The sequence below is a fragment of the candidate division KSB1 bacterium genome, assembly GCA_034506255.1.
Lineage (GTDB): Bacteria > Zhuqueibacterota > Zhuqueibacteria > Zhuqueibacterales > Zhuqueibacteraceae > Coneutiohabitans > Coneutiohabitans thermophilus.
In genome coordinates this window covers 1-115,343 of sequence record JAPDPX010000008.1, presented here as the reverse complement: position 1 = coordinate 115,343, position 115,343 = coordinate 1, and the positions used below count along the sequence as shown (strand labels likewise).

General features: G+C 60.9%; 91 protein-coding genes, 1 tRNA gene and 3 pseudogenes (1 of these 95 running past the window's edge). 64 read left to right on the top strand and 31 right to left on the bottom strand.

All coding sequences use genetic code 11. The annotated features are described in order from the left end of the window. The 5 genes from ONB52_17040 to coaE all read left to right on the top strand — a co-directional run. Positions 1 to 206, top strand: the final stretch of a protein-coding gene (locus ONB52_17040) for a tetratricopeptide repeat protein (protein MDZ7417841.1). Its footprint begins 1,207 nt before the window's first position; 206 of the gene's 1,413 nt are visible here — the last part of the coding sequence; its start codon lies off the left edge, out of view; it ends in the stop codon at positions 204 to 206. Further along, positions 196 to 1,266, top strand: coding sequence for an aminopeptidase P family protein (locus tag ONB52_17035; GenBank protein ID MDZ7417840.1), 1,071 nt, complete (start codon positions 196 to 198; stop codon positions 1,264 to 1,266). Before ONB52_17040 ends, ONB52_17035 begins: the two co-directional genes overlap by 11 nt. 8 nt (positions 1,267 to 1,274) lie before the next feature. After that, entirely contained in the window at positions 1,275 to 2,237 is a 963-nt protein-coding gene (locus tag ONB52_17030; protein MDZ7417839.1) for a glycosyltransferase family 2 protein, read from the top strand. A 9-nt stretch (positions 2,238 to 2,246) separates the two neighbouring features. Next, a complete protein-coding gene (locus ONB52_17025) occupies positions 2,247 to 6,557 on the top strand; it encodes a S8 family serine peptidase (GenBank protein MDZ7417838.1) in 4,311 nt (1,436 codons plus the stop codon). 76 nt (positions 6,558 to 6,633) lie between these two features. Beyond that, positions 6,634 to 7,236, top strand: a complete 603-nt coding sequence (gene coaE / locus ONB52_17020) for a dephospho-CoA kinase (GenBank protein MDZ7417837.1) — start codon at positions 6,634 to 6,636, stop codon at positions 7,234 to 7,236. A gap of 90 nt (positions 7,237 to 7,326) precedes the next feature. Here the strand turns inward: coaE and ONB52_17015 are convergent, their stop codons facing one another. The 10 genes from ONB52_17015 to ONB52_16970 form a co-directional block, all read right to left on the bottom strand. Continuing rightward, complete coding sequence (locus ONB52_17015) at positions 7,327 to 7,932, bottom strand: hypothetical protein (protein ID MDZ7417836.1); 606 nt, start codon at positions 7,930 to 7,932, stop codon at positions 7,327 to 7,329. Between the two features lie 593 nt (positions 7,933 to 8,525). After that, entirely contained in the window at positions 8,526 to 9,953 is a 1,428-nt protein-coding gene (locus tag ONB52_17010) for an aldehyde dehydrogenase family protein (protein ID MDZ7417835.1), read from the bottom strand. Positions 9,954 to 9,966: 13 nt separating this feature from the next. Beyond that, positions 9,967 to 10,302: a hypothetical protein gene (locus ONB52_17005; GenBank protein ID MDZ7417834.1), complete on the bottom strand. Its 336-nt coding sequence runs from the start codon at positions 10,300 to 10,302 to the stop codon at positions 9,967 to 9,969. Then, positions 10,299 to 10,715 (bottom strand): DUF393 domain-containing protein, encoded by a 417-nt coding sequence (locus ONB52_17000; GenBank protein MDZ7417833.1) that lies wholly within the window; start codon positions 10,713 to 10,715, stop codon positions 10,299 to 10,301. The genes ONB52_17005 and ONB52_17000 overlap by 4 nt, the downstream gene beginning before the upstream one ends. Further along, the gene (gene trmB / locus ONB52_16995) at positions 10,696 to 11,385 is read right to left on the bottom strand and encodes a tRNA (guanosine(46)-N7)-methyltransferase TrmB (GenBank protein MDZ7417832.1); all 690 of its coding nucleotides are present in this window, start codon (positions 11,383 to 11,385) and stop codon (positions 10,696 to 10,698) included. The genes ONB52_17000 and trmB overlap by 20 nt, the downstream gene beginning before the upstream one ends. Before the next feature lie 58 nt (positions 11,386 to 11,443). After that, entirely contained in the window at positions 11,444 to 12,961 is a 1,518-nt protein-coding gene (locus ONB52_16990) for a metal ABC transporter permease (GenBank protein ID MDZ7417831.1), read from the bottom strand. Next, the gene (locus ONB52_16985) at positions 12,958 to 13,989 is read right to left on the bottom strand and encodes a metal ABC transporter substrate-binding protein (protein MDZ7417830.1); all 1,032 of its coding nucleotides are present in this window, start codon (positions 13,987 to 13,989) and stop codon (positions 12,958 to 12,960) included. Before ONB52_16985 ends, ONB52_16990 begins: the two co-directional genes overlap by 4 nt. A 134-nt stretch (positions 13,990 to 14,123) precedes the next feature. Next, the gene (locus tag ONB52_16980) at positions 14,124 to 15,404 is read right to left on the bottom strand and encodes a hypothetical protein (protein ID MDZ7417829.1); all 1,281 of its coding nucleotides are present in this window, start codon (positions 15,402 to 15,404) and stop codon (positions 14,124 to 14,126) included. 370 nt (positions 15,405 to 15,774) lie between these two features. Beyond that, positions 15,775 to 18,219, bottom strand: coding sequence for a PP2C family protein-serine/threonine phosphatase (locus ONB52_16975; protein MDZ7417828.1), 2,445 nt, complete (start codon positions 18,217 to 18,219; stop codon positions 15,775 to 15,777). A gap of 22 nt (positions 18,220 to 18,241) precedes the next feature. Then, the gene (locus ONB52_16970; protein MDZ7417827.1) at positions 18,242 to 18,532 is read right to left on the bottom strand and encodes a hypothetical protein; all 291 of its coding nucleotides are present in this window, start codon (positions 18,530 to 18,532) and stop codon (positions 18,242 to 18,244) included. Between ONB52_16970 and ONB52_16965 the strand changes: the two genes are divergently transcribed. The 23 genes and pseudogenes from ONB52_16965 to ONB52_16855 all read left to right on the top strand — a co-directional run bounded on the left by ONB52_16965 (position 18,531) and on the right by ONB52_16855 (position 38,907). Then, entirely contained in the window at positions 18,531 to 18,893 is a 363-nt protein-coding gene (locus ONB52_16965; GenBank protein ID MDZ7417826.1) for a hypothetical protein, read from the top strand. The genes ONB52_16970 and ONB52_16965 overlap by 2 nt on opposite strands. Before the next feature lie 375 nt (positions 18,894 to 19,268). Further along, the gene (locus ONB52_16960; protein ID MDZ7417825.1) at positions 19,269 to 19,475 is read left to right on the top strand and encodes a hypothetical protein; all 207 of its coding nucleotides are present in this window, start codon (positions 19,269 to 19,271) and stop codon (positions 19,473 to 19,475) included. Positions 19,476 to 19,759: 284 nt separating this feature from the next. After that, the gene (locus tag ONB52_16955) at positions 19,760 to 20,560 is read left to right on the top strand and encodes a class I SAM-dependent methyltransferase (protein MDZ7417824.1); all 801 of its coding nucleotides are present in this window, start codon (positions 19,760 to 19,762) and stop codon (positions 20,558 to 20,560) included. A 431-nt stretch (positions 20,561 to 20,991) separates the two neighbouring features. Further along, positions 20,992 to 21,315, top strand: coding sequence for a DUF2294 domain-containing protein (locus ONB52_16950; GenBank protein ID MDZ7417823.1), 324 nt, complete (start codon positions 20,992 to 20,994; stop codon positions 21,313 to 21,315). A 257-nt stretch (positions 21,316 to 21,572) separates the two neighbouring features. Then, positions 21,573 to 21,947, top strand: coding sequence for a DUF2294 domain-containing protein (locus ONB52_16945; protein MDZ7417822.1), 375 nt, complete (start codon positions 21,573 to 21,575; stop codon positions 21,945 to 21,947). Next, positions 21,940 to 22,788 (top strand): zinc metalloprotease HtpX, encoded by an 849-nt coding sequence (gene htpX, locus ONB52_16940; protein MDZ7417821.1) that lies wholly within the window; start codon positions 21,940 to 21,942, stop codon positions 22,786 to 22,788. Before ONB52_16945 ends, htpX begins: the two co-directional genes overlap by 8 nt. A 271-nt stretch (positions 22,789 to 23,059) precedes the next feature. Beyond that, complete coding sequence (locus tag ONB52_16935; protein ID MDZ7417820.1) at positions 23,060 to 23,299, top strand: zf-TFIIB domain-containing protein; 240 nt, start codon at positions 23,060 to 23,062, stop codon at positions 23,297 to 23,299. Between the two features lie 86 nt (positions 23,300 to 23,385). After that, the gene (locus ONB52_16930; GenBank protein ID MDZ7417819.1) at positions 23,386 to 24,363 is read left to right on the top strand and encodes a TerC family protein; all 978 of its coding nucleotides are present in this window, start codon (positions 23,386 to 23,388) and stop codon (positions 24,361 to 24,363) included. A 5-nt stretch (positions 24,364 to 24,368) separates the two neighbouring features. Continuing rightward, positions 24,369 to 26,678 carry a putative monovalent cation/H+ antiporter subunit A gene (locus ONB52_16925; protein ID MDZ7417818.1) on the top strand — a complete coding sequence of 770 codons (2,310 nt, stop codon included), beginning with the start codon at positions 24,369 to 24,371 and terminating at the stop codon, positions 26,676 to 26,678. After that, a complete protein-coding gene (locus ONB52_16920; GenBank protein MDZ7417817.1) occupies positions 26,675 to 27,088 on the top strand; it encodes a Na+/H+ antiporter subunit B in 414 nt (137 codons plus the stop codon). Before ONB52_16925 ends, ONB52_16920 begins: the two co-directional genes overlap by 4 nt. Positions 27,089 to 27,093: 5 nt before the next feature. Then, the gene (locus ONB52_16915) at positions 27,094 to 27,441 is read left to right on the top strand and encodes a Na+/H+ antiporter subunit C (GenBank protein ID MDZ7417816.1); all 348 of its coding nucleotides are present in this window, start codon (positions 27,094 to 27,096) and stop codon (positions 27,439 to 27,441) included. Positions 27,442 to 27,523: 82 nt separating this feature from the next. Further along, complete coding sequence (locus ONB52_16910; GenBank protein MDZ7417815.1) at positions 27,524 to 29,026, top strand: Na+/H+ antiporter subunit D; 1,503 nt, start codon at positions 27,524 to 27,526, stop codon at positions 29,024 to 29,026. A gap of 2 nt (positions 29,027 to 29,028) precedes the next feature. Continuing rightward, complete coding sequence (locus tag ONB52_16905; protein ID MDZ7417814.1) at positions 29,029 to 29,496, top strand: Na+/H+ antiporter subunit E; 468 nt, start codon at positions 29,029 to 29,031, stop codon at positions 29,494 to 29,496. Further along, entirely contained in the window at positions 29,493 to 29,780 is a 288-nt protein-coding gene (locus tag ONB52_16900) for a cation:proton antiporter (protein ID MDZ7417813.1), read from the top strand. The genes ONB52_16905 and ONB52_16900 overlap by 4 nt, the downstream gene beginning before the upstream one ends. Continuing rightward, positions 29,764 to 30,177, top strand: a complete 414-nt coding sequence (gene mnhG / locus ONB52_16895) for a monovalent cation/H(+) antiporter subunit G (protein ID MDZ7417812.1) — start codon at positions 29,764 to 29,766, stop codon at positions 30,175 to 30,177. Before ONB52_16900 ends, mnhG begins: the two co-directional genes overlap by 17 nt. A 91-nt stretch (positions 30,178 to 30,268) precedes the next feature. After that, complete coding sequence (locus tag ONB52_16890) at positions 30,269 to 31,366, top strand: calcium/sodium antiporter (protein ID MDZ7417811.1); 1,098 nt, start codon at positions 30,269 to 30,271, stop codon at positions 31,364 to 31,366. Positions 31,367 to 31,400: 34 nt separating this feature from the next. After that, positions 31,401 to 32,513, top strand: a complete 1,113-nt coding sequence (locus ONB52_16885; GenBank protein MDZ7417810.1) for a site-2 protease family protein — start codon at positions 31,401 to 31,403, stop codon at positions 32,511 to 32,513. A 62-nt stretch (positions 32,514 to 32,575) separates the two neighbouring features. Next, positions 32,576 to 32,905, top strand: a pseudogene (locus tag ONB52_16880) (sodium-dependent bicarbonate transport family permease). Positions 32,906 to 33,139: 234 nt separating this feature from the next. Then, positions 33,140 to 34,456, top strand: coding sequence for a hemolysin family protein (locus ONB52_16875; GenBank protein MDZ7417809.1), 1,317 nt, complete (start codon positions 33,140 to 33,142; stop codon positions 34,454 to 34,456). A gap of 57 nt (positions 34,457 to 34,513) precedes the next feature. Next, entirely contained in the window at positions 34,514 to 35,158 is a 645-nt protein-coding gene (locus tag ONB52_16870; GenBank protein ID MDZ7417808.1) for a hypothetical protein, read from the top strand. 13 nt (positions 35,159 to 35,171) lie between these two features. Further along, the gene (locus tag ONB52_16865) at positions 35,172 to 35,543 is read left to right on the top strand and encodes a DUF423 domain-containing protein (protein ID MDZ7417807.1); all 372 of its coding nucleotides are present in this window, start codon (positions 35,172 to 35,174) and stop codon (positions 35,541 to 35,543) included. 310 nt (positions 35,544 to 35,853) lie between these two features. Next, positions 35,854 to 36,534: a rhomboid family intramembrane serine protease gene (locus tag ONB52_16860; protein MDZ7417806.1), complete on the top strand. Its 681-nt coding sequence runs from the start codon at positions 35,854 to 35,856 to the stop codon at positions 36,532 to 36,534. Positions 36,535 to 37,059: 525 nt separating this feature from the next. Beyond that, positions 37,060 to 38,907 (top strand): (Fe-S)-binding protein, encoded by a 1,848-nt coding sequence (locus ONB52_16855; protein MDZ7417805.1) that lies wholly within the window; start codon positions 37,060 to 37,062, stop codon positions 38,905 to 38,907. Positions 38,908 to 39,096: 189 nt separating this feature from the next. On the opposite strand, the pseudogene ONB52_16850 reads toward ONB52_16855, so the two are convergent. The 5 genes and pseudogenes from ONB52_16850 to ONB52_16830 form a co-directional block, all read right to left on the bottom strand. Next, a pseudogene (locus tag ONB52_16850) lies at positions 39,097 to 39,366 on the bottom strand (Smr/MutS family protein). A gap of 440 nt (positions 39,367 to 39,806) precedes the next feature. After that, a complete protein-coding gene (locus tag ONB52_16845; protein MDZ7417804.1) occupies positions 39,807 to 40,523 on the bottom strand; it encodes an outer membrane beta-barrel protein in 717 nt (238 codons plus the stop codon). 78 nt (positions 40,524 to 40,601) lie between these two features. Next, the gene (locus ONB52_16840) at positions 40,602 to 40,730 is read right to left on the bottom strand and encodes a hypothetical protein (GenBank protein MDZ7417803.1); all 129 of its coding nucleotides are present in this window, start codon (positions 40,728 to 40,730) and stop codon (positions 40,602 to 40,604) included. Positions 40,731 to 40,931: 201 nt separating this feature from the next. Then, positions 40,932 to 41,963, bottom strand: coding sequence for an NAD-dependent epimerase/dehydratase family protein (locus tag ONB52_16835; protein ID MDZ7417802.1), 1,032 nt, complete (start codon positions 41,961 to 41,963; stop codon positions 40,932 to 40,934). 144 nt (positions 41,964 to 42,107) lie between these two features. After that, complete coding sequence (locus tag ONB52_16830; GenBank protein MDZ7417801.1) at positions 42,108 to 42,413, bottom strand: hypothetical protein; 306 nt, start codon at positions 42,411 to 42,413, stop codon at positions 42,108 to 42,110. Positions 42,414 to 42,466: 53 nt separating this feature from the next. Between ONB52_16830 and ONB52_16825 the strand changes: the two genes are divergently transcribed. Further along, a complete protein-coding gene (locus ONB52_16825; GenBank protein ID MDZ7417800.1) occupies positions 42,467 to 43,924 on the top strand; it encodes a PQQ-dependent sugar dehydrogenase in 1,458 nt (485 codons plus the stop codon). 129 nt (positions 43,925 to 44,053) lie between these two features. On the opposite strand, the gene ONB52_16820 is transcribed toward ONB52_16825, so the two are convergent. Further along, on the bottom strand, positions 44,054 to 44,905 hold the full coding sequence (locus ONB52_16820; protein ID MDZ7417799.1) for an SDR family oxidoreductase: 852 nt from the start codon (positions 44,903 to 44,905) through the stop codon (positions 44,054 to 44,056). An 888-nt stretch (positions 44,906 to 45,793) separates the two neighbouring features. Here ONB52_16820 and ONB52_16815 point away from each other — a divergent pair. The 5 genes from ONB52_16815 (at position 45,794) to ONB52_16795 (ending at position 54,486) form a co-directional block, all read left to right on the top strand. Beyond that, entirely contained in the window at positions 45,794 to 46,831 is a 1,038-nt protein-coding gene (locus ONB52_16815) for a tetratricopeptide repeat protein (protein MDZ7417798.1), read from the top strand. 14 nt (positions 46,832 to 46,845) lie between these two features. Next, the gene (locus ONB52_16810) at positions 46,846 to 48,123 is read left to right on the top strand and encodes a tetratricopeptide repeat protein (protein MDZ7417797.1); all 1,278 of its coding nucleotides are present in this window, start codon (positions 46,846 to 46,848) and stop codon (positions 48,121 to 48,123) included. Between the two features lie 26 nt (positions 48,124 to 48,149). After that, positions 48,150 to 49,304: a hypothetical protein gene (locus ONB52_16805; protein ID MDZ7417796.1), complete on the top strand. Its 1,155-nt coding sequence runs from the start codon at positions 48,150 to 48,152 to the stop codon at positions 49,302 to 49,304. 237 nt (positions 49,305 to 49,541) lie between these two features. Continuing rightward, positions 49,542 to 53,570: a hypothetical protein gene (locus ONB52_16800; protein MDZ7417795.1), complete on the top strand. Its 4,029-nt coding sequence runs from the start codon at positions 49,542 to 49,544 to the stop codon at positions 53,568 to 53,570. A 25-nt stretch (positions 53,571 to 53,595) separates the two neighbouring features. After that, positions 53,596 to 54,486, top strand: a complete 891-nt coding sequence (locus tag ONB52_16795; protein ID MDZ7417794.1) for a hypothetical protein — start codon at positions 53,596 to 53,598, stop codon at positions 54,484 to 54,486. Positions 54,487 to 54,656: 170 nt separating this feature from the next. Here the strand turns inward: ONB52_16795 and malQ are convergent, their stop codons facing one another. From malQ to ONB52_16775, 4 genes are all read right to left on the bottom strand, one after another. After that, entirely contained in the window at positions 54,657 to 56,171 is a 1,515-nt protein-coding gene (gene malQ / locus ONB52_16790; GenBank protein MDZ7417793.1) for a 4-alpha-glucanotransferase, read from the bottom strand. 4 nt (positions 56,172 to 56,175) lie between these two features. Beyond that, positions 56,176 to 56,523, bottom strand: a complete 348-nt coding sequence (locus ONB52_16785; GenBank protein MDZ7417792.1) for a DUF3307 domain-containing protein — start codon at positions 56,521 to 56,523, stop codon at positions 56,176 to 56,178. Positions 56,524 to 56,570: 47 nt separating this feature from the next. Beyond that, complete coding sequence (locus ONB52_16780) at positions 56,571 to 57,182, bottom strand: DUF5706 domain-containing protein (protein MDZ7417791.1); 612 nt, start codon at positions 57,180 to 57,182, stop codon at positions 56,571 to 56,573. 256 nt (positions 57,183 to 57,438) lie between these two features. Beyond that, positions 57,439 to 57,819 carry a hypothetical protein gene (locus ONB52_16775; GenBank protein MDZ7417790.1) on the bottom strand — a complete coding sequence of 127 codons (381 nt, stop codon included), beginning with the start codon at positions 57,817 to 57,819 and terminating at the stop codon, positions 57,439 to 57,441. Between the two features lie 1,166 nt (positions 57,820 to 58,985). Here ONB52_16775 and ONB52_16770 point away from each other — a divergent pair. The 3 genes from ONB52_16770 (at position 58,986) to ONB52_16760 (ending at position 60,931) form a co-directional block, all read left to right on the top strand. Further along, on the top strand, positions 58,986 to 59,270 hold the full coding sequence (locus tag ONB52_16770) for a hypothetical protein (protein MDZ7417789.1): 285 nt from the start codon (positions 58,986 to 58,988) through the stop codon (positions 59,268 to 59,270). 314 nt (positions 59,271 to 59,584) lie between these two features. After that, positions 59,585 to 60,673: an alpha/beta fold hydrolase gene (locus tag ONB52_16765; GenBank protein ID MDZ7417788.1), complete on the top strand. Its 1,089-nt coding sequence runs from the start codon at positions 59,585 to 59,587 to the stop codon at positions 60,671 to 60,673. Between the two features lie 159 nt (positions 60,674 to 60,832). Next, positions 60,833 to 60,931 (top strand) — tRNA-Sec (locus ONB52_16760). 41 nt (positions 60,932 to 60,972) lie between these two features. Here the strand turns inward: ONB52_16760 and ONB52_16755 are convergent. The 3 genes from ONB52_16755 to ONB52_16745 all read right to left on the bottom strand — a co-directional run bounded on the left by ONB52_16755 (position 60,973) and on the right by ONB52_16745 (position 64,569). After that, entirely contained in the window at positions 60,973 to 61,290 is a 318-nt protein-coding gene (locus ONB52_16755; GenBank protein MDZ7417787.1) for a hypothetical protein, read from the bottom strand. Between the two features lie 506 nt (positions 61,291 to 61,796). Continuing rightward, a complete protein-coding gene (locus ONB52_16750; GenBank protein ID MDZ7417786.1) occupies positions 61,797 to 63,878 on the bottom strand; it encodes a Gfo/Idh/MocA family oxidoreductase in 2,082 nt (693 codons plus the stop codon). Positions 63,879 to 64,353: 475 nt separating this feature from the next. Next, the gene (locus tag ONB52_16745) at positions 64,354 to 64,569 is read right to left on the bottom strand and encodes a hypothetical protein (protein MDZ7417785.1); all 216 of its coding nucleotides are present in this window, start codon (positions 64,567 to 64,569) and stop codon (positions 64,354 to 64,356) included. 158 nt (positions 64,570 to 64,727) lie between these two features. On the opposite strand from ONB52_16745, the gene ablA reads away from it, so the two are divergent. Continuing rightward, the gene (gene ablA / locus ONB52_16740; protein ID MDZ7417784.1) at positions 64,728 to 66,128 is read left to right on the top strand and encodes a lysine 2,3-aminomutase; all 1,401 of its coding nucleotides are present in this window, start codon (positions 64,728 to 64,730) and stop codon (positions 66,126 to 66,128) included. Positions 66,129 to 66,530: 402 nt separating this feature from the next. On the opposite strand, the gene acs is transcribed toward ablA, so the two are convergent. Then, positions 66,531 to 68,468: an acetate--CoA ligase gene (gene acs, locus ONB52_16735; protein MDZ7417783.1), complete on the bottom strand. Its 1,938-nt coding sequence runs from the start codon at positions 68,466 to 68,468 to the stop codon at positions 66,531 to 66,533. A gap of 1,184 nt (positions 68,469 to 69,652) precedes the next feature. On the opposite strand from acs, the gene ONB52_16730 reads away from it, so the two are divergent. The 8 genes from ONB52_16730 to ONB52_16695 all read left to right on the top strand — a co-directional run bounded on the left by ONB52_16730 (position 69,653) and on the right by ONB52_16695 (position 86,766). Beyond that, entirely contained in the window at positions 69,653 to 70,567 is a 915-nt protein-coding gene (locus tag ONB52_16730; GenBank protein ID MDZ7417782.1) for an MBL fold metallo-hydrolase, read from the top strand. Positions 70,568 to 70,962: 395 nt separating this feature from the next. Next, positions 70,963 to 73,110: a hypothetical protein gene (locus ONB52_16725; GenBank protein ID MDZ7417781.1), complete on the top strand. Its 2,148-nt coding sequence runs from the start codon at positions 70,963 to 70,965 to the stop codon at positions 73,108 to 73,110. 293 nt (positions 73,111 to 73,403) lie between these two features. Beyond that, complete coding sequence (locus ONB52_16720; protein ID MDZ7417780.1) at positions 73,404 to 76,214, top strand: lamin tail domain-containing protein; 2,811 nt, start codon at positions 73,404 to 73,406, stop codon at positions 76,212 to 76,214. 120 nt (positions 76,215 to 76,334) lie between these two features. Continuing rightward, positions 76,335 to 77,720 (top strand): hypothetical protein, encoded by a 1,386-nt coding sequence (locus ONB52_16715; protein ID MDZ7417779.1) that lies wholly within the window; start codon positions 76,335 to 76,337, stop codon positions 77,718 to 77,720. Positions 77,721 to 77,763: 43 nt separating this feature from the next. Then, the gene (locus ONB52_16710; GenBank protein MDZ7417778.1) at positions 77,764 to 80,631 is read left to right on the top strand and encodes a TonB-dependent receptor; all 2,868 of its coding nucleotides are present in this window, start codon (positions 77,764 to 77,766) and stop codon (positions 80,629 to 80,631) included. A gap of 230 nt (positions 80,632 to 80,861) precedes the next feature. Then, positions 80,862 to 81,842, top strand: coding sequence for a PorV/PorQ family protein (locus ONB52_16705; protein ID MDZ7417777.1), 981 nt, complete (start codon positions 80,862 to 80,864; stop codon positions 81,840 to 81,842). Between the two features lie 174 nt (positions 81,843 to 82,016). Beyond that, entirely contained in the window at positions 82,017 to 83,234 is a 1,218-nt protein-coding gene (locus ONB52_16700) for a metallophosphoesterase (protein MDZ7417776.1), read from the top strand. A 253-nt stretch (positions 83,235 to 83,487) separates the two neighbouring features. Beyond that, on the top strand, positions 83,488 to 86,766 hold the full coding sequence (locus ONB52_16695) for a TonB-dependent receptor (GenBank protein ID MDZ7417775.1): 3,279 nt from the start codon (positions 83,488 to 83,490) through the stop codon (positions 86,764 to 86,766). A 490-nt stretch (positions 86,767 to 87,256) separates the two neighbouring features. Here the strand turns inward: ONB52_16695 and ONB52_16690 are convergent, their stop codons facing one another. The 3 genes from ONB52_16690 to rho are packed head-to-tail and all read right to left on the bottom strand — an operon-like array spanning position 87,257 to position 90,255. Next, positions 87,257 to 88,576, bottom strand: coding sequence for a TRAP transporter large permease subunit (locus tag ONB52_16690; protein ID MDZ7417774.1), 1,320 nt, complete (start codon positions 88,574 to 88,576; stop codon positions 87,257 to 87,259). Continuing rightward, positions 88,573 to 89,100 carry a TRAP transporter small permease subunit gene (locus ONB52_16685; GenBank protein MDZ7417773.1) on the bottom strand — a complete coding sequence of 176 codons (528 nt, stop codon included), beginning with the start codon at positions 89,098 to 89,100 and terminating at the stop codon, positions 88,573 to 88,575. Before ONB52_16685 ends, ONB52_16690 begins: the two co-directional genes overlap by 4 nt. Before the next feature lie 60 nt (positions 89,101 to 89,160). Further along, the gene (gene rho, locus ONB52_16680) at positions 89,161 to 90,255 is read right to left on the bottom strand and encodes a transcription termination factor Rho (GenBank protein MDZ7417772.1); all 1,095 of its coding nucleotides are present in this window, start codon (positions 90,253 to 90,255) and stop codon (positions 89,161 to 89,163) included. A gap of 453 nt (positions 90,256 to 90,708) precedes the next feature. On the opposite strand from rho, the gene ONB52_16675 reads away from it, so the two are divergent. Together ONB52_16675 and ONB52_16670 are read left to right on the top strand one after the other, a co-directional pair. Continuing rightward, entirely contained in the window at positions 90,709 to 91,080 is a 372-nt protein-coding gene (locus tag ONB52_16675; GenBank protein MDZ7417771.1) for a VOC family protein, read from the top strand. Positions 91,081 to 91,233: 153 nt separating this feature from the next. Further along, positions 91,234 to 91,632: a hypothetical protein gene (locus tag ONB52_16670; protein ID MDZ7417770.1), complete on the top strand. Its 399-nt coding sequence runs from the start codon at positions 91,234 to 91,236 to the stop codon at positions 91,630 to 91,632. A 34-nt stretch (positions 91,633 to 91,666) separates the two neighbouring features. On the opposite strand, the gene ONB52_16665 is transcribed toward ONB52_16670, so the two are convergent. Beyond that, positions 91,667 to 92,560, bottom strand: coding sequence for a TIGR01777 family oxidoreductase (locus ONB52_16665; GenBank protein ID MDZ7417769.1), 894 nt, complete (start codon positions 92,558 to 92,560; stop codon positions 91,667 to 91,669). A gap of 258 nt (positions 92,561 to 92,818) precedes the next feature. Next, positions 92,819 to 93,067 (bottom strand): annotated as a pseudogene (locus tag ONB52_16660) (ArsC family (seleno)protein). On the opposite strand from ONB52_16660, the gene ONB52_16655 reads away from it, so the two are divergent. The 9 genes from ONB52_16655 (at position 92,972) to ONB52_16615 (ending at position 101,661) form a co-directional block, all read left to right on the top strand. Beyond that, the gene (locus ONB52_16655) at positions 92,972 to 93,166 is read left to right on the top strand and encodes a hypothetical protein (GenBank protein MDZ7417768.1); all 195 of its coding nucleotides are present in this window, start codon (positions 92,972 to 92,974) and stop codon (positions 93,164 to 93,166) included. The pseudogene ONB52_16660 and the gene ONB52_16655 overlap by 96 nt on opposite strands. Positions 93,167 to 93,526: 360 nt before the next feature. Continuing rightward, on the top strand, positions 93,527 to 94,582 hold the full coding sequence (locus ONB52_16650) for a hypothetical protein (protein MDZ7417767.1): 1,056 nt from the start codon (positions 93,527 to 93,529) through the stop codon (positions 94,580 to 94,582). Between the two features lie 37 nt (positions 94,583 to 94,619). Continuing rightward, entirely contained in the window at positions 94,620 to 97,121 is a 2,502-nt protein-coding gene (locus tag ONB52_16645; protein MDZ7417766.1) for a DUF2723 domain-containing protein, read from the top strand. Between the two features lie 138 nt (positions 97,122 to 97,259). Beyond that, positions 97,260 to 98,984 carry a DNA polymerase/3'-5' exonuclease PolX gene (gene polX, locus ONB52_16640; GenBank protein MDZ7417765.1) on the top strand — a complete coding sequence of 575 codons (1,725 nt, stop codon included), beginning with the start codon at positions 97,260 to 97,262 and terminating at the stop codon, positions 98,982 to 98,984. Positions 98,985 to 99,006: 22 nt separating this feature from the next. Beyond that, positions 99,007 to 99,627: a cell wall-active antibiotics response protein LiaF gene (gene liaF / locus ONB52_16635; protein ID MDZ7417764.1), complete on the top strand. Its 621-nt coding sequence runs from the start codon at positions 99,007 to 99,009 to the stop codon at positions 99,625 to 99,627. Further along, positions 99,624 to 100,274 carry an endonuclease III gene (nth, locus tag ONB52_16630; GenBank protein ID MDZ7417763.1) on the top strand — a complete coding sequence of 217 codons (651 nt, stop codon included), beginning with the start codon at positions 99,624 to 99,626 and terminating at the stop codon, positions 100,272 to 100,274. The genes liaF and nth overlap by 4 nt, the downstream gene beginning before the upstream one ends. A gap of 12 nt (positions 100,275 to 100,286) precedes the next feature. Beyond that, positions 100,287 to 100,487 (top strand): hypothetical protein, encoded by a 201-nt coding sequence (locus tag ONB52_16625; GenBank protein MDZ7417762.1) that lies wholly within the window; start codon positions 100,287 to 100,289, stop codon positions 100,485 to 100,487. A 14-nt stretch (positions 100,488 to 100,501) separates the two neighbouring features. Next, the gene (lspA, locus tag ONB52_16620) at positions 100,502 to 101,029 is read left to right on the top strand and encodes a signal peptidase II (GenBank protein MDZ7417761.1); all 528 of its coding nucleotides are present in this window, start codon (positions 100,502 to 100,504) and stop codon (positions 101,027 to 101,029) included. Positions 101,030 to 101,094: 65 nt separating this feature from the next. Next, complete coding sequence (locus ONB52_16615; protein ID MDZ7417760.1) at positions 101,095 to 101,661, top strand: mismatch-specific DNA-glycosylase; 567 nt, start codon at positions 101,095 to 101,097, stop codon at positions 101,659 to 101,661. Between the two features lie 72 nt (positions 101,662 to 101,733). Here the strand turns inward: ONB52_16615 and ONB52_16610 are convergent, their stop codons facing one another. Then, positions 101,734 to 103,053, bottom strand: coding sequence for a UDP-glucose/GDP-mannose dehydrogenase family protein (locus tag ONB52_16610; protein MDZ7417759.1), 1,320 nt, complete (start codon positions 103,051 to 103,053; stop codon positions 101,734 to 101,736). Positions 103,054 to 103,522: 469 nt separating this feature from the next. Between ONB52_16610 and ONB52_16605 the strand changes: the two genes are divergently transcribed. Beyond that, positions 103,523 to 105,043 (top strand): acyl-CoA synthetase, encoded by a 1,521-nt coding sequence (locus tag ONB52_16605; GenBank protein MDZ7417758.1) that lies wholly within the window; start codon positions 103,523 to 103,525, stop codon positions 105,041 to 105,043. Between the two features lie 62 nt (positions 105,044 to 105,105). On the opposite strand, the gene ONB52_16600 is transcribed toward ONB52_16605, so the two are convergent. Beyond that, positions 105,106 to 106,209 (bottom strand): ATP-dependent 6-phosphofructokinase, encoded by a 1,104-nt coding sequence (locus ONB52_16600; GenBank protein MDZ7417757.1) that lies wholly within the window; start codon positions 106,207 to 106,209, stop codon positions 105,106 to 105,108. 174 nt (positions 106,210 to 106,383) lie between these two features. Here ONB52_16600 and ONB52_16595 point away from each other — a divergent pair, with 174 nt between their 5' ends. The 6 genes from ONB52_16595 to ONB52_16570 all read left to right on the top strand — a co-directional run. Further along, positions 106,384 to 107,058 (top strand): metal-dependent transcriptional regulator, encoded by a 675-nt coding sequence (locus ONB52_16595; GenBank protein ID MDZ7417756.1) that lies wholly within the window; start codon positions 106,384 to 106,386, stop codon positions 107,056 to 107,058. Between the two features lie 174 nt (positions 107,059 to 107,232). Then, positions 107,233 to 108,036 carry a DUF3280 domain-containing protein gene (locus ONB52_16590; GenBank protein ID MDZ7417755.1) on the top strand — a complete coding sequence of 268 codons (804 nt, stop codon included), beginning with the start codon at positions 107,233 to 107,235 and terminating at the stop codon, positions 108,034 to 108,036. 359 nt (positions 108,037 to 108,395) lie between these two features. Then, the gene (locus ONB52_16585; GenBank protein ID MDZ7417754.1) at positions 108,396 to 109,007 is read left to right on the top strand and encodes a hypothetical protein; all 612 of its coding nucleotides are present in this window, start codon (positions 108,396 to 108,398) and stop codon (positions 109,005 to 109,007) included. After that, positions 109,004 to 112,975 carry a choice-of-anchor D domain-containing protein gene (locus tag ONB52_16580; GenBank protein ID MDZ7417753.1) on the top strand — a complete coding sequence of 1,324 codons (3,972 nt, stop codon included), beginning with the start codon at positions 109,004 to 109,006 and terminating at the stop codon, positions 112,973 to 112,975. Before ONB52_16585 ends, ONB52_16580 begins: the two co-directional genes overlap by 4 nt. A gap of 536 nt (positions 112,976 to 113,511) precedes the next feature. Further along, positions 113,512 to 115,035: a hypothetical protein gene (locus ONB52_16575; GenBank protein MDZ7417752.1), complete on the top strand. Its 1,524-nt coding sequence runs from the start codon at positions 113,512 to 113,514 to the stop codon at positions 115,033 to 115,035. A gap of 7 nt (positions 115,036 to 115,042) precedes the next feature. Then, positions 115,043 to 115,343 (top strand): hypothetical protein (locus ONB52_16570; GenBank protein ID MDZ7417751.1); only part of this gene is annotated, 301 nt, incomplete at its 3' end.

Below are 115,343 nucleotides of genomic sequence, written 5' to 3'. Positions count from 1 at the left end.
TCGCGCCGATGTCCAACAACGAGTTTCAGCCGCGCGACAAGATCGTCACTCCCACCCTCGGTGAGATCTATGCCGCGCAGGGGCAGTATGCCAAGGCGATCGGCGTTTTCGAGCTGCTCAGCAAGAAGGATCCGGCGAACCGCCATTATCGTGAAAAAATCGACTACTTGAAAAAACGTTTGCAAGAGACGCAGAATGCCGGATAGAATCGAGCGCCTCCGGCACTCGCTGCGCGAAAAAGGGCTGGCCGCCATGCTGATCAGCGCGCCGGCGAGCGTGCGGTATTTCTTCGGCTTCACCGGTTCCAATGCGCTGGGTGTGATCACGGCGGAGCGCAGCCTGCTCGTAACGGACTGGCGTTACCGCGACCAGGCGGCGCAGGAGGTGGAGCATGCCGAGGTTTTCATTGCGTACCGCGATTTGTTCATCCCGCTGAAGGAAAAGCGCGCCCTGGCTTCCGCCTGGCGGGTCGGCTTCGAAGAGCATCACTTCACCTGCCACCAGCTTGCCCAACTGCGCAAGCATTTTCCCCAGCTCAAGCTCTTGCCCACCGAGCGGCTGCTGTCTCAACTCGCGGTGCCCAAAGAGGCGCAGGAACTGGCGGCGCTGCGCCAGGCAGCCGCCTTTGCCTGTCGCACCTGGGAGGCAATCCAGCCTTATTTGCAGGTGGGCGTGAGTGAGGCCGATCTGGCCGCCGAGATCATTTATCGCAGCCGTAAAGCCGGCTCCGAAGCAGATCCCTTCGAGCCCATCGTGGCCAGCGGCCCGCGTTCCGCGCTGCCGCACGGTCGCAGCACCACCCGCCGGCTGCAACCCGGCGACATGGTTGTCATCGACTTCGGCTGCATGTGCGCCGGTTACGTCTCGGACATCACCCGCACGATTGCAGTGGGCGAGCCGCCGGCACGCCTGCGGGAAGCTTACCAGCTCGTCAAGGAAGCCGGGGAGCGGGTCTATGCCGCCGTGCGTCCGGACATGCAGGCCGTCGCCCTGGACCAGGTGGCGCGCGACTATCTCAAAGCCCGAGGCCTCGGTGAGCAGTTCAATCATGCCCTGGGCCACGGCCTGGGCCTGGACGTGCACATGCTGCCGCGCATTGGGCCCGAAAGCAAGGACGTGATCCCCTTTGGCAGCGTGCTCGCCATCGAGCCCGGCGTGTACCTGCCGGGATTGGGCGGCGTGCGCATCGAAGACGACATCCTGGTCACCGCCGGCGGTTGTGAAATCCTGACGCCCATCTCGCGCGAGCTGATCTGTGTGGAATGAGGCCCGCGATGCCGCCACCGGATCACCTCGCGGTCATCATAGTCACCTATCAGAGCGCGGCGCACATTGGCGCCTGCCTGGCTTCGCTGCCAGCCGCCGAACCCCGGCGCCGGCTGACGATTCATCTCATCGACAATGCCTCAACCGACAACACCATGGAAATCGTCGCCCAGGCCGTGCGCGAGTTGCCCGCCCCCCGCGTCGTGGTGCACATGGTGCGCAATCCGGACAATGTGGGATTCACTGCGGCGCTGAATCAGGGCCTGGCGCTCTGCCCGCGCGAAGCGCCAATCCTGTTTTTGAATCCCGACACCGTTCTTCCGCCCGCCAGCCTCGCCCGCCTGCTTGACGAACTTTATAAACACGATCGGGTCGGTGTGATGGCGCCGCAATTGCATTATCTCCGCGCTTCCCCTCGGGCGGGGACGGCACTGCCCGCCTTCTCCGACGCGACCATCCAACCATCGTGCCGGCGGTTTCCGCGCTATACCGACCTGCTGTTCGAATTCACCGGCTTGTCACGCGCCTTTCCCGGCTCGCGGCGTTGCAATCGCTGGAAGATGGGCGATTTTGATCATCGCAGCTCGGCCGCGGTGGAGCAGCCGCAGGGCGCCTGCTTGCTCGCGCGGCCACAGGTGGTGCAGGCCCTCGGCCGGTGGGATGAACGCTTCCCGCTTTTCTTCAGTGATGTCGATTGGTGCCGGCGTGTGTGGCAGGCGGGCTGGCAGATTCGCTTCACCGCGCAGGTGAAAGTGTTTCATGCCCTGGGCGCCAGTGTCAAACAGGTCCGGCCGGCCGCCGTGTGGAGTTCTCATGTCTCCTTCTGGCGCTATTTCTGGAAATATCGCCGCTCGCCGCTGGAGGCCTTCTGGCTCATCCTGCTGGCACCACTTTTTCTATTCACCGCCGTGCTGCGGATCGCGGGCTACCTCCTGGCCACGCCCCTCCGCCGGCGAAACATGATTCCCTGATGGCAATGCATGACCAGGCTTTCGCTTTTTCGCCCGGCCTGCCGGTTTTTCGCCTGCGGCCTGCTGGCCCTCCCGGCTTCACCGCTTTGGCCGCAAACCGCCGCGGTGCAGCCCGGCATTGTTCCCGGTGAAATCATCCTCAAACTGCAATCTTCCGCCGGCATCCTGCGCAAGGGCGGGGAGATTGTTTTTGCCCCGCAGAGCCGGCTGCCTGCCAGCCTGCAAAACTTCGGTGCCTATCGCGCCCTGCGCCTGTTTCCCGAGTTACACCAGGGGGAACTCGCTGATTACATCCTGGTGCGCTTCGACAACCACCCGCCGGAGCTGGCGGCCTGCCTGCAAGAACTCTCCCGCCTGTCCGAAGTCGCGCAGGTGCAATACAATCACATATTGCACGCCACCGGCAGGTTGGGCCCCGCCGCGCCTCCGGAGGGGGCGCCCAATGATTCCCTTTTCCCCGCGCAGTGGGCATTGCAAACCCTGCGCGCCACCGCGGCCTGGCACACCACCAGCGGCGCCGCCAGCGTGTTGCTTGCCGTAATCGATACCGGCGTCGAACTCGATCATCCCGATTTGCAGGCCAATCTCTGGATCAATGCCGCGGAAGATCGTAACGGCAACGGCCGGCTCGATCCCGCCGATCTCAACGATAGCGATGACGACGGCAACGGCTTCCGCGATGACGTCATTGGCTGGGATTTCACCGATGCGCCCAATTTTCCGGATGGCGGCGATTATCGTGACCGCGATCATGATCCTTCCGATGAGAACGGCCACGGCACGGCGGTCAGCGGCATCATCGCCGCCGTGGCGAACAACCGCATCGGCATCGCCGGCCTGGCGCCGGGCTGCAGGGTCATGGTGTTGCGGGCCGGCACCAGCCGGGGTCTGCTCGAGGAGGACGATGTCGCGGCGGCCGTGGTGTATGCCGTGCACAACGGCTGCCGGGTGATCAACATGAGTTTTGGCGATGTGGTCGTCTCGCCGCTGTTGCGCGACGTCATGCAATTCGCCCATCGCCGCGGCGTGGTGCTGGTCGCTGCGGCCGGCAATGAGGCGGGCACAACCCCGGTTTTTCCCGCCGCTTTCCCCGAAACAATCTCGGTTGGTGCCAGCGATGTCGCGGATCGCCTGGCTGCCTTTTCGAACTACGGCGCCAGCGTCGATCTCGTGGCCCCCGGCGTTGACATTCTCACCACCACCCGGCAGCACAGCTATGGCCGGTTCAGCGGCACCTCGGCGGCCGCGCCTTTCGTCGCGGCACTCGCCGGCCTGCTGCTCTCGCGTTCGCCGGAGTGGAGCAATGACATGATCCGCGCCGCGCTGCAAAACACCGCGGTGGATCTGGGCGCGGCAGGATGGGATCGCTTTTTTGCCGCCGGCCGCATCGATGCCGCGGCGGCGCTGGCAGTGAAGCAGGTGGCACGGGCTGAAATCGCCTCTCCGGCGATGGATGCCGGCTTCACCGGCAAGGAGATGCTCGTCATTCGCGGCACCGTGCTCGGCGCCTTCGTTGAACGCTATGAATTATCCTTTGGCGTGGGCGATGATCCTGTGACCTGGCAGCCCCTGGCTTCCAGTTCCCGGCGTCAAGTGCTGAGCGATTCCCTCGCCTCCTGGCCGCTCACCAGCGTGCCCGAGGGCATTTACACCCTGCGGCTGGTTGCAGTCCAGCAACCCGGACCGGCCGTGGAAGACAAAGTTCGCCTTGTGATTGACCGCACGCCGCCCAAGTTTTCCGCAGTGAAAATGACAGCGATGCTCGATGGCAATCACCCCAGTGTGTTGCTTGAATTCGACACGGACGAAATCTGCCGTGCGACCTGCTGGTGGCGGCCGCGCGGCGCCGCAACTGCTTTTGCGCCGCTGCCGCTGAATTATCTCACCACCAAGCATCGCCTGCACTTCACCCGCACCCTGGCGGGCGGTGAGATCGAATTTTATTTGGAAGCCGAAAACCGCGCCGGGCTGACGACACGCCACGACAATGACGGCCGCTATTTTGCTTTGAATCTCACCGGGCCGGAGATTCCCTCGCATACCTTCGTCGAGAGGCTGCTGCCCCGGGAGGCGCAACTGCCCGCCGGTTTGCTGCCGCCGCGGGCCGTGGATTTTGACCGGGACGGCTCGCCGGAATTGCTGCTTTCAGTTTACGGCCGCGGCAACGCCATCGGCCCGCTCACCCTTTTTGAGTGGGATGGCCGGGGCTTTGTGCCACAATTCACCTTCAGCCAGCCGCTGATCACGCGCGACTTCGGCGACAGCAATGGCGACGGCAAACTCGAGCTGCTCGCCGGCATGGGACCAAAGAGTTTTATTTTTGAAGCACCGCAGCCCAATGCCTTTCCCACGCAACTGGTGTGGGCGGACAGCAATGAGTTTTGGGCCGGCCGTTTTGCTGATCTCGATGACGACGGCCGCAGCGAGATTGTTGCACGCAATGCCACCGGCTTTGCGGTCTGGGAAGCCACCGGCGATCATGCCTTCCAGGCCGTGGCCCAACTGGAAAATTTCACCGCCGGTGAGAATGGCGTCGGTGTGCCGCATGCCGAGCTGGGTGATTTCGACGGCGACGGCCGCCGGGAAATTTTGCTGGGGGATTCCGACGGCGATGTGTATGTCTATGAGGCCGCCGGCGACAACGACTTCACCCCGGCCTGGCACGATCGCCTGCCTCTGCGCGACACCATTGCTTTTATTCGTGCCGGTGATTTTGACGGCGATGGCCGCAGTGATTTTGCCGCCGGTTGCCATTCCGATCCTGCGTTGAACAGCGAGCATGAATTCGATGCCCGCCACTGGCTCTTCCGCGTTTATCGCGGCACGGGAGACAATCAGTTTCAGGTGATCTGGGAGCAGCGCTTCTTTGGCTTGCAACCGCCGCCGGCTTTCGACGCCGGTGTCAGTGCCGGCGACAGTAATGGCGATGGCCGCGATGAGCTCTTCCTCAATCTCTTTCCCGATGGCTACGTGGTGGATTTTGCCGCGGGCAGCAGCCGCATGATCTGGCACTACCAACCGGTGCGCAGCAATGCCACGCTGGTGACCACGCTCTCTCCCGGCGCCGGCCGCAGCCTGCTCTTTTCCGATGGCGCCATCATACGAGTCTTTTCGCCGGCGGGCAGCGAAACGGCGGCGCCGGCGCCGGCCGGCATCACCGCACGGCCGCATGATGCCACCAGCGTTTGGCTGCACTGGCAGCCGGTGGCGGGCGCGGAGGGCTATCTCCTCACCCGCGAAAAAACCGGTGGCACGGAAGTGTGCAACACCATCATCACCGCAAATGAATATCTCGATGCCGGACTGGTCAGCGAGCAGGTCTATCGCTATACCGTCGCGACGATCGACAGCCAGCGCCAGCCCATCATCGGGCCGCCATCGCGCAGCGTAAGCGCCCGGCCCACGGCCGCGCCCCGCGTGTTGCGCGCAGCCTTTTTTCCACCGCAACAAGTGGCAGTGACTTTCTCGGAGGCGATGCACGAAGACCTGCGCTGGCATGGCCGCTTTTGCCTGCGGCCGGTGGCAGCCGGCGCTGATCCCTCCGGCTGTTGGACGCCCGCAAGCATTGTCTCCAGCCGCGCAGGCAGCGAGGTGATCTTGAGTTTCACTGATTATCATTTTGCCGCGGGTGAATACGAAATCGAAGCGGCCAACCTGTTCGATGTCGATTTCGCCCGGCTGGATTCCGCCCATGCACGTACCCGCTTTCACGTCGCCGCGGCCGAACCCCGTTTTTACCTCGCTTCCGCGCGGCTGGAATCGCCCAAAAGTGTGCTGCTGGGCTTCAATCTGCCAGTGGATCCGCGCACTGCCGGAGAACCGGCCAACTACCGCCTGCAGATTACCAATGAATCTGCCTTGCAGCCGCAGTTGCACAGCGTCACGGTGCTGGCGGAAAATCCCGCGGCCGTGCGATTGCGGCTGCGGGACGGTTTCGTGGCGGCCACCGGTCTGAACTACTTGATCACTGTGCAGGGCGTGCGCAGCGCGGGCGGCACAGCGTTGCGACCGGGCGAGGGTGATGCCATTGGCTTTGCGCCAGTTGCCGCCGATCTGGAGGAGGTCAGGGTCTTTCCCAATCCCTTTGTTGCCAGCCGGCATTCCCGTTTGATGATCGCCGGTTTGACGCCCGCGGCAACCATCAGGATACTCGATCTGCAGGGCCGGGTATTGGTGACCCTCACGGAAACCGATGGCAACGGTGGCTATCCCTGGGACGGCCGTGATGAGGAAAGAAAGTTGTTGCCTTCAGGGGTGTATGTGTGTTATGTTACATCCGGCACACAAACAGCGTGGGCGAAATTTGTGATCGTGCGGTGAGGCGGCCGGCGCCCCGGCATGGCGAGTCAGCAGGAAGTGCCATTACAAAAACACGGTTCAGGGAGGGCAGTGCTTTATGCTCGTGGTCGGATTGACAGGCGGCATTGGCTGCGGCAAATCAGAGGTGCGGAGCCGCTTGGTGGCTGCCGGTTTGGAAGCCATTGATGCCGATACCCTGGCGCGGGAATTGACCAATACCAACGCAGGCATCATCAAGGCCATCAAGGCGGAATTTGGGGAGGACATGTACGATGGCGACGGCCGGCTGCGGCGCAAAGCGCTGGCGGCGATCGTTTTCAACGACCGCAAAAAACTTGAAATTCTCAACGGCATCATCCATCCGCGCGTCATCAGCACGGTGGAGCGCATGATCGGCAAGTGGGAGACGGCGGGCAAAAGCATGGCCATCATCGAGGCCGCGCTGCACTACGAGGTCAAATGGAACGAGGCCATGGACGTCATGGTTGTGGTCTATGCCTCGCTGGAAAACCGCATCAAGTGGATCATGCAGCGCGACGGCATCGACGAAGCCGCGGTGCGGCGGCGCATGGCCAACCAACTGCCGCTTGAGGAGAAGGTCAGGCGCGCAGATTATGTGGTCGAAAACACCGGGGATCTGCAGCAACTCGATCGCGCGGTGGAGCAGTTGGTGAAATGGTTGCGTGCCCGGGCCGCGTAGAGACAGCCGGGTGCGCCAAGTGGCCGCAGAGACGTGGCTGTTCGCGGCTGGCCGCCGCAGCACAACCCCGCCACACCGCCGGTTTTGCTTTCAGCCGGTACTCCCGGGTCTCGCGCCGTTGCAGGCGAGCGGGACGGAACCGGCGCAAACGCCTGTGAGGGAACGGCGACAAGAGAAATGCAAAATTTCACCGGAGGCATCCGGGACAAGCGCAAAATCCTCCAGGCGGCAGGGGGTGAGCGCAGCGTCGCCGGCTGCGTTGTTGTCATTGTCCGCTTCTTCGCGGTTGAACACGCTGTGCTGCGGACAGAGTGCCGCGATTTGTTCGAGGGTTTCGCGCAATTCTTCAAGCATCACTTTCTGATTCACGGCGATACCCGAGACGGTTGGTGCAGAAAACGCGCCGGTCCCTGGTTTGAGTTTGCCTGCCTGCCGTTTCTTTTCGCTGGGGTGAATGATGATTTCAAATTGCATGCCGCTGCAATGAACCGGCGTGGCGTGACTAAACTCAGTTTTTGCTGAGCACATTCCCGAGCACGAGCCCGGGCACCAAATTTTTCCTGACCTCTCTTCCGAGAGCGTACTTATTCTGTTTTTGTCTGAAACAGACGGCCTGCCCAGGAAGCGGGCCAAAGAGGAGCTTTCCACCTTGCCGCATTTTTTGTTTGGGCGAAAGGTCATTATCCGTTCGCTCATGTCAATGACTTCTTCGAAGTGCAAGACTGGTGAAGCCTGGTGATGGGAAAAATTCCCCGCATGACGACAACCAAAGCCGGGCTCGCTTCATCCGATCAGACAAGACTGTCAATTGCAAATGGTCATATGGCAGGGATTTGGCAGTTCAATTGATCGCGTTGTCAGATTCACTGTTTCAATGATTAAGCTGTGCTTGCCTTTTACTTATTTTTTTTAGAAAGGCGGCGGGGGCTGACGATTTTCATGCAGCAGCGCGACACTTCAATCGCACCCAAGACAGCGAACTGGCGGTGCCAGCATCAGCCAAAACAAAAATGCTGTAAAAAATATCTTGACTTTCCGGCATTCTTGCTTTATATTGGCCGTGCTTTTTGAAAGCAACTGGGTGGCTGGAAGATCAAAAAGCCAGCTTCACAGTCAGTGACTGAAAAAACGGCGCGCTGTACGGTTTACTTCGATACAAACTACGAGATCCCCCCCCAGTCTCGTAAGTTTGAACCGGGTTGTCGAAGTTCCAATCGGAAGCGCGCCTTTTATTTTGTATCCTGTCCGTTGGCCTGCGGTTTACCCGCCCATGTGTTTCCCCACTGGCCTCAAGGCTTGCGCAAAATCATCATGCGGATTTCCGTCATCTCCTCCATCGCGAAGCGAATGCCTTCCCGTCCCAAACCACTCTCTTTGACGCCGCCATAAGGCATGTGATCCACCCGCCACGAGGGCACCTCACCGATCAACACCCCGCCGACTTCCAGCTTGTCCCACGCTTGATGGGCTTTATAAATGTCCCGCGTGAAGACGCCGGCCTGCAGGCCAAACCTGCTGTCGTTGACTTCGTTCAGCGCTTGCTCAAAATCGCGGAACGAGGACAGCATCGCCACCGGCCCGAAGGCCTCCTGGCAGGAAATCTTTTCATCTTTTGGCACGTTTTCGAGCAAGGTGGCCTCCATTATCGCACCGTGGCGCCGGCCGCCACACAACAGTCGTGCCCCGCGCTTGACCGCGGCATTGATCCAATTCTCCAGACGGATGGCCTCCTGCTCGGAGATCATCGGGCCGATGAAAGTGTCTTCCTCCCTGGGATCCCCCATCTTGAGCGCGCGGGTTGCCGTCACCAGTTGCTCGCGAAATGACTCATAAACCTGTTCGTGAACGAGGATGCGCTGCACGCTGATGCAACTCTGGCCGGACTGATAGAAGCCACCGAAGATCACCCGCTTGACCGCATCAGCAAGATCGGCGTCGGCATCGATGATGACGGCGGCATTGCCACCCAATTCGAGCACCACTTTCTTCCTGCCGGCACGGCGCTTCAGCTCCCATCCCACCTCCGGCGAGCCGGTGAAACTCAACAGCTTCAAACGTTCGTCCTCGGTGAAGAGACGCGCGCCTTCACGGTGGCAGGGCAAAATGGAGAAGGCACCCGGCGGCAGATCGGTTTCCGCCAGCACCTCACCGATGATCAGGGCGCCGATCGGCGTCAGGCTGGCCGGCTTCAACACGAAGGGACAACCCACCGCAATGGCCGGCGCCACCTTGTGAGCCGCCAGGTTCAGGGGAAAATTGAATGGTGAGATGAAGGAGCACGGCCCAATGGCAACGCGCTTCCACATGCCCACATAATTCTGTGCGCGCGGTGAGATGTCCAGCGGCAGGACTTCGCCGGTCAGGCGCACGGCTTCTTCCGCGGCAATGCGAAAGGTGTCGATCAAGCGGTTCACTTCCCCGCGGCTGTCACGGATCGGCTTGCCGGCCTCCAGACACAGGCTCATGGCCAGTTCCTCGGCGCGCTCGCTGAAACGCCGGACACAATGTTGCAACACCGCCTGGCGCTTGAATGCCGGCAACGCACGCATGGGTTCGGTGGCCGCCACCGCTGCAGCGATCGCCTGATCAATCGCTTTTTCATCAGCGAGGGCGGCGCGCGCGACGACACCGCCGGTATATTTGTCGGTGACTGGCAAATCGGTGTTGGGTTGCACCGGTTTGTTGGCAAGGTAATAGGGGTACTCGGGCTTGAGCATGGCTGTCCTCCGATTAACTGCGCTCTCGCAAGGTCGGGCAGATGTGTTTGAGACGCTCTCTGCCTGCGATTCTCAAGTTCACATGAGTGGATCCCACAGCTTCAAATTCACCTCGTCTTCTGTAGCGCGCGATCGCCATATTGTCCGGCGCACTCGCTCGTTCCCAACCGAGACGACTGTGACAGCAAAGGGCAAGGGAGGTCACCCAATCGCGTTTGTTCTCCCGCGGCAACAATTTCCCGTGCAATGTTTTTGTGGGAAGGCTGCTTTCGTCGGAGAATTTTTCTTGCTGCATTTTGTTGGATGAAATCATGATGCCGGCTTCATCTCCGGTGCGGAATCGCTTCACGATCCATCGCGCTCCACCGGCGCACGGCAGACTGCAAGGCCGAGCCAGCGTGACAACCGCTGCCGGTATCGGGCGATCACGGCATAGATGATGATTTCGAGCAGCAGGAGCACGGGCACGGCATGGCACAACATCACCAACAGCGTCCAGGGCGGATGCCGCCAGAGAAAAAAGTTGACGGCAAATGCGCCGCGATAAACGCGCCCGCTGCGGGAAACCGCGTGCAGCCGGCGGGTGCATTGCGTTCGCGTCACGCCGAGCGCCAGCAGCTCCGCATCCGAAAAATTTTGAAACGGCATGATCCGCCAGCACCCGCGGGCGGCCATGCGGCGTGCGTGATCTGCACAGAACCGGCAGAGACCGCAATCGCCGTCAAAAAGCAGGAAATGCTGATCACCGGCTGGCAGGGTCATGACGCCCCTCTGCGTTCGCAGGCCAGGGTCGAGATGAAATTTTGCACAGCTTGAAGTAGTACAGTGGCAGGCCCTGCTGCCGGAACTTCGTCTCATAAAGCGTCGGCAGGCGATCGGGCAGCCCGGAAACGATGCCGCCGGCCAGGCAGCTCCGGAAGCCGCCGTGCGCCAGGAACTGTTGCAGCATTTCACGGGCATAGTCGGCCACATCCGTTGCCACCGTCACCACGCCTTGCGCTTGCAGGCGATCATGCAACAATGCGACCAGCGGCGGTTGCACCAGCCGGCGTGGCGCGTGGCGGCGTTTGGGCCAGGGATCCGGGAAATTGATGTAAACTTCCGCCACTTGTCCGCTGCGGAACGCCGTTGCGAATGCAGCCTGTGCCGGCATGGCCAGCAATCGTACGTTGGTCAACTGCAGACGGTCGATCTTCCGCTGCGCACGCGCCAAGCTTTTGGCATAAATATCGATGCCGATGAAGTTCGACTCGGGTTCGGCTTGCGCCATGGCTGTGAGAAAATGGCCATGCCCGCAGCCGACATCCACTTTGAGCGGATTGTGATTGCCAAAGATCGCGGGCCAGCCGCGGCCCGCAACGATTTCAGCGGGTGCAATCACCCAGCCGGACGGCGGAAGGGCGGCGTTTGCGGTCTCGTGCGGGCACATCATTACTGTCGCAAAACAACTGCGGGGTGTGTCTGGGAATCGTGGGACGCTCCTGCCGGCTTCAGGGGGAGAAAATCTTTTTCTGGGGATCCCACTTGAGTTGATGACGATGCTTCGCCCACCATTGCCGAAACGGCCGGATTTCACTGTCATTGGCCGCCGCCGGTATTTCTGCGTGAAAGGGGAAATCCACTTTGAGATGGGCGCAGAGATGCTCATGGGCATCCTTGCGGATGTCGGTGGCTTCGCCGGTGTCCATCATGTCGAGCAACACCGGCAGACCGCGCGGGTCTCCCAGCTCGAGCGCGGCTTCGGCCAGTTCGACGCGAATGTACTCATCTTGCTCCTTTTCCGCCGCGGCGAGCAGCCGCGGTGTGATGCCGGCATGCCCCAGAATTTTTGCGGCCCGCACGGCATCCTCGCGCACCAAATCCTGCGGATCATCGAGCAGGGCGAGCACCTGCGGCAGTGCCGCGGCCATGCGGTGTTCGATCACCAGTCGCAAAGCCCGGCCGCGCACTTCCGCTTCGGCATCCGACAGCAGCGGCAGAATCTGCTCGAGGCGGGCGTGATCCAGGCTGGAATCGGCAGACAGCATGTGCAGACCGAGCAGGCGTTCATTTTTAAGCGGACTGGCCAGCAAATTCGCGGCATGGCGCGCCGTTGTCTTTTCAAACAACAGCGTCAGACCGAAGAAGGCGGCAACCGCCACGCCGCCGGCCGCCACGCGCAGCACTGCGACGGTCTTGTGCACGGCATGCTGCACATACCACAAGATGCCACTGGCCACGAGAAAGACGGCAAAGCAAACGACAATGGTGGGGCCGGAGGGCAGGTCGGAGGCATAGGAGATGACCACGCCCAGCAGGCTCACCAGCCCGCCGATCACCCAGCCGATGGTCAGCCGGAGGCTCAGCCGGTCGGCAAAGAGCACGGCAATCACCGCCGGGATCACCAGAAAACAAAAGACCAGCAGCACGCCCGCGATCGCCACCGAGCTGGTGACCACGAAACCGAAGGTGAAATAGAACAGAAAATCCCACAGCCGCACCGGGATGCCCTCGGCCTCGGCGCGCAGGGGGTCATGCGAGATCAACAAAAAATGGCGGCGAAAGCGGTAATGAAACAGACCGATGGCCGCATAAAGCACCGCCGTCGTGACGATGGTCGGGCCGCGCACCCACAGGATGCTGCCCGCCAGCAGTGTCTCCACCTGCTCGGCGCCGTGCGCCAGCCGGGCGGTTATCAAAATGGTGGTGGCAAGCGCCACCGCGTAGGTGATGCCAATGATCGCCTCCTGCGGCACGCGCTCATGGCGCATGCGGGTGAGCGAAAAGATGACGGCCCCCACCGAGGCAAACAGCAGCGAAAAAAGTTTGATGCTCCAGTGATCGGTGTCGAGATCGTAACCCAGCAACACGCCGTAGACCGCGCCCAGTGCCGCGATCTGCGCCAGCGCCAGATCCACAAAAATCACCTTGCGCGCCAGCACATGGATGCCGAGATAGACATGAATGCCGGCGAGCAGCAGGCACGCCAGCATGGGGTAGGTCATCGTGCGCAGAAAGTCTTCGATCATGGTTGCAGGCTCGCGAGCAAATGGTCGATCAGCCGGAAATAATTCGGTGCCACCGTGCCGGGGCCGACATCGATGGGAACCACCACCACCCGGGCGCCGGTTTGCGCGGCGATGTAATCCGCCGCGGCGCGCGGATAAAAATTCTCGATCAGAATGGTATCGATGCCCTCGGCCTTCATCACTGCGATGACGCGGTCCCGATGGCGCGCCGACGGCTCGATGCCCGGCTTCTCTTCGATCTCGATGGCAACCGTCAGGCCGAAACGCCGGGCAAAATAAACCCAGGTTTTGTGATACGAAACGATCTTGCGGCCGCGCAGTCTCTCTGCCTGTGCGAGCCAGCCGCCGAGCTTGGCGCTGAGCTGGCGCGCCGCCAAAAACTCATGCAGACTGCCCTGGCGCGCCAGCCGCGTGAGTTTGCCGGCACCAACCTCCCGCAACAGCTCGGCACCAAAGAGTGCTTCATCCAGGCGTTGCTGATAGGCGGCCAGTCGTTCATCATAATAAGCCGCACCCGCCGGATCGATCGCTTTGAAACCGCCGGCGATGTTCTCCACCATTTGCCTGACGTTGAGCGGGTCGAGCCAGATGTGCGGATTGCCATAGGGGTGGACATCGCCCCATTCGCGCGACAGGGTTTGCGGCAGCTCCAGCGTGGCGATGTTGTTGGAGGCAACGATCAAACCCGGCTGGCCTAATTGAATCCGGGGATTGCCGGAGCCGGCGAGCAGATTTTCCGTCCACAGCTCGAGCTGCAGCCCAATTTCGATGAAGGCATCCGCTTCGCGCGCACGCTTCATCAGCGTGGGCCGTGGCTGCACGAAATGCGGATCTTCATGCGGATCCGCCAGGGCCTGCACCTCCATGCGCTCGCCGCCGATCTCCCGGGCAAAGTCTTGCAACACCGACAGCGTCGTCACCACACGCAATTTTCCGCCGGGAGCACCGGCCGGAGCGGCGGTGGCGAGTGTTGACACCAAAGCGGTCAGCAGGAACACCATGCGATATGGCAAAGCATCGTTCATCATATTATCCTCAAAAAATTGACCTGTTCGCACAGATGCAGGCGTGCGGCCTCGCGCTCACCTTCCTGGGAAAGTGGAAGGCTGCGCGACGAAACGCGCCGCCGGGTCTGAGCCGACTGTCCGGGCGTTGGCGCAGGTCAGCGATTTACCCAATAGGGCTCGGCGGGATGCGCGCCGAACACGAAGTTGATTTCGAGCATGGCCGTGTTGCGGCCGTCCCCTTCAAGATCGCTTCTGACATGCTCCCACCCCAGGCGCAGCCGCAGGTATTCCGTGGTGTAGTAACTCAAAAAGGCGGCGTAGGCGCGCGTCTGCTGTTTGCTGCGGCCGAGCGCCTCGGCAAAATCGGCGCGCACGCCCAGATAGGTGCGGCGATTGAACTGGTATTGCGACCAGGCGTAACCGCCGAGCGGCCGGCGGCCCGGCCGTTCATCATCCGCCAGGTTGTATTTCGTCCAATACAACTCGCCGCCGAGCAGAAACGAATGCCATTCGCCGCGGGCTTTGGGTTTCCACTTGTAAGTGAGGTCGAAGCCGTACAGCCGGCTGTGCAAACCCTGCCCGCCGCCGGCTTTGCCCCAATAGCCGCTTGCGCCCAACTCCAGATCATGGCCGGCGGCGGGCTCCCAAAACCACTTGAGGTGGGCCAGGCCCGCGAGATGATCACCGGCATTTTCCGCGGCGATCGGCAAATTGCCGCCGTTCAACAAATCGAGGGTGGCTTCCAGCGTGTTGGCCGTGCCCGGCGTCGGCAGGAAGAATTGCGCCGACAGGCCGTTTTGGATGAAGCCCTCTTCGCCGAGAAAAGTGGTCAGCGCACGCGGGTAGGAAGTCTGCGGCAGATCGTGCAAATGGATTTTGTTGAAACGGCCGAACTCGGGGCGGTAGCGGCCGGCTTTCAGCTTCAGACCGAGCGGTGCAGTATTGAGCAGCGGCAGCTTCTTGAGCACAAGATACCCCTCTTCGATGCCGGTGGTGAATTGATTGGGCGCCTCGGCTTCCACCGCGACGATGAGAAACCCATCGGCCCAGGGATCGATCGCCGCACGCAGGTCGATCTCGACCTCGCGCAGATTGAAGCGGTTGTCGATGCGCTCCCCTTCGTCGAGCATCACGGTTTGATTGTCGAAACGGCCGAGGAAATTGCCGAAGACAGTCAGGCGGGGATTGAACACGTTGGCCGACTGGGGCGTGAGGTTTGCCGGCCGGCTGGCTGCGGCAAGGCGCTGTTCGAGTTGCTCGATTTGTGCCCGCAACTCCTCCAGGTCCGCGGCATGCGCCTGCTTCAGCTCTTCAATTTGACGCTGCAACTCCTCCAGCGCCGGCGGAGCGGCGGTGGTCTGGCTGCGGGTCTGCGGCCCTGCCACGATCACCGCCACAAGCATCACAGTGCTGATTCGCCATGTCCCTCGTGTCATGCGATCCTCTCCCTTCATGCTGGGTGTGCCCTGCACTTGCCTGGCAAATTTATTGAAAGCGCGCGCACCCCGCGCTGTGCGGCGCGGCGCAATGTGCGAAACTTTTGCCTTCCCTGCAAGCTGCACCACCGACGATGGCGCGGCGTTGCGGCCCGGACCGGTTTGCCGGAAAGCCGCGCCGGCACGCGGCCATTTTTCGTTCGGGAATTTTTTCGGCGCCGGCCGTTGCGGGAAAAGGAGGCGCTGCGACTCACACGGCAGGGAAGCCGGCGTTCGATTGCAGCTTGCGCCGGCGATGGTCCGGACGTCTCGCGGGCAGACGGGCAATGGCGCCGGCCTGTGCCGAACCTTGCGGTGCCGGCGCGGCGGCTCAGATCGCTTTCAATACCACCAGCGTCATGTCATCGTGCTGGGGATGATCGCCGGCGAATGCCCTGACTTCCTGGAGGATGTAATGGACCAGGGCTTCGGCGGAACTGTATTGATGCCGTTGCAGCAATTGCAGGAAGCGCTCTTCGCCAAATTCCTCCTGCTGGCGGTTCATGGCCTCGGTGAAGCCGTCGGTGTAGAGCACCAGGGTGTCACCGGGCGACATCTGCAATTCACCCTCGACCAGCGTGCGGGTGAAGACCTCGCCGGGGTCGAGGCCGAGGCCGAGGCCGGCGGTTTGCAGCAACCGTGCCTGGCTTTCTCCGCTGCGGAAGATAATGGCGGGATTATGGCCGGCACGCGCAAAGCGCAGCACACTGCGCCGGCTGTCGAGCACGGCGTAGAACATGCTGACGTACCAATTGCGCTCGATGGTGCGATACATCAGGTTGTTGACTTTGCTCAACACCTGTTTGGGCGAGCTTTCTTCACCGGCATGCGACTGCAGGATGCCCTTGGTGAGCGTCATGTAAATGGCGGCGGGAATGCCCTTGCCGGAGACATCGCCGACGGCTATGCCGAGTTTGCCCTCCTGCAATTCGACAAAATCAAAATAATCGCCGCCCACTTCCAGCGCCGGCACACACAGTCCGGCAATGTCGAAGCCCGGCACCCGCGGCGGTTGTTTGGGCAGCAGGCCGAGCTGCACGCGATGCGCGATTTCGAGTTCTTTCTGCAGGCGCACACGTTCCTTGATGCGGCGAATGTGCGGCGGCTCCGCTGCCGGCGTGAACTCGAATTCCCGGCCACGCAGGGCGCTGGCTATGCCCAGAACCGGCAATGCGGTGAGCACGGCAATGCCGGCGAGGGCATTCCCCACAAAGAAAGGTGCTGCGCTGCCCAGGAGTGGGCCGATGGTATACGCGGCCGCCAGCAGGGCCGCGGAGGTCATGGCGGCCAGCAGGCCATGGCGCCAGAAGATAAAGCCCTGGAGTAAAGCGGTCGCAATGCCGGGCACCAGCATGAAATAGGAGGGCCGCAGATTGTAGATGTCATTGAAAAAGACTTGAAACAGTCCGTCAAAGACCGCCGCGATCACGATCGCCACACCAGTCGCTTTTACCAGGCGGCGCAGCGTCGTAATCAAAAACAGGCGAAAAACCAGTTCGCTGAACAAAGCGGCCGTCAACATGTTGGCGAGCATGCCAAAGACGGGCAGCGTTTGATCGTGCAGGGAGGGCCCGCCGCCGCTCAAGCGCGGCAACACGCCGAGATGTTCGATCATGAGAAAAGTCAGGCCCTGCACCAGGCCGAGCAGGATCAGGCCATAGGCAAAACCGACCGGCAACTCCCGCCCGATATTTTTGGTGAACCACTTGCGGTTGAAGATGCTGTCCACCCCGGCCAGCAGCCGCGGGGCCTCCGCGCGGAGAATTTGTTCGCCCACGGTCCAGCTCGCCAGCACCATCAGGGCGATCAGGAGGTAGCCGAAGGCGGTGGACACCCCGAGTTGAATGAATTTGGTGTACAGATGGCTGATTTGCCCGAAGCCAACCCCCACCCCCAGGCGATCCCAACTGTTGAGCGCCTGCAGCAGCTGCACAAACAGCAAAATGCCGGCGAGCCCCAGGCCGGTGCGCACTCCGATTTCCCCCTCGTGATATTTGCGCAGGAAGGCAATCAAAGAAGCGAACAGCAGAAGCACATAAACCATTACCGACATGCTGTTCAACAAAATGTTGGCCGAACTGACCACGCCCGAGGCGGTGACGAAATCCTGGGGATCGCGCAGGTAGCGCACCACGCCGGCAAGCGCGGTGCCGGCGAAATGCACTTCCACCACTTCCACCGCTTCCCCCAGGTTGGCAGCACGGCGGGCGAATACCAGGCGATGATCAGTACGCCGCAACTTTTGCGTGTGCGTCGATTGTTCCAGTGTGAACTGCTCCGCCATGATGCCGCGCCAGCCGGACAGCACCTGGTGTGCCCGTTGCGCTGCCACCGCGCTGCTCAAGGTGTCGGCTGACATGGAGTCCGGCAGCACATGCAGGAAGCTCAATAACTCGCCGGAAGTGGAGACGCGCACACGGTAGGTTTCCCGCTGCTGATCCTTGGGGACGTTGCGATAGTAGTCGAATTGCCAATTGGCCGTGGGCAATTGCCCGGCACGGGACTGTTCCATGATGGGCAGCACGCCGAACCGGCTCATCAGATATTCCAGCGCCGAGCCGTCATACACAAAAATCTCGTCACAATAAAATCCGGAAACCGAAAAGTTGTAGCGCTGCAGACAGGAATCCGCCACGGCGCGCGCCCGGCTTTTGTCGAGACGCACATTCGCGGCAAAGAGGGGATTGATTCTGGGCATGCAATAAATGGCGAGGGCCAGGCCGGCCAGGGCCGGCAAACCAAGAATCAGCCAACGCGAAGGCGACGGGAAGTTCATGAAATCTCCAAATCCAAAGCGGTCATGAACCGGGCAGGGGCGAATACAGCGCCGACAAAATACAACGGCTTTCACGTGAAAACAAAGCAAATGTTACAGACATGCAGCTTTTCCGGCGGCGTGACAGAGGCAGCCACGCACACCCTCCTCTGCCCACCGCCGGCGGCTTTGCTTCTGATGCGCGCCATTTGAATCTTTTTTCCCGGCGCGGCATGAAGTGCTTGACATTCGGCACGGGAATTCGTATCTGGAACAACAAAACACCGACGCGCGACCTGCAAACCGTTACCCTTGTTTGATCCATGGCAGTCATGCTGCACTCCTTTGCAACCATCCTGCTGGCAGGGCTCAAGCCGCTGACACTGGTGCTGTTCAGCAAGGCCGGCCTGGCAACCGCCTTTCTTCTCGGGCAGCAGATCGGATTTTGCAGCGGCCTGCTGCGCTTCTGCCGCAGCGCGCACACCGTTCCCTTTCTCTTCATGGAATTGCGCCTGCGCCTCAATTTGCGCTATTGGGTGGTGTGGCTCTCCCGCCTGGTGCTGCAGGATAAACAACGCCAGTCCCCGCCTCCCACGACTCACTGTGAAGTGCTTTGTTTCGGCATCGGCCGCAACATCCTCGACCTCTTCAAAACGCTTACCCTGAGCGATATTTCCCCGCCTGCTCTTGCCTGAGCGATTTCCCGCATGACGAGCAATGACGGGTTTGCCACTCTGCCGTGATTGTTTCGGCGGTGGGATGAGCTGTTGCCGGTCATCAGACGGCATCGCGTGTGTCGTTCCCACACCCCAGAGCACAATCCCGCTTCTGCAGGATGCCTTAATGCGCTGCCGCGTTGCGTTGGCGCCCGCCAGTCAGTCACAAGTCTGGCGCAAGCCGGGATGGCGGACAACCAACCCATCCGGATGAGCTGCGGCCCTGCCTGTGCCCGGTCGGGCGAGTCGCCCTGACAGGAGTTCCGGTGGACGACTGCATGCTATACTCACTGCGGCAGAGGCACTGAATTTGGCCAAGCTGACTCTATTACCCTTCCAAATCGAGTAGATGAAATGAGCAAGCACAAAAATCGCGCGGCCGCCAAGCCCGCAGAAAACTGCGGAACAGAACTAAACCACGCCGGGATCAAATTCATGCCGGAAAACGGCCCTGCCCAGTCACAACTGTCAGAGCAGAAACAAGTCGATGGCATTTGGGTTCTGCTGGTCTTCGCGATCCTTTTCCTGTTTCTGATGGTAATGGGCTGGTGGGCGAGCTGAATGCCGCACAGTTTTTCCTCCCTTTTCCATAAATGAGAGATCGCCCGGATGCTCATGATGGCGCCATGAGGACGGCGAGCCCCGGAGGATGCGCGTGCAACCCTGCTGCGTCCGGGCGATTCCATTGCCTTGTGCCGATTCGATGACCGTACCTTCCGACCGCACCCACGGGTGAGTGGAATGGGTCATGTCATCTCACCTTCAAAGCCTGAAAAGCTTGTTCGCCTTTCCCGGAACAACGGAGGGGACGACGATCATCATCCTCATCCCAGCGGAGGACGCACATGCAAAACATTCAACATCATTTCTTGCAGATCGCGCCGCGTTACCGCGATCTGCGTCTAACCGATCTGGCGCCCATCACTTACATCGCCGAAGGGCTGCAGACGCTGCCGGAAATCATGGCCGCCGATGTCGGCTGCGGCGCCGGCCGGTATGATTTGAAATTGTTCGAGCAGCTCGGTGGCCGGCTGCAGCTCTATTGCTTCGATGCCAGCCCGGCGATGTTGCGTGAGTTGCGCGCCTACCTCCAGCAGCACAACGTGCACAACTTTGCCGTCATTCATGCCGATGCCCATAAGTTGCCGCTGCCCGCCGCCTCCCTGCATTGTCTGTTTACGTTCAATGCCATCCACCATTTCAAGCTCGGTCTGTTCCTGAACGAGGTCCGGCGCGTGCTGCGCGACCGGGGTCATCTCTTCATCTACACCCGGCTGCGCAGCCAAAACCGCCGCACTATTTGGGGCAAATACTTCCCCGGCTTCAGCCAAAAAGAGACGCGCTTGTATGAGCTGGACGAATTGCGGCGCCTCATCAATCAGCAATCTCACCTGCAGTTGCAAGCCGTGGAGTTTTTCAAATTCGAGCGGGTGTGCGATCTGCCGGAGCTGCGCCGGCGCGTCCGGCAACGCCACTATTCCACCTTCTGCTTGTATGAGCAGAACGAGTTCAACCGCGCGTTGCGGGAGTTTGAACGCCGCCTACGCCTGCATTATCGCGACTTGGGCAACATCCGCTGGTTCGACGAGAACGTGCTGCTGACGCTGCGACGGTCGCGCCGGCCGCCGGGCATCACTGACGAATGACGGCTTGGCAAAGGGGTTTCACCCCAAAGCGCAACACAGACATGTCGTTTGCCACCCGGACGGGCTGGCGGTCGATGCTGCCAAACCTTCGCGGGCGGGAGAGGGTCTGCGGCGTAATCTGGTTTCGGCTGTGCGCAATCGCGAGGTTTTGAGAAAACGCTGCTGCCACAGCCTGGCCGTTGTCGCAAACGCTGGCGCGGCTTCACGACCGCCAGCTTTCGAAAAACGCCGTTTCAGCCGGAGTCGGAACGTTTTGGGGACAGACACTGTTTTATCCGGCCTGTTCCGGCAGCCGCTTGTCGCACCTCTTGCATCTCTGACCGGCGGCGATTATATTGCGACCATAGCTGGAAACTCAGTGCCACGACAGCTTCAACGTCATGCACAGCAACAAAACCAAAGGCCAGATCGAGGCCGACATCAGCGCGGCCATGACGCAATTCGAGCGGGAGTATCTCGGCCGCGGCCCGCGCGCAGCCCGCAGCTTCATCATTCAAGACATGATCCTCAGTCGTCTGCACGGCGTTCTGACCCTGGCGGAGGAGAGACTGGCCGGCGAGCGCGACGGCGCCCAAGTGATCAAGCAGGTTCGCATGCGGTTGATTGAAAGCGCCCGCCCCTTGTTGGAGCAGATCATTTTTGAAAAGACGGGCGCACGGATCGTCACTCTGCATACCGACATCAGCTCCAAGACCGGAGAACGGATTTTTGTTTTTTGCCTGAACAAAAACTTGGAGGAGGAGCTGCGAAAATAATGGGGCGCGGCGTACAACTTTCTCCGTCATCCCATCGTCTCATTGGTCGCAAACCGGGCAAATGACATCTCGACTGTCAAGAACAGCGAGCGGCCGTTTGACAGGCTTGCGTGCAATGAAAATTTTGACCCGCGGGCAGACGGAATAGAGTACCGTCTTCAGGACAAGACAGTAAGCTAACAGTAGGCCGGCGCTCGGATTCAAACCGGAATTCGGGTGCCGGCTTTTTTTTGGACCCTGCAGCAGGGAGTGCGGAAATGAACAACGCCACGGCAGCACTGGCGCGGCAGATCAGCGCGCTGGTTGCTGATTTTCTCAACCAGCAGTTGGGCGAGCACGCGGCTGCGGTCGAAACCTTTCTGTCCGGTAATCTGGTGACGGTGCGTGCCAGCGACTGCTTTGCTCCGGGTGAACGGGCACTCGCCCGCAATGAGACCGACTGGCGTCTCTTTCACCAATTCAAAAGCCAGCAGTTCGAAAGCGTGAAATGGCTGTTGAAGGAACGTTTGGAGGAAATCACAGGCTGCGAAGTGCGTGACCTCGTATCCGCGCTCGGGCCGGACGGCATGCGTTTCGCAGTCGTCACCCTGAACAAAAGTATTGAAATTGAAAGGGAAAAATGCCATGAATAGAGTCAAGACCTTCATGCTCATGGCCGGCCTGACGGCGCTGTTCGTCGTCATCGGCAAGGCGCTCGGCGGACAAACGGGCATGTTCATCGCCTTTGGTCTGGCACTGGCGATGAACTTCTTCAGTTACTGGTTCAGCGACAAGATCGTGCTGAAGATGTACGGCGCGCAGGAGGTGCGCGAGGTTGATCATCCGGCCCTGTACAGTATTGTGCGGTCGCTGGCGACGCGCGCCAGCCTGCCGATGCCCAAGGTTTATGTCATCCCCGGCGAGCAGCCCAACGCCTTTGCCACCGGCCGCAATCCGGAACACTCTGCGGTGGCGGTCACCGAGGGCATCATGCGCATTCTCAACCGAGATGAGCTGGCGGGCGTGATCGGCCATGAGCTGGCGCACATCAAGCACCGCGACATTCTGATCGGCACGATTGCCGCCACCATTGCCGGTGCCATCAGCATGATTGCCAACATGGCGCAATGGGCAATGCTCTTCGGTGGCGGCCGCAACGACGAAGAGGAGGGGCAGAATCCCCTGGTCGCCCTGGTCGCCATCATCGTTGCCCCCATTGCCGCGATGTTGATCCAGATGGCGATCAGCCGCAGCCGCGAATATCTGGCCGATGAGGAAGGCGCGCGCATCGCGGGCAACCCGCGTTACCTCTCCGGTGCGCTGCGCAAATTGCATGTCGCCGCCCAGCAGATTCCACTGGCGGCCACACCGGCGACAGCACACATGTTCATCGTCAGTCCGCTCAGCGGTGGTGGCACGCTGCTCAACCTGTTCAGCACCCACCCGCCGATGGAAGAGCGCATCGCGCGGCTGGAGAACATGCGGCTGTACTGAGGCCGGCGCCGGGATGTCCGGCTGTGGCCGGCACCGCGGGGCAGTTCAAAATGCATGTCTCCCGCCGGGAACGGCGGAGTGATCACGCGACGGTGTGGTTTAAAAAAAACGGGCAGCCTGTTGGCATGGCGCTGCCTGTGCAAAATTCTGGTTGCAGTTGTCACGTTGCCCCGGCCTGCGCTCCGTCCGGGGCAATTTTATGGTTTCCTTCTGACTGAAAAGCAAAGCGAGGTGGTCCAAGCAATGTCCTGTTTGCAAAATCGAATTGAAAATGGCAGACCGGCAGGGGGTTGAAATCGACTACTGTCCGCAATGCCGCGGGGTGTGGCTCGATCGTGGCGAGCTGGACAAAATCATCGCACGCCCGGCGGCCGCTATGCCGGACCGGGATCGTAACGATCACGACGACGATGATGATGATCGCCGCCGGCGCCACGATCATGACGATGATCACGCGGGGCGCTACCCGCGCAAGCGCAAGTCGTTTCTGGGTGATATTTTCGATTTCTAATTGCATGCGATTCGTCAGAGGGAGCAGCGTCAATTACTATCACGCGCGCCGTTTTTTGCCACCAGAGGTTTCACGAAGGAGCCGGTATGTCGGATCAGATTTTGTTGTGGGTTGGTTTCAATCTGTTTGTGTTATTGATGCTCGCCCTGGACCTGGGCGTGTTTCATCGCAAGGCGCACGTCGTCAAGACAAAGGAGGCGCTGCTGTGGAGCGTGGTGTGGATCGCGCTGGCGCTGCTGTTCAACCTGGGCATCTATTTTTGGCAGGGGCAGAAGGTCGCGCTGGAATTTCTCACCGGCTATCTCATCGAGAAATCGCTGAGCGTGGACAATATCTTTGTCTTCCTCATGATTTTTGCCTATTTTGGCGTACCGGCTCTCTATCAACACAAGGTCCTGTTTTGGGGGATTCTCGGCGCGCTGGTGATGCGCGCCATTTTTATCGTCTCCGGGGTGGCGTTGATCGAACGCTTTCACTGGATCATTTATATTTTTGGCGTCTTTCTCATTTTGACCGGCGTGAAAATGGCGTGGCAGAAAGACAAGGAAATTCACCCGGAAAAAAATCCGGTCCTGCGCCTGTTCCGCAGGGTCATGCCGGTCACCGATCGCTATCACGGCGGCGCCTTCTTCGTCAGGCCAGCCGGGCGCTATTTGGCCACGCCGCTGTTCGTCGTACTCCTGCTGGTGGAGACCACGGATTTGATCTTTGCCGTCGATTCCATCCCCGCCATTCTCGCGATCACGCTGGACCCTTTCATCGTCTACACTTCCAACGTCTTTGCGATTTTGGGGCTGCGCTCACTCTATTTTGCCCTGGCCGGCATCATGCCGCTGTTTCACTATTTGAACTATGGCCTGGCTGCCATTCTCACCTTCGTGGGCGTCAAGATGATGCTGGTGGATTTCTACAAAATTCCCATCGGCGTGTCGCTGAGCGTGGTGGCTGCCATCCTGTTGGTCGCGATTCTGGCCTCCCTGCTCTGGCCGCGGCCACAGACGCCGGTCACGCTTCGCGCGGAAACCCCGCACCCGAAACCTGAAACCATCGACTCAACCGGATGATGAACATGCCGCCACACCTCGACCAGGCCCCTCCCGCCGGATCGCTTGCCGGGCAAAGCCAGCGCACGCTCTGGCAACATCCGGCAACCGGCTGGTTACTGGCGATCCTGCCGGCGGGTGCGCTGATTTACCTGCTGAGCCTCACCGGCCGGGTGGCTGCCGGCGAAAGCGTGATACTCTCATTAAACTGGGTGCCCAGCCTGGCGGTCAGTTTTTCCTTCCTGCTGGACGGCCTGTCGCTGCTGTTTGCGGTGCTCATTACCGGCATCGGGGCGTTGATTCTGATTTATGCGGGCGGCTACCTCGCCGGGCATACGCTGCTGGGACGTTTTTACTTCTACCTCCTGCTGTTCATGGCTGCCATGCTGGGCGTGGTTCTGGCTGACAATCTCATCACCCTGTTCGTGTTCTGGGAATTGACCAGCCTGAGTTCCTATCTGCTCATCGGGTTTGATCATCACCGGGAAGAGGCGCGCAAGGCTGCTTTGCAAGCGCTGCTGGTGACGGGCGGCGGCGGCTTGGCGCTGCTCGCCGGCCTGCTGCTGCTGGGCAACATCGGCGGCAGCTTCGAGCTTTCCGAATTGCTGCAGCGCGGCGACCTGGTGCGCGGACACACCCTTTATCTGCCGCTGCTGTTGCTCGTGCTGGCGGGTGCATTTGCCAAATCGGCACAAGTGCCGTTTCATTTCTGGCTGCCCAATGCCATGGCGGCACCGGCGCCCGTCAGTGCCTATTTGCATTCCGCCACGATGGTGAAAGCCGGTGTCTATCTGCTCGCGCGCCTGAGTCCGATTCTCGGCGGCACCGAGGCCTGGCACTATCTCGTCACGCTCGCCGGTGCCGCGACCATGCTCATCGGGGCCCTGCTCGCCTTTCCGCAGACCGACTTAAAAAAAATCCTGGCGTACACCACTGTGAGCACGCTGGGCGGCCTCACCCTGCTGCTCGGTCTCAATACCACGCTCGCGGCCAAGGCAGCCATGGTTTTTTTGATCGTGCATTGCTTCTACAAGGGCGCCCTGTTCATGATTGCCGGCGCGGTCGATCATGAGACCGCCACACGTGACCTGCGTGAACTGAGCGGGTTGCGCCGCTTCATGCCGCTCACCACCCTGGCGGCGACCCTGGCCGCGCTGTCGATGGCAGGCCTGCCGCCCATGCTCGGTTTCATCAGCAAAGAGCTGCTTTACGAGGCCAAGCTCGAGGCCCCGCGTGCGGCTTTCTGGATCACCAGCGCCGGTGTGCTGGCCAACGTCCTGCTGGTCGCGATTGCCGCCCGGCTGTTGCTGCGGCCGTTCTTTGGCCGCCAAACGGCAATGCCGCAGACGCCGCACGAAGCGCCCGTGACTTTGTGGCTCGGCCCGGTGACGCTGGCTATCTTGGGTTTGATCATCGGCCTGGCGCCGGACACCACTGCGCAGTACTTCATTGTCGGCGCGGTCAGTGCCGTGCGCGCCGAGGCCACCGAGGTCAAGCTGGCGCTGTGGCATGGCATCAACCCGGTGCTGGCACTGAGCGTGCTCACGGTGGCGTCCGGCCTGTTGCTCTATTCTTTCCGGCGCCTGCTACAGCGCGCGACACAACCCTTGTCCGGGCTGGCCCGTCTTGGTCCGCAGCAATGGTACGAATGGTTGCTGCGGGGACTCAATGGTCTGGCTCAGTGGCAAACGCGCCTGCTGCAGAGCGGCTATTTGCGTTCGTATTTGCTCATGATCATCCTCACCACGATCGGGCTTACCGGCTATGCTTTGGTCAGCCGCGCCGCCCTGCCGCCTCTGCCCTCATTGCCCGTGGCGCAATCTTATGAATGGCTCATCACAGCGATCATGCTGGCGGCCGCGATCGCCGTCGTGCGTGCCGGCTCGCGACTGGCGGCGGTGGCCGCACTCGGGGTCATCGGCTTCAGCATCGCCTTGCTTTTCGTGCTCTATGGCGCGCCGGATTTGGCGATGACGCAATTCGCGATCGAGACGCTCTCCGTCATCATTTTCGTGCTGGTGCTCTACAAACTGCCGCGCTTCGCCAAGTTCTCGCGGCCGGGTGCACGCCTGCGTGACGCCCTGGTCGCGCTGGCGGCCGGCGGCATGATGACGCTGCTGGTGCTGGCCGTCACTGCCGCGCCGTTGTGCTCGCGATTGACCGGCTTCTTTGCCGAGAACAGCTTGCCTGCCGCCAACGGCCGCAACATCGTCAATGTGATTCTCGTGGATTTTCGCGGGCTGGATACGCTCGGCGAAATCACCGTGCTGGCGGTGGCGGCAGTCGGTGTTTATGCTTTGTTGAAGTTGCGCCTGGTAAAGGACAAGGAGGGATGATCATGCCTTCATTGATTCTGTCTGTGGCCGTGCGTTCCCTGCTGCCGTTGCTGCTGTTGTTCTCCGTCTTCCTGCTCATTCGTGGACACAACGAGCCGGGTGGCGGTTTTGTGGGCGGTTTGGTGGCAGCCGCCGCATTTGCGCTCTACGCCATCGCCGAGGGCATCGCCAAAGTGCGCCAGGCCCTGCGCGTCGATCCGCGCACATTGATCGGCGCGGGCCTGGTGGTGGCGCTGGGCAGCGGCCTGCTTTCCCTGCTGCAGGGACGGCCGTTCATGACCGGGCTTTGGTACCAACAGCCCGTGCCGGTTCTGGGAAAAGTCGGCACGCCGGTTTTGTTCGATCTCGGCGTTTATCTGGTGGTGGTGGGCATCATCCTGACCATCATCCTCAACCTGGCGGAGGAGTGAGTGCCATGGAGACCGTCCTGGCTGTGGTGATTGGCGGGTTGTATGCCGCCGGCTTGTATTTGATGCTGCGGCGCAGCCTCGTCAAGCTCATTCTCGGCCTCGCCATTCTCGGTCACGCCGCCAATCTGCTGGTGTTTACGGTGGGCCGCCTCACCCCAGGCCGGCCGCCCATCGTGTTGCCCGGAGCCCTGACCCCCGACAAGCCGTTTGCGGATCCACTGCCGCAGGCCCTGATTTTGACTGCCATCGTCATCGGTTTTGGCGTGCAAGCCTTCGCCCTGGTGCTGCTCAAACGCGCTTATCAAACCGTGGGCAGCGATGATTTGGACGAAATGAAAGCGACCGACACCTGAGTCGACACGCTATGCAACGATCCGCCGGTCCCGGTGGCTTGCAGAGCGGATCTGCTTTGATGAAGAAGGATCACCTCTGTTCATGAATGCTTTGCTGGTTTATCCCATTTTGATTCCCTTCGCCACCGCGATCGTCGCGCTGTTTTTTGGGAAAAACCCCCGCGTGCAGCGCGGCTTGCACCTCGCCGGTGCGGTGGCCTTGCTGGCGGCTGCCATCCGGCTGCTGGTGGCGGTTGGGCGTGCCGGCATTCAAGCCACACAAATCGGCAACTGGCCCGCGCCTTTTGGCATCACCCTGGTCGCCGATTTGCTCAGCGCCATCATGGTTGTGCTCGCCGGCTTGATGGGACTGGCGGTGGCCGTCTACTCCCTGTTCTGCATCGACGCCCGCCGTGAAGCGTTCGGTTATTATCCCCTGCTGCAAATTTTACTGATGGGCGTGTGTGGCGCGTTTCTCACCGGCGACCTCTTCAATCTCTATGTTTGGTTCGAAGTCCTGTTGATTGCCTCATTCGTGCTGGTGGCGCTGGGCGGCGAGCGGCCCCAGCTCGAGGGGGCGATCAAATATGTCACCCTCAACTTGATGTCCTCCGCCCTGTTTCTTGCGGCGGTCGGCATACTCTACGGTGTGGCCGGCACCCTGAATCTGGCCGATCTCGCGCGCCAGTTGAGCCTGCCCGACCGGCCCGGGCTGGTGCCGGCACTGGCCATGTTGTTTCTGGTGGCCTTCGGCATCAAGGCGGCGGTGTTTCCGCTGTTTTTCTGGCTGCCGGCGTCCTATCACACGCCGCCGCTTGCGGTGTCGGCGATCTTCGCCGGCCTGCTCACCAAAGTCGGCGTGTATGCCCTGATTCGCGTGTTCACGCTGTTGTTCGTGCAGCAGCCCGGCTTCACCCATCAACTCATTTTGCTGATCGCGGGCCTGACCATGATCACCGGCGTGCTGGGTGCCGCGGCACAACATGAAATCCGCCGCATTCTTTCCTTTCACATCATCAGCCAGATCGGCTACATGATTATGGGACTGGCACTGTTCACGCCCCTGGCGCTGGCGGGAACGGTCTTTTATTTGATCCATCACATCATCGTCAAGACCAACTTGTTTCTGGTGGCCGGCGCCGTGCATCATCTGCGCGGCAGCTACGAGCTTAAGCAATTGGGCGGCCTCTACCGCGCCGCGCCCGGCCTGGCAATTCTGTTTTTGATCCCGGCCTTGTCGCTGGCAGGTGTGCCCCCTCTTTCCGGATTCTGGGCGAAATTCGTGCTGGTGAAAGCAGGATTGCAATCGCAAGAATATCTTATCGTTTTCACTGCATTGGCGGTGAGCCTGCTGACGGTGTTTTCCATGATGAAGATTTGGGCTGCTGCTTTTTGGCAAGAGGAGGAGCCGGTGCAAGCCGGGCAGGCCGCAAGCACGGCAGGCGACCGCAGCTATCGCGGGCTGTTGATACCGGTGACGGCGCTCGCGGTGTTGACGGTGATGATTGGGCTGCTGGCCGAGCCGGTGTTTGCGCTGGCCGAACGCGCGGCCGGGCAATTGCTCAATCCCGCGGAATACATTGAAACGGTTTTGGGAGCAGACTGAAAATGCTGCTGCTCAATGTCTTTTTGGCGCTCGTTTGGGTCGCGCTGACCGGCGGCTGGAGCCCGGTCAATTTCTTCTTCGGCTTCGGCCTGGGCTATTTGCTGCTCTGGCTGGGGCGCGGCCATTTGGGCGCCGAACAGTATTTCGTGAAAGTGCCGCGCGTGCTCGGATTGTTGCTCTTTTTTATCTGGAAGGTGGTCGTCGCCAACGTCCGGGTTGCGATCAGCATGCTGTCGCCGCTGCGGCGCCTGCAGCCCGGCATCGTAGCGATCCCCCTGGAGGTCAAAACCGATGCGGAAATCACGCTGCTGGCGAATTTGATCACGCTGACGCCGGGCACCATGAGCCTGGATGTTTCCTCCGATCGGCGCGTGCTTTACGTGCACGCCATGCACCTGAAAGATCCTGAACAGTTCCGGCGGGACACCAAGCAGGGCTTTGAACGGCGTATTCGGGAGGTGTTCGGATGAATTTGCAGTCAATCATCTTCCTGTTCATCATGCCGGTGCTTGGCCTGGCGATCGTGCTGGCTTTCATTCGCCTGCTGGCCGGCCCGAGCCTGCCCGACCGCGTGGTCGCCCTCGATTTGATCACCACCATCGGCATCGGCATCATCGCGGCTTATGGCGTGGGCGCCGGGCAGCCGGTGTATCTCGACGTGGCGATCGTCGTGGCCTTGCTGTCCTTCGTGGGCATACTCGCATTTGCGGCATATGTGGAAAGGAGGCGATCCGAGGATGGCAGATCTGTTTAGTTTGATGCTCATGCTCACCGGTGCGGTTTTCATGCTGCTCGCCGCGGTCGGCGTTCTGCGCATGCCCGACCTCTATTTGCGCATGTCCGCCATCTCCAAAGCAGCCACGCTGGGTGTCATTTGCGTGCTGCTGGGAGCAGCCCTGCACTTCGCTGATTTTGCCATCAGCGCGCGCATCATCGCCATCGTCGTCTTTTTGATCCTGACCGCACCGGTGGCGGCGCATAAAATCGGCCGGGCCGCCTATCTCGCCGGCCCCGGCCTGTGGCGGGGAACCCGCTGGGATGAACTGAAAGGCCGCTATGATCATGAGCAGCAGCAGCTCGCCAGTGTGACGTGTGACCGGCAGGAGGCGGCAGGCTCTGCCCCGCCCGGCGATTCACCGCCGGCAGCCTGAAGCGGCGCAGACAAGCGTGGCAGACAGGACGGTATGCAAGACGGTGCCAGGTGGTGTGGCTTCACCAATATTTTGGGAGACGATGCGATTCATGAGCATGATGGTTTTGCTGCTGTTCGTCCTGGGTTTGGTTCTGTTGATCGTCGGTGCCGAGGCCCTGGTAAAAGGCTCTTCGCGCTTGGCAGCGGCGCTGGGCATTTCGCCGCTGGTGATCGGACTGACGGTGGTGGCCTACGGCACCGGTTCTGCGGAACTGGCGGTGAGCATCCACGCCGGCTTGAGCGGACAGGCGGATCTCGCGCTGGGCAACGTGGTTGGCAGCAATATTTTCAACGTGCTGTTCCTTCTCGGCCTCGCCGCCATCATCACGCCGCTGGTGGTGTCGCAGCAGCTCATTCGCTATGAAGTGCCGCTGATGATCGCAGTTTCCTTGCTGGTGTTGTTGCTGGCGCTGGACGGCAGACTGAGCCGCCTGGACGGGCTGCTGCTGTTTTCAATCAATGTCGTTTATGTTGTCTGGGCGATCCGCCAGAGTCGCCGGGAGAAGCAGCCGGTCAAAGAGGAATATGAACGGCAGTACGGCGCGCGCAGCCGTTCCCCGCAATGGTTGGTGAATCTCGCCCTGATCATTGCCGGCCTGGGCCTGCTGGTGCTGGGCTCGCGCTGGCTGGTCGAGGGCGCGGTTGTCGTGGCGCAGGCGCTGGGTTTGAGCGAGCTGATCATCGGCCTCACGATCATTGCGGCCGGCACCTCCCTGCCGGAGGTGGCGACCTCGATCATTGCCAGCCTGCGCAGAGAGCGCGATATCGCGGTCGGCAATGTGGTGGGCAGCAACATTTTCAACCTTCTCGCCGTGCTCGGGCTGGCCAGCCTGTTCGCGCCGCACGGGGTGAAAGTCCCACCGGCGGCGTTGCGGTTCGATATTCCGGTGATGATGGCAGTGGCATTCGCCTGCCTGCCGGTCTTCTTCACCGGCTTCCGCATCGGCCGCCGCGAGGGTGCGCTGCTCTTTGCTTGTTATCTGGCCTACACGCTGTATTTGATCCTGGATGCCACCGGCCATGATCGGGTCGAGGCATTCAGTCTGATTCTGTTCAAATACGTAACGCCCCTGGTCGCGCTCACGTTGATCCTGCTGGCGGCTCATGCCTGGCACCGGCGGCAGCACGGCCCGGCAGAAGGCGTTTGAACCCGGTGGAACTTGTTGCAAAGGAGAGAGGCATATGAAATGGTCATGGAAAATCGGAGAATTCTTCGGCATCAGTGTTTACCTCCACACCACCTTCCTGTTGTTGATCGGCTTCATTGCCGTGATGCACTGGCTGCAGGGCTACAGCCTGGCGATGCTGGTCTCCGGTGTCGGCTTCATTCTGGCACTCTTCGCTTGCGTGCTGCTGCATGAATTTGGCCACGCCCTCACCGCGAAGAAATACGGCATCAAAACACGCGACATCACCCTGCTACCCATCGGCGGCGTCGCCCGGCTGGAACGCATGCCGGATGATCCCCGCCAGGAATTGTGGGTCGCGCTGGCCGGGCCGGCAGTGAACGTGGTGATCGCCCTCGCCCTGTTCGTGTGGCTGCAGGCAACCAACACCTTCGAACCGTTCGCCGGTCTCACCGTCACCAGCGGCTCGTTCCTGGAACGGCTGATGATCGTGAATGTCTGGCTGGTTCTGTTCAACATGCTGCCGGCCTTCCCGATGGACGGCGGCCGCGTTTTGCGCGCTCTGCTCGCCACCCGCGCCGGCTACGCGCGCGCGACGCAAATTGCCGCGGGCATCGGCCAGGGCATGGCCTTCCTGTTCGGCTTCATCGGATTGTTTACCAACCCCTTTCTGCTGTTCATCGCCTTCTTCGTGTGGATCGGCGCCGCGCAGGAAGCCGGCATGGTGCAGATGAAAACCGCGGTGGGCGGCATTCCGGTGAAGCTGGCCATGCTCACCGATTTCCAAATGCTCTCCAGCTACGACACCCTCAACCGCGCCATTGAGCTGATTCTGGCGGGTTCGCAGCAGGACTTCCCCGTGGTCGACGACGGCCGGGTCGTGGGCGTGCTCACCCGCGGCGACTTGCTGATGGCGCTCGGCAAATTTGGCAAGGACGCGAGGGTGCGTGACGTAATGCAGCGCGAGTTCGAAACCGTGGAGGCCAACGAAATGCTGGAAGGCGCGATGGCCCGGCTGCAAAACTGCCAGTGCCACACCCTGCCGGTGCTGGACCAGGGCAAAATAATCGGCCTGGTGACCATGGACAATATCGGCGAGTTCGTCATGATTCAAAGCGCGCTGGCCGGCGGGAAAAGCCGCGGCTGGAAGCCGGCTTTTCAAAGTTGAGCCGGCCGAAGCGTTGCAACCCGGTTGCAAGCAGGACGACAAGCAGGCGCGCTCGTTTTTTTTTCCTGCTGGAGAGGGGAATCGTGGCTGTGCAGCGGCTGGTCGATCTGCGACATTGCGGGCTTTTTCTTCTGTTTTTTGGCGTGACCATGCCGCTGCTCTCCGCGGCGATGGGTGCCCTGACCGGCCTCTCCCAGGGTGGAACGGTGGTTCTGGCCACCATGGCAGCCAGTCCCTCCTACATCGCGGCGCCCGCCGCCATGCATATCGCCGTCCCCCAGGCCAATCCGACCTTGTGTCTGACCGCATCACTCGGCATTACCTTCCCCTTCAACCTGACCCTCGGCATCCCGATTTACTACGAGATGGCACGCCTGGCGCATGCCTTGTGAACGCGCTCCGCCCTGTCATCCGTGCTTTCCACCGTCTCGCTGCCGGCGCAGCTTTGCATGCTCGCCTCCGGCGCCACCCTGCACGTGCCCGCGGCACTCATCGCGCAGTATGTGGCCGGCACCCCGGCAAACCCATGCCGGCGCACGCGGAAGCAGGCCGGGCTTGTAATCTCCGCTCAACATGATTATCTTGAAATCATAGTCGCATGGCATTCACTTGTTGTGAGGGCGAGGATGGCGCTAGAAATCTTCATCATTTTCCTGTTGATCCTGCTCAATGGCATCTTTGCGATGTCGGAAACCGCCCTGGTTTCGGTGCGCAAACTCCGCCTGGAGCAACTGGCGGAGGGGGGCAATGAACGCGCCGCCGCCGCGCTCGAACTGGCCAACGACCCCAACCGCTTCCTCTCCACGGTGCAGGTGGGCATCACTTTGATCGGGACCATTGCCGGCGTCTTCGGCGGCGCCACTCTCGCCAGCGAGCTGCAACAGGCGCTGAATCTGATTCCATGGCTGCAACACCACAGCGAATCCGCGGCGCTGGCCCTGGTGGTTTTGGGAATCACCCTGGCCTCCCTCATTCTTGGAGAGCTGGTGCCCAAGCGCGTGGCGCTGCATTCCCCCGAGCGCATCGCCGCAGCCATGGCCTACACGATGCGGCGCCTGTCGGTGATCGCTTCCCCGGCGGTCCGTCTGCTGAGCTTCTCGACCGATGCGGTGCTGCGGCTGTTTCGCATCAAACCCTCCACGGAACCGCCGGTGACAGAAGAAGAAGTGCTGGCGATGATCGATCAGGGCGCGGAAGCCGGCGTGTTCGAAGAGGCCGAGCATCACATTCTCGACCGCGTCTTTCGCCTGGGCGACCGCCGCGTCAGCACGCTGATGACCCCCCGCAGCGACATCGTGTGGCTCGATCCCGATGATGCCATCGAAGAAATGCGCAACCGCATCGTAAGCAGCGGTTTCTCCCGCTTCCCCATTTGCCGGGGCAGCCTGGACAATCTGCTCGGCGTGGTGCGGGTGAAGGATTTGGTGGCCACCATCCTGAGCGGCCAGCCGCCGGATCTGCGGGCCGTCATGCACAAACCGCTCTTCGTGCATGAAAAAATGCGCGTCCTGCGCGTACTCGAGCTGTTTCGCACCTCCCGCACCCACCTGGCGATCGCCATCGATGAATATGGCGAGATTCAGGGGCTGCTCACTTTGAATGATATTCTGGAGGCGATCGTTGGGGATGTCCCCAATCTCGGGATGACAGCGCAGCCCCGGGTGGTGCAGCGCGAAGACGGCTCCTGGCTGGTGGACGGCTTCATTCCCATCGATGAATTCAAACAGCTTTTCCAATTGTCGGATCTGCCCGGTGAGGAGCGCGGGGATTACGAAACCCTGGGCGGCTTCATCATGGTGCACATGGAGCGCATTCCCACTCCCGGCGAATATTTCGAATGGGAGGGTCTGCGCTTCGAAGTCATGGACATGGATGGCAACCGCGTCGACAAGGTGCTGGTGAAATCCCTGCCGGCGATGCCGGCTGATTCCGGGCGCGCTTGAATTGGGCCGGCAGGCCGCGCCGCGGCCCTGTCAAAAAATTCAAAGAAGGAGAACAACATGAGAAGTCGAGTTCGGAGCAGGCGCAGGCACTGGCGCCTGTTGTGGGTGGTCGCTCTGCTGGCTTGCTCCGGGTGTGCCGCGCTGCAACAAATGCAGGACGCGCTCTTGAATGTGAAACGGCTGCAGTTCAAACTCGATGGCGTCGTGCCCGGCACGCTCGCGGGCGTGAGCCTGGCCAAGATCGATGATCCCGCCTCCTTGAATCTGCAGGATGGCATCCGGCTGACCTCGGCCTTCGCACAGAAATCCCTGCCCATGTCCTTTACGCTGAATGTCGCCGCCAAAAACCCCAACGACGGCAGCGGTGGCAGCCCGCAAAAAACCGCCGTGCTCACCGCGCTGGCGTGGACATTGAAGATCGATGACCAGGAAACGATCACCGGCGACCTCGGCGGCCCGATCGAAATCCCTGGCACCGGCCAGGCCACCATAATCCCGCTGCACATGTCGCTCGATCTCTATCAATTTTTCGGCGAGCGCGGCTACATGGAAGTTTTGAATCTCGCGCTCGCCATCGCCGGCAAGCAGGGCAACGCCGCGCGCCTCACCCTGGCCGCCACGCCCACCGTAACCGTTGCCGGCCTGCCGCTGAAGTATCCCGGGGCCATCCACATTGTGGACAAAGAATTCACCAATCCTTAAGTCGGAAGATGCCATGGCAAAACTCTGGCTGGTGCTTGCTGCTCTCTCTGGCTTTCTCAGCGTCGCATTGGGAGCCTTCGGCGCCCACGCTTTGAAGGCGACACTCGATGTGGATGGCCGGGAGATCTATGAAAAAGCGGTGCAGTATCAAATGTTTCACACCACCGCCCTGCTCCTGCTTGGGCTGCTGCAGAGCCACTATCCCGCGCTCCCGTTGCAACCCGCGGGCTGGGGCTTCGTGCTCGGCATGCTGTTGTTCTCCGGCAGTTTGTACCTCCTGGCGGTGACCGGCATGAAATGGTTGGCTGCGATCACGCCCTTTGGCGGCCTGGCATTTTTGTTCGGCTGGTTGTGGCTGGTCTATGCGGTGTGGAAAAATCACTGAATCACATCCGACGGCCCGCCCCAACACCACCTGTACATCCACCATCATGCCGACCTGCTTCGGGATGAGCGGCGGATGAATAGCTCGCGCCTTGCCTTCATAAAATCTTTTTCCGCGGGACTTCATTTTCGTGGGCGAAGCATTTCCCGAAGCCGCCAGGCGGCAAAATCAAATCGCCGGCGGTCGATCCCGACACCACCATGCCATTCCCCGACCCCGTTGCAGCCGGCGGCTTGACTTTTCAAAAAATCATCTGTAGGTTGCGCATGTCCACCGTTGCGCCATCTGTGCACCGCCGGAAGGAGCACTCATGATTCCTCTCAAAGATGACAATCCCCGCACGGCCTTCCCGATCATCAATACCCTGCTGATCATCGCCAATGTTCTCGTCTTCGTTCATCAAATCTCGCTGCCACAATCTGCGGGCCAGGCCTTAATCGACACTTATGGTGCCATCCCTCAAATCATCCTGCAGGGGGAAAAGATGGAGAGCCTGCTCAGCTCCATGTTTCTGCATGGCGGTTTCTTTCATCTTTTCGGCAACATGCTTTATCTGTTCATCTTCGGCGACAACGTTGAAAACCTGCTCGGTTCGTTGCGCTATCTCTTCTTCTATGCGCTCTGCGGAGTGGGTGCGGCGCTGGCGCATATCATGACCCAGCCCGATTCCGCCATCCCGATGGTGGGCGCCAGCGGCGCGATCTCGGGCATTCTCGGGGCCTACGCCGTAAGCTTCCCGCGCGCACGGGTGCTGGTGCTGTTGCCGGTTATTTTCATTGCCACCTTTCGCGTGCCGGCGTATTTGGTGTTGGGGCAATGGTTCGTGCTGCAGCTTTTCGCCGGCGTTTCCACCCTCGGCGCGACCGAGGGCGGCGGCGTGGCCTGGTTCGCCCACATCGGCGGCTTCGTGATCGGCATCATTCTGCTGCGTTTTTTCAAACCCAAAAAACGGTATTCGGATTATTCGGATATCGAAATTTTCTATCGCTGAAATGCAGCGGCGGCCGCCGGCGGGCTAATCCCCCGGGAACGTGCGGCGGAGCGCAGGCCTCCCCGACCAAAATTATTCAGAACCGCGTAGCCCGCAAAGCGCGCGAAGTTTGACCGGTTGGATCGCGACGCCCAACCACCCGGGGGAGGGTACAGAAAAAATTCTGCCGGCCAGCATGCGGTCAACTCCGGCAGGAGTGACCTGTTTGGCTCTCTTAAAAACCGCGCCCGAACCGGAGCATTTTGACAGGCCACTCCTGACGGCGTTTTGTGAACACGTCATTTCTTCTGGGCAACAGCGGGCTGGCAGACAAAATTCAGGAGGGTACTCTTGTTCGCGGACTTGGCGCCTTCGCAGTGAGAACAAGTGTTGTGCGTTTCTAAAAAGTTAGCAGCATTGAACAAGATGGCTGCGGCACCTCCCCACACGTAATGCAGGCATTACCGGCGGGGAGGGCGCGGCTTCCAGCGGGAGATGTTTGACAACATATCAGCCAGGGCAGTGGAACAACTTGAGGGAGTGGCCATGACCTTTGCGCCGTGGGAAAAAATCTTGCTGGCGGTTTTGCTGCTGGCGGCGGTGGCGTTGTTTGTCAGGGATTTCTCGCGCAGGCTCAAACAAATTCGCGCCGGCGCCGCCGACCGGGTGCGCACCGACCGCCCCGGCAGCCGGCTGTGGCGCACGTTCAAGGAAGTTTTCCTGCACACGCGCGTCATCGCGGCGCGGCCGGTGGTCGGCGTCATGCATCTCGCGGTGTTTCTCGGTTTCGTCCTGTTCGGCGCCGAGACGATTGATCACTTTCTCAAGGGTTTCGGGGTGCCGTTTCTCAAGGTTATTTTGGGCGAGCGGGTCGCAACCTTCAAAACCGTGATCGCGGTGATGGCGGTGCTGGTGACCGCCGGCATCAGCGGGCTGGCCTTCCGCCGTTTTGTGCTGGTGAAAATTTCGCCGGATCCGCGCTCGTGGAGCTCGGGGCTGGTGGCCCTCTTCATCGTGATTTTAATGCTCACCTACCTCAACAGCTTCCAGGCAAAGCCGGTGCTGGCCAAGGCAAACTGGTGGGCGCATACGCTCACCATCCTGATTTTTCCCTCGCTCATCCTGCGCTCCAAACACCTGCACCTGTTGCTCTCGCCTTGCGATATTTTTTTCCGCACCCACCGTTTGGGCGATTATCTGCCGCTCAATCTCGACCTGGACAGGCTCGCTGAAACCGATGAAGTCAAACTCGGGCTGGAGACGGTTGCGGATGTACCGTGGAAAATGCGGCTGGATTTTCTCACCTGTGTGGAATGCAAGCGCTGCACCGAGCAGTGCCCGGCGTGGAACAGCGGCCAGGAGCTGAATCCGCGCGGTTTCATTCTCGCCGGCCGGCGCGCGCTCGCGCTGCCCCCGGAGACGCCGGTGATCGGCAGCATCATCACCGCAACCGAGCTGGGGCAATGCACCAGTTGCGGCGCCTGCGAGAATGTCTGTCCGGTCGGCATCGAGCATCTGCAACTGCTGCTCGGCGCCAAGCGCGCGCAGGCGCTCGCGCTCGGCACCGGCATGGTGGCCACCGAGTTTCTTGAAAAGGTGGAGCAGTACGGCAACCCGCTGGCGGCGCGCAAGGAAGTGCGGGCCAGCCTGCTGCGTGAACTCGAACTGCCGCTTTACGAGAGGGGCAAAACCGAATACCTGCTCTGGCTCGGCTGTGTCTGGTCCTATAACACCGACATGCGTTCCAGTGTGGCGGCGATGGCGAAGGTTTTGAAGCAGGCACAGGTGAGCTTTGGCGTGCTGGCGGAGGAAAACTGCAGCGGTCATCACTCCCGCCGCCAGGGTGAAGAGATGCAATTCCAAACCCTGGCGCGCGCGAACCTCGCAGCCTTCGAGCACAACGGCGTGCGCAAAATAATCTCGCCCTGCCCGCATTGCCTGCACACCTTCCGGCGCGAGTATCCCACCCTCGCGCCCAATTTCAACGTGACGGCCGTGCATCACTCCGAGTTCATTACCGATTTGCTTGCCGCCGGCAGGCTGCAGTTGCAGCCGTCTGCCGCCAATGGCAAAAGACTGACCTATCACGACCCCTGCTATCTCGGGCGCTACGAGAAGGTCTACGCCGCCCCGCGGCAGGTGATCCGCAAGGCCGGTTTTCAAATCACCGAACTGCCGCGCCACGGCGAGCGCTCACTGTGCTGCGGTGGCGGCAGCGCCGGCTTTGCCCGCGAACAGAAAGTGGCCAAACGCGTCGATCAAACCCGCAAGGAGGAGATTGCCGCCTCGGGCGCGAAAATACTCATCACCGCCTGCCCGGAGTGCAAGATGATGCTCAACGCCGCGGTGGAGCAGACCAAGGATCTGGCGGAGCTGGTCGCGGAAAATCTCTAGCGCCCGGCCCATGAGCCCGAAGTCAACCGACTTGCCTTGCGGGCGTTGACGGGATGTGCAGGATCAAAAACCGCATTGGTCCCGCGGGACGGAGGACATCGTTGCCGGATGACAATGCCGATGGCTGTCCGTGATGGTTTGGCTGCAATTTTCCCCGTCCGGGGTGGGTGGAGAAGGTGAGGGCATCTCCCGCAAATGCACCACCGTCGCGCCCCAGCCGCCACCGCTGGCATCCGCCAACTGAAACGACACGACTTCCGGCAGCCTGCGCAACAGCGCATGCACGGTTTCGCGCAGTGCGCCCGTGCCTTTGCCGTGGATGAGGCGGACCTGCAGAATACCCCGTTCCCGGCAGGCCGCGAGATAATCAGTCACCAGCGCCTTCACTTCCGCCGGCCGGAAGGTGTGCAAATCGAGCACACCATCGATCGGGATTGCAACCGGAGCGTCTTCGTTCATCTCTCTGCCTGCCACACAACGTTCTCACCTGAATTTTGCACGTTGCACCCGGATTGAGCCTCTCCGCGAGAAACGCCGATGCCATCGCGACGCCCAACCACCCAAGGGGTGGGGCATAAAAAATTTTGCAGGCCAACGTGCCGTCAACTCCGGTAGGAGTGAACTGTTTTTAGTGAGGCTGCTTCTTGCATTTCCCAAAACTCCGTGAGGAGTGACCTGTTCAATTCTCCTCGAAAAGACCGCGCCAGATCATGGGAAATTCGACAGGCCACTCCTGACGGAGTTTAAAGGCACGCAAGCTTCCCATGTCTATAAACGGTTCACTCCTGACGGAGTTTTGTGAACAAGGCATTTCTTCCGGGCAACAGCAAGCCAGCATGCAAAATTCAAGTCTCGAGAGGAGGCCACGCGCCGGCGCGGCCTCCCCACAGAACCGGCGTTCAAAAACGAAAGACGGCACCGACCTGGATGGTAAAAAGATCCGTCTTGGAACGTTTGACCGCATAGCCAATTCCGCCGTCTTCCCGCCGCAGCGACGCTTCATTGAGATAATCCGCCTCCCCGCCCACCAGATAGCGCAGCCGCAAATCAAGCAACACTTCCCGGGTGCGGCCGAGTTTGCTGGACTCGTGCACGCGCAGCATCACCCCGCCGCCGCCGCCGTAGCTCAGCGCAACGTCATCCTGGTTGGTGGTGCCGGCCACTTCGGCGGTGAAAAAATCGCTATTTCGAATGGTCGTGCGCGTGAACAAATAGTTCAAGCCGAACACGCCCTCGCCATAGGGCCGCAGCGTGCCGACATTCGATTGCAGCCGCAGCAGCGCATGCGCAGTCAGGATGTTGTTGGTGGTGTTGACCTCGACGATGACATCGGGAATGGTGCTGCTGAAGGGCACAAAACGGCTTTTGTCGCCATAAACCAGGTATCCCACTTCCAACCCCACGAAGTAGGGATTGGTTTGCGGCGCATAGCCAATCTGGCCGGAGAGGCCCCAACCCGGCTGGTCAACATTGTCAGCAAACTCACCCTGGGGAATGCCCGCCAGCAAGTGCAGCCCGGCCTGGCCGTTTTGCGCCAGCGCAGCGGCCGGCAACGCAAGCATCATCACACCCCCACCCAGCAGAGCAGCAGCAAGCCGCCCAACAAGCGATTTCATGTCATGACTCCTTTTCGGGAAAACGTTACGCAAATTATCTGCAATCCATGCAGGCAGGAAACCTGCGTTCCAAAATCTTCAATCTTCGCGCTTGGCAGCCCGACCCGCTGCGGTGGCGTTGTCTGCGCCGGGTCTGGTCGCGCCGCCGCTGCCCGTGAGGGAGAAGCGTGCGGGATCGACGCCGGGCGCAGCGGGAGGATGCGACACGGCCTGCGTCCCTTGCCCGGCCACAGCTTGTTCCACTCTCACGGTGTGCCACCGCAGGACGAAAGTTTTTTGCTCAACAGCCGGAACTTCTGCGAGCATGAGGATCGTGTCCGGCAAAAGCCGGCGACACCGCCACCGCCGTGGCAAGCAATGGCCGGCAAGCTGACATGATTTCGTTGCCTGTCAAGCCGGTGCCGGGGCTCAGTGGCGGTAGCGCTCCCGGATGCCCGGAATCAAATATTCGCTGAAGGCGCGTTCCTCATCATAAGCAGGCGTCCAGCCCCAGTCGCGACGCGCGGCGGAGTCGTCCACGTCCTCCGGCCAGGAATCGACGATGGCCTGGCGCTTGTCATCGGGAAGGAAATCGATCTGCGCGTTTTTGAACTCGCGCAACACCCGCTGACGGATTTCGCCGGCACTCGGGTTGAAGCTGCCGACGTTGTAGACCGTCTGCGTCAGGCTGTCACGCGGCGCCGCCTCCAGCCGCAGCAGCGCGGTGATGGCATCCGGCATGGCCATGAAGGGAATGCGGACATCTTCGCGCACGAAGCAGGCGTAGCGCTTGTTCTGCGCTGCCGCGTGCAGCATCTCGGGCGCATAGTCGCTGGTGCCGCCGCTGGGCACGGTGACCGCGCTGATCAGGCCGGGGAAACGCAGCGCGCGAAAGTCGATGCCGCCGCTGAGCGTGTCGGCGGCGAGCTGGCGGTAGTGGCGGGCATAATAGCGGCCGAGATGCTCGCAGTAGAGTTTGTTGCAGCCGTACATCGTCGTCGGCAGGGTCCATTCGTGTTCCTTCACCCTGCCCGCGGCTTTCTTCACGGCCGGGCTGGGCAGGCCGTAGACCGCGATCGAACTCGGAAACATGAACTTGACCACCCGGCCGTGCCAGCGCGATTGTTCGATCGCCAGCTTGAGCAAGTTGAGGGTGCCCTCCACGTTGACGCGATGCGCCGCTTCCGGCGTGAATTCCGCGCGCGTGGACAGCAGGGCCGCAAGATGATAGACACAATGAATTTCAAACTCACTTTGCAGGCGCTCCAGCAGGCGCGCCTCCAAAATGTCGCCGGTGATACTGGCGCTGCACAGCCGTTTCAAATTCTCATCGAGCGGATGCACATCGAGCGCGATGAGATGATGCGTGCCGAGCTCTGCCAGGCGCCCCAGCAGGCCGTGGCCCATTTCGCCATTGGCACCGGTCACCAAAATGCCCGGTTTGCGAATGTGTTTGGTCATGGAGCTGTTCTCCAGCAAAGTTCCACCTCGAACCGACAAATGAAAAATCATGCACACGCAGGCGAAAAGCCCGCGCACTCTTAGTCCCTCGGTAACGTGTGGAGCGGCGCAAGCATCCTGCCGCAGACACGAGGTCCAATGTCATCAATTTTTCAACCTGAATTTTGCACCCAGATTGATGCTCTCCACGGGAAACGCCGGTTTGATCGCGGCGCCCAACCAGCCCAAGGGTGGAGCAGAAAAATTTTGAAAATTTTTTCCGTGGGATTTCGCTTTCGTGGGCGAAATATTCTCACGAAAACGCTTTTTCCGTACGACTTCATTTCCATGGGAGGAAAACTTGCCCGTCTTAAAATAGCCATTAAATGGGAAGAAACCAAATGAGGCATGGCCCTGTGGCCGGTCTTTTGCTTGTAAAATCTGCTGCCCGGCTTTATATTGCCGCCACATTTGCCGGCTTGTCTTTCACTCCCTGCTTTGAACATGCGAAAGGAGCAAGACTTATGAAACCAGGATGCACTCTGGCCGTCGGCTGCCTCCTGCTGGGGTTGGCGCCTCCCTTGTGGGCACAATACGAATTGGAAATCGCCTTTCCCAACCTGATTTTCACCCGGCCGGTCGATCTGCAACATGCCGGCGATGGCAGCAACCGGCTGTTCGTGGTCGAGCAAGCCGGCGTCATTCGCGTGTTTCCCCACACCCCCGGCGTTGCCGCCGCCGACACCTTTCTCGATATTCGCGGCCGGGTCAATGACAGCGGCAACGAAGAGGGGCTGCTCGGTCTGGCGTTTCATCCCAACTACGAGAGCAACGGCTTTTTCTATGTGAACTACACCGCCGCCAATCCCCGCCGCACGGTGATCGCGCGCTACCGTGTCAGCGCCGGCAATCCCAACCGTGCCGAGGCCGCCAGTGAATTCATCCTGCTCACCATCAACCAGCCCTATGAAAATCACAACGGCGGACAGCTCGCCTTCGGGCCACATGATGGTTACCTCTACATCGGCATGGGCGATGGCGGCTCGGGCGGGGATCCGCAAAACAACGGCCAGGATCGTCGCACCCTGCTCGGCGACCTGCTGCGCATCGACGTCGACAATCCCTCCGGCGGCCGCAACTACGGCATTCCGGCGGACAATCCCTTCGTCGGCAACACCAGCGGCTATCGCGAGGAAATTTTCGCCTGGGGCTTCCGCAATCCCTGGCGTTTCAGCTTTGACCCCCAAACCGGCTGGCTCTGGCTGGCAGACGTCGGGCAAAACAGCCGCGAAGAGATCGACATTGTGGAAAAAGGCAAAAACTACGGCTGGCGCATCATGGAGGGCAAAAATTGCTATGACCCGCCCTCGGGTTGCAATCAAAGCGGGCTGGCGCTGCCGATTTGGGATTACGGCCGCAGCAGTGGTGCGTCGGTGACCGGCGGCTATGTCTATCGCGGCACGCGCGTCGCGCCGCTGGTTGGCGCCTATATCTACGGCGATTTCGTCTCCGGTCGTATTTGGGCGCTGCGTTACGACGGCGTGAACCCGCCCAACAATTCCCTGTTGATTGATACCAATCTCAACATTGCCTCGTTTGGCGTGGATCAGAACAATGAACTGTATCTCTGCGCCTTCGACGGCCGGCTCTACCGCTTCAAGGCCATTCCCGTCACCGCGGTTGCGGCTGCGCCTCTGCCCGCGCAGGCGCGGTTGGCGCAGAATTATCCCAATCCCTTCAATCCCGCCACCACCATCCGCTACACCCTGGCGCAACCCGCCATGGTGGTGTTGGACATTTACAACCTCGCCGGCGAACGCATCAAACGGCTGGTGCAGGCGCAGCAGGACGCGGGCGAGCATGAAGTGGTGTGGCATGGTTCGGATGAAGCGGGCCGGCGCCAGGCCGGCGGCGTTTACTTCTACCGGCTGCAAATCGGCGACGGTTATGTCGAAACGCGACGCATGACCTTCCTGAAATAGTGAAGTCCGACTTGGGCAAGGCGAATCTGCCCAAGTCGGACTTCGCCAACCTTCGAGCAAATGCAAACCCGCCCGAGCGCTGCGGCACCGGACGCCCGGGCGGTTCATAAATTTCTGGACGGACACTAATCACTTGCCGCGCATCATCGCCAGCAGGCGCTTGAATTGCTCCCGGTCCTGCTGAATGAACTGTGAAAACTGCCCCGCACCGGCGAGCGCCTCGCCGCCGTCGATGGTTACCACCTCGCCGGTGATGAAATCCACGCCCTCCGCCACCAGAAACACCGCCAAATTCGCCAGTTCCTGATGCTCGCCGAATCTGCCGGCAGGAATGCGCTGCCGCGCCTGCTCTGCGATTTCTTTGGTGGGCAACAGCCGCTGCCACGCGCCTTCGGTGGGAAACGGCCCGGGCGCGATGGCATTCAGGCGGATGCCGTATGCCGCCCATTCCACTGCCAGCGAGCGGGTCATCGCCAGCACGCCGGCCTTGGCGCACGCCGAGGGCACGACGAACGCCGAGCCGTTCCAGGCGTAGGTGGTGACGATGTTGAGAATGCTGCCGCGGCGGTGCGCGGCGATCCATTTTTTTCCCAGCACCTGCGTGCAATTGAAGGTGCCGTAAAGTACGATTTTGACCACGGCATCAAAGCCGCCCGGCGACAGATCTTCGGTGGCGGCGAGGAAATTGCCGGCGGCATTGTTCACCAGAATGTCCGGCAGGCCGTGCTGTGCCACCAGGGTGTCGATGGCGGTCACCACCGCCTGATAATCGCGCACGTCGCAGACGAAGGTGATGGCTTCCCGGCCGTTGCCGGCTTGTTGGATTTCCTGCCCGGCCTTTGCGAGCCGGTCGGCGTTGCGGCCGCAGACTGCGATCGTCGCGCCCAGTTCCGCGAAGCGTTTGGCCATGCTCAGGCCCAGACCCGAGCCGCCGCCAGTGATCAGGGCGAATTTGTTCTGCAGCAGATGGGGATGGAACATGCGGTTTCCTCTCGAGTGAAAAAGCGATGAGCGTTGCGCGGATGTGAGGCTTTGACGGACAACGCAACATAGCCAACTTTCTCTGCAAAGTCAAACGCCGCCCGCCTGTGCACTTTTTTGGGATCAGGCTGCTGCGAGGGCAGGGTCCTGCATCAAAAGCCAGGGTCATTGCGGAGAAACCGTCGCCTTCCCTCGCCCGCGAAAATACACCCCCCGAAAAAGCTTTTCTTCCGTGGGATTTCGCTTTCGTGGGCGAGACATTTTCCCGCTTTTTGTGAGACTTCTTTTTCGATTTTTGGGGTCTGATCCCGACGCCTCCTCTGCCGTGCCGCCGGGGCTGAAGTGGTTTACTCCCCCCGCATAATGCCTGAGTTACGGGTGAAGGCGCCATGCCGACATCTTTTCGGCAGGCAGGGCTGGCTGCGCTACTCCACACGCTAGCGAGAGCTTGTTCCCCCGCCGAGAATGCGGTTGCTTTTCTCTGAAAAATGTTTAGAGTAATTGCGTCACGGACGAATGCCTTTGCCGTGCCCGGTGATTCCTGCCGGTCATCCGATCGGGCGCAAGGCAACGCACACCATGCACTTGCCCCCTGGCACAGCGCAGCAGGGTTGCAACGACAGCGGCGCTACTCCATTTTCAGCCGATGGGAAGCGCCGGCACACTCCCCTGATTTGGCAGCCCGGCAAGCTCGCCGTTCCTTCCCTGGTGGCATATGCTTTGCCCTCGATCTCGCATGATTCAGGCCACTGCAGTCACCGTTTCGAAAGTTTGATAATTGATTACCAATGCGTTATTCCGGTCCGGTTGTTCCACGGAGGAACACCGGAACTGTCTCAGCCGGTTGCAGGTGCCTCCCGGCAAGACAAATTCCAGGGAGTTGATGCCATGAAGTATTTCTTTGTTCACTCGTTTGGCCGCGGGTTTCTGCTGATGATGCTGGTGGCGCTGCCGGTGCTGGCCGCGGAGAATCAGGAGTTGGAGCGGGCCAAGGCGCATTTTCGCGCCGGCCGCATCGAGGAGGCCATCACCCTGCTGGAGACCTTGCTCGCGACTTCCACGCTGTCGCTGTCGGATCGCGTCGAGGCATGGGAGTTCCTGGCTTTCTGCAACGTGGCGAAACAAAACGAAGCGCGGGTGCAAACCAGTTTTGCGGAGATTCTAAAACTCGATGCCACCTACGAGCCGCGCGATTCCTATTTGAGCCATCCGGCGGTGATGCGGAGCTGGCTGACGGCGCGGAAGCAGGTGCTGGGCAATTACTGGCAAATGACCGATGCCGGCATCAAAACGCTGGCGATTCTGGATTTCGACAACAACTCGCTGAGCGAGGCCGACAAGGTGGCCAATCTCGGCAAGGGGCTGGCGGACCTTTTGATCACGAATCTCGCGACGCTCACCAAGCTCAAGGTGGTGGAGCGCGAGCGCATTCAGTTCATTCTCGAGGAAATTCAGCGCAGCGAGGCCACGGTGCAGGGCCAGCCGCTGGTCAACCCCGACTTTGCGGTGCGTGTCGGCAAGCTGCTGGGCGCGCAATCGGTGTTGATCGGCAGCTTCATGAAGCTCGAGAAGAAACTGCGCATCGACGTGCGGCTGGTGAAGACCGAGACCAGTGAGATCATCAAGACCGATTTTGTCGAGGGCCCGCCCGACGAGGTGCTGGATCTTGCCAAGAAGCTGGCCCTGAAGGTGAGCGAAAACCTGGATGTTGCCGTGAACAAGGTTGAAGAGGAGAACCTCGAGCGGTTGCGGCACAAGGAGATACCGCTGGAGGCCGCCATGGCGTATTCCGAGGCGCTCAACATGCTGGATCAGGGGCGCTACCAGGAGGCGCAGGCCATGCTCACCAAAACATTGAAGCTGGCGCCATCCTTCAAGATGGCGAGAGAGAAACTGAGCCTGTTGCAGACCTTCCAAAAAAGCTAGGCGGAGTGAGGGCTTTGAAAATTATTCCGGGCAGGCTCGGCGGGCCGGCAGTGGTGTGGTTGCTGGCGGCGGTTCAACTCGGCTGTGGCGATGCGCATTTGCGCAAGGGCCGGGCGGCATTCAACCGCGGCGACTTCGAACACGCAGCGCAGGCCCTGCTGGCCGCGGCACAGAACAATCCGCGCGACGCCGCACGCTTTCGCGAGCTGGGCGTGGCGTATTTTCACCTGCGTGATTTTGAGCGGGCACTGGCGGCGCTGGAGCGCGCCCGCCGGCTGCAGCCGGCGGACGGTCGCACGCTTTTTTTCATCGGCTATGTTCACGAGCAGCAGGGCAGATATGCCGAGGCGCTGGCGGCTTATGGTGCCTACCGGCCGCGGCCGCTGTTCGATCCTCTCGGCCGGCAGGTGCAGGCCCGCATGAGCCGGCTGGCCCTGCAGCTCGCCGAGCAGGAGATTCAGAAGGCTCTGCAGGAGGAACAGTCGCGCACGCTGACGCGGCCGGCGGCCAACACCGTGGCCGTGCTTTATTTCCGCAATGTTTCCGAGCGCGCGGAATGGAATCCGCTGCTCAAGGGTCTGGCCGCCATGCTCACCACGGATTTGGGCAAGGTCAACAAACTGCGCCTGGTGGAACGCACCAAGTTGGAGGTGCTGCTCCATGAGATTTCCGCCACGCCGGCGCAGTTGTATGATGGTTTCACCGCGCCACGCGCCGGCCGCATTCTGGGCGCCGAGCGCGTGGTGATCGGCGGCGCCACGGCGTTGGGCACTTCCAGTCTGCAGTTGGATGCCGGCATCATCCAATCCGCCACCAGCGAGCTGGTGGCCAAAACCGTGCGTGTCAGCGGCCGTTTGAGTGACATTCTGCAGCTCGAAAAGCAACTCGCCTTCGCGCTGATTCAGCAGCTCGGCATCAAGCTGAGTGTGAGTGAGCGCGACGCCATCCAGAAACTTCCCACCGAAAGCACGCTCGCCTTTGTGGCCTTCTGCCGCGGTTTGGACTTCGCCGACAGCCTGAAAATTCCGCAGGCGCAGGCCGCCTTCAGCGAGGCCCTGCGTCTGGACCCCGGTTTCCAGGCAGCGCGGCAGCAGTTGGAGGCCCTCACGACACCGATGGCGGGTGAGACGGAACTGCTGACGCTGGCACAGCTCGATCCGGCGGAGGCGCTGCAGCAGCGCCATCTGGAGGCCACCACCGCGACGCTGCAGGAGCCGCCGGTGTTCGTCGCGCCGCTGATTCCGCCCGCCAGCAGCGGCCGGATCGTGGTGAGCGGCAAAATTCCAAATTGAGGACAGAAACCCTGGCTGAATCAGGCATGAAAGCAACGCGCCCGCACACTCGAATTTTTCGCGGCAGTGCCGGTCTGCTCCTGCTGCTCGCCGCCGGGCTGCATGGTCAGCCGCGCTTCGAATATGCCGCCGATTTTTTTTCCTTCACACAAAGTGCCACCTTCATGTCGTGGGAATTGCAATCCGGCGGGCAGCGGCAGCGGATTCAGCAGACTTATCTGCCCGCGACGCTCAGCGTGCCGGTCGGCCCGCGCACGACTTTGATGCTGGGGACGGCGGGCGGCTTTTCCCGCGCCGAGCTGGTGGCCAGCAACACCTGCAACGGCATGAGTGACGTGCGCCTGCGGTTGTCGCAAAGCCTGGGCGGCAGCCGCTGGTTTCTCGGCGCGGGCGTGAATCTGCCCGCCGGCAAAAACAAGCTCGATGACAGGGAAAACGCCGTGATCAATGCTTTGAGCGAGAACGTGCTGGGCTTCCCGCTGCAGCGTTACGGCGCCGGCTTCGATCTTGAACTGTCGCTGGCGCATGCCTGGAATGTCAGCGACCAGCTCGGCCTGGGGTTGGGCGCCACCTGGGTGAGACCCGGTGCCTTCGAATTTCGCAAAGCGAGCAGCACGCGCTACCAACCGGGCGATCGTTGCGTCATCACCATGCTTCTCAACCGCCTGGACCCGGTGCTGGAATGGCGTGTGCGCCTGCTCGGCCAGTATTTTGCTTTCGACAAGCTCGACGGACGGCGTTTCTTTCGCCAGGGCTGGCAGCTCGAACCGGGCGTGAGCCTCGAGTGGCGGTTCGCGCCACAGTGGCGCGGCCAGCTCTCCCTCACCCACATCTGGAAGGACAGGAACGAGGTGCGCGCAGCAGTGACAGCGGGCCTGCCACCCGAGCATTACTACATCGACAACAACAGCTATGCCCGGCTGGTTTTTCTGCACGATTTCTCGCGGCGCACGCAAGCCGGCGGGTATTTGCATTTCAATCATTTCGGCACCAGCACGGTGCAGCAACTCAACCGCGCCGGCATCGCCCGCCTGGGCCTGCAATTCGCCGCCAAGCTGTCGGAGCATCTCCTGCTCGGCGGCAGCGCGGATTACGCCAGCGGCAGCGCGGAAAACAGCCAGGGCGGCAACCTCAACCTGAGTGGTTACGGCCTGGGCCTCTGGGTGAAAACGCAGTTTTAAACAGCAGCCGCGCGAAAATGATGCGACCCGGGCCGGGCTCGAAAGCTTTGAGCACCGCGGCAACTTTAAGGTCCTTGACGCAACGATCGAGCTGTTGCCGGGGGATTTGGCTGCTGGGTGGCAGGCTGGGAAAGACACGAAAGCGCTGCTGCTGCGAGTGAACAGCGCCCGGCAATATTCTGCCGGCGCTGCGCGCTGGATTGTGATGTCATTCAAGTACCTCAAATGCAGAGACTGATGCGACGCACTCATCCCGAAATTGCTCCGCGGCCGGCGATCATCCGCCTGGGATTTTTGCTTTGGCTGGGCATGGTGCAGATGGTTCTGCCCCAGACCACAGAGCCGGACACGGCGGTGGCACTGCTGGCGGTCGATGAACAGCCGCGCAGCGATTCGGTCAGCTCGCCGGCGGTGGCCTTCGACCGGCGGGAATATGCCACCTTTGTCTGGCAGGCGCGTTTTCAGAAGCGCGAGGCGGTGCTGTTGCGGCAATTCGACGCCATCGGCCGGGCCCTGACAAACGGCATCGTCCCGGTGATTTTCTCCGATGACACCGTGGCCTTTGCCGGGCCCGACCTGGCCTTCACCCCCGGCGACTCGCTGTGGGTGGTGTGGGAGGAACGCTCGCGGATCAGCGGGAGCAGCGAGGTATTTGCGCAGGTTTTCAACCGCGATTTGAAACCGCTGAGCGGCAGGCTGACGCTGCGGGAAACTGCCCGAACGTGGGCGCGGCGGCCGCGCGTGGTGGTCGATGCCAAAGGCCGTGTGCTGGTCGCCTGGATCGAACGGCTTCTGCCGGGGCAGGGCTTGGCGACGCGCATTGTGGCAAGATATTTCGACAGCAGCGGCCGGCCGCTGAGCGACATCTTTCCGCTTTATGAAGACCAGGTCAGTCTGGCAAGCGGCGAGCAGCTCGATCTGGCCGCCTCCAGCAGCGGCCTGGTCGCAGCGACCTGGGAGATGATCAGCGAAAATCTCGAACAGATTTTTCTGTGTGTCTTCGAGGATGCCGGCAAATTGCGCGTGCCCGCCACGCTGATCGCACAGCGCAATGTTGGCCACCCCAGCCTGACCTTTCTCTCCGCGCAGGAAATTTTGGTGCAGTGGCAGGAGGCCGCCTCCGGTAGCCGGCTGGTCGCGCAACGCTTCGATTTGCAGGGCCGGCCCCTGGCCCCCGTGTTTGCCATCACTGCCGGCTCGGCCGGGGAAATCAAACCCTCGCCCGCCACGGTGCTGGCGCTGAGTGACACCACCTTCGCGTCGCTGTGGTCGGAGCTGAACACCACCGCAAAGGAATTTCATCTCATCCAGAGCCAGATTTTCGACCGCTCGGGCAAGCCACTGAGCGGGGTCCGCCTGCTGGGGCGCACGCCCAATGATTCCACGCGCATGATGATCGAGGTGGCGGCGGCCCGCTCGCCTTACGGCAATTTTGCCATGGTGTATGACGGCAATGACCGCGATCCCAAATCAGATTTTCCGCGGGTGGCCGGCCTCATCACCCAGTTTGTCCTGCCGGATCTGAGCGCCGACAGTTTGCAGGTGGTGAATGTCGAGCCCACGCGCGCCGATTCGGTGAGGGCGCGCTTCCTCATCCGGAACAATGGCCGCGCGCCGGCAGCCAACTCCTCGGTGGTGGCGCGCGTGCTCAGCCAGCGCACGCTGCAAATCGTTGCCGTCGTGCCCGTGCCCATACCCCTGTTGTTGCCCGGGGAGAGCCGCGCCTTTCGGGTCAATCTCGGCACCTTCGAGCCGGGCCTGTATTTCTTTGGGATGATTGTCGATCAGGCGCGCGAAATCCCGGAAGCGAAGGAAGACAACAACATTCCCTCGCCGATCAGTTTCACCGTGCTGGAGGCGCCCACGCTGGTGGTCTCCAGCACCGGTCTGCAATTCACCGCAATCGTCGATCAAAGTGATCCCGTGCCGCCGCAGGTTTTCAACATTCGCAACGGCGGCAGCGGGATTTTGAGTTGGCGCCTGACCGCCGATCAACCCTGGCTGCGCGCCAGCCCGCAAAGCGGCCTGATCACCAGCCAAACCGAACAAGTGGCGGTGAGTGTGAATGTGGCGGGACTGGCTGCCGGCACACATCTCGGCGCCCTCACCCTCACCTCCAATGGCGGCACCGCCACCGTGCTGGTGACGCTCATCATCCGGCCGGCAGAGCCCCGGCTCGCGCTCGAACCGGCGGTGTTGCGTTTTGCCGCCACGCAGGGCAGCCCCGATCCGCCGGCGCAGAATCTGACCATCAGCAATACCGGCAACAGCGTGCTGCGCTGGCAGGTGCGGAGCAACCGGCCCTGGATCACAGTGTTTCCCGACAGCGGTTCGACCACGCAGCAGACCGATCAAGTGGCCGTGCGCGTGACGACTGCCAACCTCGGCGCCGGCAGCTACGAGGGCAGCCTGATGATCAGCTCCAATGGCGGGGAGGCCGTGGTCACGATCACACTGGAGGTCAGCCCGCTGCCAGCGGCCCTGCGCGTCATCCCCACCAATTTGAACTTCACTGCCACCGAGGGTTTGGTGAACCCGCCGGCGCAGCCGGTGCTGATCAGCAACACCGGCGGCGGCACGTTGAACTGGAGCGTGAGCGAAAACTTTGTCTGGCTGTCGGTCTGGCCGGCCTCCGGCACCACCAGCAGCGAGGTAGATACCGTCTGGGTGGCGGCGAGCATCTCGACCGTGCGCGCCGGCAGTTACTCCGGTTTCTTCAGCATCGAATCCAACGGCGGCACGCAAGTGGTGAGCATCAGCTTTTTGGTCAATCCACAGCCGCCGGTGCTCGCGGTTGATCCCCCGAGCCTGTCCTTCACCGCCCTGCCGCTCGGTCCCAATCCTGCGCCGCAGCGCTTGATCATCCGCAATGCGGGTGGCAGCTCGTTGAACTGGTTCGCGACGGTGGATCAAAGCTGGCTGCAGGTATCCCCTACGGCCGGCGATACCCGCACCGAGTTGGATACGCTGACTGTTGCCGTGAATTTGACCGGCCTGATGCCAGGCACTTACAATGCCGTCATTCGCATTGCTTCCACCGCCGGCGATCTGCCCATCGGTGTCACCCTGGCGGTGCAGCGCTATCCTGATCTCCAGGCAGAGGTGGCCGGCGCCGTTTTGGAAGACTGCCGGGCGGCGGACTACAATTTCCGCACGGCGTTTACGGTGACCAATGCCGGCCCCGGCACCTCCACACCCACCACCGCCCGCCTGCTGCTCAACGGCGCGCTGCGCCAGACGGTCAATGTCCCTGGGCTGGAGTTGGGCGCGAATTTCAACGTTGCGTTTGCCCCTCTGTCGTTGCCGGAGGGCAACAATGAGCTTCTGTTCGAGGCGGGATCAGATTCGGCCGATGGCAACGCCGGCAACAATCGCGTACGGCTGCAGGAATGGGTGCCGCGCCGCGGCGACGCCAATCTCGACAGCCTGGTGGATTTGCGCGATCTCTTCTATCTCGTCGATGTCATCCTGCAGCGCCGCACCAGCGTGATCGACAAAAGCTGCTGGGCGGCCAATGCCGTGGTCGATGAACATCTCGATGTCGCCGATCTCATCGCCATTGTCGACCTTCTTCTGAATGAAACCGGCGGTGCGATGGGCCGCAGCGGCAAATTCGAATTGCAAGCCGAGCCGGTGTCTGCGACGCAGACCCGCCTGCGCTGGCATTCGCCGCAGCTTTTGCGTGCCTGGCAGGCCCGTTGCAAACTGGCGGGCGGCGGCCACGTGCCGGGCAGCCGCAGCGTGCGCTCCGGCGCCTGGGAGGTGCGCTGGCGCTTTGACAACGAGGAATTGAGCCTGCTGGTGATGCCGGTGCTCAACCGGGCCACGGCCGAACCGGGCGAAGCGGTGATCGATCTGCCCGTGGCACTGACGGTGGAATCTTTGCTTGCCGCCCGCGGCTTGAGTGTGAGCGGCGAGATGCTTGCGCTCGAGGCGCGCCTGAGCGGCGGCAGCACGGAGTTGCCCACGGAGTTGCCCAAAGTGTTCACCCTGATGGCGGGCTATCCCAATCCCTGGCAACCCGGCCGGCATCAGGCCCTGCACTGGCGCTATGACCTGCCCGCGGCCGCGCGGGTCGAAGCCAAAATCTACAATCTGCTCGGCCAGGAAGTATGGCGCTTCACGCCCGGCGTGCAAGCAGCCGGCCGCTATTCCCTGCGCTGGGAGGGCCGCAACACCAAAGGCCAAACCGTCGCCAGCGGCGCCTACTTTTTGGAGTTGATCGCGGGCGCCGAGCGCAGGCTGACGCGCTTTATCGTGCAGTAGGGAAAGGACGCAACCTTCGGGTAAAATGAAAATCACGCACCACATTCTTGGCGCTGCCGCAGCGGCACTGACGCTCTCCGCCTGCACTGCGCTGCCGCCCACAGCCTCCGCTCCCGCCACCCTCGCGCTGCAGCTCGAGTTCCGGCGGGGCACGCTGCACCCGGGTGAGTCGGCCGGTGGCTGGATGAAACCGCCGGCCGTGCAGCCAATCAACCGCATCGAGATTTATGTTTTGTTCGCCGCTGACACGCTGGCGCACGCCACCGCCCGCGTGGCACCGGGCGATTCGATTTTCAGTGCCGTGCTGGAAGTGACGCCCGGCGAAGAGCGGCGCCTGGTGGTGGAAGCCTGGTCGGATCAGGCGGAGGTGGAGAGCCTGCTGGAATACCGCGGCGTGCAGGCCGGTGTGCGCATCACCGCCGGCGTCGAACAGCAGGTGACTGTGACGCTGTATCCCGTGCCGGTTGCCGGCCGCCGCGTGGTGATGATTGCCGGCCGTGGCGCGGGCGCTGCCGGCTCCAGCCGCAACCAGGTGCCAATTTACCTGATCAGCGCCGACACCCTGCGCGGCCTGCAACTCGACCTCCATGCCCACATCCGCGGCAATTCCGAGAGCTTTGGTCTGCAGCCGCGCGGTTTGGTGAAAGACGGCACTCTACCGCTGCAAAACCTCGACAGCAACCTCATCACCAGCGCCGGCTCACCGGCGCTGCGGGTCGTGCTGTTCGATGACAGCGGCCGCAGCCTGCCACCGCTGCTGGAACCGCGGCATTTGTTCGATGTCGATTTTCAGGTCGAGGCCGGCGTCCCCCCCGGCACGCGCTATCGCGTGTGGCTGTCCGACTTCGTGGTGCGCGATTCCAACAATCGCGGTCTGGAAGTGTTGAGCGTGGAGGGTGAGTTTCTCGTGCGCTAGCGCGGTGAATTCCCTGCTGCTGTGATGCAATAAAGACGGGATTTCCACTTCTCATCCATCATGGATGCGCAAAGCCGGTGTGGCGGCGGGACCACGCCGGCTTTTTTGTTTCTGCGTTCCGCTTCGAGCCGTCTCCCGCGGATGATCCTGCCGGCAAATGGGCGCGGCCTTCACGCGCGGCCGGATTTCACCGTCAGCGCCCTGAACCGTTCGCGAAGCTGGGGGGTCAGCATCCCGGCGGTGAAGCGCCATTCCCAGTTGCCGGTGGTGGTGCCGGGCAGGTTCATGCGAGCCTCGGAACCCAGGCCGAGCAAATCCTGCAGGGGAATGATGGCGGCGCGGCAGGCGGATTTCATCGCCACCTCGATCAATTTCCAGTTGATCTCACTGTCGTCATTCTGAAAAAATTTCCGGACGGTGGCGCGTTCTGCGACGAATTCCTCCGGTTTTCTGCCGCCGGGATTCTGGAACCAGCCCAGGGTGGTGTCGTTGTCATGCGTGCCGGTGTAGATGACGGCGTTTTCCGGGAAGCCGTCGATCAGACCGCGCACCACCCGTTCATCATGCCCGAAGGCGAACTGCAGCACCTTCATGCCGGGAAAGCCGAACTGTTCGCGCAGCGCCTCCACTTCCGGGGTGATCACGCCCAAATCCTCCGCGATGATGGGAAGCTGGCCGAGCGCCTCCCGCACAGCGTTAAAGAAACGCGCCCCCGGGCCCTCCACCCATTTGCCGTTGACGGCGGTCTTCTCGCCGGCGGGAATTTCCCAGTGCTTTTCAAAGCCGCGAAAGTGATCGAGGCGGATGTAATCCACAAGCTGGAGGGTGGCGCGGAAGCGTGCGATCCACCAGGCATAGCCGGTTTCCGCCATGCGCTGCCAGCGATAAATCGGGTTGCCCCACAACTGGCCGGTGGCGCTGAAATAATCCGGCGGCACGCCCGCCACCACGGTGGGCTGGCCGCGGTCGTCGAGATGAAACAACTCGGGATGTGACCAGACATCGGCGCTGTCATGCGCGACAAAGATGGGAATATCGCCAATGATCCTGACGCCGTGCGCGCCGGCATACGCCTTCAACTCCCGCCATTGCTTGAAGAATTGGAATTGCAAAAACTTCTGGCAGAAAATTTCACCGGCCAGCTCGCGGCGCCAATGGCTCAGTGCCTTGCGCTGCCGGCGCACCAGTTCCGGCGGCCAGGTGGTCCACGGTCGCAGGGCATGCACTTCCTTCAGGGCCATGAACAGGGCGTAGTCTTCCAGCCAGGCGGCCTCACGTTCGCAAAATTCTTCGAAGACCTTTTTTTCAAAAGTGGAGGCCTGGGCCTGAAAAATGGCGGCGGCTTCGTGCAGCAACGGCAGCCGGTGCTGAATCACCCGGCCATAATCCACGCGCGCCGCCGGAAAGTCCGGCACGGCTTCGAGACGGGCCGGCGGCAACCACTCTTCATCCACCAGCCTTTCCAGACTGATCAGCAGCGGGTTCCCGGCAAAAGCCGAGAAGGATTGATAGGGGGAATTGGCGTAGCCGGTGGGCCCCAAGGGCAGCACCTGCCACAGGTGTTGTGACATCCCGGCCAGAGCATCAACAAAAGCATAAGCTGCGGCCCCGAGATCGCCGATGCCCAGACGGCCGGGCAGCGAGGTCGGATGCAGCAGCACACCGCTGGAGCGTGCAAAGATCACGTGGTCAGCCCAAGTATTTGATGGATAGATAATTGATGGTGAGATGGACGGTATTGTCGATGACGATGAGCAAAATCGTACTGATCTCCGGCGGCGGAGGCTGGGGGGTGGCCCCGCGCCACGACCACTGTTTGAAGCGCGTGATGTAGGCCGCGAGCCGGTAGCGGTCGATCACGACGTGGGTGACGAAGATGACGAGCAGCGCCCAACTGAAGCCGGTGATGAGGGTGAAGGGCAGGGAATAAACCAGTGCGTGCACAATGGCGGCCGTGAGACTCGAGAGCTTGGTGCGCGCCATCCAATCGGTTTGCAGCACATAATCCCCTATCAAATGGCAAATGAGTTGATCCATTCAGCACGCCTCGTGCTGGCTTGGCTGTTGCATGGCGGCCCCGCCCTTCACTCGACCGGAACTGAGGCGGTGATGGCCAGGCTGGTCAGCAGGATCACAAAGCTGATCACCAGGCCGGTCATGAACACCAGATAACTCATGCGAATGAAGCGATATTTGCGATCGCCCAGCACCTTGCCGAGGTTGTAGAGATCACGCGCCAGGGAGTCATAGACACGGCTGCGGTCATTGATCACTTTTTGCATCTCCTGCGCAAACACCGGATATTCCAACTGGCTGAAATAGCCGAAGAAAATGATGTTGAACCCTGGGCTTTGCGGGTCCGGCCTGGGTAGACGCGGGGGCAGGTTGGGCAGCGTGGCATAGACCGCCAGCAGAATGGTGGCCACGCAGGTCAACCCCATGCTGATAATGGCCGGCTGCAGAGTGGGATCGTTGAAATTCACCAGCGACAGGGAAAGGATCAACGCGCTCACGGTGATCAGCATGTTGGCCTTGTTGTCCGCCATGGCGCTCAATTGCAGGTGGGTGTTGAGCACGATGCGGAACAGGTTGTCCATCGCGCGATCAGCGTTCTTGGCCTTCAGGCGATCACGGGTCTTCTCTTTTTTCTTCTTTTTCGGGGTGAGATTGTCGCTCCCGTCAGGCGTGTCGATCATCAACCACCTTCTTTCGCAGTGCCGCAAGCTCAGCGCGTTGGACTGCCGCAGTTGGAACAAAACGCGAAGATAATGCGCAAAAAGCGGTTGAAAGGCAAGGGATTTTTCGCGGGGCGGGTGATGGGGGGACGAAACAACCTGGCACCGGAGCCGGCGGGCTTCCCTGCAACCAGCTCCGGTGCGGTCAAGCGCTTTGCTTCCCTGCAAAGTCAAGAAAGGCGGCCGGCTTGCACAACCAGACACCGGCACTTGCCGCTCAGGCGCTCGGCCGGATGCGCTTCTCCGAAAACAGCGGGCGCCGGCTGGAACGTTGCGAACGGGTGAGCATGCGCTGCTCGAGATGTTGCAGCGCTTTGAGCAAGTGGTCGCGCTGCGCCCGCAGCGCCGCCAGCTCGCGTTGCGCCTGCCGCAATCTGGCCAGCAATTGCTCGCGCGAGGCCTGCGCGAGCGACGGGATGCGCGCCTCCGGCGGGCATGACGCCGTGGCGAGGCTGCAGGCGGCAGGAGCCGGCCGGTTCTTTTTTGCTGTCGCGGGCTGCTGGCCGTACCCCGGCGACAGGCTGGTGCCTGCCACCAACAAGCCGCTCATGAGCCATACCATGCCACTGGTAAAACGACCCTCTTTCCCGTGTTTCATGATTCCATCCGTTGATGAGTGAGAGATCCCTTCTTGACTCTGACTGGCGGGGGGCGGCACCCGCACGCCGGGTTTGTCCGGACAAGGACAAAGTGCCCGGGCGGTGTTGGCGACGGTTGCTGATTCACATTTTGTTTGATTACGCTGGCATCACCTCCCCTGAAGATTTTGGACTGGTTGTTTTACACTGAGACATTCATTCAAACGGCATACCAGGCGCCGCAGGCATGACCGCCCTCGCGTTATCTCATTTTTCGCACTCACACTTGCCCCGGCCAAGCCATTTCACGACCGTTGCCATGACCACGGCAAAATGCCGCAGCCCTGTGACAGGCAAACGGACCAGGCCCAAAATCGCTGAACCTGTGCCGTGATTCGCAGCGACAAATGTCACAACCAACTGACGTCAAGTGGAACTGTCAAACACGCGGCAAACGCCAATAGTGCAGCGTGCGACGATGCCGCCCTCTCTCACGGGCAGTGCACGACGCTTTGGAGTTCGTGCAAATTATCACAAAATGTGCGTAACGCAGCCTTTCAGCTCAATGTCACTAACTGAATTTTGCATGTTGGCTTGCTGTTGCCCGGAAGAAATGGCTTGTTCACAAAACTCCGTCAGGAGTGAACTGTTTGTAGACATTCGAAGCTTGCGCGTTTTTAAACTCCGTCAGGAGTGGCCTGTAGAATTCTGGCGCGTTTTTTTTGAGGAGAGCCGGGCAGGTCACTCCTGACGAAGTTTTTGGAGATGCGATATGCAGCTTTACTAAAAACAGTTCACTCCCACCGGAGTTGACCGCACGTTTGCCTGCAAAATTTTTTATGCACCACCCCTTGGGTGGTTAGGCGTCGCGATCAAAGCGGCGTTGCTCGCGGAGGGAGCAATTTGGATGCAAAACTCAGGCACTAACTTTTCAAACAAAACAAAAAAATTCACGCCAGGAGTTTTTCTGCAGTAATTGCCCAACAACAAGCCTCCGTACCACAGAAATCACACACACCACCGGGTTTCCCCTCGTGTTCTTGGTGCGTTGCATGGTTCAAAAATCTTCGCGGTGACAGTTCCGTCCCCTTTTGGGTTTGCCGCGGCTTGGGGCCGTGGCTTTCCAGCAGAGAGCATCCGCAGAATCACAAGCAAGAGAGGGCCTCGGTCTAACCGTGGCGGAAAGGTGATCCTTTGCGAAACTCCGGCGACTTTCCGTCCTTGCGTGTTCTGGCTTTTGGATTTTTATCGCTTCGAAAAAGTTGGCAGCATTGGGCTTCCAGCCTGCCTGCAGACAAGATGTCTGCGCCACATTTTCATCGTGATGGCTGTGCAGATGCACAGGGCAAATGATCAAGAAAATGCTTTTGTCGTAGACCCTTCAGGGTCGGCGCCTGAGGGCACAACTATGAAAGTTCATTTTCATCACGCGGCATGGCAAATGACTGCTGATAAAAAAAAATCAGCATGAGGCGGCATCGTTCACCGTCCGAAAAATTTGATTGTGGCGGCGTGTCGCGTTGCGGTTCACGCACACCGATCGGCATACAAACCAAAATATCCGGCGCTGGCGCCCGCTGAAGCAGCGCTTGCAATTATGCCGTCGCTTGCTTAGTTTGTCGCCGCATTGTTTATCGTCCGACACCAGCTTGCCAGCCCAACGCCGCAGCGCAGGCTGCCGCCTGCATGCAGAAAGAGGTCTGCGCTGCATTCAGCGCACGGAGTGTCCAGCCGGACATGACCATTCCTTCGAAATCTTCCGGCACCGCGAGGCCAGATGCGAAAATGAAACGACTGCACCATTTCATTCTGCTTGCCGGCTGCGCCCTGCTGCTGGTTTCCTGCAATGACCGGGCGCCCAGCGCGGCGTCCAGCCGGATAGTAGCGGGAGTCGATTTCACCGCGTTGTTTGCACCACCACGCCAGAGCGAGATCGAGGCCGTCCAGCGCGATTGGGACAGCCGCAAGCCCACCGCACAAAATTTTGCAGAAGTGGCGCGGGCAACCACCTATCTGGGCGCGGCCACGGCAACGGTGCGCGCCGTCTCACACACGGTGGATGGGCTGCGGCATTACGGCCTGATCATCGCTCCCAGCGGCGCCGCCGAGCGCAGCCTGCCGGTCTTGCTGTATGCCCACGGCGGGGAAAGTGGCATCAGCGTGCCGGAAGTGCTTTACATCGCCACCGTGATGAATGGCGCCAACGCCGGCCGCTTTGTCTACGTCGCGCCCTCGTTTCGCTCCGAAACGCTGGATTTTTACTCGCAGGAATTTGTTTCAGATGGGCCGCCCAGTCCGTGGGATCGCGACGTTGATGATGCCCTGGCCCTGCTGGAGGCCGCGCTGGCCAACACGCCTGCGGCCGATCCCAATCGCCTCGGCGTGTTGGGCGTCAGCCGCGGTGCATGCGTGGCGATGTTGCTGGCGGTTCGCGATCCGCGACTGCGGCTGGTGGTGGAGTATTTCGGGCCCACGGATTTTTTCGGCACATTTGTACAGCAGGTGACGGAGGAAATATTGCTGGGCAATCCCAGGGATTTGCCCGGGCTGAATTATCTGACCGAGACACTGTTGCGACCCCTGCAAGCCGGCAGCCTGACGCTGGCGCAGGCCAGGCTCGAATTGCTGCGCCGCTCGCCGGTTTATTTTGCCCACCGACTGCCGCCTCTGCAGTTGCATCACGGCACCGCCGATCCCATCGTGCCGGTGAGTGAGGGGGAACGCCTGCGCGAGGTGTTGCAAGGACTGGCGCGGCCGGCCGCTGATTTTGAGTTCCACTTCTACCCCGGCGGCCAGCATCATCCCGCCAGTTTGCCGGGCTGCCCCGAGCGCACACAAAACTTTCTGGCACGGCTGCTGGCAGGCGGGGGATGAAAATGGCCGTGGCACGATGCTTTCTCTGAATAAGAAGGAGCTGGCCAAACACGGCACACCCGGCAAAGTTCGCTTCAGGCGAGAGAGAGGCTGCAGATGAACATGAGGGAAAGGTTGTGAGGCGCGGCGGGGGAGGTGAACGAGGCAAAAAACGTCTCCGGGAATGGATGGGTGCCTGGTGGCCCCCGCGGTCTTCAAAACCGTTGCTTCGGCGCCTGCGCGTCGAAGGGTGAGTTCGATTCTCACACGTTCCCGCCAAAATAACAACGGCCGGGAGTTTTCTCCCGGCCGTTTTGTTTTCAGACCATCGCGCGGCGCAACTTCTTCTTCAGCGCCTTGATGCGGCTGCGCACCGCGGCGAGTTGCTTGCTGTCGTGCGCCGCGAGCGCTTTCTCCCGTTCCTGCTTCAAAACCTTGATTTTGGCTTTGATCGCGGTCTTGTCAATGCCGACGATTTCATGATGTTCATGAATGTTGAGCGCAGTGCACAGCGCCTTGAGCAAATGCTCCTTGTTCATTTGGGTGTAGCCCTGCACCGCTTCATGCTGAATGTCCTTGGCGAGTTCACGCAGCTCGGCCAGGGTTTTGTGCTTCAGCTCTTGGTACGTGTAGGTCATGAGGCCTCATCCTCCAAAAAATTGTGAGCATGCCATTGCCACACATTCCAGCCGGGGGGAAGCGGCGCGGCTGCTGTCCTCCGACTGTCCGCTGCCTGCCGGAAAAATAGCCGGGCACGCGGAAAAATCAAGGGGATTTTCAGTTTCTATGCAATGCCTCAGTTGCGTGCAGGGACGTGGTGAAAGGCCGGAGGGCCTGCACCACTTCACACGGGTTGTGGCTTGCCCACGTTGGGGACTCCGGTTCCAAACGCATCGACATGGGCCCACCGCAACGCGGCACGGCGGCAATCCGTGTCACCGGCATTCCAGCCAAAGAGCGCCCACGCAAGTGGAACTCCCGCCCCATCATGTCAAACCCTTGCGCAAAGGTGCAGTTTTCACGGGTGAAAACCAGAGCTGGGAAGCGTTCCGGGAAGCGCTCTGAAGCCACGCCTGCGGCCGGGGTGCTGCCATTCATTATCCACACGAATCAACCCAGAGCCGGATGTTCTTCCGTCCCGCCCTCAGATTCTTCCCAGGATCTTGTCGATCACCCAGTTCGTCATGGCCGCCGACTTGCCGTCCGACGGTGCTTCGGTGCCGTAGCAAAGGTGATTCACGACCATTTGAATGAACGGCTGCTGCACGTGCTCGGGCGGTTGAAACGGATAAGTCTCCCATCCCGCGCTGCGCGTGGTGATGGTGTAGGGCCGCTCGGCAAACACGCTGAACTCGGCTTCGCCGCGTTCGCCGGTGATCAACACCCAGTCTTCCGGCTTCTCGGCGGCGAAATCCCACAACAGATCAGCGCTGATGTCGTTGCCGATGCCAGCCTGCACCGCGACGCTTTTTTCGACCTGAAACGGCCCCAGGCCGGGTTCGACCCGGGCCTCGAGGATTTGCCACGGCGCCTCGTCGAAAAGAAACTGCAGAATGTTGATGGCATGACTGCCGAGATCGAGCAACAGGCCGCCGCCGGCAATCTCGGGGTTGAAACGCCAAGGCACATCCTGTGGATCAATAGGGGTGAAACGCCGGCGATAGCGCAACTGCACCCGCTTGATGGTGCCCAGCCGGCCACGGCTGATCACGGTGCGCAGGTGTTGAAACTTTTGAAAAGCGCGGCGATAATAGGCGACAAACAGCGGTACGCGTGCCGCTTCAAAGGCGCGCAGCATGTCCACACATTCGGCATAGGTGCGCGCCATCGGTTTTTCAACGATGGTCGGTTTGCCCGCCGCGGCGGCCAGCAGGGCATAGTGGCGGTGCAGATGCGGTGGCGTGGCAATGGTGACAGCCTCGACTTCGGGATGGTTGATCAATTCCTCCGCGCAGGTGGTCCACAGCTTGATGCCGTGGCGCCGCGCATAATCCTCGCATTTGGCGGCATCGCGCCGCATCACCATCACCAGGTCGCTGTGCCTGGCCTTGCGATAGGCCGGGCCGCTCTTTTTTTCGGCGACCGCGCCGCAGCCGATCAGCCCCCAGTGCACCACTTTGTGAGTGTTGCGCTCTGATCGCAGCGAATAACAGGTGATGGTGCCGATGCCGCGCACTGCGACGCCGTGATGCACTTGAAACAGCCGCTGCCGCGGCCAGGGCAGTTCGTGATAAAAGCTTTCGCCGATCACGATCGGGGAATCCAAAACTTTGCTTAGGGCTTCCAGCCGCGAGGCGAGATTCACCGGCTGCCCGAGCACGGTAAACTGGCGTTTGCGCGCGTTGCCGACGTTGCCGCAAAACACCGTGCCGTAGTTCAACCCCATGCCGAGCTTGATGGGCTGGCCGCCGAAGGAGTATTTCTGCGCCACTTCGTGCATCTCCAGCGCGCAATCCAGCGCCTTGATGGCCGCACCCTCCTGCGGCGGTTCGAACCCCCACACCGCCATGACGTTGTCACCGATGAACTTGTCGATCATGCCGCCGTGGCTGTGAATCACCTCGATCATGGCGTCGAGGTAGCGGCTCAGCTCGTTGACGATCGCCTCGGGTGCGGCGGCCAGCGACAGCGCGGTGTAGGAACGCATGTCACAAAACAGGATGGCGCAATCGATGTAGCGCGGGGCGCCGTATGCCTCCAGGCCCTTGGCGAGCAAATCATCGAGCACACGCGGATGCACGTGGCTGCGAAAGGCGGCGAACATGTTTTCCTCCGCGGCAAAGCGAATCGCCTGCTCCTGCGTGGCTTCGCGCAGCTTGCCCGACAGGCTCTTGATGATGTTGAGAGTGAAGTGGTAGTCGTGCAACAGGGCGCGCGCCAGGTCCGCGGGAATCAACAGCGCCTCCACTTCGTCGTGCGCCACCGCATCCGCGCTGTAGGGCACTTGATCGATCACCCCCTGCTCGCCGATCATCTCACCGGGGCCGCGCCGCACCAGGAAAATCTGCCCGCGCATGATGTTGACCTGGCCGCGCAGGATGATCACCAGCGTCTGCGCCGGCTCGCCTTCCTTGAGAAGGACCTCACCCTTGCGAAAAGTCTGCAGCATGCCGGCGGTGAGTTGGGCAGTCAGATGGGCAGGCACATTTTGAAAGATACCGTGCTGCAACAGGGAGTGGAGCAAGCGTTCCCGTTGCTCCGCAGGATCCAGTGGCAGAGTGTTCATGGCAGGGGAGGGCTCTGTCTCAGGATAAACTTTCCACGTTTACGAGAAAGGCTCGACGTGCGAGTAAACTGACGGAATATGTGCAAATCCCCGCTCTCATGCAAAAGGTTTGTCGTCCCTGCGCAACGTGTGGAGTGGCGCAGACATTCCTGACTGCAGGCAGGATGTCCAAGTCACCAACTTTTTCAGGAAAGTCGCGACAGAGGGATCTATGGCAGGAAGATATTCAGGTTGCTTGCCGGGCAATCACCGGAATTTTGCATGCCGGCGTGCTGTTGCCCGGAAGAAATGACGTGTTCACAAAACTCTGCCAGTTACTCTGTTCGAAGTCAAAAAAATTTTTTCCGAATCTGAAGCAGCGCTGACTGCGAAATTCACCCGTTTGCCGAAGGCGTCACGGCTTTTTCCCAAGAAAATGCACCCGCACGAAATGGCTTTTTCCGTCATGCAGAGGGGAGCAATCCGGGTGCAAAATTCAGGGAGCAAGAATATTTTTGATAAAAGCCCGCCCGCGTGTTTTCGCGATTCCTTTTTCTGTCATTGCTTTTGAACTTTTTTGCCCGCTATCGGCCTGACTTTTCGAAAAGTTGGCGGCATTGGACAAGAGGTCTGTGCTGCTTGCCCCCACACGTAACTGAGCCATTACAAAGATTTTGCTTTTTAGCCCTTCAAAATGTACCTTACCGCCCATTTGCAAGCGCCTCCGGCCGGGCTGCCAGTGTGCGCCTCATGTCCCGGCGCACGTGTTCCAGGAAAGGGCGGGCAGCCATTCCGCGGCCGAACAATCAATCCCAGGACCATGACCCCGGACATCACAACCCGCACGCTTCATCGCAAAGGAGAATTCCCATGTCATCCGCCAACAGCCCCAATGGTGCGCTGGCGCGCACTCCCAGACCGAAGATTTGGGCCGACGTGCCCAACGAAAAATGGGACGACTGGCGCTGGCAGCTCAGCAACCGTTTGAACTCGGTGGAGGAGCTTTCCCAGGTCATCAACCTCACCGAGAGCGAAAGAAAGGCGCTCTCCGCCAAAAACCTCTTCCGTGTGGACATCACGCCCTTTTTCGCCAGCCTGATCGACCCCGACAGCCGGGACTGCCCGATCCGGCGCCAGGTGATTCCCACTGAAGAGGAGCTGGTGCCCTTTACTTCGATGATGGAGGACTCGCTCGCCGAGGACCGTCACTCCCCGGTGCCCGGCCTGGTGCATCGCTATCCCGACCGCGTGCTGATGCTGGTCACCACCCAGTGCGCCAGTTACTGCCGCTACTGCACCCGCAGCCGCATCGTCGGCGATCCCAGTGCGCAATTCAACCGCAAAGAATACGACCTGCAACTCGACTATCTGCGCCACACCCCGCAGGTGCGCGACGTCCTGCTTTCCGGCGGCGATCCCCTCATCCTGCCGCCCAGGATGCTGGAATATTTGCTCGCACAACTGCGCGCCATTCCCCACATCGAAATCATCCGCATCGGCACGCGCGTTCCCATCTTCCTGCCGCAACGCATCGATCAGGAACTGTGCGACATGCTGGCCAAATACCATCCCTTGTGGATGAATCTCCACTTCAACCATCACAAGGAAATCACCCCGGAAGTCGCACGCGCTTGTGACATGCTCTCGCGCGCCGGCATTCCGCTCGGCAATCAGAGCGTGCTGCTCGCCGGCGTGAATGACTCGGTGCATCTGCAACGCAAGCTGGTGCACGAGCTGGTGAAAATCCGCGTGCGGCCCTACTATCTCTATCAATGTGATTTGGTGGAGGGCGCCGGCCATCTGCGCACCTCGGTGGCCAAGGGCATCGAGATCATCGAAGGGTTGCGCGGTCACACCTCGGGCTATGCCATTCCCACCTACGTCATCGATGCGCCCGGCGGCGGCGGCAAAATTCCCGTGATGCCCAACTATCTCATCTCGCAGGGCTCGCACCGGGTGGTGTTGCGCAATTTCGAGGGTCTGATCACGGTTTATTCCGAACCGGAGACCTACGATCCCAATCTGGTCAAGCCGCTGGAGCAGCAGGTCGAACGCCGGCCGGAACCGGGCCAGGAGGGTGTGCTCGGGCTGCTGGAAGGCCGTCAGCTTCTCATCGAGCCCAAGGATTTCGAGAAGACCCATGCGCGCGGCGGCGCCAAGCACCGCCTGCGCGGCGACGACGAGACGAAATGGCGGCCGTTTGGCATCGGCAGCGAAACCAGCCCTGTGATTCAGCTTTCCCGGACGGAAGAAGCCGCCGAAACCAAGTGAGCTTGTGGCGCCCTGCACCGCCTCTCCTCCTGCTGCTGCCCAGTATGACAGCAGCAGGATCTTGTCCCCCTCGGGCAGCAGTTCGAGAAACACCACTGCCCGCGCCGTTCTTGCATGCTGCCCGGATATAAACGGAAGCGGCATGGCCCGCCCTCTCCCCTCCCGCAGGTCATGTTTCCTGCTGCCATGCGAAATAAATGCGTGCCTGTCCCCAAACGCCACCGCCCGGAGGCTTTGAAATGCGCGGATTTCAGGCACCCGGGCGGTGGGGTTCACAGGAAAATCCGGCAGCAGGGGGATTTGCCGGCCTGGCAGGCGGGCGCAGAGCTCCCTGCCCCGCCCATCCGGTGTGTCAACATGCCACTTCGCACGGGTTGCGCGGCGTGCGTGGCGGCGGCATGCTCACTTCCGGCCGTCCACCAACTGTTCGACCACGGCGGGATCAGCCAGCGTCGAGGTATCGCCGAGATGTTCGAGGTCGCCTTCGGCAATTTTGCGCAGGATGCGTCGCATGATTTTGCCGGAGCGGGTCTTGGGCAGGGCGGGGGTGAATTGTATCTTGTCCGGCATGGCATGCGGCCCGATTTGCTCGCGCACAGTCTTGTTGATCGCGGCGACGAGTTCATCGGAGGGTGTCACGCCGGTCATGAGCGTGACATAAGCATAGATACCCTGGCCTTTGATGTCATGCGGAAAGCCGACCACCGCGGCCTCGGCCACGCCCCGGGCCTTGCCGATCGCGCCTTCGACTTCGGCGGTGCCAATGCGATGACCGGAGACATTCAACACATCATCGACGCGGCCGGTGATCCAATAATAGCCATCCTCGTCGCGGCGCGCGCCATCGCCGGTGAGATAATAGCCCGGAAAGCGGTCGAAATATGTTTGCCGGAAACGCTCGTGATCGCCATACACCGTGCGCATGATGCCCGGCCATGCGGCTTTGATTGCGAGATACCCCTGCGCCGGCCCCTGCAACTCCCGGCCGGATTCATCCAACAGCACCGGCTGCACGCCAAAGAACGGCAGCGTGGCGGAGCCGGGCTTGGTGGGCGTCGCGCCGGGCAGCGGTGAAATCAAAATGCCGCCGGTTTCGGTTTGCCACCAGGTGTCGACGATCGGGCAGCGTTCCTGACCAATTACGCGATAATACCACAACCACTCCGGCTCCTTGATGGGTTCGCCGACCGTGCCGAGCAGTCGCAAGGAAGAGAGGTCATGCAGTCGGGGCCACTTATCTCCTTCTTTCATCAAGGCGCGCAGGGCGGTGGGTGCCGTGTAGAAGATGTTGACTTTGTGTTTGGCGACCACCTGCCAAAACCGGCCATAGTCAGGATAGTTGGGCACACCTTCGAACATCACAGAAATGGCACGATTGGCGAGCGGGCCATAGACAATGTAGGAGTGGCCGGTGACCCAGCCGATGTCGGCAGTGCACCAGTAGATGTCACCGGGATGATAATCGAAGATCAGCTCGTGGGTGAAGGAGGTGTAGGTGAGATAGCCGCCGGTGGTGTGCAACACGCCTTTGGGCTTGCCGGTGGAACCGGAGGTGTAGAGAATGAACAGCGGATCTTCGGCATCCATCGCTTCGGGGGGGCAAACCGGCTCGGCTTCTGCCATCAGCTCGTGCCAATAGTAGTCGCGACCGGCCTGCATGTTGACGCTTTCACCAGTGCGCCGCACGACGATGATCTTTTCGATCGAGGGGCAGGCCGTGACCGCGGCATCGGCATTGGCCTTCATCGGGATGTCCTGTTTGGCGCCGCGCACGCCGGTGTCCTGGGTGATCAACAGCTTGCAGGCAGAGTCATTGATGCGGTCGCGCAGCGAGCTGGAGCTGAAGGCACCGAACACCACCGAATGCACCGCGCCGATGCGGGCGCAGGCAAGCATGGCCACCGGCAGCTCGGGCACCATTTGCAGATAGATGCAGACGCGGTCGCCTTTGCGCACGCCCTGGGCTTTGAGCACGTTGGCGAATTTCTGCACCTGCTGCAGCAGTTCGGCATAGGTGAGCTGCCGCGATTCGCCCGGCTCATTGCCCTCCCAAATCAACGCAGTCTGCCCGCCATGGCCCGCCGCCACGTGGCGATCCAGGCAGTTGTAACTCACGTTGAGCTTGCCGCCGGCAAACCACTTGATGTTGGCTTTCACAAAGTCGTACTCGCAGACCACATTCCACTTTTGGAACCAATGCAGTCTTTCGGCAACGCTCGACCAGTAACCCGCCGGATCCGTGACCGATCGCTGATAGTGCTGGCGGTATTGTTCGAGAGAATTGAGATGGGCGCGCGCGGCAATCGCTGCCGGCGGCGGAAAGATCAACGGCGTGCTCATCGGGCAACTCCTGATGAAATGAAATAAGTTCAGAGCCGGCCAATTTGAGGGTGGATGATAAAGCCTCACTGCCAAAAATGCAAGAGGCCCAGCACGGGCAAACTGCGGCGGAAGCCTGCCCGGGTGACACAAGCGTGCCGGCAGGGCCTCGCTCGCTGGTGGACTTGGGGTAAATGTAAGGTCGAAAACGCGCGGTTGCGGAAGCAGTCACGCCGGTTTCCGCAACCGCGCATGCTTGCCGTCGCCGGCAAGCGCACGGGAATTGCCATTTGATTTTTTGCAGGTGAAGGGTATTTTGATGCACCGCTTCGGGCGACGGTACCAAACATTTCCAACCGGCGCCAACTGGCCGCCAGCCGGTCGCCGGAGGACACAGATGAAGCGGCGGGGACTTCTGACTGTTACAACGCTGTGATCCCGCTCCCGTCGTGGCGTTCACGGCTGCGACGTGGGCAACCGTCCGGCAGAGTTCATCAAAGCTCAGCCGCGGCCGGGCTGTGGCTTGTACCTGATTTTTGCATGCTGGCTTGCTGTTGCCTGGAATAAATGGCGTGTTCACCAAGCGCCGTCAGATATTCCGCTCGAAGTCAAGCAACACTTTTTTCGAATATCGAGAGGCCCTGATTGCGAAAATCGCCCGTTTTCCGAAGGCGTCACGGCTTCTTGCCCACGGAAATGCACTCCCGCGAAAGGGCGTTTTCCGTGGGATTCTGCGTTCGTGGGCGGATTGCGGGGTTTGATTTTTACATTTTTTGTGCAGACCCTTCAGGGTCGGTGCCCGAAGGCATTACTACGAAAGCTCATTTTCATTCCGATAAGTGCCCATACGGGCATGGCAATTTCTCATGAGCGGGCGCGTTTTTTTGAGGAGGGCCGGGCAGGCCACTCCTGACGAAGTTTGGGGAAATGCGATATGCAGCTTGCTAAAAACAGTTCACTCCTGCCGGAGTTGACTGAACGTTTGCCTGCAGAATTTTTTATGCACCCCCTTGGGGGCGCTGGGATCAAAGCGGCGTTCCCCTGCTGATGGGATCAATCTGGGTGCAAAATTCGGCTTGTCACTGTCCCGGGTGAAGCGTTATGCCGCAACCAGGCCGTTGCGGATGATGCCAGTGAACTATTGCCGGAATTTTATCCGGCGCTGGCAACGCCCAACTCCCGCGACATGCCTGCGGTGAATGATCATGCCCTACTCTCTGCAAATCGGTTCAATCAGGTGTCACATTTTGAGTGATGGTGTCGAAGCCGCAGACGGCGGCGGCTTTTTCGGCCTGGTGCCGCGCGTGATGTGGGAAAAAATCGTGACGCCCAACGCGCGCAACCAGGTGCCGGCGGCGCTGCGCGTGCTGTTGATCGAATCCGCCGCGGGTTTGATCATGGTGGATACCGGCCGCGGTGACAAGTTCGACGACAAGCAGCGTTCCATTCTGCGCCTCGGTCCCCGGCGGCAACGGTTGCTCGGCGATCTGCGCCGTCTCGGCTTTCAAGCGGAGCAGGTCGCGATCGTGATTCTCACCCATTTGCATGCCGATCATGCCGGCGGCGCCACCCGCTGGGCCACGCCTGATGACACGCCCGGCGAAGTGGTGGCCACTTTTCCCAATGCCCGCTATCTGGTGCAGCGCCTCGATCTCGCGGAGGCCAGCTTTCCCAATGAACGCACTGCCGCCACCTATCTCAGCCACAACTGGCAACCCTTGCGTGCAAGCGGCCAGTTGGAGATCGTCGATGGCGATCAACAAGTCGCGCCGGGCGTGCGCACCGAAGTGGCACCCGGTCACACTGCCGGCATTCAGGCGGTTTGGGTGGAGGACGGCGGCGAGAGCTTGTTGTTCCTGGGCGACACTTGCAGTTGGGCGGTGCACATGGACCGCCTGGCCTGGGTGCCGAGCTATGATATTTTTCCCATGACCAGCATCGAATCCAAGCGCCGGCTGCGGCGGGAAGCTTTTGAACGGAAGACCCTGCTGGTGTTTCAACATGACGGCCAGGTGGTGACCGGCCGGCTGGTCGCGGGCAGGCGCGGGCCGGAGGTGCAGCCGGAGATTACCGAGACCGCGTGGTACGATGCCACCGTGGGTCAAATCAAGAGCGAGTGACTGCTGCACAGCGGCGCGTGCTGATGCGCACTGCCATGCCGGAGACGGACGGGTTCGCGCCGGCCGCGATCCCTCGCGAGGGCGGGTGCCACCGGCGATGCCACCTTCATGACAGCCCGGCCACGGCCGGGCCGGTGCGGATCAAGCCGCTTGCCACCCAGCGGAATGAGGGCGCGGCCACCGACGCGCAGTGACTCTGCGACAAGGGCGCAACAGCACGGCGTGATCCTGCCTGATGGAAAAACAACCGTGAAAGCCGGCGGCTGCCCTCGACCGACAAATTTGCCGCCGGCGCTTGACAAAGTGACTCGGGATGGTTAGCTTGGCCGCGTCATTTCAACCTGTGCGCAAACGCGAAGCTGTTGAGCCGGAACCCAAAATTCTGTGCCCGCAACATGAATGCAAAACTCTTGCTGGCCGGTGTTTTCCTGAAGTGCATGACGCTCCTGCTTCCACCCCCGGCACTCGCACAAGATCGTCCGGATCCCCGTTTGCTCAAACCCACCATCGACGACGACACCAAATTCACCACCGTCGGCAGCATCGGTCTGACCCTCTCCAACTTCGGCACGTTCGGTGATGGCTTCGCCACCCAAACGCCGGTGGACCAGCCCTCGTGTGAATATCCCAAGGGCTCGGGCATCGAGCATCTTTTCGTCGGCGGGTTGTGGGTGGGCGGCAAACGCGAGGACGGCTCGATCTTTCTGACCTCGGGGGCGCGCGACATCGCCTCGCTGCGCGATGTGGCTGCCGGCTTCGAATTCACCAACTCGGCGGATCCCAACGATCGGGTGCGCGAGCGCTCCAGCCTGATCGACAGCCCGTTCTATTCGCCCGCGGCCGTCAGCCATCAGGATTTCATCGCGGACTTCACCGACTCCAACGTGGTCGTGCCCGGCACCACCATCCGCATTCCGGAGCACGAACCCGCCAACCTTTCCGTCCATCTCGAAGCCTACGCCTGGAACTTTCCGTTTGCCGAAGCCTTCGTCATTTTGAATTACACCATTCGCAACACCGGCCGGCGCCGGCTCAACGAACTCTATGTCTCACTCTGGGCCGATCTGGTGGTGCGCAACGTCAACATCACCCCACCGCGCGTGGGCTCGCCGTTTTACCAGCATCGCGGCGGCGATTTCGTGGATTCGCTGCGCCTGGCTTACGCCTATGATTACGACGGCGACCCCGGCTTCACCGACAACGGTTTGTATGTGGGTTTGAAGCTTCTCGGCGCGACGCCGCAAGCCAATGATCAGACTTACCGTCCCACCGCCGGCTTCAACACCTGGCTGTTTCGCGACACCAGCGACCCCGTGCTGTTCTCGCCGCAAACCGATCTCGAGAGTTATCAAAAACAAGCCGAGCCGATGCCCCGCTTCCTGATTGATCGGGTGGTCAAAGGCCGGCCCGGCAATTTCATGACCCTGCTCACCACCGGGCCGTTTCAAATGTTGGAGCCGGATTCCAGCATCAATGTCGTGTTTGCGGTGATTTGTGCCGGCAAATTCGGCACTGATGACAACCGGCTGGACAGCGAGCAGAGCAAACAATATCTCTACACCAATGCCTACTGGGCGCAGACCGCCTACGACGGCGAAGATCGCAACGCCAACAACCGCCTCGATCCCGGCGAGGATGTCGATCGCGACGGCAAGCTCGACCGCTACGTGCTGCCCACACCCCCTTCCCCGCCGCGTGTCAAGGTGGTTCCGGATGACCGCCGCGTGACGATCTATTGGGATCGTTCCGCGGAGGAGTCCGTCGACTTCATCAGCGGCAGAAAGGATTTCGAGGGCTATCGTCTTTACCGCACGCAGCTCGGGGAAGATCTGCCCGGCCGCGATTTGCTTTCCAGCTTCACGCTGCTGGCGGAATTCGACTCGGTCAACGGCATCGGCTATGACACCGGCTTCGACTTCGTGCGGCTCGCCCGCCCGGTGACCTTCGGCGAAACCGTGAACAACCCCAACACCGGCGAGCCCGAGACGGTCTACTATCATTATCGTTTTGTGAATGACAATTTGCTCAACGGCTGGCAATATGCCTACGCCGTCACCGCCTTCGACGGCGGGGATCCCGCCATCCGCCTGGGCAGCCTGGAGAGCAGCCGGCTGAGCAATGTCCTGCGCGTCTTCCCGGGAACCCCGCCGCAGGAGGAACAGCGTGCGGCCGCGGGCGGCGCCGAAATCAAGGTGGGCGTCTATCCCAATCCCTATCGCGTCAAGGCAGCGTGGGACGGCAATCTCGAGCGCGACCGCAAGATTTATTTCTACAATTTGCCCGCTCATTGCGAAGTGAGCATTTACACGCTGGCCGGCGACCGCGTCGATTCTTTCGAACATCGCGCTGACAGCTACAGCGGCGAGGAGGTGCAATGGTTCGAAAAATTCTCGCGCGACCGCCGCATTTTCCCCGGCGGCGAACATGCCTGGGACCTGGTGACCAGGGATGACCAGGCGCTGGCCTCGGGGCTTTACTATTACGTCGTGAAGAATCTGGCAAACGGCAGAGTGCAGCGCGGCAAATTCCTGGTGATCAAGTGACCCCTGTGCCCGCCGCCAGCGGGCGTCATGGTGTCATGCTGCACTGGCATCTGCAAGCAGCCCGGCAGCCGGCGCACCAGCAAGTTGGCAGTGAGGTTTCAGCAACGGCCCGGCTGGCGCAAAACCCGGCGTTGCCCCGGTGAATTTCTGAAAGCAACCGGCCCGGTCGAAACGGGAAACTTGTCGGACCGACACGCATTCCCGGCGGGTGACTGGTCGCGCAGATTTGGCCGGCAACTGGACAGTGAACCCCTCAGGTTTCATTCTCAATATCTCACGCGAAGGAGTGACTCATGACCAGATCGCTATCGTTTTTTGCACGCAGCCATCTTCTTTTTCTGCTGTTCCTGCCCCTGCTGAGCCGGGCGCAATCGCATCTGCTGATCACGGAATTCGCCGTCTCCCCGACCGCGGGCGAATTCATTGAAATTTACAATCCCGGCCCAGACACGGTCACGCTGGGCAATTACTATTTGTCCGACGAATGTTTCAACAACAACAACAACTACATCAATGTGGTGAAGGGCGGTTTCACCGCCTTCGGCTCGGATTTCATGGTGAAATTTCCCAACGGCAGCCGCCTGGCGCCCGGGAAATTTCTCACCATCGCCTTCACCGGCGCCGGCTTTGCGACCACCTACCAAAAAACCGCGGATTTCGAAATCAAGGGGGACGATGCCAACACCCCCGACATGACGGCGGTCTCGGTGGGCGCGACCGCCGGGCTTTCCAACGACGGCGAGATGATCGTGCTGTTTTACTGGGATGGACAAAGCGATCTCGTGCAGGACGTTGACTATGTGGTCTGGGGTGACAAGGTCGAGGCCATCAACAAAACCGGCGTCAGCATCGACGGCCCCGATGCCGACACCACGCCTTCGACATACCAGCCGGACACGCCGGTGGCGCAGCAGTTCGTGGTGGATGCCGAAAACGACGGCGACGCCTTTCCGCATGACGACGGCAAAACTGCACAGCGCCGCCTGGAGGTCGAAGACGTCGAGACCTGGAGCGGCGGCAACGGCATCGCTGGTCACGACGAGACCAGCGAGAACCTTTCCTGGAAGGGCGGCATTTGGAGCATCCATGCCGCGGCCACGCCCGGTGCGCGCGCGCTGGGCGACAGCCTCAACATTGCCGATGTGCAATTCAAGCGCGCCGCCGACATTGCCGTGAACCTGAGCGATGATTCCCCGTGGCGCGGCCGGACCGTGACGCTCACCGGCGTGGTGATGCACGGCATCCGCGAAATCTTCGTCGGCGCGCGCTGGGGCGTGTTCGTGCAGGATGAGCGCGGCGGGCCGTGGAGCGGCATGTTCGTGATTCAAAACGACACTTCGGTCAGCGGCACGCAGTTCACGGCGGTGCAGCCGGGTGACAAAATCCGCGTCACCGCGCTGGTGAATGAATTCCCCGGTGCCGCCAACACCGCCAGCATCACGCAGTTGGAGTTGCTCACCAATCCGGTGACGCCGGTCGAGTTCGTTGATTTTGGCACGCCGCGACCGGCGCCGGTGCTGTTGAAACCGGGCGACCTGGGCGCCAATGGCGCGGTGACCGATCCCAAGCTCACCGAGCGCTGGGAAAGCATGCTGGTGCGCTTCGAGAACCTGACGGTCACCGCCAACGGCCTGCCCGGCAACATCATGATCGCGGGCGACGCCACCGGCTCCATTGCGCTGGATGATTACTTCGATGCCGTGTTCGACGTGGTGAGTGCCAACGGCGGCGTGTGGCCGGGCTTTCCGGCGGGCACGCGCATCAATGTCACCGGCTACATCCGCGCCGGCACGACACAGGGCACGGTCACCATCAATCCGCGCACGATCAACGATGTGGAAGTCGCCTCCTCACCACCGGCCATCACCAATGTGAGCCGCGATCCGGTGGTGGCAACTTCGACGACCGGCATGACCGTTTCCGCCACGATTGTGGATGCCCAGACGGCGGTGGCCAGTGCGGAGGTGGGCTATCGTGTTGACCGCGGCGCTTATCAAAGCCTGCCCATGACCGCCGGCGGGGGCAATCTCTACACCGCGGTGATCCCGGCACAGGCCAACGGCGCCTTCGTGGAATTCTTCATCAAGGCCACCGACACCGAGGGCGCGAGCAGCACCATCCCGGCGGACACCGCGGCCGCGAAATTGTTCTATTTCGTGCGCGATGCCGGCCTGACGATTTACGACTTGCAGTACACGCCCTATGCCAACGGCAACTCCGGTTACACCAATCTCACCGTCACTGTGCAGGGCATCGTCACCACCGACACCACCGATTTTTCCTTCTACTGGATTCAGGACGGTACCACGCCGTGGCGCGGCATCTGGGTCAATGACAACACCACCAATGTCAAGGCCGGCGATCTGGTGTCGGTGACCGGCCGGGTGGAAGAAAATTTTAATGTCACGCGCCTCGTCAATCCCAGCAGTGCCAACCCCCTCCGCGTGACCATTCTCAGCCGGGGCAATCCCCTGCCGACACCGGTGTTGCTGCGCACCGGTGATTTGCGCACCGGCGCCGCCACTGCCGAGCAATGGGAGGGCATGCTGGTGCAAGTGAGGAATGCCGTGGTGTCCAACCCCTTCCCCGATGCGCCGAGCAACTTCGGCGAGTTTGCCATCGACGATGGCAGCGGCGAAGTGCGCGTCGATGATCTCGGCGATTTCGACGGCAATCTGGACTCGATATATGTGAAGGGCGACAGCATCCGCTCGCTCACCGCCATTCACCATTACTCTTTCAACAACTACAAGCTGCTGCCGCGCAACAATCGCGACGTGGTGCGCGGACCCGGCACCGGCGTTGCCGATCACCGCGAGCCGCCCTTGCGCTACGCTCTGGAGCAAAATTACCCCAACCCCTTCAACCCTGAAACCGCCATCCGCTACCAACTGCCGCAGCCCGGGCGGGTGAGTCTGGCGATCTACAACCTGCTCGGGCAAAAAGTCAAAACGCTGGTGGATGGCATCGCACCGGCGGGCAGCCATCTGACGAAGTGGGACGGCACCAACGACCGCGGCCAGGTGGTGCCGGGCGGGGTTTACTTCTACCGCCTGCGGACCGGCAGTTTCGAGAAAGTGAACAAAATGTTGTTGCTGCGATAAGGCCGGCGGCGGGCGCAGAGTCTTCAGATTCGCTGCCTCTGAAGACTCTGCCGTGCCGCGCGTTGGCGGGCCGTCCGCGCGCGGGTTTCCCACCGGCCGAGCTGAAGGGAGAATGCCGTCATGCACAACCGTCTCCTCATGGCGCTGCAGTATACAGTGGCGGTGTTGCTGGTTTCCGGCTGCTCGGAACATTTCAGCGACAATCCCCATCCCAACCAGCCGCCGGAGACTTTCATCACGATTTTTTCGGAGCGCGAGCTGAACGCCGGGATCAGCCGCCAGACGCTGCACTGGTGGGGCGATGATCCCGACGGCGAGGTGGTGGGCTTCATTTACACCTTCAGCGAAAGCGCGGCGGAGGTGACGAGTTGGAACGCGGCCGCGCCGGCTTCCGGCTGGACCTTCACCACCGCGACGCGCGAGACCTTCACGCTGCGCCTGGCCGGCACAGACACCACCTACACCCTGCGCGTCAAGGCCGTGGATGATCAAGGGGCGGCCGACCCGAGCGCGGCGCGGCAGCGCTTCCCGGTGATCAACACCCGGCCGGTGGTGGAATTCCCGGCGGGCACCGAGGTGCCGGACACCACCTTCACGGTGGCAACCTTCACCTGGAGTGGCACGGATCTCGATGGGGATGACACCATCGAAAAGTACCAGTACGTGCTCGATGACACCAACGCCGTCTGGCGTGATCTGCCGGCGCGCACGCAAACGATCACGCTGACCGCCAGCGACGGTTTGCGCGAGGGCCGGCACGTTTTTTATCTGCGCGCCGTCGATCTCGCCGGCGCCACCAGCCGCATCATCCGCATGCCGCGGCGCGACGACGAGGTGTGGTACGTCAGGGAGCCGCGCAGCAAATTCCTGCTGCTCGACGATTACAACATCAATGACAACGCCGGCGCCTTTTATCGCAAGGCGCTCGCGGCCGTGGCGGGCCACGTCGAGGTGTGGGACATCAAAAGCAACAACCGCGCCCTGGAGCCGGCCTCGGCTCAGACGTTTCTCGCCACCCTGCGCCTGTTCGAACGTGTGCTGTGGTACGCCGACACTGAGCCCAATCTCGAAAAGGCACAGGCCACCGTCACACCCTATCTCGCCGCGGGCGGCAAGCTGCTCATGACCACCTCCTTTCAGGAGTTCACCACCAATCAAAGTGTCGCGCTCGATTTCTCGCCGGTGGACAGCCTGGCCGCGAAGATCAACCGTCTCACGCGCAATCAAGTGGTGCTCCCTGCGCCATTTTTCGCCGGCCGTGGCTTTCCGGAGTTGAAGCTCACCTCTGCGATCCTTCCCAACGTTTTTCCGCTGGTGCCAAAAATCAGTGCCGACACGCTGTATGTGCTGCCGCCCAACCCCGCAGCCTGGCCCGGCACGCCGGTGATGGCGGTGGTGGATGCGACTTCTTCTTTCGTCTTTTTCGGCCTGCCGATCGCCGCACTGGACGGCAACGGCACCGCGGCCGTGCTGATCCAAAAAATCCTGACGGACATTTTCAAATGAGCAATTCCGCGTTGTCCGCTGCAAAACTTTCATGGATGGCAAGATGAAACCGCATGCGCTCGCCCGCCTGACAGCCGCCGCCATGCTGCTGACCGCGCCTCTGGCTCTGGCCCAGACCAGGGGGACGCTGGTGGGACGCATCACCGACAAGGAAACTGGTGAAGGCCTGCCCGGCGTGCACGTTTTGATCAAGGGCACTTATTACGGCGCTGCCACCGCCCCCGACGGCAGCTACCAGATTCCCAACATCAACCCGGGGGTGTACACCGTGGAAGCGGCGATGATCGGCTACAAGCAGGTGCAGCACACCGGCGTGAAAGTGACGGCGGGAACGGTCACCACCCTGAACGTGAAACTCGAAGCCACGGTGCTGGCGCTCGGCCAGGAAGTGGTGGTGATCGGCGAGCGGCCGCTGTTCGATCTGGAGGAAACCGCCAGCCGTCGGAGTCTGAGCAGCAGCGAGATTGCCAATCAGATCGTCGAAAACGTGCAGGACCTCGTCGCCGGCCAGGTGGGTGTGGTGCAGTCCGATAATGAGATTCACCTGCGCGGCGGCCGCGCCTATGAGAACGCCTATTTGCTCGACGGCATCTCGGTGCAGGATCCGCTGGCGGGCACCGGTTTCGGCCTGCAATTGAGCACCGACGCCATCGAAGAGGTCGAAGTCATCACCGGCGGCTTCAATGCCGAGTACGGCCAGGCCATGTCCGGCATCATCAATGTGAGAACCAAGGAGGGTGGTTCCTCCTACAAAGGCTCGTTCGCCTACAAGCGCGACCACTTCGGCGATTTTGATCCCACACTGCCAATCATCGGCCATTTCAGCACGAAAAACCGCCACAGCTTTCGCACCGACGTGGCGGAGCTGAGCCTGAGCGGGCCGGAGCCGCTGACGCGCTACCTGCTGCCGGCCCTGGGTCTGCGGCCCCCCGGCCAGTTCAGCCTGTTCGGCAATTTCTACGCGCTCACCAGTGACACCTATTTGCGCGCACGGGCGCAGCGGCTTTACTCTTCGACGTTTTACGGCAGCCGTTTTGCACCGCGTCAGGACAACAACTGGTCGGGACTGCTCAAGCTCACCTGGAAAATCACCCCCACCCACAAACTCGTGCTCTCCGGCAACCAGTCGGTTGCGATCAATCAAAACGAAAAGTCGCTGCAGACGAATTTGGAGTATGTCGAACCCAGTCCGGGATACCCCTACGAATTCGAAAAGAACCTGGACAATTTCCAAACCTTCACCCATCTCAACAAGAGTCTGTCGCTCTCCTGGACGCACACCCTGAACAGCAAAACTTTCTACGAAATCAAACTGTCGCGCTACTTCAGCCATCTGCGCAGCGACGTCAACGGCAAGTTGTGGACGCACTATCAGGAGCCGCAGGACATCGTGACGCTGCCGATCGCCTATTTTTACAATTCCGACAGCAGCATCATCTCGGTGTTTCCCGGCGACGGGTTTTGGGATTTCGGCAACGGCAGCACCTGGCACGATCACTACGTTGAGGAGTACACCCTGAAATTCGACCTCAACCGTCACAGCGCCAGCGGCGTGCACAAATTCAAGGCCGGCGTGGAGACGCAGTTTGCCGAAATGCAGATGATCGACATCTACCGGCCGTGGTTCGGCGGGTTGGGATTGAACAACGACATCTATCGCGTCCATCCCGCCTATGGCAGCCTGTATGCCCAGGATCAGATCAAATTCAAGGGCCTGATTGCCAATCTTGGTCTGCGCTTCGATTATTGGTTTCCGGGCCGGTACGTCGAGCGGGCCATTGCCAATCCGGAGATCCTCACGATCAGCGAGGAGACGCGCCGGCAGTTTCGCGCGGACACCTACAACTTCTTTGGCCGGCGCTGGCGCGGCCGTCTCAGCCCGCGGCTGGGGATCTCCCATCCGATCACCGACAATCAAATGCTGTTCTTTTCCTACGGGCATTTCTCCAAACGGCCGAAGCCGCAATTCGTCTATGCCAAGCTGGGCGAGAACAGCGCCAAATCCACCTTCCAAAAGTTCGGCAATCCCAATCTCGACTATGAAACCACGGTGTCGTATGAATTCGGCGTGCGCCACAAATTCAGCGAGAATGACGTGTTCACGCTCACCGCATATTACAAGGACATTTTCGATTATGTGACCACGGTGAATTTCCGCGGCAGCGGCCGGCTGGCGGGCCGCACCTTCACGACCTATCTCAATCTCGATTACTCGCGCGCACGCGGGGTGGAGGTGGAATATCGCAAGCGCGCCGGCACCTTTCTCACCGGTTCGGTGAGCGGTTCCTATTCGCTCGCCACCGGCAAAAGCTCCTCACCCGACGACGCTTTTCTGGTGGCGCAGGGCACGCTCACCGAAAAGCCGATCACCGAGGATTTTCTCATTTGGGACCGGCCGTGGCAAATCAACCTGGTGGCGAATCTCAATGTCCGCAAAGGCGAGGCCCCCAAAATCCTGGGCGTGCGGCTGCCGGAGGACTGGAATCTCAACCTGCGCGCCTTTGCGCAGGCGGGCAAGCGCTACACCCCGCAATTTTTCACCGGCACGGTGCTGCCCAACGGCCGGCGGGAATACGATGAGGATTTGAATCAAAACGGTGAGCCCGACGATCCCTACGGCCGGCTGGCGGCGCATTGGTTTTGGGTCAATCTGAATTTCGAGAAGTATTTTCGGCCCGCGGGCCTGGAGGTGACGCTGCTGATGGAAATTGTGAATCTGTTCGATCGCAAGAATTCGCAAATCATCAATCCGGTCACCGGCCGGGCCTATGAACGCGGCGATCCCACGCCCACGAGCTGGAACGATCCGCTCTATCCCGACACCCAGGCGCCGCTCGATCCGTTTCCCTTCAACCCCGCACGCTATTTGACGCCGAGAAACATTCGGCTGGGTTTGGTGATCAGGTTTTGAATGCCATGATCAGAGATTGCCAGCCTGAGCCTGAGCACACCGCTCTTGCGAGGCGTGGCGCGGGGCGGGCGGGCAAACCCGGAACGCGCCGCCTCCCCGGCGGGGCGGCATTCGCGGAGGGGAATGCAAGATCGACCACCGCGCGATTCCTGCGGTCACCCAAACTGTTTCCACAATGCCTGCACGGCGGCCCCGGACCGTGCGGCACGTGCCAGCACAGAAAGATGACCATGACAATGCGAGGCCTCACACTCCTCACGCTCGTTGCGCTGGCCGGTTCGGTTCAGGCACAATTCATCCCGGTGCTCGGCAGCCAGCGCGCCGGCACCGCCATGGCACAGTTTCTCAAGATCGGCGTGGGCGCGCGCGCCGGTGGCATGGGCGAGGCGTTCGTGGCGCTCGCCAACGATGCCGCGGCGCTGTACTGGAATCCCGCCGGCGCCGCCCAGGTGCAACAGAATGAGTTGATTTTTTCGCACGTGAACTGGCCGGTGGAGGTGCGCCATGAATTTCTGGGCTACCTGCATCGCCTGGGCGGGCAAAACGTGCTGGGGGTGAGCGTGACCGCGCTGCACACCGATGATTTCGAAGAGACCACGGTGTATCAACCGTTCGGCACCGGCAATTTCGTGTCGTTCGGTGATCTCGCGCTGGGCCTGACCTTCGCGCGCCGCATGACCGATCGCTTCAGTGTGGGAATCACGCTCAAATACGTTGACGAGACACTCGCCGAGCTGCACGCCCGCAACGTGTTCGTGGATTTCGGCACCTACTACTGGACCGGCTTTGGCAGCGCGCGCTTTGCCGTGGCGGTTTCCAATTTCGGAACGAATATACAGCCCGCCGGCACGCTGTACTTGCGGGACGGCTCCCTCACCAGCAGTTTTCAGGATTTCGCGCCGCCCACCGTGTTTCGCATCGGCTTTGCCACCGAGGTGATCGACCGGCCCGGGCACAAAGTCACCACGGCACTGCAACTGAATCACCCCAATGACAACGCCGAAAATCTCAATCTTGGTGTGGAGTATTGGTGGCGGCGGGCGCTGGCGCTGCGCGGCGGTTATCGCGCCAATGTCGACGAGGAGTCCTTCACCTTTGGCGCGGGCGTGGCCCGGTCGCTCAACCGCTTTCATCTCAATCTCGATTTCTCCTACGCTGATTTTGGCAATCTGGGGAGTGCCAGCCGTGTCAGCGCTGCGCTCAGGTTTTGACGGTTTCGGCAACAGGTGCGGCTGCCCGGGCGAGCAGAAACGCCAGGCGGCTGCCGGACAGCATCGCTCCCGTTCGAGTGAAAGCCCGGGCAACGATCGCGAGCGGCCGGCCGCCTGGCAGCGGAGAGAAACTCAATCCCATCGAAAGTCCTGTACATGCACTCATGTCATCATGTGAAGTTTTCGCCCCCCCTGCTGCCCGTCCTTTTTGCCTGCTGGGCTTGGTCGTGCGGCCCTTCCCTGGTCGATTTCCAACCCACGCAGGCTGATTTTTCTTTTGTCGCCATTGGTGACACCGGGGAGCGCGGCGACGTGCTGGAGCAAAACGCGGCGGTCCTGCGCAAAATGTTTCGGGAAGACCGGTTTCAGGCATTGATTTTTCTGGGAGACAATTTCTATCCCACCGGCCTGAATGTGCCGCGCGCAAGAGTGCAGGACAAAATCACCGCCATGCTCGGGCCGTTCGAGGAAGTCCTGCAGGGTTTGGGACGCGAACAGGTTTATGCCGTGGCCGGCAATCACGACTACTATGCCTTCCTGGCGGTTGATTTCACGCTGCCGCTGAATCTGTACAGCCTGCAGACCGCACCCTACGGTTTCAGCAGCCGCGGCAATCAGCGCGCCCGCCGCATTCCGGTGTGGACTTACATCGACAGCCTGCCGCGCGCCGCGTTGCATGGCCCGGACAGCAACAAGATTCAAATGATCTTCTTCGATTCCGCGCGGCCGCTGCGCACTGACACCACCACCTGGCAACCGGCACTCGACAGTCTGCGGCACCTGCTGGCGGCATTCAAAGATGATGCCCGCGTCAAGTGGCGGCTGCTGTTCGTGCATCATCCCTTCCATTCACTCGGCCCGCACGGCGGCTACAAGCATTGGGATGATGAAACTGAAACCGTGGCCTATCTCAATCCCTGCAGCCGGGATTCCAATGCCGCGGATTACGTGCTGAATCTGCTCGATCCCGAAGACACCTGTGCGCCCAAATATCAAGCCTATGTGCGCGCGGTGCAGGCAGCCATCGCTGCCAGCGGCGTGACGGTGCAGGCGGTGATTGCCGGGCACGAACACGTGCTGCAGTTGCTCTACCGGCCGCAGGACAAAGCCGGCGGCCCGCGCATACACGTCGGCACGGGCGCAGGCGCCAAGGTCAGCCGGGTGAAAGCCGCCAATCCCGCGGCGCATGAATTCACCTGGTGGCAGCACTTTGATCCTGACGACAAAATGACGCACAAGGGCCGGAGCAAACACGGTTTCGTGCGCGGCGATTTGAAAGGCGAGACGCTGGAGCTGCGCTTCTATGACGGCAAAAATGGCCGGGTGCTGCCGGCCGCAGACGGCAGGACGATCTTTGTCATTCATCGCGATGGCAGCATGAGTTTCCGCTAAAAATTCGTTGCGACAGACCCGGCGCCATGTTTGGGCACGGGCGGCAGCAAGCGGTCCTGGGTATGGCGGTTCGGGGTTGTTTTTGAGCGGGAGTGCAAGGCGGAAGTTTTGCTCTGCACAACGCACATTCCAACCCCGAACGAGTGTACTGCAACCTGTGAACGCAACTGCTCCACCCTGACTGGACCGACCGAGTCACACCCAATACTGCCGTTCACTGTGGCAGTTCACCCTTCAACAAGGAGGCAGAAGCATGAAATGCGACGCCATTCGCTTGGGGCGGGCAGGGGCATGGTGGTGGTTTGGCCTCTGCGCTCTCCTGTTGGTCACCAGCCGCGTTCAGGGACAGGGCGTCACCACCGCGGCAATGAGTGGGATCGTCACCGACAGCCAGGGTCAGCCGCTGCCCGGCGCGGCCGCAGTCATTGCGATTCACGAACCCAGCGGCACGCACTACGGCACCGCCACACGCAGCGGCGGCGCCTTCAACATCCCCAACATGAAAGTGGGCGGGCCCTACACCGTGACGGTGAGTCTGATCGGCTTCAAGCCGCAGAAGCGGGAGAACATTCACCTGAATCTGGGCCAAACCGTGAGCCTGGAGTTCAAGCTGGTGGAAGAGGCCCTGACGATGGAGGGCATCGAGGTGTCTGCCGAGCAGGACGAGGTTTTGAACAGGGATCGCACCGGCGCGGCGACCTTCATCAAGCCGGCGCAGGTGGTGGTGCTGCCTTCGGTGAAGCGCAGCACGCGCGATCTCACCCGCCTGGATCCGCGCAGCGACGGCAATTTCAGCTTTGGCGGCCGCAACTGGCTGTACAACAATATCTCGCTCGACGGCTCCTACTTCAACAACCCCTTCGGGCTGGATGACCCGGCGCCCGGCGGCCAGACCAATGCCGAGCCGGTGCCCTACGATGCGGTCGAGCAGGTGCAGGTCTCGATTGCGCCGTTCGATGTGCGGGAGGGCGGCTTCACCGGCGCCGGCATCAACACCGTCACCAAGAGTGGCAGCAACGAATTCAAGGCCTCGGTGTACAGCTTTGTGCGCAACGAAAACCTGCTGGGCAACAAGGTGCGGGGCAGGAAAGTCATCGCCAATCCCGATCTCGCCTTCAACCAGTCGGGTTTCACGGTGAGCGGGCCGCTGGTGAAAAACAAACTGTTCTTTTTCCTGAATGGCGAGCTGGAGCGCCGCGATGATCCCGGCACGAATTTCGTCGCCAACCGCGGCACCGCCGGTTTCGGCGTCTCGCGCGTGCAGGCCGCGGTGATGGATCAAATCCGCCAGCGCATGATCAGCGTCTACAACTATGACCCCGGCGCCTACGACGGCTTCATCCACGAAACCGACAACAACAAGCTGCTGGCCAAGCTGGATTGGAACATCAACGACAACCACACCGCCACCTTCCGCTACAATTTGCTGGATGCCGTGCGCGACCTGCCGCCGCATCCCTTCGTGCTGAGCTTCAACAACACCGGCCGCGGCCCCAACGAGGCGAGCCTGCCGTTTCAAAATTCCGGCTACGCCATCAACAACGAGCTGCATTCCTTTGCCTTCGAGCTCAACAGTCGCTCAAACAAGCTGGCCAACCGCTTCTTCGCGAGCTACAACCGCTTCCGCGATTTTCGCCAGCCTTTCAGCCCCGATTTTCCCACCATCGAGATCGGCGAGGCGGGCGTGACCTACACCACCGTGGGCCATGAGCCGTTTTCGATTCACAACATCCTGGATCAGGACGTCTTGCAATTCACCAACAACCTGAGCCTGTTCTCCGGCCGGCACGTGTTCACCGTGGGCGCCAATTTCGAGTATTTCTCGTTTTTCAACTCCTTCAACATTTTCCGCCACGGCGTGTTCTTCCTGCCCCCGGCCACCGGCATCGGCACGACATTCTCTTCCTTGGAGGAATTCTTCGCGCTCACCGACCCCAACCGGCCCGGCGGCCCGTTCAACTTCAGAGGGTTGATCGGCAAGGGGCCGTTCAAGGGTGAGAACATCGATGTCGGCCAGCTCGGCCTCTATGCGCAGGATGAGTTTCAAGTGTCGCCGTTGTTCAACCTGACCTACGGCCTGCGCGTCGATTTTCCGATGTACTTCACCGACCCGGTGGACAATCCTTTTTCGCGCGGGCTGAGGGCGCTGGATGAGAAGGGCAACCCCGAAATCGTGGATCAGAGCAAACTGCCGGGCGCCACGCCGCTGTTCTCGCCGCGGGTGGGTTTCAACTGGGATGTGCGGGGTGACCGCTCGCTGCAAGTGCGCGGCGGCACCGGCATTTTCACCGGCCGTGTGCCGTTCGTGTGGATCGGCAACGTGATTTCCAATCCCGGCGCCAATCCCAACCTCTATCCGGCAATTACCAATGTGCCGCAGGCCCACAAAACCAGCGACGACGCCATTCTGCAGCAGTCGTTCGACCTCAACGCCATGGATCCGGATTTCAAGTTTCCGCAAGTCTGGGTCACCAATCTCGCCATCGACAAGCAGTTGCCCGGCGACCTGCTGGGCACGCTGGAAGTGGTTTACGGCAACGATCTCAACGCCGTGTTCATGCGCAATGCCGATCTCGTGGCGCCGCGGCGGTTTTTGCGTGACGGCCGGCCGTATTACGGCGGCTTCGGCGCCAACGAGCTGAATCCCGACGGCGGTGCCGGCATTTATGTGATCGACAACACCAGCGACGGGTACAATCTCAACGTGACGGCACAGTTGCGCAAGAGCTTCCGCAACGGTTTGAACACCAGCCTGGCCTACAGCTTCACCCAGGCCAAGAACCAGTTGAAATCCACGGAAATTGCCAGTGTGCTCTGGCAAAATCAACCGGTGCAGGGCAACCCCAATCTGCCGGAGCTGAGCTACTCAGAGTTCGGCCAGCGCCATCGCATCGTGGGCAGCGCGACCTATCGCAAGAGCTGGTCGGGCAGCCTGGCGACGCATGCGGGCTTGTTTTTGGAGGTGGCGGAGGGCAACCGTTTTGCCGGCTCGGGCGGCAACCGCTATTCCTACATTTACTCCGGCGATGTCAACGGCGACGGCCAGGGCGGCAATGATTTGATCTACATTCCGCGGGATCAAAATGACATCAACCTGGCGGCCTACACCGACGGCAGCGGCCGCACGATTTCGGCGCAGGAGCAATGGCATGCGCTGGATGCTTTCATCACGCAGGACAAATACTTGAGCCGGCATCGCGGCGAGATTGCGGAGCGCTTTGGCGCGGTGAATCCGTGGTATTACAACATCGATTTGCGCGTGCTGCAGGATTTTTCCTTCACTGCCGGCGCCCGGCGGCAAACCATTCAGTTGAGCCTCGACATTCTCAACCTTCCCAACCTGATCAATTCGAGCTGGGGCGTGCGCAAGGTGGCGAGCGCGGCCGCGACCTCCCCGCTGCGCCTGGCCGGTTTTGACAACCAGGGCGAACCGATCTTCAACTTTGTCGGCCCGTCCGAGACCTTCATCGATGATGCCGGCTTGAATTCACGCTGGCAAATTCAGGTGGGATTGCGGTATTTGTTCAACTAGTGGTACGACGTTAAGTTGGCACCTCCACCCCGCCAATGCCATTCTGTGAGAATCTTCTTGAGTGCTTGGGATAATGTCAGAATAAGCATCAATCGCGGTACTCGGGAAGATGACCACGAAAATGCCGTGGCGCAGGCTTCCAGCCTGCTGCAGACAAGAGGTCTGCGCTACATTTTCATTCCGAGGGGTGTCCATGCGGGCATGGCAGCGCGCAGGCACGCGCCGTGCGTTCTGGTGGAACCCGGGCATCGCCATGGAGGAGAGATTGTAGTGCACAGGGTGGCGCGGTGCCGGCTGCCGTGATGCGATCGTTTCCGCATGACCTCCGCGGCGGCTCCGTATTTCAGAGTGAACGCGGAGGCGTTGGTTTCAGGTTCAACGTCCGGACGCTGGCTGCGCCCGGACGTTTTTTGTTTCGGGGATGGGCCTGGCGGGTGGGCATTTCGGCCGGCAATGTCTGTTGGACGGCAGAGGGCAGGCCGCCGGGGCTTCACTGTCCCATGAATTGCGGCAGCCAGGTGGCGAGTTGCGGCAGGAAGATCACCAGCAGCAGGGTGAGCAGTTGCAGCAGGATGTAGGGCACCACGCCACGATAGATGTGCGCCGTCGTCACTTCGGCGGGCGCAACGCCTTTGAGATAGAACAGCGAGAATCCGAAGGGCGGGGTGAGAAACGAGGTTTGCAGGTTGAGCGCCAGCAGAATGCCGAGCCAGAGCAAATCCACCTGCATTTTGATGAAAATCGGCGCGACCACCGGCACGATGATGAAGATGATCTCGATGAAGTCGATGAAGAAACCGGCGAGGAACACCACCAGCATCACCAGCGCCAGAAAGGCGTGCGGGCTGAGATTGGCGTGCAAAATCAGCTCGGTGAGATAGCGATCGCCATGCAGGCCGCGAAACACCAGCCCGAAGGCGGTGGCACCGACGAGAATGATGAACACCATGCTGGTCAGAAAGGTTGTTTCGCGCATGACCAGTCGCAGGGTGGCGAGATTCAAACGCTTCTGCAGCAGGGTCAGCACCGTGGCGCCCAAAGCGCCGACCGCGGCGGCTTCGGTGGGCGAGGCGATGCCGAAGAAGATCGAGCCCAGCACCGCAACCATCAGGAGAAACGGCGGCAGGAAAGCCACGGTCACTTTGCGCACCATGGCCGCGCCGCGAAAGCGCGCCCGCTCCTCGGCCGGCATGGCGGGCGCGGCGTGCGGCGCGAGCCGGGTGACGAGCACGATCCACAACAGATAAAACCCCACGAGCAGCATGCCGGGCACAAACGCGCCGATGAACAAATCGCCGATCGGCACATTGAGAACGCTGCCCAGCAAGACCAGCACGATGCTCGGCGGAATGATCTGGCCCAGGGTGCCGGAGGCGGCAATCGTGCCGGTGGTCAGCTCCGGGCTGTAGCCGCGCTTGAGCATGGTGGGCAGGCTCAACAGCCCCATGGTGACCACGGTCGCGCCCACAATGCCGGTGGTGGCGGCGAGCAGCGCGCCGACGATGACGACAGCGACGGCCAGTCCGCCGCGCAAGCGGCCAAAGAGCAGGGCCATGGTTTCCAGCAGCTCTTCCGCCAGGCCGGATTTCTCCAGCATCACACCCATGTAAACGAACAGCGGCACGGCGAGCAGCACGTAGTTGGTCATCACGCCCCAAATGCGCAGCGGCAGCAGATTGAAAAAGTCCAGTCCGAAGGTGAACACGCCAAAGAGCAGCGACACCCCGCCGAGTGTAAACGCCACCGGATAGCCGGGCAACAGCAGCACAAACAGCACGAGGAAAAGCAACAAGGGGGCGGCGTCACTCATTTCTTCTCCTCCCGCGGCGAAAGTGGCAGACCCAGAATCACCCGCAGGGCTTCCCCGGCCACCGCCAAGGCTTGCAGCAACAAAAGCGCGAAGCCGACCGGGATGGCCGCCTTGATGAGATAGCGCGCCGGCAGGCCGCCGGGATCCGGCGAGGTCTCGCCGATGAGCCAGGCGTTCTTGACGAAGGTGAGGGAAGTCCAAATAATCATGGCGGCAAAGGGGATGAGGAAGAACAGGCTGCCGAACAGGTCGATCCAGGCGCGGCCTTTTTGCGGCAGGCGTGCATAGAAGAGATCGACGCGCACATGGCGGTCGTGTTTGAGGGTGAAGCCGGCTCCCAGCAGGAAGAGCACGGCAAAGAGATGCCATTCCAGCTCCTGCACCGCCACACTGCTGCGTTTGAGCAGATAGCGGGTGAAGACGTCGTAACAGACCAGCAGCATCATCCCGGTGGTGAGCCAGGAGACGGCGGTGCCGATTTTTTCATTGAGGCCCGCAATGCGTGCCAGGCTCGTGCGCCACAGCTTCACGATTGTCCTCCTTCCGGCGGGTTTTCTGCCCGGGGCAATGCGACGGCGCCGGGCTTATTGGGAAAATTTCTGCAACAGCGCGGCATTGGTGGGAAACATGGCCAGCAGCTTGAGCAGTTTTTGCAGGGCGTCTTTGGGGGAGAGATCACTGATGGCGCGGCGCAGTTTCTGATGGGCCGCGCCCGCCTCGCCGAACAGCAATTCTTCGCGCCGCGTGCTGCTGGCGCGCAGATTGATGGCGGGATAGAGCCGTTCTTCCGCCAGACTGCGATCCAGCACCAGTTCCATGTTGCCGGTGCCTTTGAATTCCTCGAAAATGAAATCATCCATGCGCGAGCCGGTGTCGGTGAGAATGGTGGCGATGATGGTGAGGGAGCCGGCGTTTTCGATCTTGCGCGCGGCGCCGAAAATCCGCTTGGGGACTTCGAGGGCGCGGGCATCCAGGCCGCCGGTCATCAGGCGGCCGCTGCCCTGCTGGCCGGCATTGAACGCGCGGCCGGTGCGGGTGAGCGAGTCAATGAGCAGGACGACGTCGCCGCCGGCTTCGGTCCGCCGTTTGACGAATTCCAGCACCAGCTTTGCCAGGCGCAGGTGATTGCCGAGATGGTCATCATAACTGCTGGAGAAGACCTGGCCGCGAATGCTGCGCCGGAACTCGGTGACCTCCTCGGGTCGTTCATCGAGCAGCAGCACGTAGAGTTGCTGGTGCGGATGATTGTGTGCCAGCGCAGCGGCAATCTGTTGCAGCATCATGGTCTTGCCGGAGCGTGGCGGCGCAACGATCAGGGCGCGCTGGCCCTCGCCCAACGGCGCGAAGAGGTCGATCAGGCGCTGGCTGTAGCCCGCCGGCTCACATTCCAGCCAGAGCGGTTTCCGGGGTGAAATGGCGGGCAGGTCTTCCAGACGCGGCAGGGCCTGCCAGGCTTCCGGCGGCATGCCCTGAATGGTCTGCACGCTCTGCGCGCGCAGTTTGCCGTCCTTCTCCTGCTGCGCCGCGACTTCCAGCTCAACGCCGGGCAGCAGACGATGGGCCTGAATCAAGGGTGGCGGAATGAAAACGTCAGTGGGCAGGCGGTTGAGATTGTTCTTGATTTGCCGCAAAAAACCGAAGCCTTTCGCCTCGATTTCCAAAATGCCGGTGACGGTCAAAGTCGAACTCGCAAGTTGTGAGGTTCAGAGGCATGTGATCGGAGAGACAACCACCGGACCTTCGCGCCGGCAGTTGCACGGGCACCCTCCTGTCGTTCGCGGGGGGATTATAGCAAAAACTCCCTTTGCTGCCAAGCCTTTTTTCTTTGCCCCCCGGCCGTTCAGCAGAAATGATTTGCATTTGCACGGCGGTTTTGCCTTCATATGCCGTTGCACGCCGGCAAGGCTGCTGTCGAAGATTCCGCCCAAGGCGGGCGATGGGCCAACCCTGCAGTCGCAACAATTCAACCATGGGAGGGACATTGCTTGTCCGTGAAAAAAAACGGCACGCCGATGAGCCAGGCCTCTCCGGCACGTCACACGCGCAACTGCGGCCGGGCGGTCAATTCCCGGAGCAATGACATCCCTCAACACCGTTCCAGCAACCATCTCATCCATCAAAGGAGGCAAAACATGGCAGCAACACCGGTGGTCCATTTCGAAATCATGGGCAAAGACGCCAGAAAGTTGCAGAGCTTTTACGGCAAGCTTTTTGGCTGGGAGATTCAAAACCTCGAGGCGATGAACTACGGCCTGGTGCAACCGATCGCCAACGGCACGGAAGTCGGCAAGGGCAGCATCGGCGGCGGCATCGGCCAGACCGGGGACGGCGCGCCGGGTTATGTCACCGTGTACGTCCAAGTCGACGACACCGACGCCTACCTCAAGAAGGCCGAGAGCCTGGGCGCCAAGACCATCATGCCGACCACCGAGATTCCCAACATGGTGACCTTCGCGCTGTTCCAAGATCCCGAGGGCAACCTCATCGGTTTGGTGAAGGGTTGATTCCCGCCTGGGTATAATCTCTGCTTGGCAGCAAAGTGCACAAGATGGAGAGCGGCCATTGCCGGGAGTTTGCAACGGCGCTGCTCCATTCTGAATTCCTGCCGGCAAGCCATCGCCGTGCCCGGCGATGATTGCGCAATTGTCTGCGGCACAATGAAGGGCGCGCGAACGCCTGCCATTCTCTGTCAACCAGCCAGGCGCCGGCCCAAACGACCGTCGGCGCTGACTGCCATTCTGGTGCTGCTCGCGCTGCTCAATCTTTTTGGTCTTTACCTGGGGCTGAGCAAGCGGGTTGATTTTCTCACACAATACTCCAAGTTCACGCCGGCGCTCTGGCAGATTTATGCCGCCAACCCCCTGGTCACCTTCGCCGCCGTGATCGCGCTGTGGTTTTGGCAAAAGTGGGGCTTTTGGCTGCTCTGCTTGAGCGCCCTGGTGGTGATGGCCATCGCATTCTACACCACAGGCTGGTCGGCCCACATGCTGCGTGTGCCGCTGGCGCTGGCATTGCTGGTATTGTTCCTGCGGCCGGTTTGGCAAGAGCTTGACTGATCAAACGGAGCTGCCCTGCCTGCCGGCAGTGATTTCATCTGAACAACGCGCGCAGGGCCTCTTCCAGGGCTGGATAGCGGAACCGGTAGCCCATGTCCAGCAACTTTGCCGGCTCGACGCGCGCACTGGCGAACAGCAGGCCTTCAGCCATTTCACCGAGCAGCAGGCGCAGCGCAAACTCCGGCGCCGGCAGGAAAGTTGGCCGGGCAAGCACGCGACCCAGCGTTTTGGTGAATTCGCGATTGGTGACCGGTTGCGGCGCAACGAGATTGAACGGGCCGCGGAGATTCTCATTGTGCAGGGCATACAGCAACCCGCCGATCACGTCCTCGAAGGCAATCCAACTCCAATACTGTTTGCCGCTGCCCAGTACGCCACCGATCCCCAGGCGGAAGGGCAGCAGCATTTGCTGCAACGCCCCACCGGCAGTGGTGAGGACGATGCCGATACGGGGATGCGCCACACGGATGCCGGCTTGCACAGCCGGTTGTGCCGCCTGTTCCCATGCCACGCTGGTTTCGGCAAGAAAGCCCGTGCCCGGGCCGCTATCCTCCCGCAAAATCATGTCGCCGCGGTCGCCGTAATAGCCAATGGCTGAGACGCTGATCAGCGTCCTGGGTGGCTGTTTGAGAGCGGCAAGCGTTTGCGCCAGCAGTTGCGTGCCGGCGACGCGACTGTCGCGGATGCGCCGTTTTTTGGCGGCGGTCCAACGGCTGGCAATGCTCTCGCCGGCGAGATGCACGACGGCATCGAGTCCTTCCAGGCCGGCGGCATCGATGGTACCGGCCGCAGGATCCCATTTTACCGCAGGCTCATTGCTCACGACCGGTTGCCGTACGAGTCGCACCACTTGATGCCCCTGCGCATGCAGGGCTGTAATCAACGCCGAGCCGATCAGCCCGGTCGAGCCGGTGACCAATACCTTCATGCACTCACCTCCTCTTCTTCAGCCAGTTCGACAACGGGAAAACGTTCTTTGGGACAAAAGCGGCGGCATGCTTGCTGCCGTGCCTGGTTGCGTCGCTTTGAGAAAGGATTGCCGCTGTCATGCCGCAACTCTCCGGTGAGACCTCCGCGGCCACCTGCGCAGCGCCCTGACACCCCGGCCTCCAAAACCTGACCCGCGTGATGTGGCGCTCCCGTCTTGTGTATTGCGAGAGAGCGGCATCCCGGCCCGGCGGCACAACTATTCGGCGAGCAAACGTTTGTAGGTCGCCTCATCGAAGCCGACGATGAGAGTGCGGCCCTTGCGCAACACCGGCGCGCGCAAATTGCCGCTGGGGCCGAGCAACAAGCTCAGCAACGTCGCTTCGTCGGGCTTGTCCTTCTTCAAGTCGAGATGAACGATGCGCCGGCCTTTGGTGGCATACAGCTCGTCAGCCTCGCGGGCGAGCGCCAGCGCTTCCCGGCGTTGCAGCCTGACCGTTTTGGTGCTGACTTGCTCGACAGGTGTGACTTTACGCTGCGCAAGAAACTCTTGCGTTTTGGCACAGGTCTTTCAACCCGGCCGCCAATAAAACCAGTCAACTTTTGACATGAAATGACTCCTGCTGTCGGAAGACAATTCGCTTTTGTAAATGTTTGGCCGCGCGCAGCAATCCACCGCCGGGCCGATCTTGATTCGAATCCACTTCGCCGGCCGGGCTGGCAAACATTCCAGGCACCCGGACGGTTTTTTCGAATGACCAAATTCTTGCCGGAAAGCTTGACGGGATAAACAGGATTTACAGGAACAGCATGCTGCAAGCTGACGGGGGTGTTGTGTCTCCGCCGCTCAAACAACCGGCCGGAATATAGAATCCCGCCCAGGGAATAGCAAGTCGTCGCTCCGTGCGCCGGCAGGACTCGCTGCCGGCGCTTGTTTTTGGCCGGTGATTTGATTATCATCCCGGCCATGAAGACGACTTCCAGCCCTCTTCCCGCTGATCCCCCCGAGTTCAATCTGCCGGCGGATTCGCCGGTGCGCAGCCTCGCGCAACTGCTTTGGCACGCCCACCACCACCTGCGCGCAGAGGTGCGGCGCGCGCTGGCACAGGATGCCGCGCAGGAACTCGCCGCGGTGGCCGCGCACGCCGAAATGGACACAATCTTTGGCATTGACACCGTGGCCGAGCGCAGCCTGCTGGCCTATCTCGATGCCCATCAACACACGGCGCCGGCCTTTGTACTGGCCGGCGAGTTTGAATCGGGCGGGGAAATTTTTTTCGGCCGCGGCACGCCGCGTTTTCGTGTGCTGTGTGATCCCATCGACGGCACGCGCCTGGTGATGTATGGCAAAGCCAGCGGCTGGATTCTCTCCGCCATCCTGCCCGACAAAGGCGCGGAATCGCGGCTGGCGGAAACGATCTTTTCCCTGCAGACCGAAATTCCCACGTCAAAAGGCTGTCAGGCGGACACCCTGTGGGCCACGCCCGGCGGCGGTGCCTTTCAACGGCGGGAGAATTTGCTGACGCAGGCTTTTGCGGTGACGCCAGTGCATGCCCGTCCCGTCTCCGATTTGCAGCACAGTTTCATCACGTTTGTCAATCTCTTTCCGCGCGGCAAAAAACAGGTGGCCGCCCTGGAGGAGGATTTTCTGTTTGCTGTGCTGGGCGGGGAGGCGGTGGCGCAAAATGCAGCCTTTGCTGATCAACATTTGTCAACTGGCGGCCAAATTTATGCGCTGATTCACGGCCAGGATCGCCTGGTGGTCGACATCCGGCCGCAGCTCAATCAGCAGTGGCGCGCGCGCGCGGAGCCGACCGTGCTCTGCGCCCATCCTTATGACCTGGCAGGCTGGTTGATTGCGCAGGAGGCCGGGGTCGTGATCCGCCAGCCGGACGGCCGGCCCTTCGACGGGCCGACGCACGCCACCGCGGAGATCGGCTGGATTGGTTTCGCCAGCCATCTGCTGGCACAGCGCTATGATCAACTCCTGCTGACCATCCTGCGCCGGCACGGCATGATTTGACAGACGCCCTGTTCGACGAGCACGGGAATCGCACCGCATGCAGAACCTGTCTGCGCCACTCACCCGTTCCTCCTTCACCACGCCGGGTGCCTTGCTCGCGGCCGCGTTGAGCTGCGCCACCTACTGGCGCACTCTGGCACCCACTGTTTCGTTTGGGAATGCCGGGGAGTTCATCGCGTGTGCTTACATTTTGGGTGTGCCCCATCCACCGGGCGCACCGCTTTATTTGCTGCTCGGCCGGCTGTTCACGCTGTTGCCGCTGGGCGGGGAAATTGCGTGGCGCGTCAATCTCATCTCCGCTCTTGCCAGCGCCGTTACGGTTCTGCTCACCTACCTGATCATCCTGCGCCTGCTTCGCCGCTGCCTGCCTGCCACCTCCAGCGGCCAGCAGGTGGTTGCCGCGCTGCTCGGCAGCCTGGCACTGGCTTTCAGCGACAGCTTCTGGTTCAATGCCGTGAGCGCCGACGTGCATGCGCTTTCCCTCTGCCTGACCGCCCTGGTCATCTGGCTGGCGCTGCGCTGGGCCGAGGCACCAGCCACCCTGCCGGCGCTGCGCCACCTCGTGCTCGCCCTCTATCTCATCGCTTTGGCGGTGGGTGTGCACCTGCTCAATGTCCTGACGATTCCTGTGGTACTGCTGCTGATGTATTTTGAAACCCGGCCGTGGCACTGGCACAAATGGTTTGCCTTGCTGCTGCTGCTGGGTTTGGCGCTTTGCTTTCTGCTACCCGGCAGTTTGCAAGGCCTTCCTTTGCCCGCGCCTCTTGCCAAACTGGGAGGCGTGCCGGCTTTGGTGTGCGGGCTGCTCATGGTGCTGGTCGCTGCCGGCCGCCGGGAGTTCCCCATGGCAAGGCTTGCGGGTGCCGCCTTGTTCCTGATCGTGCTCGGTTATTCGACTTATTTGACCGTGTTCATTCGTTCAAATCTCGATCCGGCGATCGACGGGAACGATCCCCAAAACTGGACGCAGCTCGCGAGCTATTTCAGTCGCGAGCAAGATGGCGGCGAAGACTTGTTCAGCCGGCTGCTGGTGCGCAAAGCGCCGCTGTGGGATTATCAGATCAAAGCGAGGTATCTGCGCTACCTGGGCTGGCAGTTCTTCGGCCGCAGCGGCGAGGCCGCACAACAACGCGGCACGCTGCTATGGCAGGGGCTTGGGGGGCTGCCCTTTCTGCTGGGCGTGATCGGCATGTTTTATCACTTCCGCCGCCACCCGCAAGACGCCAGCCTGGTGGCCCTGTTGTTCGTGATGACCGGCCTTGCCCTGGTCATCTATCTCAACCAGACGCCGGGGCAGCCGCGCGAGCACGATTACGCCTATGTGGGTTCCTACCTCGCCTTTGCGATTTGGATTGGCATGGGGGCGCAGATGCTTTTTGAGAAGGCCGCCGCCGCGCCCTACCGCTTGACCGTCATCCAGCTCGGGCTGGCTTCGTTGCTGGTGCTGGCGGTGCCGGTCAATCTGTTGCAGCATAATTTTCACCGCCGGAATCGCCAAGGCAATTACACCGCCGCGGATTATGCCCGCAACTTGCTGAGCACCTGCGCACCCGATGCCATTCTCTTCACCAATGGCGACCATGACACTTTTCCGTTGTGGTATATGCAGCAAGTTGAGCGCTTTCGCCGCGACGTGAGCGTCGTCAACCTCGGCCTGTTGCATGCGCCCTGGTATGTGCGACAACTGCAAACGCGGCCGCCGCGCGTGCCGCTTCCTCGGCGCGCCGGCGAGCCCGACTCGCTGCGTTTGCGGCCCTGGCCGGAACCGCGGATGATTCACCTTCCCATTACCAACGCCGCGGCATGGCGGGATTTCACCACGGCCGGCGACTCCGCGAGGCCGCCATATGCCATGACGATCCTCGTGAATCCCACCCATCAGGGCCGCTTCCTGCGGCCGCAAGACCGCCTGATCATCGACATCATCTCCGCCAATCAATTCCAGCGGCCGGTCTATTTTGGCGGCGACGTTCCCAACGAGAACCTCGCCGGCTTGCAGCCCCATCTGCGCAACGAGGGTTTGGCGCGCCGGCTGCTGCCGGTGCCCGGCCACACGGAAGCACCGGAGCTGCTGGCGACAAACCTGCTCACGGTGTACCGCTACCGCAATCTCGCCAACCCCAAAGTGTATCTCGACGACCTGGAACGCGGCGTGGCAGAGCACTACCGTTCTCACTTTCTCACGCTGGTGCAGCACGCGCTGCACCGCGGCGCACGGGAGCAAGCCCGGGCGCTGCTGCAGCGGTTCGAACAGATCCTGCCGGAAACGAAATTCCCCTTTCCCAGCTTCGCGGCCGCGCTCGAGCTTACCCGCTGTTACTGGCAGGCGGGCGACACCATGCAGGTGCGTGCCCGGCTGGAGCAGGCGGCACGCCAGCGCCGTCTGCGACCGGAGCAGGGGGTTGAAATTGCCAAATTCTATTGGCATCTTTTGCAGGATGGTCCGCGCGCGCAGGAGGTGCTGACCAGAATCCTGGCGCGGCTGCCGCAGTATCAACCGGCGCGCGAGCTGCAGGCCGAGATTGCAAGCCACCGCTGAGTTTTTCCGGAAACCGGGCCGCCAGGGCGATCGCGATGACCGAATCCGGGACTGCAAAGAAAGCCTGCAGCCAGGCGGCTCCGGGAGCGGCAGGGCAACTCCATGTTGGTCAAATCAACTCGGTGAGTACAAACCGCCATGGACAAGAAACAAGTCATCGAAATTCTCGAAGAAATCGGCACCCTGTTGGAGCTCAAGGGCGAAAACCCCTTCAAGACACGCGCCTATGCCAATGCGGCGCGCGCGCTGCGCGGCGTTTCCGAGGATTTGCACGAGCTGATCGCGGGCAACCGCTTGCGCGAGATCAAGGGCATCGGCGAGGCGATTTCCGAGAAGATCACCACCCTGGTGACCACGGGCACACTCACATACTACGAGGAGCTGCGCCGCTCCTTTCCGCCGGGCATCATGGAGCTGCTGCACATTCCCGGACTGGGGCCCAAGAAGGTCAGAAAATTGCTGGATGAGCTGGGCGTGGCTTCGATCAACGATCTGGAAAAAGCCTGCCGCGAGGGTCGTGTCGCCGGGCTGGAGGGCTTCAGTGCCAAAAGCCAGCAAAACTTGCTGGACGGCATCGCGCAGATCCGGCGCTATGCCAGCCGGCATCTGTATCATCATGCCGAGCAGGCAGCACGGCCCCTGTTCGAGGCGGTGAAAACGCATGCCAAAGTCATCCGCGCCGAGCTGGCCGGCAGCCTGCGCCGCCACCGCGAAACGGTGAAGGATATTGACATCGTGGCGAGCTGCAAAAAGGCGGACCGGGCCGCAATCATGGCGTTTTTCACCGCACTGCCCGGCGTGCAGAGCGTCATTGCGCAGGGCGATACCAAAAGCACCGTGCTGCTGTCAAACGGCATGCAGGCGGATTTGCGGCTGGCAAGCGACCGGGAATTTCCTTATCTTCTCCATCACCTGACCGGCTCGGCGGAACACAACATTGCCATGCGCAGTCACGCGCTCAAGCTCGGCATCAAGGTGAGTGAATGGGGCCTGTTCCAGGGCGAGACCCTGATTCGCTGTGAGGACGAAGCCGCTCTTTTTGCCGCGCTCGGCATGAGCTATGTGCCGCCCGAGTTGCGGGAAGACATGGGCGAGATCGAAGCGGCGCTGCGGCACGAGATTCCGGTGCTGGTGGAGAAAAAGGATGTGCGCGGGGTGCTGCACTGCCATTCCACCTACAGCGACGGCGCCAATTCGCTGGCCGAGATGGCGCAGGCGTGCCAGGCGTTGGGCTTCGAGTACCTCGGCATTTGCGACCACAGCATGTCGGTCGCCTACGCCAAGGGCCTGTCACCGGAGCGTGTCAAGGAGCAGCACCGCGAGATTGACCGCCTCAATGCCGGTTTCCGGAATTTTCACATTTTCAAAGGCACGGAATGCGACATTCTGCCGGACGGCAGACTGGACTATCCCGACAAGGTGCTGGCGAGTTTCGACTTTGTGATCGCCTCCATCCACAGCAGCATGAACATGAGCGAGGCCCAGGCCACCAAACGTTTGATCAAGGCCATGGAGCACCCGGCGGTGCGGATTCTCGGCCACCCCACCGGCCGGTTGCTGCTCAGCCGTGACGGGTATCCGATCAACCATCAGCGCGTGATCGAGGCGGCGGCCGAGCTGGGCGTCAGCATCGAAATCAATGCCAGCCCGCACCGCTTCGATTTGGACTGGCGCTACGTCAAGTATGCGCGCGATCGCGGCGTGCTGCTCAGCATCAATCCCGATGCCCATGACCGCGCGGGCATCGCGGACATTTTTTACGGCGTGGGCATTGCCCGCAAGGGCTGGCTGCGCAAGGCCGACGTTCTGAACACGAAATCGGCCCAAGAAATCGCCCAATGGTTTCAGGCCAAACGATCATGATGGCATCGCCGTGGAGAAAGAGATGAGTGCAAACGAGTGCACCGGCAGCCGGTTTTTCTGGGGCGGGATGCTGATCCTGTTGGGGACACTCCTGCTGCTCGACCGGCTCGAGCTGCTGAGTTTTCGGGAGACGATTCGCAACTTCTGGCCACTGATTCTGGTGGCCATCGGCGCCAGGATGATTTTGTTTCCCAAAAACCGGGAGGAAAGCACGATTACAGTCAGCCCTACAGCCGGCGCAGACAGTGCCAGTTTCATCGGCAGCACGGTGGCCGGCGATTACCTCAACGAAAATCGCTTCATTGGCGACATTCACCTGCAAGTGCGCAGCGATGATTTCAAGGGCGGGGCCGTCTCCACTTTCATCGGCGAACAGAAATTCGACCTCTCCGGCATTGCCATCTTGGGCGGCGAACGCGCCTTGGTTGTCTCCGGTTTTATCGGCGACGCCACCCTGATTTTGCCCAAGACGATTCCCTGCCTGGTGCATGTGAGCACGGGAATCGGCGACCTGGTGGTTTTCGGCAAAAAGGAAAGCGGGCTGGGCCTCAACAAAGTGTTCAAATCACCGGATTATGACCATGCCACCGCGCGCCTGAACGTGCGCATCTCCTTCGTGATCGGAGACGTGACCATTTTATGAGCCGGACGACAGAGGCAGCGGAAAAGGCGCGGCGGCAGCGCGTAGTGCGCACGCTGCGGCGGCTGTACCCCGCGGCCGCCTGCGCGCTGGTGCATCGCAACCCCTTTGAGCTGCTGGTCGCCACGATTTTATCAGCGCAATCCACCGACAAAACCGTCAATGAGGTGACGCCCGCCCTGTTTCGCGCCTTTCCCACGCCGGCGGCGCTGGCGCAGGCGAAGCCGGCCGAGGTGGAAAAGCTGATTCATGCCACGGGTTTCTTTCGCAACAAGGCGCGCCATCTCATCGCCTGTGCGCAGCGCCTGGTCAGTGAGCACGGCGGCCGGGTGCCGGCCAGCATGGCTGAGCTGACTGCGCTGCCGGGTGTCGGCCGCAAGACCGCCAATGTCGTGCTGGGCAATGCCTTCGGCATCAATGATGGTGTGGTGGTAGATACCCACGTGCAGCGGCTCGCCCGGCGGCTGGGGTTGACCGCGGAAAAAACGCCGGAGAAAATCGAGCGGGATTTGATGGCGATCGTGCCCAGAAAGGAATGGACTCTTTTTTCCCACCGCCTTATATTGCACGGCCGGCATATCTGCCGTGCCCGCAAACCCAGGTGCGGCGCGTGTACCCTGGCACCTGACTGTCCTGCAAGGGAAATTTGAAGGGATTCTGTCATGCTGTTAAAACGCGTGTTCAAGCCGCCGATCATTCAGGCATGGACCGACCTGCTGCGCGAAAAAGGCGTGCGCGCCTTCGTACGGGAAAAAGGCTGGAAAATCCTGGCGGCGGTGTTCCTGTTTTATCTCATTCGTGATTCCATTCTTTACATTCTCGTGCCGGTGTTGATTACGCAGGGATTTATCTGCAGCAATTGAAACAGGATGTGATCATGCCGCAGTATCTCAGGCGCAACCTGCTCGTCGCCCTGCTGGCGGCGGCCAGTTGTGTGGGTTGTGACCAGCTCACCAAACGTCTGGCCAAGTCGATTCTCCGGGAAAGCGGACCGCAATCCTATCTCGCCGATTTCCTCCGTTTCCACTACACCGAAAATCCGGGTGTAGCCTTCAGCCTGGGCTCAAACTGGCCGGACGAAGTGCGGCTGGTGTTGTTCATCATTGCCCCGGCGGTATGTCTGTTGCTTTTGCTGTTATACATGCTGCGCGCTCACAGCCGCGGAGCGGCCCATCTGCTGGCCTTGGGGCTGGTGTTGGGCGGCGGGATGGGCAACCTGCTGGATCGCGTCTTGCACCAGGGCCGCGTGATCGACTTTCTCAACCTCGGCATCGGCACGTTTCGCACCGCGGTCTTCAATCTGGCGGATACCGCCATCTCGCTGGGCATGCTCATGTTGTTGATCACTTCCTTTCTGCCGGAGCCACAGGGCGTGGCGGCCGCGCCCGAGCGTCACGGCGAGTGAGTCCTCCCCCGCCGGCGGCCGCCGCGCGCCGTGCGCTGAATTCACCGTTCTCTTTCGTGCTCCCGGTGTCATCTCTGCGCCGAAAATCCCGAACTCCCTCCCTCACCCTGCCCGATTATCTGCGGCCGGGGTTGCAACTGCTTTTCATCGGCCTCAATCCCGGCCGCTATTCCGCACAAACAGGGAAATATTTTGCGCGCCCTTCCAATCGTTTCTGGCCGGCGCTGTCCGCCAGCGGCCTGCTGGGTGGTTCCGTGCAGGCGGGCGACGAGGCCATGCTGCTGGAGCGCGGCATCGGCTTCACCGACGTGGTGAAACGCGCCACCGGCCAGATCGGCGAATTGACCGCGCAGGAAATCGCCGCCGGCGCCCGGGCCTTGCGCCGCAAGCTCGAACGCCACGCGCCCAGGGTGGCATGTGTGATTGGTGTGAGCGGCATGCGCTGGCTGTTTGCTCTGCCGCAGCGGGAGAGAATCGAACCCGGGCCGCAGCCATGGCGCATCGCAACGACGGTTTTCTATCTCCTGCCCTCCACCAGCCCTGCCAATGCGCACTATCGCCGCGAGCAAATCGTGGCAGAATTCCGGCGCTGCGCAAACTGGCTGGCCGCACACGGCATTCGTTTTTGCTGAGGGCTGCGACCAAAGCTGCCGGCGCTGCGACGGGCGCTCCCCGCCGGCAGCGGGAGCGCCCGCCAGCGGCCTTCAGGCGCAAGGCCGGCCGATGGAAAAATAGTCGATGCCGATTTTCTTCATGCGTTTGGGGTCGTAGAGGTTGCGGCCGTCAAAGATGGCGGGATGTTTGAGGGTTTCTTTGATCAGGTAAAAATCCGGCTCGCGGAAGGCATTCCATTCGGTCATGATGATCAGCGCATCCGCGCCCTCCAGGGCATCGTAACGCTTCTGAAACAGGAACAAATCGCGGCCAATGCGGTCTTTGAAAATGCGGGCGGCTTCTCTGAGCGCTTCGGGATCGTGCCCCTGCACGCGCGCACCTTCGGCCGTGAGGGCGTTGATCATCGCGATCGCCGGCGCTTCGCGCATGTCATCGGTTTTGGGCTTGAACGCCAGTCCCCACATGGCAAAGACCCGGCCGCGCAAATCGTTCTTGAAATAGGCTTTGATCTTGTCGAGCAAAATCGTTTTCTGGCGTTCATTGACTTCCTCGACCGCCTTGACGATGGCGAGCGGCAGACCGTGATCCTTGGCGGTGCGCATCAGCGCCTGCACGTCTTTGGGGAAGCAGGAGCCGCCGTAGCCCGTGCCGGGGAAGATGAAGTAGGGCCCGATGCGGCTGTCGGTGCCGATGCCTTTGCGCACCATGTCGATGTCCGCGCCGACCCGCTCGCACAGGTTGGCAATCTCGTTGATGAAGGAGATTTTGGTGGCGAGCAGGGCATTGGCGGCATACTTGGTCAGCTCGGCGCTGCGCTCATCCATGACGATGATGGGATTGCCGGAGCGCACGAACGGCGCGTAAAGCGTGCGCATGACTTCAATGGCGCGCGCATCGCGCGTGCCGATCACCACGCGATCGGGACGGGTGAAATCCTCGATGGCGGCGCCCTCTTTGAGAAATTCGGGATTGGACACCACGGCAAAATCGTGCTGGGTATGCTTCTTGATTTCCGCACACACCTTGTCGGCCGTGCCGATCGGAACGGTGCTTTTGTTGACGATGATCTTGTAGCCGTTCATGTATCTGCCGATGTCACGCGCCACCGCCAGCACGTATTTCAAATCGGCGGAGCCGTCCTCATCCGGGGGCGTGCCGACGGCGATGAAGATGATCTGCGCCTGCTCCACCGCCGGTTTGATGTCGGTGGTGAAGAACAGCCGTTCCTCCCGCATATTTTGTTTGACCATCTCCTCCAGGCCGGGCTCATAGATGGGAATTTCGCCGCGGCGGAGCTTGTTGATTTTCTCTTCATCGACATCGACACAGACCACTTCATTGCCGGAATCGGCAAAGCAGGTGCCGGCCACCAGGCCGACGTATCCTGTGCCTACAACTGCTACTTTCACGCGCTGCTCCTTTTGCTAAGCAAGAGACTTGATCTTTCCGCTCGCAGAGCGGGTTTGTTAAAAAACGGCCTGGCAACGACACGCCCGCCTCCCCGGCAAACCGTCACGGTCGTGAAGCTTTTGCTGATCTTCCCGGGCACGCGCCGTGGCGCCGATTGTAATGCGCGTCGCATGCCATCGCGGCATTTTCCGGTTGGTGGAGGAGAACCCGGCGAGCCGGCATTCTGCAAAAATTTTCCCGCGTTTACGGCCTGCCTTGGCAATCGGACATTGTGCCGGTGCTGGGGAAGAGGCGTGCAGCATGACAGGGCGGGTCAAAACGCTTCATGAACAGAAAAAAGTTGCAATTCGCGATTGCCGGGTTTGGTCATGGCAAGTTGCCGTGCCAGAAGGGCGCCACGGGACACGAGCGTTGGCACGGAGTGGCGGCAAAATAAAAACAATTATTCCAAAGTCAAATAGCGCGAACATGCAAGACTCTGCCTCCCTGCCACTTTTCGCAGCGGCCGGCCGGCAGCCGGGCCGTCTGGCGCTGGTCACCACGGAGGGCCGATTTTCCCATGGTGACTTGCTCTCCCTCTCCGCCGGCGCGGCGACAGTCTTGTTGAACGGTTCCAGCGATTTCGCCGAAACAAGGGTGGCGCTGCTGGCACCGCCAAGCCTGCATTTCGTAGCGGCGTTGCTGGGCATTTGGCGTGCCGGCGGCATTGCCGTGCCGCTGGCGGCCACGCATCCGCCCGCGGAGTTGGAATACGTGCTGCACGATTGCGGCGCCGAGGTGCTGGTGGTGCATCCGGAGCTTGCCGCGCGCCTGCCGCCGTTGACCTCCTTCCCGCGGTTGCGGCTGGTATACACCAGCGAGCTGCAGCCCGCCGTCGCCGCGGCCCTGCCCGGGATCACAGCCGGCAGGCGCGGCCTGATCATTTACACCAGCGGCACCACCAGCAAGCCCAAAGGCGTGGTTTTGACACACGGCAACCTCGCGGCGCAAGTCAGCGCCCTGCTCACCGCCTGGGAATGGTCGCCCGATGATTACATTCTGAACGTCCTGCCGTTGCATCATGTGCATGGTTTGATCAATGTCTTGACATGCGCCTTGTGGGCGGGTGCGACCTGCGAGCTGATGCCGGTCTTCGAAGCCGGCCGGGTTTGGCAAAGATTCATGAGCGGCTGCGTCACGTTGTTCATGGCAGTACCCACGATTTACAGCAAACTGATTGCAGCCTGGGAGGCGGCGCCGCCGCATCAGCAGCAGGCCATGTCTGCCGCCTGCGCGAAACTGCGGCTGATGGTTTCCGGTTCCGCCGCCCTGCCGGTGGCCGTGCTGGAAAAATGGCAAGCCCTGAGCGGGCACGTTTTGCTCGAGCGCTACGGCATGACAGAAATCGGCATGGCGCTTTCCAACCCGCTGCATGGCAGGCGCCGGCCGGGCTGTGTCGGCACGCCTTTGCCGGGCGTAACCGTGCGGCTGGTGGATGAAAACGGCCGCGCAGTCGCCGCGGGCACACCGGGCGAAATCCAGGTGAAAGGCGCGAACGTGTTTCGAGAGTATTGGGGAAAACCCGAGGCCACCCAACAGGCATTTCGCGAGGGCTGGTTTTGCACGGGCGACCTCGCCGTGTTTGAAGACGGCGCGTATCGCATTCTCGGCCGCCTCACGACAGACATCATCAAAACCGGCGGCTACAAAGTCGCGGCGCTGGAGATTGAGGAGGTATTGCGGCAGCATCCCGCCGTGGCGGATTGCAGCATTGTCGGCCTGCCCGATGCCGTATGGGGAGAGCGCGTCGCTGCGCTGCTCATGTTGCGACCGGGCGCGGCTCTCAACGCGGCGGAGCTGCGCCACTGGGCGGCTGCGTACCTGGCGCCCTACAAGATCCCCACTCTGGTGCAGTTCGCCCCCGAACTGCCGCGCAACGCGATGGGCAAGGTCATCAAAGCCGAGGTCACCCGCATGCTGCAGGCGGAATGCAAAGAAGAAAGCCAGTGATCTCCGGCACTGAGTCACTGGCTTGCTTGCCGCGGCTGGTGCACAGGCCTGGCAGCACGGGGCTAGTCATCACCGAAGCTGGTGCCCACCGCGCGTGCCGCGGCGATCATGGGATGATCGCGCGGGACGAGCTTTTGCCGGGCGATGGCATCTTGGATCGGCACGCTGATATATTCGTTGCCGCGCAACGCCACCATCCGGCCGAATTTGCCTTCGGCGCAGAGCGTGACGGCCATCGCGCCGAAATTGGTGGCAAGAATGCGGTCATATGCAGTGGGGCTGCCGCCGCGCTGCAGATGTCCCAACACCGTGACCCGCGTCTCCAGTTGTGTGCCTTCGGAAATGCGATCGGCCACCACCTCCCCGACGCCGCCCAGGCGCTTGGCATCGGTGCGTTTGACATCCATTTCCTTCACGATTTCGCCGCCTTCCGGCAGCCTGGCGCCTTCCGCCACGCACACGATGCTGAACCGCTTGCCCTTGACGCTGCGATCCATCACTTTGCGAAAAACCACTTCCCAGGAAAAGGGGATTTCCGGAATCAGAATGATGTCTGCGCCGCCGGCCAGCCCGGCACCCAGTGCAATCCAGCCGGCATAGCGGCCCATCACCTCGATCACCATGACGCGATGGTGGGACGAGGCGGTGGTGTGCAGGCGGTCAATGGCCTCTGTGGCCACGGCGAGCGCGGAGTCATAGCCAAAGGTGACATCGGTGGCGGAGAGATCATTGTCGATGGTCTTGGGCACACCGATGACGTTGAGTCCAAGCTGGCTGAGCTTGTTGCAGATTTGCATGGTGCCGTCGCCGCCCACCGCGATCAGGGCATCCAGGCCCCAGCGCTTGTAGTTGCGCAGCGCACGGGCGGAGGCATCGACGATCTCGATCTTGCCGTTTGCCAGTTCTTCGGGATAGTGCCAGGGATCGCCCTTGTTGGAGGTGCCCAGAATCGTCCCGCCGAGATTGATGATGCCGGAGACATCGGCGTTGGACAGCTCGCGCATCCGGCCCTCCACCAGACCTTCAAAACCGTCCTCGATTCCCAAAACCGTCGCACCATGTTCATTCATGGCCGGCTTGGCCACCGCCCGAATTACCGCGTTCAAGCCGGGGCAGTCTCCGCCGCCGGTCAATATGCCAACTCGTTGCAAATTCCCGGAAGCCATGCGGCAACTCCTTTTTCGAATCACTGATCAAATGGCCAAATGTGCCGCACCAGGCGGCCAAAAGCAAGCAAAAATCTCGCAATTTTCTCTTGGATAATCGCGCCTGACTTGTTACTTTGCGCCGTCCCCAATGAGAAACCGCTGCAGTCAACCAGCCCGCGCGAGCGAAAAACCATGACCAGGAAGAAAAAAAGCTTCACCACACAGGCGATTGAAGACTATCTCAAGACCATCCATGTCCTGCAGGCCAATGATGCCAAGGTTTCCACCTCGGCGATTGCCAGCCGCATGGGTGTGGCACAAGCTTCAGTGACCGGCATGCTGAAGAAGCTCGATGACATGAAGCTGGTGGAGTATTCCCCCTACCAGGGCGTGTCGTTGACCGCCACTGGTGAGAAAATCGCGCTGGAGGTCATTCGCCATCACCGCCTGCTCGAACTTTATCTCGCGCAGGCCATGGGCTATAGTTGGGACAAGGTGCACGACGAAGCCGAGCAGCTTGAACACTTCATCTCCGAGGAATTCGAAGACAAAATGGCTGAGGCGCTGGGCCAACCCACGGTCGATCCCCATGGCTCGCCCATTCCCTCCAAAGACGGTGTGCTGCCCCGCCTCAACTGTTTCGCCCTCTCCCAAAGCCGGCCCGAGCAGCGCGTGATCGTGCGCATGGTCTCCGATCACGACCCCGAGCGCCTGCGCTATTTGGCGCAAATCGGCATCTTCCCGCAGACCGAAATCCTGATTCTCGACGTCGCACCCTTCAACGGCCCGCTGCACATTCAGATCAAGGGCCAGAGCCATCACCTCGGCAAGGAGCTGGCGGATTCGATTCTGGTCGATCACGCCTGACCCTGCCCGCCGGCTGCCGGCCCGCCCCACCTTCTGTTTTGCCCGCCTCACAAAAACGCTCTTCAGCGCACGCATTTTCAAACAAGTGCCGGTATTCTAACCCCGGATTGCAAAAACACGGCATCCGCGTTTTTTCATTGCGAAACAGAATATCGGTTCATGGAGCATGTGCGTATGAAAAAAGTGATCAGCGTGATCCTGCTGCCGGCGTTCATTTTGACAATCGTGTTACAGGATCTGGCACTGGCTGCACCCGCAGGGGAGGGCGCAGACCCGGAGGGTCGTGTCTACTCGCTCGCGGTTCTGGATCTCGAGCCCAGCGGCCGCATCTCCGTGGCGGATGCCGGCAAAATCACCGACCGGTTGCGCCAGGAATTGCAAACCACCGGCATGTTCGAATTGCTCGACAAGGACCAGGTGATGGCCGGACTGGCAGGCACTTCCCTGCTGGAAAGTGGATGCAGCACGGTGGAATGTGCCATCGAGGCAGGCAGGAAGCTGGGCGTCAAGCTGATCGTCAATGGCACGATCAATCGCATTGGCCCGCTTTACTTTATTGAAGTGCAAATCGTGCATGTGAAAAGCGGCCAGATCGTGCAAAAGGTCAAAGATGAAGTCGATGGAGACTTCAAGAAACTCGAGGCCCGCATTCCGACATTAACCAGGCGGCTGGTCGGCACCCCCTCTGCCGGCAGCGCAACCAGGCAGCCCGCGCAAACCGCAGAGTCATCACAGGAAGTGACCGCAGTTGAAAACACTGCCCCCACTCAAACTGCGCCACCAGCCGCTGAGCCGGCGCCGGACAGCAGCAAGAGCAGGTCGGGTAAGACGCTGCTGGTTGCGGGACTGCTGGCGGTCGGAGTGGGCGCGGGCATTTTCGCGGCCACCGCCATGGGCAAAGACAACAACAACAACGGCAATGGCGGCACTGGCGGTACCACTCCCGGCACCTTGCCTTCCCCACCCACTTTTCCATGAGCAGCATGATGGCCTGCCGGCAAACCCGCTGCTTCAGCGCTTGACAGTTGTTTCACGCCCGCACATGGCAGGACCGGCAAACAAGCACATGACGCGCAGGACGGCAGCCCGCGACAGCCGCGCCAGCGCGTCCACGTTCCTTGAAATCAAATGATATAGCATCGCTGATTCCAACTGCCGGCAACCGGGCAACAGCGCCGGCAGAAGGCGCAACACCGGCTGGCACCGCCGGCCTGACTGGCACCTGCTTTGCCGATTGCGGCCGCAGTCGTTTGGAAGCGACTGCTGTCGTGAAGAATCGCATCATTATCACTCCCGCAGGGAAGCGCAGGCCACTGACCCAAACAGGAATCAGCAGCATGAAGCGCGGAGCCATTCGGATCATTGTTCTCCTGTGTGCAGCCTGCCTGCTCACCGCCACCGGCGCGCCGGCACAAACAGCGCCGCCGCGGCCACCCCGCCTGGCCGTGCTCGGCTTTCTCACGGAGAAAGAGCAGCAGGCGGAAGCGCTCGCCCGACTCAATGAGCGTTTGCACGCAGAGCTGGAGCAACTCGCCTTGTTTCACTGCCTGCCACTCACCGCGGTGGCGGCAGCGCGCAGCGCATTTCCCGGCGATTCGCTGGCCGAGGAACAGGAAGTGCCCAAAATCGGGCGCGCACTCGGTGTCCAGGTTGTCGCCGTGGGCCGTCTGCAAAAGACCGGCATGGCCTACGCGCTCGAAATTCGCCTCGTGCATGTGGCCAGCGGTCTGACCGTGGGGAGTGTGCGCGAAGATTTCTTCGGCACGCTCGTCGAACTGGCGCAGCACATGCCCATCCTGGTGCACCGGTTGCTCGGTGTCACCACCGCCGCGCCCGGCCCTTGCAATCTTGCCTGCGCCCATTCAACTGCGCAGATTGGGATGTTCACGCTTCGAACACACAGCACTGCATCATGCGATTCAACATCACGAATGAGGTTCACAACATGAAACGATCGCTACATTACCTCCTCCCGGCCATGACGGCCTTGTTGAGCTTTGCCAGCCGGGCGCAAGATCCCCCGCGTCTCGACCGCCTGACCTTTCGCGTGGACAACCAAATCGTGACGTGTGTCGGCAACGCCAGGGTCGAAATGACAATGATCTTCGACACCACCATGGACACCACCGTCACGCCCCAGGCGAAATTCGGTTTGAGCAAGCCCTATTCCCTCAATCTGCCAATGATCGACCGCCGCTGGGTCGACAGCCTCACCTTTTTCGCCCGCTTCAACATCAACGAAGACGTTCCCTCCAGCGGCGATGGCGAATACACGTTTCTGATCTCCGGAGCAAGAAGCAAAGCCGGCCTCACCATGCCGGAAACCAGCAGCGACACGCTGCGCAACCGCCGCGATGAAAAGGCCACGTTGTTCATCGACCGGCGCGGCTTGCTGCGCACCAGCTCCGAGTCCGTTGCTTTCGGCACCCTCTCTTTCGGCAGCTCGCGGGACAGCAGCATCGTGCTTGAAAATGGCGGCTGCAGCAGCATCACCATCACCGGCTACAATCTCAACAGCGGCTCGCTTCCTTTCGCGCTGTTGCAAGGCAGCAGCAACGTGATCCTGGGGCGGGGGGAGAGAATCACGCTCACCCTGCGCTTCCGGCCGCAGCGCCGGGGTGTGGCACAGGGGCGCCTGCTGATTTATTTCCAGCGTGCCACCCTGCAGCGGGACACGCTGCGTGTCGCGCTCACCGGCCAGGCGCGCGGCCCGCGGCTGGTGCTCATTCCCGCGGATACCCTGCGCTTTGGTCGCGTGCAGGTGAACACCAGCGTCACCGCCACGGTGCAGGTGATCAATGACAGCGCAGGCGCGCGCACGTTTACCGACCCCCTGGCGATCAGCAGCATCACCAGCTCGAACGAGTCAATCTTCACGGCGGACACCAAAGCTTTGCAAATCGCCGCGGGCGACACCAAACTCGTGCGCGTAACCTTCCGGCCCAACGAGGTCAGATCGTATCAGGCGTTTCTGCAATTCCGCAGCAATGATCTGACCCTGGCCGGGGGCCAGCGCACGCTGCCCATGCTAGGCAGTGCCAGCCCGACACCGCAGCCGCCACCGCCCATCACCTCGGTGAACGTGAACTGGAATCTCTACGGTGGCTATCCCGGCTATGCGGCGGCCGACACCCTCTATCTCTGCCTGCCCACCGTGGTGCCCAATGTTGCCTTCGTGCGCTGGAAAATCATTCCCGGCAACGTGCCGCCACAAAGCCCGACCGATTACACCGGCAGCGGCGTGCCCATCATCAATGGCAGCAGCCTGTGCTTCAAAATTCCGCTGCGCGGGGTGGTGAGTGCCGGTCGCAACAATTGCTGGATCTGGCTGGACGGCACCAACGGCACTTCGGGCTACAACAACAGCCCCTTCTACAGCCCGTTGTACTATTATGTCGGCGCGCCCGTGTTGAGGAACTTCTATCTCGGCGGCGGTTTCTCCTGGCCCGGCGGCTTTCCCTACTACCTCAATGGCGGCAGCATACCTTTCTGCTGGCAGGTGCAGGATGGCCGCAATATAGCGGAAATCCGCTGGCGTTTTGTGCGCGATCCCAACACCCGCCCCGCCTCTGCCACAGACACAACCAATGGCGGTTACTATCGCCTGGCGACCAACGACACCGTTTCCTCCCTCACTTGCGTCAATCTCTCACTCAGCAAGTTACGGCGACTGGGGCAGGGCAATTGGTATGTCTATGTCTGGCTGGTCGACAAAGCCGGCAATTCCGGCCATGCCAGTGCCTATCGCTGGCCAGCGGAAGCGAACCGGCCCTTCTGGTTCGATACCACCAGCGCCGGCCGCCCCACCAGCAATTCAAATGGACCCTGGAAGCGGCACATCATCAATGGCGTCCTTTCAACCGAGATTCAATCTTCCACCTGGTTTGGCGCCGGCCAGCTCTTGCGATTCTCCTTTAAATTGCCGGCCAATGCCCGCGATGCCGCCCGCGTCTTCTGGAAATTCAAAACGCCGCCCGCCAGCCAAATCGAAGCCCAGGGCGAGGCCGTGCTGACGCGCGTGGCCAACGACTCGGCGAGATTCTCGGTGTTGTTCAACTCCACGGATCTCTGTGGTGATGACAGCCTGTATGTTTGGGTGGCGGATTCCGCCGGCAATGTCAATCCGAATAATTACTCCGCGGCGCACTATCGCTTCGACATGTGCGCGCCGGAGATCCGCCGCGTCAAATCCCTCAGCAACAACGTCGCACTGATCGGCCAGGATTTCCTCGACCGGCTGGTGGTGACTGACAGTCTTTCGGGCGTCGACACCGTATGGGTGCATTACCGTCTGGGCGGTGCCGCCACAGAAGCGCCGCCGGTGCCGGCTTTGCGTGTGAGCCGGACCGACACCTTCCGCTTCACTATTCCGCTTGCCGGCGTCACCCGCCGCGGTATCGAGTTCCGTGCCGTGGCGCGTGACAAAGTGGCCGGGGCTTACAACGGACCCAACCTGGGCTACGGCCCGATTAATGGCAACGACTGTCGCAGTGGCAGTTCTTCCGCGGAAAATACCTGGTATCCCATCCGCACGCGCGTCATCGGCGAGGGCGATTTCCGTATCGACTCCGACGGCCGGCCCGTGCCGCTGGTTTCCGGCGATTCCACCACCAGCTATCAGTTGATCTCGATTCCCTATGATCTAGATGACGGCAACGCCATCAATGTCCTGAAGGATGATCTGGGCGACTACGATGCCAAGCAATGGCGGCTGTTCGACTACCTGCCGCAGAATCCGCCGGCTACGCGCTGGCAGGAAGGCACCAAAGCGCGGACGTTCACACCCGGCCGGGCCTTCTTCGCAATCACGCGCAAACAAAACACGGTGTTCGACGGCGGCCCGGGACAAACCCGGCGCACTGTATGCCCGGACACTCTGACGATGTACGAAGGCTGGAACCTGATTGCCACGCCTTTCAATTTCCCGGTGCACAAGCGCTCGCTGCGCCTGATCAACGCCGACAAGGACACCGTGAGTTTGTGGTCATTCGAGCGGCAGTGGACCTTCTCCGACGTGATGGATCCCTGGCGCGGCTATGCCATCTATGTCACACGCGGCCAGGGCGTTTCGACCTCTGCACCCTTGCGTTTGATCGTGCAGCCGGTGGCCGTGCCCGGTCGCCTCGGCAAAGTGAAGACGCCAGCCATGGCATGGCAGGCTGGTGAATGGGCGGTGCAAATCAGTGCACGCGCCGGCGAAGTTCAGGATCAGTTCAACTGGGCAGGCATCCGCCGGTCGGCTGATATCGGCTACGATGCCACGGAAATGGCGGAACCGCCCGTGATCGGCGACTATGTCGCCGTCTCGTTCCCGCATCCGGAATGGCGGCAGCCGGCTGAGAATTTCTGCACGGATTTCCGCGCCAGCCACGACGCTGACCAAGTGTGGGACTTCGAAGTGGCAACCAATCAAACCCGGCGTGAGGTGCGCCTGCATTTCACCCTGGTCGGCGACTTCCCTGCAAACGTCGAGGTGTATCTGATCGATGAAGCGCTGGGCCTCGCTCAAAACCTGCGGACGAAAGCTGAATACACATTTCACAGCAGCAGCCAGCCGCTGCAAAAGCGACTGAAGCTGCTGGTTGGCAAGCCGGAATTCGTCTCCAAGCAAGCCGGCGCCATCGCGCTGGTGCCGGAGAAGTTCGAGCTGCTGCAGAACTTCCCCAACCCCTTCAATCCCGAAACCAGCATTCGCTACAACCTGCCCGAAGCCGCGGTGGTGACGCTGGTGATCTATGACCAGCTCGGCCGCAAGGTGCGCACCCTGGTGAATCAGACAGCGCAACCGGCGGGCTATCACCGCGCGGGGTGGGATGGCCGCGATGAGGCCGGGCGGCTTGTAGCGACCGGCATCTATCTGTACAAAATCACCGCTGGCCGGCACACTCAGGTGCGCAAAATGGTTTTGCAAAAATAGGCCCGCGCACGATCCGCCGGAAATTGCCGCAATCGAAACGCCACTGGTCTTGCACCAGTGGCGTTTTTGTTTCACATGCCGGAGGACCTGCCATGAAATCTCGGGGAGTGTCTCAGTGCCTGCACCGCAACGCCGCAAAGCGACAAACAAGAAAAAAATCCTCCCTCGCAAGTGAAAAGCCCGGGAAAACAACTGAAAAACTGTTTCGTGAGGCTGTGAGGAGGGGGCCGGTGCCCTCTCATCTGGCAGGGAGGATAACGGCGCGCTATCTTTGCGAAACCAACCGGCAAAAATAAGGCTTGACATTCTCGCGCTGCTTTGCTAGTCTTCCTGCGCGCCGCCGGCAAGAGCTTTGACCAAGCCGGAGCAGCGGGCTGAGCCTGCTGGCAGGAAAATGGGAAGGGACAAGTTGCACGGCCAAGGCCGGCCGGGTGTGACCTGCCATACGCCGCAGAAAATCGCCAAGCCCGGGTGTACCCTGATCAAAATGGGTACGCCCGGGCTTTTTGTTTTTGGAATTGAGAGGAAAGTCGGCCATGAGAAACTTTCGCTTTGCCAGCATGTTACTGCTGTTCATCCTGTTCGGAGTTGATGCCGAGCAACAACGAGGCGTTGCGCAGTGGTCCAGCAATCCCTCCCAAAACCTCAAAGTCGCCGGTGGTGGAATCAATCCGGAAATTTGCATTGACGGCTGTGGTGGCTGTTTCATTGTTTGGGAAACCGGTACCGTGGGCAATCGCCGGCTTCTGCGCATGCAGCACTTGAATCGTTATGGCTACAAGTCCTTCCCGGAAACCGGAATTCCCTTGGCCAGCGGAGAATTCGATCAGTCCACCCCATTTTTTCTCACCTACGGAGGCGAGGGCACGGCTATCGTGCTCTTCTACGATACGCGTTTCCTTGCCAGCAAATTTGTAGCCCGAACTTTGGTGCAGCGCGTGGATACAACCGGAACTTTGTTGTGGGGAACTTCGGCGATTCGGCCGACCCAAAGCGATTCCTCGCAAACGCCAACCGCCTTGCTGGCCGATGGCAATGGTGGTGCTTTCGTGTTTTGGGCGGAAGATCGCAATGGCGATGGGGCGCAGGAAATGTTTGGGAATCGAATCACCGCAGATGGGCAACTTTTGTGGGAACAAGATGGCAGAAAGTTCGCAGATTATGCCTACAATTATATTAGAACTCAAGTTGCCACAGATAGTGCGGGTGGTCTTTTTATTGCGTATACCCAAATCAGTGGGATCGTCATCCATCACATAGATGGCAAAGGACAATTTGTATGGTCTGCACCAATACCGATGTCAATAGGAATTTGGGGGGCTCTGGCGAGTGACAACAGTGGCGGTTTCTTTTGGGTTGCCCACGAACAAATAGCCTACAGGCCGCCCAAAGGACCAATTTACAGAACCCGTGCCTTTCGCTACAACCATGCCGGGGTTAGCCTGTGGCCGGTGGAAGGCATTGCCATTACGGATTCGGCTTATCAACAAACCTTCACACCCGAAGTTATTGTCAATGACCGACAGGATGTTGCTATCGTTTATCGCACCCTCTCCACACCCTATGATAATGTTCATGTACAGCGCATCACTTTCAATGGAGAGTTGCGTTTTGAATATGGAGGCCGACCCGTAAGCACATATCCTGCTGCAAGAGCAATCAAGCAAACCTGTCTTGGAAGTAACAGGAAAATAACTGTTGTTTGGCGAGATGGACGGGCACAAAAAGGAGATCTTTATGCGCAATCTTTGGATCATAATGGAAATCAAATTTGGGATGATGATATTGCAGTTACTTTGCGGCCTGATTCTGAAAGGAGTCATAGAATTTCATCAGATGGTAATGGCGGTTGCATCGTTACTTGGTATGAGATTGGTACAGGGAGCGGCTGGGGAATTTTTGCCCAACAGGTCAGTAGAAATGGCAGGTTGGGTGAAGTTATAGCGACTTCCGTTACTTCAAGTCGTGAAGGGCAGCATACGAGAATTCCCCTGATCTTCAGTTTGTTTCCCAATCCTTTCACTGATTCTGTCCGCTTCAGTGTGGTATCCACCCGGTGAACCCATCTTGAAGCTTGCCACAGTAAGAGATATTTTTGAACTTTTTTCAGCGCGCGCTTTTGTGGCGACCAGCCGGAAATGGCAAACGAATGGCAATTCAGCCAACAACACTGTGGCCGGGATAGATCGGCCCTCTCCGGACAGGGAGCAGTATTGCAGCGAACGAGCGACAGCGGGGGAGAATACGCTGGTGGCAGGAAATATCAAATCATCAAGCCTCGTGCGACTGGGGCAGGGCCCAATCTCAAGAAGTCGGCGTGCGCCAGTTTTGCGGAAGCAGCGCGGCGATCTGGGTGATGGGATGGTCG

Bases quoted from the DNA above. Each gene is read 5' to 3' on its own strand.
- ONB52_17035 (MDZ7417840.1), top strand. From the start codon at position 196: ATGCCGGATAGAATCGAGCGCCTCCGGCACTCGCTGCGCGAAAAAGGG.
- ONB52_17030 (MDZ7417839.1), top strand. From the start codon at position 1,275: ATGCCGCCACCGGATCACCTCGCGGTCATCATAGTCACCTATCAGAGC.
- ONB52_17025 (MDZ7417838.1), top strand. From the start codon at position 2,247: ATGACCAGGCTTTCGCTTTTTCGCCCGGCCTGCCGGTTTTTCGCCTGC.
- coaE (MDZ7417837.1), top strand. From the start codon at position 6,634: ATGCTCGTGGTCGGATTGACAGGCGGCATTGGCTGCGGCAAATCAGAG.
- ONB52_17015 (MDZ7417836.1), bottom strand. From the start codon at position 7,932: ATGAGCGAACGGATAATGACCTTTCGCCCAAACAAAAAATGCGGCAAG.
- ONB52_17010 (MDZ7417835.1), bottom strand. From the start codon at position 9,953: ATGCTCAAGCCCGAGTACCCCTATTACCTTGCCAACAAACCGGTGCAA.
- ONB52_17000 (MDZ7417833.1), bottom strand. From the start codon at position 10,715: ATGACCCTGCCAGCCGGTGATCAGCATTTCCTGCTTTTTGACGGCGAT.
- trmB (MDZ7417832.1), bottom strand. From the start codon at position 11,385: ATGATGTGCCCGCACGAGACCGCAAACGCCGCCCTTCCGCCGTCCGGC.
- ONB52_16990 (MDZ7417831.1), bottom strand. From the start codon at position 12,961: ATGATCGAAGACTTTCTGCGCACGATGACCTACCCCATGCTGGCGTGC.
- ONB52_16985 (MDZ7417830.1), bottom strand. From the start codon at position 13,989: ATGATGAACGATGCTTTGCCATATCGCATGGTGTTCCTGCTGACCGCT.
- ONB52_16980 (MDZ7417829.1), bottom strand. From the start codon at position 15,404: ATGACACGAGGGACATGGCGAATCAGCACTGTGATGCTTGTGGCGGTG.
- ONB52_16975 (MDZ7417828.1), bottom strand. From the start codon at position 18,219: ATGAACTTCCCGTCGCCTTCGCGTTGGCTGATTCTTGGTTTGCCGGCC.
- ONB52_16965 (MDZ7417826.1), top strand. From the start codon at position 18,531: ATGCTGCACTCCTTTGCAACCATCCTGCTGGCAGGGCTCAAGCCGCTG.
- ONB52_16970 (MDZ7417827.1), bottom strand. From the start codon at position 18,532: ATGACTGCCATGGATCAAACAAGGGTAACGGTTTGCAGGTCGCGCGTC.
- ONB52_16960 (MDZ7417825.1), top strand. From the start codon at position 19,269: ATGAGCAAGCACAAAAATCGCGCGGCCGCCAAGCCCGCAGAAAACTGC.
- ONB52_16955 (MDZ7417824.1), top strand. From the start codon at position 19,760: ATGCAAAACATTCAACATCATTTCTTGCAGATCGCGCCGCGTTACCGC.
- ONB52_16950 (MDZ7417823.1), top strand. From the start codon at position 20,992: ATGACGCAATTCGAGCGGGAGTATCTCGGCCGCGGCCCGCGCGCAGCC.
- ONB52_16945 (MDZ7417822.1), top strand. From the start codon at position 21,573: ATGAACAACGCCACGGCAGCACTGGCGCGGCAGATCAGCGCGCTGGTT.
- htpX (MDZ7417821.1), top strand. From the start codon at position 21,940: ATGAATAGAGTCAAGACCTTCATGCTCATGGCCGGCCTGACGGCGCTG.
- ONB52_16935 (MDZ7417820.1), top strand. From the start codon at position 23,060: ATGGCAGACCGGCAGGGGGTTGAAATCGACTACTGTCCGCAATGCCGC.
- ONB52_16930 (MDZ7417819.1), top strand. From the start codon at position 23,386: ATGTCGGATCAGATTTTGTTGTGGGTTGGTTTCAATCTGTTTGTGTTA.
- ONB52_16925 (MDZ7417818.1), top strand. From the start codon at position 24,369: ATGCCGCCACACCTCGACCAGGCCCCTCCCGCCGGATCGCTTGCCGGG.
- ONB52_16920 (MDZ7417817.1), top strand. From the start codon at position 26,675: ATGATCATGCCTTCATTGATTCTGTCTGTGGCCGTGCGTTCCCTGCTG.
- ONB52_16915 (MDZ7417816.1), top strand. From the start codon at position 27,094: ATGGAGACCGTCCTGGCTGTGGTGATTGGCGGGTTGTATGCCGCCGGC.
- ONB52_16910 (MDZ7417815.1), top strand. From the start codon at position 27,524: ATGAATGCTTTGCTGGTTTATCCCATTTTGATTCCCTTCGCCACCGCG.
- ONB52_16905 (MDZ7417814.1), top strand. From the start codon at position 29,029: ATGCTGCTGCTCAATGTCTTTTTGGCGCTCGTTTGGGTCGCGCTGACC.
- ONB52_16900 (MDZ7417813.1), top strand. From the start codon at position 29,493: ATGAATTTGCAGTCAATCATCTTCCTGTTCATCATGCCGGTGCTTGGC.
- mnhG (MDZ7417812.1), top strand. From the start codon at position 29,764: ATGGCAGATCTGTTTAGTTTGATGCTCATGCTCACCGGTGCGGTTTTC.
- ONB52_16890 (MDZ7417811.1), top strand. From the start codon at position 30,269: ATGAGCATGATGGTTTTGCTGCTGTTCGTCCTGGGTTTGGTTCTGTTG.
- ONB52_16885 (MDZ7417810.1), top strand. From the start codon at position 31,401: ATGAAATGGTCATGGAAAATCGGAGAATTCTTCGGCATCAGTGTTTAC.
- ONB52_16875 (MDZ7417809.1), top strand. From the start codon at position 33,140: ATGGCGCTAGAAATCTTCATCATTTTCCTGTTGATCCTGCTCAATGGC.
- ONB52_16870 (MDZ7417808.1), top strand. From the start codon at position 34,514: ATGAGAAGTCGAGTTCGGAGCAGGCGCAGGCACTGGCGCCTGTTGTGG.
- ONB52_16865 (MDZ7417807.1), top strand. From the start codon at position 35,172: ATGGCAAAACTCTGGCTGGTGCTTGCTGCTCTCTCTGGCTTTCTCAGC.
- ONB52_16860 (MDZ7417806.1), top strand. From the start codon at position 35,854: ATGATTCCTCTCAAAGATGACAATCCCCGCACGGCCTTCCCGATCATC.
- ONB52_16855 (MDZ7417805.1), top strand. From the start codon at position 37,060: ATGACCTTTGCGCCGTGGGAAAAAATCTTGCTGGCGGTTTTGCTGCTG.
- ONB52_16845 (MDZ7417804.1), bottom strand. From the start codon at position 40,523: ATGAAATCGCTTGTTGGGCGGCTTGCTGCTGCTCTGCTGGGTGGGGGT.
- ONB52_16835 (MDZ7417802.1), bottom strand. From the start codon at position 41,963: ATGACCAAACACATTCGCAAACCGGGCATTTTGGTGACCGGTGCCAAT.
- ONB52_16830 (MDZ7417801.1), bottom strand. From the start codon at position 42,413: ATGTGGCGGCAATATAAAGCCGGGCAGCAGATTTTACAAGCAAAAGAC.
- ONB52_16825 (MDZ7417800.1), top strand. From the start codon at position 42,467: ATGAAACCAGGATGCACTCTGGCCGTCGGCTGCCTCCTGCTGGGGTTG.
- ONB52_16820 (MDZ7417799.1), bottom strand. From the start codon at position 44,905: ATGTTCCATCCCCATCTGCTGCAGAACAAATTCGCCCTGATCACTGGC.
- ONB52_16815 (MDZ7417798.1), top strand. From the start codon at position 45,794: ATGAAGTATTTCTTTGTTCACTCGTTTGGCCGCGGGTTTCTGCTGATG.
- ONB52_16805 (MDZ7417796.1), top strand. From the start codon at position 48,150: ATGAAAGCAACGCGCCCGCACACTCGAATTTTTCGCGGCAGTGCCGGT.
- ONB52_16800 (MDZ7417795.1), top strand. From the start codon at position 49,542: ATGCGACGCACTCATCCCGAAATTGCTCCGCGGCCGGCGATCATCCGC.
- ONB52_16795 (MDZ7417794.1), top strand. From the start codon at position 53,596: ATGAAAATCACGCACCACATTCTTGGCGCTGCCGCAGCGGCACTGACG.
- ONB52_16785 (MDZ7417792.1), bottom strand. From the start codon at position 56,523: ATGGATCAACTCATTTGCCATTTGATAGGGGATTATGTGCTGCAAACC.
- ONB52_16780 (MDZ7417791.1), bottom strand. From the start codon at position 57,182: ATGATCGACACGCCTGACGGGAGCGACAATCTCACCCCGAAAAAGAAG.
- ONB52_16775 (MDZ7417790.1), bottom strand. From the start codon at position 57,819: ATGAAACACGGGAAAGAGGGTCGTTTTACCAGTGGCATGGTATGGCTC.
- ONB52_16765 (MDZ7417788.1), top strand. From the start codon at position 59,585: ATGAAACGACTGCACCATTTCATTCTGCTTGCCGGCTGCGCCCTGCTG.
- ONB52_16755 (MDZ7417787.1), bottom strand. From the start codon at position 61,290: ATGACCTACACGTACCAAGAGCTGAAGCACAAAACCCTGGCCGAGCTG.
- ONB52_16750 (MDZ7417786.1), bottom strand. From the start codon at position 63,878: ATGAACACTCTGCCACTGGATCCTGCGGAGCAACGGGAACGCTTGCTC.
- ONB52_16745 (MDZ7417785.1), bottom strand. From the start codon at position 64,569: ATGGGCGGTAAGGTACATTTTGAAGGGCTAAAAAGCAAAATCTTTGTA.
- ablA (MDZ7417784.1), top strand. From the start codon at position 64,728: ATGTCATCCGCCAACAGCCCCAATGGTGCGCTGGCGCGCACTCCCAGA.
- acs (MDZ7417783.1), bottom strand. From the start codon at position 68,468: ATGAGCACGCCGTTGATCTTTCCGCCGCCGGCAGCGATTGCCGCGCGC.
- ONB52_16730 (MDZ7417782.1), top strand. From the start codon at position 69,653: ATGCCCTACTCTCTGCAAATCGGTTCAATCAGGTGTCACATTTTGAGT.
- ONB52_16725 (MDZ7417781.1), top strand. From the start codon at position 70,963: ATGAATGCAAAACTCTTGCTGGCCGGTGTTTTCCTGAAGTGCATGACG.
- ONB52_16720 (MDZ7417780.1), top strand. From the start codon at position 73,404: ATGACCAGATCGCTATCGTTTTTTGCACGCAGCCATCTTCTTTTTCTG.
- ONB52_16715 (MDZ7417779.1), top strand. From the start codon at position 76,335: ATGCACAACCGTCTCCTCATGGCGCTGCAGTATACAGTGGCGGTGTTG.
- ONB52_16710 (MDZ7417778.1), top strand. From the start codon at position 77,764: ATGAAACCGCATGCGCTCGCCCGCCTGACAGCCGCCGCCATGCTGCTG.
- ONB52_16705 (MDZ7417777.1), top strand. From the start codon at position 80,862: ATGACAATGCGAGGCCTCACACTCCTCACGCTCGTTGCGCTGGCCGGT.
- ONB52_16695 (MDZ7417775.1), top strand. From the start codon at position 83,488: ATGAAATGCGACGCCATTCGCTTGGGGCGGGCAGGGGCATGGTGGTGG.
- ONB52_16690 (MDZ7417774.1), bottom strand. From the start codon at position 88,576: ATGAGTGACGCCGCCCCCTTGTTGCTTTTCCTCGTGCTGTTTGTGCTG.
- ONB52_16675 (MDZ7417771.1), top strand. From the start codon at position 90,709: ATGGCAGCAACACCGGTGGTCCATTTCGAAATCATGGGCAAAGACGCC.
- ONB52_16670 (MDZ7417770.1), top strand. From the start codon at position 91,234: ATGAAGGGCGCGCGAACGCCTGCCATTCTCTGTCAACCAGCCAGGCGC.
- ONB52_16665 (MDZ7417769.1), bottom strand. From the start codon at position 92,560: ATGAAGGTATTGGTCACCGGCTCGACCGGGCTGATCGGCTCGGCGTTG.
- ONB52_16655 (MDZ7417768.1), top strand. From the start codon at position 92,972: ATGAACGATGCGCCGGCCTTTGGTGGCATACAGCTCGTCAGCCTCGCG.
- ONB52_16650 (MDZ7417767.1), top strand. From the start codon at position 93,527: ATGAAGACGACTTCCAGCCCTCTTCCCGCTGATCCCCCCGAGTTCAAT.
- ONB52_16645 (MDZ7417766.1), top strand. From the start codon at position 94,620: ATGCAGAACCTGTCTGCGCCACTCACCCGTTCCTCCTTCACCACGCCG.
- polX (MDZ7417765.1), top strand. From the start codon at position 97,260: ATGGACAAGAAACAAGTCATCGAAATTCTCGAAGAAATCGGCACCCTG.
- liaF (MDZ7417764.1), top strand. From the start codon at position 99,007: ATGAGTGCAAACGAGTGCACCGGCAGCCGGTTTTTCTGGGGCGGGATG.
- nth (MDZ7417763.1), top strand. From the start codon at position 99,624: ATGAGCCGGACGACAGAGGCAGCGGAAAAGGCGCGGCGGCAGCGCGTA.
- ONB52_16625 (MDZ7417762.1), top strand. From the start codon at position 100,287: ATGCTGTTAAAACGCGTGTTCAAGCCGCCGATCATTCAGGCATGGACC.
- lspA (MDZ7417761.1), top strand. From the start codon at position 100,502: ATGCCGCAGTATCTCAGGCGCAACCTGCTCGTCGCCCTGCTGGCGGCG.
- ONB52_16605 (MDZ7417758.1), top strand. From the start codon at position 103,523: ATGCAAGACTCTGCCTCCCTGCCACTTTTCGCAGCGGCCGGCCGGCAG.
- ONB52_16600 (MDZ7417757.1), bottom strand. From the start codon at position 106,209: ATGGCTTCCGGGAATTTGCAACGAGTTGGCATATTGACCGGCGGCGGA.
- ONB52_16595 (MDZ7417756.1), top strand. From the start codon at position 106,384: ATGACCAGGAAGAAAAAAAGCTTCACCACACAGGCGATTGAAGACTAT.
- ONB52_16590 (MDZ7417755.1), top strand. From the start codon at position 107,233: ATGAAAAAAGTGATCAGCGTGATCCTGCTGCCGGCGTTCATTTTGACA.
- ONB52_16585 (MDZ7417754.1), top strand. From the start codon at position 108,396: ATGAAGCGCGGAGCCATTCGGATCATTGTTCTCCTGTGTGCAGCCTGC.
- ONB52_16580 (MDZ7417753.1), top strand. From the start codon at position 109,004: ATGAAACGATCGCTACATTACCTCCTCCCGGCCATGACGGCCTTGTTG.
- ONB52_16575 (MDZ7417752.1), top strand. From the start codon at position 113,512: ATGAGAAACTTTCGCTTTGCCAGCATGTTACTGCTGTTCATCCTGTTC.